Below are 82067 nucleotides of genomic sequence, written 5' to 3' on the forward strand. Positions count from 1 at the left end.
TGGGGTGCTAATCCGGGCTGCTTTGGGCAGATACCGGCCGCCCTTTGCCTATGCAAGCCTCCAACCCATAGCTATCATGCCAGCCTTATTCCAAGTCGAGACTGGCATGCTGAAGTTGTTGAATCTCCTCAAGGATGGCCGATTCCATTCCGGAGAAGCCTTGGGGGCAGCCCTCGGGGTGAGTCGCAGCGCCGTTTGGAAGCAGCTGCAACACCTGGAATCCGAGCTGAACCTTACCATTCATAAGGTTCGTGGGCGTGGCTACCAGTTGGCTGCACCCCTGAGCTTGCTTGATGCGCAGCTTATCAATGAGCTTAGCGAAGGTGAGGCCTGGCCCGTTTTCATCCACGACACCATAGACTCGACCAACGCTGAAGGTCTGCGCCTTGCTAGTAAGGGGCAATCCACTCCATTCCTGGTTCTGGCTGAGCGTCAAAGTGCTGGGCGTGGTCGCCGCGGGCGTATGTGGGTGAGCCCCTTCGCGGAAAACCTCTATTACAGCCTGGTGTTGCGCGTCGATGGCGGAATGCGTCAGCTAGAGGGGCTCAGCTTGGTTGTAGGGTTGGCGGTGATGCGCACCTTACAAGGTTTTGGAGTCAAGGACGTGGGCTTGAAGTGGCCCAACGACGTGTTGGTCGCCGGGCAGAAGATAACGGGGATCCTTCTCGAGCTCGTGGGTGATCCTGCGGACGTTTGCCATGTGGTGCTCGGAATAGGCATCAATGTGAATATGCAAGTCAACGAGCAGGTCGACCAGCAGTGGACATCGATGCGGCGTGAAATAGGTACGACGATCGACCGTAATCGCTTGGTGGCCACGCTCAACCAACAACTGCAGCATGAATTGACCAGGCACCGGCGCTACGGTTTTGCGGCGTTTCAGGAAGAGTGGGAGCAGGCGCATCTCTGGCAGGGGTGTAACGTGTCCCTGATTGCAGGTAATAGCCAGATCGATGGTGTTGTGTTGGGTGTGGATGGGCAGGGTGGATTGCGTCTGGACGTCGATGGTGTGGAAAAGAGCTTCAGTGGTGGTGAGCTCAGTTTGAGGTTGCGTGATGATTCTTGAGCTCGATTGCGGAAACAGCTTCATCAAGTGGCGTGTCATTCACGCTGCCGACGCCACCATCGTAGGGGGCGGCATTGTAGATTCCGACCAGGCACTGATCGATGACGTCAGGGCGCTGGCTTCCTTGCGGCTTACCGGTTGCCGAATCGTCAGTGTGCGCAGCGAAGATGAAACTTCGGCGCTATGTGCGCTGATCGACAAGGCGTTTGCCGTGCTTGCCCGAGTTGCCGAGCCTGCCCGTGCAATGGCAGGCGTGCACAACGGATATGAGGATTACCAGCGCCTGGGCATGGATCGCTGGCTGGCAGTGCTTGGCGCCTTTCACCTTGCTAAAGGTGCATGTCTGGTCATTGACTTGGGGACAGCGGCAAAGGCTGACTTCGTCTCTGCGTCAGGAGAGCACCTCGGTGGCTACATTTGTCCTGGTATGCCATTGATGCGTAGCCAACTGCGTACACACACCCGCCGTATCCGTTATGACGATGCATCGGCCGAACGTGCCTTGAGTAGTCTCTCACCGGGCCGGTCCACTGTAGAGGCGGTAGAGCGTGGGTGTGTATTGATGCTGCAAGGTTTTGCTCGCACCCAGCTGGAGCAGGCGCGTGCCTTATGGGGTGATGATTTCTCAGTGTTCCTGACAGGGGGAGATGCACCGCTGGTACGAGAGGCGGCGCCACAGGCCAGGGTGGTCCCCGACTTGGTGTTCGTTGGCCTGGCAATGGCCTGTCCGCTGGACTGAGGTGTTTATGCGTTGGTTGTTTTTGCTGTTGTTGGTGCTCAATGCCTTCTATTACGTGTGGAACCAGCAGCAGGCTCCACTCAGGGCCAAGGACGTCGCCCCGCTGTCTTTGTACAAGGGCAGCCAGCAAGAAATTCGTCTGCTTAAGGAAACAGGCGCAACTGCTGCAGGGCAGCGCCGTGACGAGTGCCTGGTGGTGGGCGGCGTTTCGGCTCGCGAGCAGCTCGAGGCGCTGCGTCAACGGTTGGTGAGCCTGGATATCAATGCAGCCCCCGTGTCTGGTCAATTGCCTGGTGCTGATGGTTTGTGGCTCAAGGTGTCGCCGGAAAGCGAGCGTTTGCTGGACCAAACCGTGCTCGATGCACTTTCTAATGATTTCAAAGACTTAAAACATAAAATTATTTTCTGCCAGGGTATTGCAACTGGTGAATAGCTTGATAGAATGGCGCCCGCTTCACAGGGAACACCACTTAGGTGGCAGAACTGGAAGCGAGTGTCAAAGCAGCTAAGTTTCAGATTTGATTGAAAAAATTTGAAAAAACGCTTGACACTAGGACGGTAGACACATAGAATGCCGGCCACATCTGGAGGGATTCCCGAGCGGTCAAAGGGGACGGACTGTAAATCCGTTGCGAGAGCTTCGAAGGTTCGAATCCTTCTCCCTCCACCAGTTTTAGCGAGAGCCGCAAGCTCCGCGGGTATAGTTTAGTGGTAGAACCTCAGCCTTCCAAGCTGATGATGCGGGTTCGATTCCCGCTACCCGCTCCAAGTTTGCTGGATTTTGCGCATAGTGTTTCGCTCTTGTAGCTCAGTTGGTAGAGCACACCCTTGGTAAGGGTGAGGTCAGCGGTTCAAGTCCGCTCAAGAGCTCCATATAAACAAGGCAGATATGAAAATATCTGCCTTTGTTTTATCAGCGTAATGCTATTTCTTCTGCGGAGGATTGTATCGATGGCTAAGGAAAAGTTTGATCGTTCCCTTCCCCACGTTAACGTCGGCACTATCGGCCACGTTGACCACGGTAAGACCACTCTGACCGCAGCTCTGACTCGCGTCTGCTCCGAAGTTTTCGGTTCGGCCGTCGTTGAGTTCGACAAGATCGACTCGGCTCCAGAAGAAAAAGCACGCGGTATCACCATCAACACCGCTCACGTCGAGTACAACTCGAACATTCGTCACTACGCTCACGTTGACTGCCCAGGTCACGCTGACTACGTGAAGAACATGATCACCGGTGCTGCCCAGATGGACGGCGCGATCCTGGTTTGCTCGGCCGCCGATGGTCCGATGCCACAAACCCGTGAGCACATCCTGCTGTCCCGTCAGGTAGGCGTTCCGTACATCGTGGTCTTCCTGAACAAGGCTGACCTGGTAGACGACGCTGAGCTGCTGGAACTGGTCGAGATGGAAGTTCGCGACCTGCTGTCCACCTATGACTTCCCAGGCGACGACACCCCGATCATCATCGGTTCGGCTCGTATGGCGCTGGAAGGCAAAGACGACAACGAAATGGGCACTACCGCTGTTAAGAAGCTGGTAGAAACTCTGGATGCTTACATCCCAGAGCCAGTTCGTGCTATCGACCAGCCATTCCTGATGCCGATCGAAGACGTATTCTCGATCTCGGGTCGTGGTACCGTTGTTACCGGCCGTATCGAGCGTGGTATCGTCCGCGTTCAGGATCCGCTGGAAATCGTTGGTCTGCGTGACACCACCACCACCACCTGCACCGGTGTTGAGATGTTCCGCAAGCTGCTGGACGAAGGCCGTGCTGGCGAGAACTGCGGCGTTCTGCTGCGTGGTACCAAGCGTGACGACGTTGAGCGTGGCCAGGTTCTGGTCAAGCCGGGTTCGGTCAAGCCGCACACCAAGTTCACCGCAGAAGTCTACGTTCTGTCGAAAGAAGAAGGCGGCCGTCACACTCCGTTCTTCAAAGGCTACCGTCCACAGTTCTACTTCCGTACCACTGACGTGACCGGTAACTGCGAACTGCCGGAAGGCGTTGAAATGGTAATGCCAGGTGACAACATTCAGATGACTGTTACCCTGATCAAGACCATCGCAATGGAAGACGGTCTGCGCTTCGCTATCCGTGAAGGCGGTCGTACCGTCGGCGCCGGCGTCGTAGCAAAAATTATTGAATAAGTAGTTGATTTACTTGATCAGGCCGGTATAATGGCCGGCCTGATACAGCGTTACAGGTCAGTAGCTCAATTGGCAGAGCGACGGTCTCCAAAACCGTAGGTTGGGGGTTCGATTCCCTCCTGACCTGCCATTTCACCTCGGTGTGATGGCTTTCTTCTTACAGGATCCTCCTTGATGACTCCCAAAACTGAAGCCCAAGAATCGCGTTTTGATCTGTTCAAGTGGCTGGCTGTAGTGGCTTTGGTGGTTGTCGGTGTCGTGGGTAACCAATACTACTCCGCTTCTCCGATTCTGTACCGTGTCCTCGTACTTCTCGCCCTGGCTGCTGTCGCAGGCTTCGTAGCTCTGCAGACTGCGAAGGGTAAGTCGTTCTTTGCGCTGGCGAAGGAAGCTCGTACCGAGATCCGTAAAGTCGTGTGGCCGACCCGCCAGGAAACCACCCAGACCACACTGATTGTTGTGGCTGTTGTGCTGGTTATGGCACTGCTGCTGTGGGGGCTTGATTCCCTGCTCGGCTGGGCGGTCTCCCTGATCGTTGGCTAAAGGTGTCCCGTGGCTAAGCGTTGGTATGTTGTGCATGCTTACTCGGGTTACGAGAAGCATGTAATGCGCTCCCTGATCGAGCGTGTGAAGCTGGCTGGTATGGAAGACGGTTTCGGCGAGATCCTGGTCCCGACCGAAGAAGTCGTAGAAATGCGCAACGGCCAGAAGCGCAAAAGTGAGCGTAAATTCTTCCCTGGCTACGTTTTGGTCCAGATGGAGATGAACGAAGGGACTTGGCACTTGGTCAAGGATACCCCTCGTGTGATGGGCTTTATCGGTGGGACTGCAGACAAACCTGCACCGATTACCGATAAAGAAGCTGAAGCTATCCTGCGTCGCGTTGCCGATGGTAGTGACAAGCCGAAGCCTAAGACGCTGTTCGAGCCGGGTGAAGTGGTTCGAGTCATTGATGGTCCGTTTGCAGACTTCAATGGTAGTGTCGAAGAGGTTAACTACGAGAAGAGCCGCTTGCAGGTTGCAGTGCTCATTTTCGGTCGCTCTACTCCGGTAGAGCTCGAGTTCAGCCAGGTCGAAAAGGTCTAGGCGGACGAAGCATCCCATACCCCGCAGTCTTATGTGCTGCGGGGTTTTGTCGTCACTGGGATAAAACGCAAGTCATCCGGGGAGCCATCAGGCGTTCGTACCCGATTTTGGAGTAGCTCATGGCTAAGAAGATTCAGGCTTACATCAAGCTGCAAGTTAAGGCCGGCCAGGCCAACCCAAGCCCACCCGTTGGTCCAGCACTGGGTCAACACGGTGTGAACATCATGGAGTTCTGCAAGGCCTTCAACGCCCGTACTCAGGGTCAAGAAGCCGGTCTGCCGACTCCAGTTATCATCACTGTTTACAGCGACCGTAGCTTCACCTTCGAGACCAAGAGCACCCCTGCCTCGGTTCTGCTGAAGAAAGCTGCTGGCCTGACCAGTGGTTCGGCTCGCCCGAACACCGTGAAAGTCGGTACCGTTACCCGCGCTCAGCTGGAAGACATCGCCAAGGCTAAACAGGCTGACCTGACTTCCGCTGACCTGGACGCAGCTGTACGCACCATCGCTGGCTCTGCCCGCAGCATGGGCTTGAACGTGGAGGGTGTGTAATGGCTAAGCTGACCAAGCGCCAAAAGGCAATCGCCGAAAAAATCGAAGCAGGCAAGGCCTACAACTTCGAAGAAGCCGCAACCCTGCTCGCTTCGCTGCCGGCTGCCAAGTTCGTAGAGTCCTACGACATCGCCGTTAACCTCGGTGTTGACCCGCGTAAATCCGACCAGGTCGTTCGTAGCGCTACTGTGCTGCCACACGGTACTGGCAAGACTGTTCGCGTTGCCGTCTTCACCCAGGGCCCAGCTGCTGAAGCCGCTTTGGCTGCCGGCGCTGACCGTGTAGGTATGGACGATCTGGCTGCCGAAATGAAAGGCGGCGACCTGAACTATGACGTCGTTATCGCATCGCCTGATGCCATGCGTGTTGTAGGTCAGCTGGGTCAGGTGCTGGGTCCTCGCGGCCTGATGCCTAACCCGAAAGTTGGTACCGTGACTCCAGACGTAGCCGGCGCTGTCAAAAACGCCAAGGCTGGTCAGGTTCGCTACCGTACCGACAAGAACGGTATCATCCACACCTCCGTTGGCAAAATCGGCTTCGAAGCTGACAAGCTGAAGGAAAACGTTGAAGCCCTGATCGCTGATCTGAAGCGTATCAAACCAGCTTCTTCGAAAGGTATTTACGTTAAGCGCGTTACCCTGAGCACCACCATGGGCCCAGGTCTGATCATCGATCAAAGCTCGCTGAACGTGTAAGAACAAAGCAGCGCGATGTGTCGCGCTGCTTGCAAAAATTGGGGTCCCTGCCTGGCGGGGGCTATCCAAGACCGTAGGCGGCGTAAGCCTTAAAACCCCAGCCCACGCAGATGGTGCTCCCGATTCGTTACCGAATCAGACACCAAAACGACATCCGGCTTCGGCCAGATGAAACGGTAAAAACCAGGAGTAAACCCGTGGCAATTAAACTCGAAGACAAGAAGGCCATCGTCGCTGAAGTCAACGAGGCTGCCAAAGTCGCCCTGTCCGCTGTCGTGGCCGATGCCCGTGGTGTGACTGTAGGCGCAATGACCGGACTCCGTAAAGAGGCCCGCGAAGCTGGCGTATACGTACGTGTCGTACGTAACACTCTGCTCAAGCGCGCTGTTGAAGGCACCGAATTCTCGATCCTCAACGACGCGTTCAAAGGCCCGACCCTGATTGCTTTCTCCCACGAACACCCGGGCGCTGCTGCTCGTCTGTTCAAAGAGTTCGCCAAGGGTCAGGACAAGTTCGAGATCAAGGCAGCTGCGTTTGACGGCAAGTTCCTTGCCGCTAACCAGATCGACGTGCTGGCAACTCTGCCAACGCGCGACGAGGCTATCGCACAGCTGATGAGCGTAATCCAAGGTGCAACCAGCAAGCTGGCTCGTACCCTGGCAGCTCTGCGCGACCAGAAAGAAGCTGCTGCTGCCTAAGGCACGCGCGACTCTTTCAAAATCATACGTTTAATTTGATGGCTGCGTAGGCTGTCACCCCAATACAGGATTTAAGTCATGTCTCTGACTAACGAGCAAATCATCGAAGCGATCGGCCAGAAAACTGTTCTGGAAATTGTTGAACTGATCAAAGCGATGGAAGAAACCTTCGGCGTTACCGCTGCTGCCGCTGTTGCCGCTGGCCCAGCTGCTGCTGCTGCCGCTGTTGAAGAGCAGACCGAGTTCAACGTTGTTCTGGTTGAAGCCGGCGACAAGAAAGTGAACGTGATCAAAGCCGTTCGCGAACTGACCGGTCTGGGCCTGAAAGAAGCCAAAGAGAAAGTCGACGGCGCTCCTCAGGTTGTAGCTGAAGGCGTTTCGAAAGAAGCCGCTGAAGACGCTAAGAAGAAGCTGGAAGAAGCAGGCGCTAAAGTCGAGCTGAAGTAATTTCGACTTTGCGATGCCAGCCTGAGCGTTGAGCGACAGGCTGATGGCTGGTGGCTTATGCCACCGGCCTTTTTCCGTTATTGGTGGCTGGTCAAGCCGGCCCCGATAACACGCTGCAAGACACCCATGTGGGTGAGCAAACCAAGGGGTTTGCACGATTTTCTGGCTGCTCCCGCCGGGAGAAGCCAAACAAGCAGGTGACCAAGCTGGGGAACGCTGATGGCTTACTCATACACTGAGAAAAAACGTATCCGCAAGGACTTTAGCAAGTTGCCGGACGTCATGGATGTGCCATACCTTTTGGCCATCCAGCTGGATTCGTATCGCGAATTCCTGCAAGCGGGAGCATCCAAGGATCAGTTCCGTGACGTCGGCCTGCACGCGGCCTTCAAGTCGGTATTCCCGATCATCAGCTACTCCGGCAATGCTGCCCTGGAGTATGTAGGCTACCGCCTGGGCGATCCCGCCTTCGATGTGAAGGAATGTGTCCTGCGTGGCGTGACCTTCGCGGTCCCACTGCGGGTCAAGGTGCGCCTGATCATCTTCGACAAGGAATCGTCGAACAAAGCGATCAAGGACATCAAAGAGCAAGAAGTCTACATGGGTGAAATCCCCCTGATGACTGAGAACGGTACCTTCGTTATCAACGGTACCGAACGAGTAATCGTTTCCCAGCTGCACCGTTCGCCTGGTGTGTTCTTCGACCACGACCGTGGTAAGACACACAGCTCCGGCAAGCTGCTGTACTCCGCTCGCATCATCCCTTACCGCGGTTCGTGGTTGGACTTCGAGTTCGACCCGAAAGACTGCGTGTTCGTGCGTATCGACCGTCGCCGCAAACTGCCGGCTTCGGTGCTGCTGCGCGCGCTGGGTTACAGCACGGAAGAAGTACTCAACACCTTCTACACCACCAACGTCTTCCACATTTCCGGCGAGAAACTCAGCCTGGAGCTGGTGCCTCAGCGTCTGCGTGGTGAAGTTGCGGTCATGGACATCCATGACGGTGCTGGCAAGGTCATTGTCGAACAAGGTCGCCGCATCACTGCGCGCCACGTCAATCAGCTCGAGAAGGCCGGTGTTAACCAGCTGGACGTGCCGATGGAATACGTCCTGGGTCGCACTACCGCCAAGGCCATCGTTCACCCAGCCACTGGCGAGATCCTGGCCGAGTGCAATACCGAGCTGACCACAGAGCTGCTGATCAAGATCGCCAAGGCTCAGGTAGTCCGCATCGAGACTCTGTACACCAACGATATCGACTGCGGCCCGTTCATCTCCGACACCCTGAAGATCGACACCACTAGCAATCAGCTGGAAGCGCTGGTCGAGATCTACCGGATGATGCGTCCAGGCGAGCCGCCAACCAAGGATGCAGCCGAGACCCTGTTCAACAACCTGTTCTTCAGCGCCGAGCGTTACGACCTGTCCGCCGTTGGCCGCATGAAGTTCAACCGTCGTATCGGTCGTACCGAGATCGAAGGTTCGGGCGTGCTGAGCAAGGAAGATATCGTCGAGGTTCTGAAGACCTTGGTTGATATCCGTAACGGCAAAGGCATCGTCGATGACATCGACCACCTGGGTAACCGCCGCGTTCGTTGCGTAGGCGAAATGGCCGAGAACCAGTTCCGTGTTGGCCTGGTACGTGTTGAGCGTGCGGTCAAGGAACGTCTGTCGATGGCAGAAAGCGAAGGCTTGATGCCGCAGGACCTGATCAACGCCAAGCCGGTAGCGGCGGCGGTGAAAGAGTTCTTCGGTTCCAGCCAGCTGTCGCAGTTCATGGACCAGAACAACCCGCTCTCCGAGATCACCCACAAGCGCCGTGTCTCCGCACTTGGCCCTGGTGGTCTGACCCGTGAGCGTGCAGGCTTCGAAGTCCGTGACGTACACCCGACCCACTACGGCCGTGTGTGCCCGATCGAGACCCCTGAAGGTCCGAACATCGGTCTGATCAACTCCCTGGCTGCTTATGCCCGCACCAACCAGTACGGCTTCCTCGAGAGCCCGTACCGCGTGGTGAAGGAAGGCGTGGTCAGCGATGACATCGTGTTCCTGTCGGCCATTGAAGAAGCGGATCACGTGATCGCCCAGGCCTCGGCAGCCATGAACGAGAACAAGCAGCTGATCGATGAGCTGGTTGCGGTTCGTCACTTGAACGAATTCACCGTCAAGGCGCCGGAAGACGTCACCCTGATGGACGTTTCGCCGAAGCAGGTTGTTTCCGTTGCTGCGTCGCTGATTCCATTCCTCGAGCACGACGATGCCAACCGTGCATTGATGGGTTCGAACATGCAGCGTCAGGCTGTACCGACCCTGCGTGCCGACAAGCCGCTGGTTGGTACCGGCATGGAGCGCAACGTTGCCCGTGACTCCGGTGTCTGCGTGGTTGCTCGCCGCGGTGGTGTGATCGACTCGGTCGACGCTAGCCGTATCGTCGTTCGCGTTGCCGATGACGAAGTCGAGACTGGCGAAGCAGGTGTAGACATCTACAACCTGACCAAGTACACCCGTTCGAACCAGAACACCTGCATCAACCAGCGTCCGCTGGTGAGCAAAGGTGACAAGGTTCAGCGTGGCGACATCATGGCCGATGGTCCGTCCACCGATATGGGTGAACTGGCACTGGGTCAGAACATGCGCATCGCGTTCATGGCGTGGAACGGCTTCAACTTCGAAGACTCCATCTGCCTGTCCGAGCGTGTGGTTCAGGAAGACCGCTTCACCACTATCCACATTCAGGAACTGACCTGTGTGGCGCGTGATACCAAGCTTGGCCCAGAAGAAATCACTGCGGACATCCCGAACGTGGGTGAAGCTGCTCTGAACAAGCTGGACGAGGCGGGTATCGTTTACGTAGGTGCTGAAGTCGGCGCTGGCGACATCCTGGTCGGCAAGGTCACGCCAAAAGGCGAAACTCAGCTGACCCCGGAAGAGAAACTGTTGCGCGCAATCTTCGGTGAGAAGGCCAGCGACGTTAAAGACACCTCCCTGCGCGTACCGACTGGTACCAAGGGTACCGTCATCGACGTACAGGTCTTCACTCGTGATGGCGTAGAGCGCGACAGCCGCGCCCTGTCCATCGAGAAGATGCAGCTGGACGAGATCCGCAAGGACCTCAACGAAGAGTTCCGCATTGTCGAAGGTGCAACCTTCGAGCGTCTGCGTGCTGCCCTGAACGGCCAAGTGGTCGACGGTGGCGCGGGCCTGAAGAAAGGCACCGTGATCACTGACGAAGTACTGGACGGTCTGGAGCATGGCCAGTGGTTCAAACTGCGCATGGCCGAAGATGCACTGAATGAGCAGCTGGAAAAGGCTCAGCAGTACATCGTCGATCGCCGTCGCCTGCTGGACGACAAGTTCGAAGACAAGAAGCGCAAGCTGCAGCAGGGCGATGACCTGGCTCCAGGCGTACTGAAAATCGTCAAGGTCTACCTGGCAATCCGCCGTCGCATCCAGCCGGGTGACAAGATGGCCGGCCGTCACGGTAACAAGGGTGTTGTCTCGGTGATCATGCCGGTCGAAGACATGCCGCACGACGCCAACGGTACTCCGGTTGACGTGGTACTGAACCCGCTGGGTGTACCATCGCGTATGAACGTCGGTCAGATTCTCGAAACCCACCTGGGCCTCGCGGCCAAGGGCTTGGGCGAGAAGATCGATCGCATGATCGAAGAGCAGCGCAAAGCCGCTGAACTGCGCACCTTCCTGACCGAGATCTACAACGAGATCGGTGGTCGTCAAGAGAACCTGGATGAGTTCTCCGACGAAGAGATCATCGCTCTGGCCAACAACCTGAAGAAAGGCGTGCCTATGGCTACTCCAGTCTTCGATGGTGCCAAGGAGCGTGAGATCAAGGCCATGCTGAAACTGGCAGACTTGCCAGAAAGCGGCCAGATGGTGCTGTTCGACGGCCGTACCGGCAACAAGTTCGAGCGTCCTGTGACCGTTGGTTACATGTACATGCTCAAGCTGAACCACTTGGTGGACGACAAGATGCACGCGCGTTCCACTGGTTCCTACAGCCTGGTCACCCAGCAGCCGCTGGGTGGTAAGGCGCAGTTCGGTGGTCAGCGTTTCGGGGAGATGGAAGTGTGGGCGCTGGAAGCATACGGCGCGGCATACACCCTGCAAGAAATGCTCACAGTGAAGTCGGACGACGTGAACGGCCGTACCAAGATGTACAAGAACATCGTGGATGGCGATCACCGTATGGAGCCGGGCATGCCCGAGTCCTTCAACGTGTTGATCAAAGAGATCCGTTCGCTCGGTATCGATATCGATCTGGAAACCGAATAACACGTGACGCGAAGGGGAGTGGGGCAGGTAATGCCCGCTCCCTGCTCCGCCAGGAGGAAAGGCCTTGAAAGACCTACTGAATTTGCTGAAAAACCAGGGTCAAGTCGAAGAGTTCGACGCCATCCGCATCGGTCTGGCGTCGCCTGAAATGATCCGTTCGTGGTCGTTCGGTGAAGTTAAGAAGCCGGAAACCATCAACTACCGTACGTTCAAGCCTGAGCGTGACGGCCTGTTCTGCGCCAAGATCTTTGGCCCAGTCAAGGACTACGAGTGCCTGTGCGGTAAGTACAAGCGCCTCAAGCACCGCGGCGTAATCTGCGAGAAGTGCGGCGTTGAAGTGGCCCTGGCCAAAGTTCGTCGTGAGCGCATGGCGCACATCGAACTGGCCTCGCCAGTTGCCCACATCTGGTTCTTGAAGTCGCTGCCGTCCCGTATCGGTCTGCTGATGGACATGACCCTGCGTGACATCGAGCGCGTGCTCTACTTCGAGAGCTACGTCGTTATCGACCCAGGCATGACTACCCTCGAGAAGGGTCAGCTGCTGAACGACGAGCAGTACTTTGAAGCGCTGGAAGAGTTCGGTGACGACTTCGACGCCCGCATGGGTGCAGAGGCTGTCCGCGAGCTGCTGCACGCTATCGACCTGGAGCACGAGATCGGCCGCCTGCGCGAAGAGATTCCGCAGACCAACTCGGAAACCAAGATCAAGAAGCTGTCCAAGCGCCTGAAGCTGATGGAAGCTTTCCAGGGCTCGGGCAACCTGCCAGAGTGGATGGTCCTGACCGTCCTGCCAGTACTGCCACCGGACCTGCGTCCCCTGGTGCCGCTGGATGGTGGCCGCTTCGCGACCTCCGACCTGAACGACCTGTATCGTCGGGTGATCAACCGTAACAACCGTCTGAAGCGCCTGCTCGATCTGTCGGCGCCGGACATCATCGTGCGCAACGAAAAGCGCATGCTGCAGGAAGCGGTCGACGCCCTGCTGGACAACGGCCGTCGCGGTCGCGCCATCACTGGCTCGAACAAGCGTCCGCTGAAGTCCCTGGCCGACATGATCAAAGGTAAGCAAGGTCGCTTCCGTCAGAACCTGCTCGGTAAGCGTGTGGACTACTCTGGCCGTTCGGTTATTACCGTAGGCCCGACCCTGCGTCTGCACCAGTGCGGTCTGCCGAAGAAGATGGCTCTTGAGCTGTTCAAGCCGTTCATTTTCGGCAAGCTGGAAATGCGTGGTCTGGCGACCACCATCAAGGCTGCCAAGAAGATGGTCGAGCGTGAGCTGCCAGAGGTGTGGGACGTGCTCGCAGAAGTCATCCGCGAACACCCCGTACTGCTCAACCGTGCACCTACCCTGCACCGTCTGGGTATCCAGGCCTTTGAGCCGGTACTGATCGAAGGTAAGGCTATTCAGCTGCACCCGCTGGTCTGTGCTGCGTACAACGCCGACTTCGACGGTGACCAGATGGCCGTTCACGTGCCGCTGACGCTGGAAGCCCAGCTCGAAGCGCGCGCGCTGATGATGTCGACCAACAACATTCTGTCGCCAGCCAACGGTGAGCCAATCATCGTTCCGTCGCAGGACGTTGTACTGGGTCTGTATTACATGACCCGTGAAGCCATCAATGCCAAGGGCGAAGGTCGCGTATTTGCTGACCTGCAGGAAGTCGACCGCGTATTCCGCGCCGGCGAGGCTGCCCTGCACGCGAAAATCAAGGTTCGTATCAACGAAACCGTGAAAGAGCGTGACGGCTCCGTGGTCAAGAACACCCGCATCGTCGACACCACCGTCGGCCGTGCTCTGCTGTTCCAGGTCGTGCCGGCAGGTCTGCCATACGACGTGGTCAACCAGCCAATGAAGAAAAAGGCGATCTCCAAGCTGATCAACCAATGCTACCGCGTGGTTGGTCTGAAAGAGACCGTTATCTTCGCTGACCAATTGATGTACACCGGTTTCGCTTACTCGACCATTTCCGGCGTTTCCATCGGTGTTAACGACTTCGTTATCCCGGACGAGAAAGCTCGCATCATCGGTAACGCTACCGATGAAGTGAAGGAAATCGAGAGCCAGTACGCCTCCGGCCTGGTAACCCAGGGCGAGAAGTACAACAAGGTCATCGACTTGTGGTCGAAGGCGAACGACGAAGTTTCCAAGGCGATGATGGCCAACCTCTCGAAAGAGAAGGTCATCGACCGTGAAGGCAACGAAGTCGACCAAGAGTCCTTCAACTCGATGTACATGATGGCTGACTCCGGTGCCCGTGGTTCGGCCGCCCAGATCCGTCAGCTGGCCGGTATGCGTGGTCTGATGGCCAAGCCTGACGGCTCCATCATCGAGACGCCGATCACTGCGAACTTCCGTGAAGGTCTGAGCGTACTGCAGTACTTCATCTCGACTCACGGCGCTCGTAAGGGTCTGGCGGATACCGCACTGAAAACTGCGAACTCCGGTTACCTGACCCGTCGTCTGGTGGACGTCGCGCAGGACCTGGTGGTTACCGAGATCGATTGCGGTACTGACCAAGGCCTGGTGATGACCCCGCACATCGAAGGCGGCGACGTTGTCGAGCCGCTGGGTGAACGTGTACTGGGCCGTGTCATCGCCCGTGACGTGTTCAAGCCGGGCACCGAGGATGTCATCGTTCCGGCCGGTACTCTGGTCGACGAACAGTGGGTCGAGTTCATCGAGCTGAACAGCATCGACGAAGTAGTCGTGCGTTCTCCGATCAACTGTGAAACCCGCTTCGGTATTTGCGCCAAGTGCTACGGTCGCGACCTGGCTCGCGGTCACCAGGTGAACATCGGTGAAGCTGTCGGCGTTATCGCTGCACAGTCGATCGGTGAGCCGGGTACCCAGCTGACCATGCGTACGTTCCACATCGGTGGTGCTGCAAGCCGTACCTCGGCTGCCGACAGCGTCCAGGTGAAGAATGGCGGTATGGTACGTCTGCACAACCTGAAGCAGGTCGAGCGTGCCGATGGCAACCTGGTTGCCGTGTCCCGTTCCGGCGAGCTGGCCATTGCCGACGAGTTCGGTCGTGAGCGCGAGCGTTACAAGCTGCCTTACGGTGCGGTGATTTCGGTCAAGGAAGGTGACAAGGTCGAAGCTGGCGCAATCGTTGCCAAGTGGGACCCGCACACCCACCCGATCGTTACCGAGCTCAAAGGTACCGTGACCTTCGTGGGCATGGAAGAAAACATCACCATCAAGCGTCAGACCGACGAATTGACCGGCCTGACCAACATCGAAGTGATGGACGTCAAGGATCGCCCTGCCTCTGGCAAGGAAATCCGTCCGGCGATCAAGATGGTCGATGCTGCTGGCAAGGACCTGTACCTGCCGGGTACCGACGTACCTGCCCAGTACTTCCTGCCGGCCAACGCCCTGGTTGGGGTGGCTGACGGTGCACAGATCGGTGTTGGTGACGTTATCGCGCGTATCCCGCAGGAAACGTCGAAGACCCGTGACATCACCGGTGGTCTGCCGCGCGTTGCCGACCTGTTCGAAGCGCGTCGTCCGAAAGAAGCCTCGATCCTGGCTGAAGTCAGCGGCACCATCGCGTTCGGTAAGGAGACCAAAGGCAAGCGTCGTCTGGTCATTACCCCGACCGACGGCAGCGACCCGTACGAAGAGCTGATTCCGAAGTGGCGTCACCTGAACGTCTTCGAAGGTGAGCAAGTAAACCGCGGCGAAGTGATCTCCGACGGCCCGAGCGATCCGCACGATATCCTGCGCCTGCTGGGTGTAAGCGCGCTGGCCAAGTACATCGTCAACGAGATCCAGGACGTTTACCGTCTGCAGGGCGTTAAGATCAACGACAAGCACATCGAGACCATCCTGCGTCAGATGCTGCGTAAAGTTGAGATCGCCGAGTCGGGTGACTCCAGCTTCATCAAGGGCGACCAGATGGAGCTGACCCAGGTGTTGATGGAAAACGAGCGCCTGGCAGGGGAAGACAAGTTCATCTCCAAGTTTACCCGCGTGTTGCTGGGTATCACCAAGGCCTCGCTGTCGACCGAATCGTTCATCTCCGCGGCTTCCTTCCAGGAAACCACCCGCGTGCTGACCGAAGCGGCGGTAACCGGCAAGCGCGACTACCTGCGTGGCCTGAAAGAGAACGTGGTCGTGGGTCGTCTGATCCCGGCTGGTACTGGTCTGGCCTACCACAGCGAGCGTAAGCGTCGCCGTGATGCGGACAAACCGCTGCGTGTAAGCGCCAGTGAGGTGGAAGCCGCACTGACCGAAGCGCTGAACTCCAGCGGTAACTAAGTACAGGGCGGGGCCCCGGCAAGCCTCGCTCGATCCCCGGTGACATGAAATGTTGCCGATGATCGGGCGAGGAGGGCCGGGGCCTCGTCTTGACTGGGTGCAAGATCCTCTTTAGACTTTTGTACCCTTAAATTTGGTGAGGCTCCGTCTCGCCAATTTTTGGCTTTCTTGCAAGACAATAGAGTCGCAAGACAATCAGTGGAGCTAGTAGATGGCAACTATCAACCAGCTGGTACGTCAGCCGCGTAAGCGTTCGGTCGAAAAGTCCGACGTTCCTGCGCTGCAGAACTGCCCGCAACGTCGTGGCGTGTGCACCCGCGTGTACACCACCACGCCGAAAAAACCTAACTCGGCACTGCGTAAAGTATGCCGTGTGCGTCTGACCAACGGTTTCGAGGTTTCCTCGTACATCGGTGGTGAAGGCCACAACCTGCAAGAGCACAGCGTCGTCCTGATCCGTGGCGGCCGTGTAAAAGACTTGCCAGGTGTTCGTTACCACACCGTTCGCGGCTCTCTGGATACTTCGGGCGTTAAAGGCCGTAACCAGGGTCGTTCGAAATACGGTACCAAGCGTCCGAAGTAATCGGTCGTTTGCAGACATCCATTTTTTTGAGTCGATAAGAGTAAGGTCGGGCAGGGGTCGTAGACCCACGTCCCGGGCTAACCTGAAGACCGTTTGAGGGCTTATCATGCCAAGACGTCGTGTAGCAGCAAAACGTGAGATCCTTGACGATCCTAAGTACGGATCGCAGATTCTCGCCAAGTTCATGAACCACGTGATGGAAAGCGGCAAGAAAGCAGTAGCCGAGCGCATCGTTTACGGTGCTCTGGATACCGTCAAAGCACGCAAGAACAGCGACCCCCTGGAAATCTTCGAGAAAGCTCTCGACGCCATCGCTCCGCTGGTCGAAGTTAAGTCCCGTCGTGTCGGCGGTGCTACTTACCAGGTTCCGGTTGAAGTTCGTCCATCCCGTCGTAACGCTCTGGCAATGCGCTGGCTCGTAGACTACGCCCGCAAGCGCGGCGAGAAGTCGATGGCTCTGCGCCTGGCCGGCGAGCTGCTGGATGCTGCTGAAGGCAAGGGTGCTGCAGTCAAGAAGCGTGAAGACGTGCACCGTATGGCCGAAGCCAACAAAGCGTTCTCGCACTACCGCTTCTAATTCAAGCATCAATCATTTTGCGAGGGCTTTATGGCTCGTACTACAGCAATTAACCGCTACCGTAACATCGGTATCTGCGCCCACGTTGACGCGGGCAAGACTACCACTACCGAGCGGATCCTGTTCTATACAGGTCTGAGCCACAAGATGGGCGAGGTGCATGACGGCGCCGCGACCACCGACTGGATGGTGCAGGAGCAGGAGCGGGGTATCACCATTACCTCCGCTGCCGTTACCACCTTCTGGAAAGGTTCCCGTGGTCAGTACGACAACTACCGCGTAAACGTCATCGATACCCCCGGCCACGTTGACTTCACCATTGAAGTAGAACGTTCGCTGCGCGTACTCGACGGCGCGGTCGTCGTATTCTGCGGTACTTCCGGCGTTGAGCCGCAGTCCGAAACCGTATGGCGTCAAGCCAACAAGTACGGCGTTCCACGTGTTGTCTACGTGAACAAAATGGACCGTGCCGGTGCCAACTTCCTGCGCGTTATCGGTCAGATCAAGAACCGTCTGGGTCACACCCCGGTTCCGGTCCAGCTGGCTATCGGTGCAGAAGATGACTTCCAGGGTCAGATTGACCTGATCAAGATGAAAGCCATCTACTGGAACGATGACGATAAAGGCACCACCTATCGCGAGGAAGAAATTCCTGCCGATATGCTGGAGCTGGCTGAAGAGTGGCGCTCCAACATGGTTGAAGCGGCTGCCGAGTCCAGCGAAGAGCTGATGAACAAGTACCTGGAAGGCGAAGAGCTGACCGTCGAAGAGATCAAAGCCGGTCTGCGCGCGCGCACCCTGGCCAGCGAGATCGTTCCGGCTGTCTGCGGTTCGTCGTTCAAGAACAAGGGTGTTCCCCTGGTTCTGGACGCCGTTATCGACTACCTGCCAGCTCCGACCGAAATCCCGGCGATCAAGGGTATCCACCCTGACCTGATCGACACGCCGAAGGATGAAGTCAAGCCAGAGCAGTACGACGAGCGTCCTGCCGACGACAACGAGCCGTTCTCGGCCCTGGCGTTCAAGATTGCCACCGACCCGTTCGTGGGTACTCTGACCTTCGTCCGCGTCTACTCGGGCTTCCTGACCTCCGGTGACTCCGTCATCAACTCGGTCAAGGGCAAGAAAGAGCGCGTTGGCCGTATGGTGCAGATGCACGCCAACCAGCGTGAAGAGATCAAAGAAGTACGCGCTGGCGACATCGCTGCTCTGATCGGCATGAAGGACGTCACCACCGGTGACACCCTGTGCAACGCCGACAAGCCGATCATCCTCGAGCGTATGGACTTCCCTGAGCCGGTAATTTCGCTCTCCGTAGAGCCGAAAACCAAGGCTGACCAGGAGAAGATGGGTATCGCTCTGGGCAAGCTGGCCCAGGAAGACCCGTCGTTCCGCGTCAAGACCGACGAAGAAACCGGCCAGACCATCATCTCCGGTATGGGTGAGCTGCACCTGGACATCCTCGTTGACCGCATGAAGCGCGAGTTCAACGTCGAGTGCAACGTCGGCAAGCCGCAGGTTTCGTACCGCGAGAAGATCACCAGGTCCAACGTCGAGATCGAAGGCAAGTTCGTTCGTCAGTCGGGTGGTCGTGGTCAGTTCGGTCACTGCTGGATCCGTTTCTCGGAGCCGGACGTGGACGAAAAAGGCAACATCACCGAAGGTCTGGTGTTCACCAACGAAGTCGTTGGTGGTGTGATTCCTAAGGAATTCATCGCCCCGATCCAGAAGGGTATCGAAGAGCAGATGAAAAACGGCGTTGTTGCCGGCTATCCGCTGCTCGGCCTGAAGGCCACGGTATTCGACGGTTCGTACCACGACGTCGACTCCAACGAAATGGCGTTCAAGATCGCCGCTTCGATGGCGACCAAGCAACTGGCCCAGAAGGGCGGTGGTGTGGTGCTTGAGCCGATCATGAAGGTCGAAGTTGTAACCCCGGAAGAGTACCTGGGTGACGTGATGGGTGACCTGAGCCGTCGTCGCGGGATGATCCAGGGTAATGAAGACTCGGTGTCCGGCAAGGTAATCACTGCTGAGGTACCGCTCGGAGAGATGTTCGGTTACGCGACCGACGTTCGTTCCATGTCTCAGGGTCGCGCAAGCTACTCCATGGAATTCTCCAAATACGCCGAAGCTCCGTCGAACATCGTCGAAGCACTCGTTAAAAAACAAGGCTAATCCCCTTTAGGCAAGAGGTTCACTGTCGTGGCTAAAGAAAAATTTGATCGTTCCCTTCCCCACGTTAACGTCGGCACCATCGGCCACGTTGACCACGGTAAGACCACTCTGACCGCAGCTCTGACTCGCGTCTGCTCCGAAGTTTTCGGTTCGGCCGTCGTTGAGTTCGACAAGATCGACTCGGCTCCAGAAGAAAAAGCACGCGGTATCACCATCAACACCGCTCACGTCGAGTACAACTCGAACATTCGTCACTACGCTCACGTTGACTGCCCAGGTCACGCTGACTACGTGAAGAACATGATCACCGGTGCTGCCCAGATGGACGGCGCGATCCTGGTTTGCTCGGCCGCCGATGGTCCGATGCCACAAACCCGTGAGCACATCCTGCTGTCCCGTCAGGTAGGCGTTCCGTACATCGTGGTCTTCCTGAACAAGGCTGACCTGGTAGACGACGCTGAGCTGCTGGAACTGGTCGAGATGGAAGTTCGCGACCTGCTGTCCACCTATGACTTCCCAGGCGACGACACCCCGATCATCATCGGTTCGGCTCGTATGGCGCTGGAAGGCAAAGACGACAACGAAATGGGCACTACCGCTGTTAAGAAGCTGGTAGAAACTCTGGATGCTTACATCCCAGAGCCAGTTCGTGCTATCGACCAGCCATTCCTGATGCCGATCGAAGACGTATTCTCGATCTCGGGTCGTGGTACCGTTGTTACCGGCCGTATCGAGCGTGGTATCGTCCGCGTTCAGGATCCGCTGGAAATCGTTGGTCTGCGTGACACCACCACCACCACCTGCACCGGTGTTGAGATGTTCCGCAAGCTGCTGGACGAAGGCCGTGCTGGCGAGAACTGCGGCGTTCTGCTGCGTGGTACCAAGCGTGACGACGTTGAGCGTGGCCAGGTTCTGGTCAAGCCGGGTTCGGTCAAGCCGCACACCAAGTTCACCGCAGAAGTCTACGTTCTGTCGAAAGAAGAAGGCGGCCGTCACACTCCGTTCTTCAAAGGCTACCGTCCACAGTTCTACTTCCGTACCACTGACGTGACCGGTAACTGCGAACTGCCGGAAGGCGTTGAAATGGTAATGCCAGGTGACAACATTCAGATGACTGTTACCCTGATCAAAACCATCGCAATGGAAGACGGTCTGCGCTTCGCTATCCGTGAAGGCGGTCGTACCGTCGGTGCCGGCGTCGTAGCCAAAATCATCGAGTAATCACTCGACCGATTGAAAAAACCCCCGCTCAGCGGGGGTTTTTTTTATTGGGTTGACACTAAATGGGGGGGTCTATAGAATCACGCCTCCTTTTAGCGGGCGTAGTGCGTCCGTTGGGAACAGCCTGGAGTCTGAAATCCAATGCAAAATCAGCAAATCCGTATCAGGTTGAAGGCTTTCGACCATCGCCTGATCGACCAATCCACCCAGGAAATCGTGGAAACCGCGAAACGTACTGGTGCACAAGTGCGTGGTCCAATTCCACTGCCTACCCGCAAAGAGCGTTTCACCGTTCTGGTCTCCCCGCACGTCAACAAAGACGCGCGTGACCAGTACGAGATCCGCACTCATAAGCGTGTTCTGGACATCGTCCAGCCAACGGATAAAACCGTTGACGCGCTGATGAAGCTTGATCTGGCGGCAGGTGTGGAAGTACAGATCAGCCTCGGCTAAGACTTCGGTCTAGTCGTGTAACGCTCTGAAATGGGCGGCCATAGCGGGTGAAAGCCCCGTACACTCATGAGGTTTACAACATGACTATTGGTGTAATCGGTCGCAAGTGCGGTATGACCCGCATTTTCACCGAAGAAGGTGTCTCCATTCCGGTCACGGTCATTGAGATCGAGCCGAATCGTGTCACCCAGTTCAAAACTGAAGAAACCGATGGCTACCGTGCAGTGCAAGTCACTGTCGGCGAGCGTCGTGCTTCGCGTGTGACTGCCGCTCAGGCAGGCCACTTCGCCAAAGCTAACGTTGCCGCTGGTCGCGGTATCTGGGAGTTCCGTCTTGAAGAAGGCGATTTCCAGGCTGGCGATCTGATCAAAGCTGAACTCTTCACTGCAGGCCAGCTGGTAGACGTTACTGGTCAGTCCAAAGGTAAAGGCTTCGCCGGTACCATCAAGCGCTGGAACTTCCGTGGTCAGGACAACACCCACGGTAACTCCGTGTCGCACCGTGTTCCTGGTTCCATCGGCCAGTGCCAGACTCCTGGTCGTGTGTTCAAGGGCAAGAAAATGTCCGGTCACATGGGCGCCGAGCGCGTGACTGTTCAGTCCCTGGAAGTAGTTCGCGTAGACGCTGAGCGCAACCTGCTGCTGGTCAAGGGTGCCGTTCCTGGCGCTACTGGCGGCGACGTGGTTGTACGTCCAGCTGTCAAGGCTCGCGGTTAAGGGGATACTGACATGCAACTTAATGTAAATGACGCTCAGGCGATCGAAGTTTCCGAACTGGCTTTCGGTGGCGAATTCAACGAGACGCTGGTACACCAAGCAGTCGTAGCCTACATGGCTGGCGGCCGTCAGGGCACCAAGCAGCAGAAGACCCGTTCCGACGTGGCCGGTGGCGGTAAGCGCCCATGGCGTCAGAAGGGTACTGGCCGTGCTCGTGCTGGTACCACTCGTGGTCCGATCTGGCGTGGCGGTGGTGTAACCTTCGCAGCTCGTCCTCAAGATCACTCGCAAAAGCTCAACAAGAAGATGTACCGCGCAGCTCTGCGCTCCATCCTCGCTGAGCTGGTGCGTAGCGACCGTCTGGTCGTGGTTCAGGACTTCGCTGTTGAAGCGCCGAAAACCAAAGATCTGCTGAACAAGCTGAACGGCATGGGTCTGAACGACGTACTGATCGTTTCTGACGCTGTTGATCAGAACCTGTACCTGGCTGCTCGCAACCTGCCGCACGTCGACGTACGTGACGTTCAAGGTTCCGACCCGGTCAGTCTGATCGCATACGAGAAGGTGTTGATCACCGTCTCGGCCGTGAAGAAATTCGAGGAGCTGCTGGGATGAACCAGGAACGCGTATTTAAAGTCCTCCTTGGCCCGCACGTTTCCGAGAAGGCTACCGTTCTGGCTGAGAAAAAAGGCCAGTTCGTATTCAAGGTTGCTACCGATGCAACCAAGCTGGAAATCAAGAAAGCTGTCGAAGGCCTGTTCAACGTAAAAGTTGAAAACGTGTCGACTGTTAACGTTCTGGGTAAAACCAAGCGTACCGCACGTGGTCTGGGCAAGCGTAATGACTGGAAGAAGGCGATCGTCTCCCTTCAGCCAGGCCAAGATCTCGATTTCAGCAGCAGTGCTGAGTAAGGAAGGGGTGCATCATGGCAATCGTTAAATGCAAACCGACTTCCCCTGGCCGCCGTTTCGTGGTCAAGGTGGTCAACAAGGAGCTGCACAAAGGCGCTCCTCACGCACCGCTGATCGAGAAAAAATCGAAGTCTGGTGGTCGTAACAACAATGGCCGCATTACCACTCGTCACGTTGGTGGTGGTCACAAGCAGCATTACCGTCTGGTCGACTTCCGTCGCAACGACAAAGATGGCATTCCAGCCACTGTCGAGCGTATCGAATACGATCCAAACCGTACTGCTCACATCGCCCTGCTGTGCTACGCAGACGGTGAGCGTCGCTACATCATCGCCCCTAAAGGCGTGAGCGCTGGCGACCAGCTGATCGCAGGTGCCCTGGCCCCAATCAAGGCCGGTAACTCCCTGCAGCTGCGCAACATTCCAGTAGGTAGCACCATTCACGGCATCGAACTGAAGCCGGGTAAAGGTGCTCAGATCGCACGTTCCGCTGGTGCCTCGGCTCAGCTGATCGCTCGCGAAGGTGTCTATGTGACCCTGCGTCTGCGCTCTGGTGAAATGCGTAAAGTCCTGGCTGAGTGCCGTGCGACCCTGGGTGAAGTCTCGAACTCCGAGCACAGCCTGCGTTCGCTGGGTAAAGCTGGTGCCAAACGCTGGCGCGGCGTTCGCCCAACCGTTCGTGGTGTTGCCATGAACCCGGTTGACCACCCACATGGTGGTGGTGAAGGTCGTACCTCCGGTGGTCGTCATCCGGTATCGCCATGGGGCTTCCCAACCAAGGGTGCGAAGACCCGCGGTAATAAGCGTACCGACAACATGATCGTCCGTCGTCGCAAGTAACTAGAGGGATACGACAGTGCCACGTTCTCTGAAAAAAGGTCCTTTTATCGATCTTCACCTGTTGAAGAAGGTCGAAGTGGCGGTGGAGAAGAACGATCGCAAGCCAGTTAAAACCTGGTCGCGCCGTTCGATGATCCTGCCACAAATGGTCGGTCTGACCATCGCGGTACACAACGGTCGCCAACACGTCCCAGTTCTCGTGAACGAAGACATGGTCGGCCACAAACTGGGCGAGTTTGCCGGTACCCGCACCTACCGCGGGCACGTGGCTGACAAGAAAGCCAAGCGTTAAGGGGTAAGGAAATGGAAGTAGCCGCTAAGTTGTCGGGCGCTCGCATCTCCGCCCAGAAAGCCCGCTTGGTCGCCGACCAGATCCGCGGGAAGAAGGTGGGCGAAGCGCTCAACCTGTTGGCCTTCAGCAGCAAAAAAGCCGCTGAAATCATGAAGAAAGTCCTCGAGTCGGCCGTTGCCAACGCCGAACACAACGAAGGCGCTGACGTTGATGACCTGAAGGTCTCCACCGTCTTCGTCAACGAAGGGCGTTCGCTGAAGCGCATCATGCCACGTGCCAAAGGCCGTGCTGATCGCATCGTCAAGCGGTCTTGCCATATCACTGTCAAGGTTGCGGACAAGTAACGGAGTCGATCAGATGGGTCAGAAAGTACATCCCACTGGCATTCGCCTGGGAATCGTCAAGGAGCACACCTCCGTCTGGTACGCAGACGGTGCTACTTACGCAGATTACCTGTTGAAGGATCTGAAAACGCGTGAGTACCTCCAAGACAAACTAAAAAGCGCGTCCGTAAGCCGTATCGATATTCATCGTCCGGCTCAAACTGCACGCATCACCATCCACACCGCTCGTCCCGGTATCGTTATCGGTAAGAAAGGTGAGGATGTCGAGAAGCTGCGTCAGGACCTGACCAAGCAGATGGGTGTGCCTGTGCACATCAACATCGAAGAGATCCGCAAGCCGGAACTCGACGCTATGCTGGTTGCGCAGAGCGTAGCTCAGCAGCTGGAACGCCGCGTAATGTTCCGTCGCGCCATGAAGCGCGCCGTGCAAAACGCCATGCGTATTGGTGCCAAGGGCATCAAGATCCAGGTGAGCGGTCGTCTCGGCGGTGCTGAGATTGCTCGTACCGAGTGGTATCGCGAAGGTCGTGTGCCGCTGCACACCCTGCGTGCCGATATCGACTACAACACCTACGAAGCTCACACCACTTACGGTGTGATCGGTGTGAAGGTTTGGATCTTCAAAGGCGAAGTTATTGGTGGTCGCCAAGAAGAACTGAAACCACAAGCACCAGCGCCTCGTAAAAAAGCTGCTAAGTAAGGGGTACGCCAAATGTTGCAACCAAAGCGTACAAAATTCCGTAAGCAGATGACCGGCCACAACCGTGGTCTGGCACTGCGCGGTAGCAAAGTCAGCTTCGGCGAATTCGCCCTGAAAGCTGTTGCTCGCGGTCGCCTCACCGCCCGCCAGATCGAGTCCGCACGTCGTGCGCTGACCCGTCACGTTAAGCGTGGCGGCAAGATCTGGATCCGCGTGTTCCCGGACAAGCCGATCTCCAAGAAGCCTCTCGAGGTTCGTATGGGTAAAGGTAAAGGCTCCGTGGAATACTGGGTTGCCCAGATCCAGCCAGGCAAAGTCCTGTACGAGATCGAGGGTGTTTCTGAAGAGCTGGCGCGTGAAGCTTTCGCCCTGGCTGCTGCAAAGCTGCCTCTCGCCACCTCCTTTGTTAAGCGGACGGTGATGTGATGAAAGCGAATGAACTTCGTGAAAAATCTGCACAGCAATTGAATGAGCAACTGCTCGGCTTGCTGCGCGACCAGTTCAATCTGCGTATGCAGAAAGCAACTGGCCAGTTGGGGCAGTCGCACCTGCTCTCGCAAGTTAAGCGTGACATCGCTCGCGTGAAAACTGTGCTTAACCAGCAGGCAGGTAAGTGATCATGGCTGAAGCTGAAAAAACCGTCCGTACGCTGACTGGCCGTGTCGTCAGCGACAAAATGGACAAGACCATCACCGTTCTGATCGAGCGTCGCGTAAAGCACCCGATCTACGGTAAATACGTTAAGCGTTCGACTAAGCTGCACGCGCACGACGAAACCAACCAGTGCAAGATCGGCGACAAAGTTTCGATTACCGAAACTCGTCCGCTGGCCAAGACCAAGTCCTGGGCACTGGTTGAAGTCCTCGAACGCGCTGTTGAAGTCTAAGGGCTAGGGGTCGGAGAAATTTTATGATTCAGACTCAATCCATGCTCGATGTGGCCGATAACAGCGGCGCTCGTCGCGTCATGTGCATCAAGGTACTCGGCGGTTCGCACCGCCGTTACGCCGGCATCGGTGACATCATCAAAGTAACCGTCAAGGAAGCTATTCCGCGCGGTAAGGTCAAAAAAGGCCAGGTGATGACTGCTGTTGTCGTCCGTACCCGTCACGGTGTACGTCGCGCTGACGGTTCCATCATTCGTTTCGACGGCAACGCTGCTGTTCTGCTGAACACCAAGCAAGAGCCGATCGGCACTCGCATCTTCGGGCCAGTGACCCGTGAACTTCGTACTGAGAAGTTCATGAAGATCGTCTCGCTCGCCCCTGAAGTGCTGTAAGGAGATCCGACATGCAAAAGATTCGTCGTGACGACGAGATCATCGTGATCGCCGGCAAAGACAAAGGTAAGCGCGGTAAGGTGCTGAAGGTTCTGGCTGATGACCGTCTGGTCGTTGGCGGTGTGAACCTGGTCAAGCGTCATACCAAGCCTAACCCGATGGCGGGCGTACAGGGCGGTATCGTCGAAAAAGAAGCGCCTCTGCACGCTTCCAACGTTGCCATCTTCAACGGTGAAACCAACAAGGCTGACCGCGTTGGTTTCAAAGTAGAAGACGGTAAGAAAATTCGTGTCTTCAAGTCGACCCAAAAAGCGGTTGATGCTTGAACACTGCTAGGTAGAAGACCATGGCACGACTGAAAGAGATTTACCGGAACGAAATCGCTCCAAAGCTTAAGGAAGAACTTAAGCTGTCGAACGTGATGGAAGTTCCGCGCGTTACCAAAATCACCCTGAACATGGGTCTGGGCGAAGCGATCGGTGACAAGAAAGTCATCGAGCACGCTGTTGCCGACCTGGAAAAGATCACCGGTCAAAAGCCGGTCGTGACTTTCGCTCGTAAATCCATCGCTGGCTTCAAAGTCCGTGAAGGATGGCCGATCGGCGTCAAGGTGACCCTGCGTAGCGACAAGATGTACGAATTCCTGGACCGCCTGCTGGCGATCTCCCTGCCTCGGGTTCGCGACTTCCGCGGCCTGAATGCCAAGTCCTTCGATGGCCGTGGCAACTACAGCATGGGCGTGAAAGAGCAGATCATCTTCCCGGAAATCGATTACGACAAGATCGATGCTCTGCGCGGTTTGGACATCACCCTGACCACCACTGCTCGTTCGGATGACGAAGGCCGCGCTCTGCTGCGTGCATTCAAATTCCCGTTCCGCAACTGATTGGAGTAGGAAAATGGCCAAGAAGAGCATGAAAAACCGCGAGCTGAAGCGTCAGCTCACGGTAGCCAAGTTCGCTAAGAAGCGTGCTGAGCTGAAAGCGACCATCGTCAACCTGAACGCCTCTCCAGAAGAGCGTTTCGCTGCCGTTGTCGCTCTGCAGAAGCAGCCACGTGATGCCAGCGCTTCGCGTCTGCGCAACCGTTGCCGCCTGACCGGTCGTCCTCACGGTGTATACCGTAAGTTCGGCCTGGGCCGTAACATGCTGCGTCAAGCTGCAATGCGCGGTGACGTACCAGGTCTGGTCAAGGCCTCCTGGTAATCGCTGCAGGTGTAACACCGGCGCAAGGTTGAGCAATCTTCCGACCGTCGGTGATCTCACCAACAAACAAGCCCCCTCGTGGGGCTTGTTTCGTTTCTGCCTTGTGTCTAGAATGACCGGCTCACCCGAGCCTGGGGTCTTTGACCTGCCTGTTTGGGTGGCTGTTATAGCCGCAAGGCTAATATTTCTTGTATCAGGAGCATCTAGCCCATGAGTATGCAGGACCCGTTAGCGGACATGCTAACTCGCATCCGTAATGCCCAGATGGCTGAAAAGTCCGTCGTAAGCATGCCTTCCTCTACCCTGAAGGTCGCGGTTGCCAAAGTTCTGAAGGACGAAGGTTACATCGCTGGCTACCAGGTTACTGGTGAAGCCAAGCCTTCCCTGTCGATCGAACTGAAGTACTTCGAAGGCCGTCCGGTCATCGAAGAACTGAAGCGCTCCAGCCGTCCAGGCCTGCGCCAGTACAAGTCCGTCACTGAGCTGCCGAAAGTACGTGGTGGCCTGGGCGTGTCTATTGTCTCCACCAACAAAGGTGTGATGACTGATCGCGCTGCGCGCGCTGCCGGTGTCGGCGGCGAAGTTCTCTGCACAGTGTTCTAAGGGGGGATAGACATGTCTCGCGTCGCTAAGAACCCCGTTAAGCTGCCATCCGGTGTCGAAGTCAAATTCGCCGGTCAGCAGCTTTCGGTGAAGGGTGCCAAAGGCACTCTCGAACTGAACGTTCACTCGTCTGTTGAAGTTACCGAAGAGTCTGGTGAGCTGCGTTTCGTCGCTCGCAATGGTGACCAGCAAGCTCGTGCCATGGCCGGTACTACCCGCGCTCTGGTGAACAACATGGTCCAAGGCGTAAGCCAAGGCTTCGAGCGCAAGCTCCAGCTGGTCGGTGTTGGTTACAAGGCACAGGCCAAAGGCACCGTCCTGAACCTGGCCCTGGGCTTCTCTCACCCAGTGGACTACGAACTGCCAGCCGGTATCACCGCTGAAACTCCTAGCCAGACCGACATCCTGATCAAGGGTATCGACAAGCAGCTGGTAGGTCAGGTGGCCGCTGAAATCCGCGGGTTCCGTCCGCCAGAGCCTTACAAAGGCAAAGGTGTGCGTTACGCGGACGAAGTAGTCCGTCGTAAAGAAGCCAAGAAGAAGTAGGGCCTAGCAAATGACCGACAAAAAAGTTATCCGACTGCGTCGCGCTCGCAAAGCACGCCTCAAGATGCACGAACTCGAAGTCGTGCGCCTGTGCGTGTTCCGCTCCTCGCAGCACATCTACGCCCAGGTCATTTCGGCCGACGGCAGCAAGGTTCTGGCAAGTGCCTCGACCTTGGACAAAGACCTGCGTGATGGCGCCACTGGCAACATCGACGCGGCCACTAAGGTTGGCAAGCTGGTAGCTGAGCGCGCGAAAGCCGCCGGTGTATCTCAAGTTGCCTTTGACCGTTCCGGCTTCAAGTACCATGGCCGCGTCAAAGCGCTGGCTGATGCTGCTCGTGAAGGCGGGCTGGAGTTCTAAGTTATGGCAAATAACGATCAAAAGCGCGACGAAGGCTACATCGAGAAGCTGGTTCAAGTTAACCGCGTAGCTAAAACCGTTAAAGGCGGCCGCATCTTCACCTTCACCGCACTGACCGTGGTTGGTGATGGCAAGGGTCGTGTAGGTTTCGGCCGTGGTAAATCGCGCGAAGTTCCTGCTGCAATCCAGAAAGCCATGGAAGCTGCTCGTCGCAACATGATTCAGGTTGACCTGAAGGGCACCACTCTGCAGTACGCCACCAAGGCCGCCCACGGCGCCTCGAAGGTTTACATGCAGCCTGCCTCGGAAGGTACCGGTATCATCGCCGGCGGCGCAATGCGTGCCGTCCTGGAAGTTGCTGGCGTTCAGAACGTCCTGGCCAAGTGCTACGGTTCGACCAACCCAGTGAACGTGGTTTACGCCACCTTCAAGGGTCTGAAAGCCATGCAATCTCCTGAGTCCATTGCTGCCAAGCGCGGCAAGAGCGTTGAGGAGATCTTCTAATCATGGCAACCGTAAAAGTTACGCTGATCAAGAGCGTCTCGGGCCGCCTGCCTAACCACAAACTGTGCGTTAAAGGTCTGGGTCTGCGTCGCATCGGTCACACTGTAGAAGTCCAAGATACTCCCGAAAACCGCGGGATGATCAACAAGGCTTACTACATGCTGAAGGTCGAGGGTTAATCGATGAAACTCAATGATCTGAGTCCAGCGCCGGGTTCCCGTCGCGAGAAGCATCGTCCAGGTCGTGGTATCGGTAGCGGTCTGGGTAAGACTGGCGGCCGCGGCCACAAAGGTCAGACCTCCCGTTCCGGTGGTTCGATCGCTCCTGGCTTCGAAGGCGGTCAACAGCCGCTGCACCGTCGTCTGCCGAAGTTCGGCTTCGTTTCCCTGAAAGCCATGGACCGCGCTGAAGTGCGTCTGTCCGAGCTGGCTAAAGTGGAAGGCGACGTGGTATCCGTGCAATCCCTGAAGGATGCCAACGTGATCGGCCAGAACGTACAGCGTGTGAAAATCATGCTGTCTGGCGAAGTCACTCGCGCAGTCACCATCAAGGGCATCGCAGCCACCAAGGGTGCGCGTGCGGCTATCGAAGCAGCTGGCGGCAAGTTCGAGGAATAAATGGCTAAGCAAGGTGCTCTCTCTTCGCTCGGTAAGGGCGGGATGTCGGAACTCTGGGCTCGTCTGCGCTTTCTGTTCATGGCGATCATCGTCTATCGGATAGGTGCGCATATCCCGGTTCCAGGCATCAATCCAGACCGTCTGGCGGATCTGTTTCGGCAGAATGAGGGGACCATTCTTAGCTTGTTCAACATGTTTTCCGGTGGCGCGCTCGAACGCATGAGCATCTTTGCATTGGGGATCATGCCGTACATTTCGGCATCGATCATCATGCAGCTGATGACTGCGGTCAGCCCGCAACTGGAGCAGTTGAAGAAGGAAGGTGAAGCTGGCCGTCGCAAGATCAGCCAGTACACCCGCTACGGCACCGTTATCCTGGCATTGGTTCAAGCCATTGGCATGTCCATTGGCCTGGCCAACCAGGGCGTGGCGTTTTCTGCAGGGCTCGGCTTCTATGTCGTTGCCGTCTCCACTTTCGTGGCGGGCGCAATGTTCATGATGTGGCTGGGCGAGCAGATCACCGAGCGCGGTGTGGGCAACGGTATCTCGATGTTGATCTTCGCGGGTATCGTTGCCGGTCTTCCGAGAGCAATCGGGCAGTCTTTCGAGTCTGCGCGCACAGGCGATATCAACATTTTCGCCCTGGTCGCTATCGGTTTGCTTGCAGTAGCGATCATCGGTTTCGTGGTGTTCATTGAGCGTGGTCAGCGTCGTATCGCCGTTCACTATGCCAAGCGTCAGCAGGGCCGCAAGGTCTTCGCCGCGCAGACCAGCCACTTGCCGTTGAAAGTGAACATGGCGGGGGTCATCCCGGCCATCTTCGCGAGCAGCATTTTGCTGTTCCCGGCTTCGCTGGGTGCCTGGTTCGGTCAGTCCGAAGGTATGGGCTGGCTGCAGGACGTCTCGCAGTCGATCGCTCCTGGTCAGCCGTTGAACATTCTGCTGTTTAGTGCAGGGATCATTTTCTTCTGCTTCTTCTATACAGCGCTGATGTTCAACCCGAAAGACGTAGCGGAAAACCTGAAGAAGTCCGGTGCCTTTATTCCGGGTATCCGTCCTGGTGAACAGTCTGCGCGCTACATTGATGGCGTTCTGACTCGTCTGACCATGTTCGGTGCTCTTTACATGATGGCCGTCTGCCTTCTGCCCCAGTTCCTGGTGGTGGCAGCAAATGTGCCGTTCTACCTTGGCGGGACCTCGTTGCTGATTGTGGTAGTGGTTGTGATGGACTTCATGTCCCAAGTACAATCGCACCTCGTTTCGCACCAGTACGAATCCCTGATGAAGAAAGCCAACCTGAAAGGCTACGGTGGCAGCGGTCTGCTGCGCTGATAGGCCCCTAAGGTTCGAGGAGTCGGTAATGAAAGTTCGTGCATCGGTGAAAAAGCTGTGCCGTAACTGCAAGATCATCCGTCGCGAAGGCGTCGTACGAGTGATCTGCAGCGCGGAACCGCGTCACAAACAGCGCCAAGGCTGAGTGTGATCTGCGCTTCAAACCCAGCAGCTAGTGTGCTGCTGGGTTGATTATTCGTTTCTACAGCGATATTATCTCGCGCCCTATTTCTTGGCTTCCGGGGCGTAGGTAGCTGTCAATTGGAGTCCCACTGAATGGCCCGTATTGCAGGCGTCAACATTCCAGATAACAAGCATACTGTTATCTCGCTGACCTACATCTATGGTGTCGGTCGCACAACTGCACAGAAGATTTGTGCAGACGCTGGTGTAAACCCAGCCGCAAAGATCAAGGATCTGAGCGACGAGCAAATCGAAACCCTGCGTGGCGAAGTCGCTAAGTTCACCACCGAAGGTGACCTGCGTCGTGACGTCAACATGAAGATCAAGCGCTTGATGGACCTGGGTTGCTACCGCGGCCTGCGTCATCGTAAAGGTCTGCCGGTTCGCGGTCAGCGCACCAAGACCAACGCACGCACCCGTAAGGGCCCGCGTAAGCCGATCCGCAAGTAATCGCCCAGGAATATAGACATGGCAAAACCTGCTGCTCGTCCTCGTAAAAAAGTCAAAAAGACAGTGGTTGATGGCATCGCCCACATCCACGCCTCTTTTAACAACACCATCGTGACCATCACCGACCGTCAGGGCAATGCATTGTCCTGGGCTACTTCCGGTGGTTCGGGTTTCCGTGGTTCGCGCAAATCCACCCCGTTCGCAGCTCAGATCGCTGCTGAGCGTGCTGGTCAAGCTGCGCTGGAATATGGTCTGAAAAACCTCGACGTAAACGTCAAGGGTCCAGGTCCAGGTCGTGAATCCGCCGTTCGTGCACTGAACAGCTGCGGCTACAAGATCGCCAGCATCACCGACGTGACGCCAATCCCGCACAACGGGTGCCGTCCGCCGAAGAAGCGTCGCGTGTAATCAGGAGACAGAAGAATGGCACGTTACATTGGTCCAAAATGCAAACTGTCTCGTCGTGAAGGCACCGACCTGTTCCTGAAGAGCGGCGTTCGCGCTCTGGAATCGAAGTGCAACATCGAAGCAGCCCCAGGTATCCACGGCCAGCGCCGTGGCCGTCAGTCCGACTACGGTACCCAGCTGCGCGAGAAACAAAAAGTTCGTCGTATCTATGGTGTTCTGGAGCGTCAGTTCCGCGGTTACTACCAAGCTGCTGCCTCGAAAAAAGGCGCAACCGGTGAGAACCTGCTGCAACTGCTCGAGTGCCGTCTGGATAACGTCGTTTACCGTATGGGCTTCGGCTCGACTCGTTCCGAGTCGCGTCAGCTGGTTTCGCACAAAGCGATCAGCGTCAACGGTAAGACTGTAAACATTCCATCCTACCAAGTTCGTCCGGGTGACGTGGTCGCGGTTCGCGAGAAGTCGTCGAACCAGCTGCGCATTGTTCAAGCCCTTGAACTGTGCGCCCAGCGTGGCCGAGTTGAGTGGGTAGACGTAGATTCCGCTAAAAAGTCGGGCGTTTTCAAGAACGTTCCAGCTCGTGGCGATCTGTCTGCCGACATCAACGAAAACCTGATTGTCGAGCTCTACTCCAAGTAAGGGCTAGAAAATAGGTGCATCCATGCAGATTTCGGTAAATGAGTTCCTGACTCCCCGCCACATTGATGTGCAGGTAGTCAGTCCGACCCGCGCCAAGATTACGCTCGAGCCTCTCGAGCGTGGTTTCGGCCATACCCTGGGCAACGCGCTGCGCCGCATCCTGTTGTCCTCCATGCCTGGCTGTGCAGTAGTCGAGGCCGAGATTGATGGTGTACTCCATGAGTACTCCGCGATCGAAGGTGTTCAGGAAGACGTAATTGAAATCCTGTTGAACCTGAAAGGCCTGGCTATCAAACTGCACGGTCGTGACGAAGTTACGCTGACCTTGTCGAAAAAGGGTTCGGGGGTGGTTACCGCTGCCGATATTCAGCTGGATCACGATGTCGAGATCGTCAACCCCGATCACGTAATCGCGAACCTGGCGTCCAACGGCGCCCTGAACATGAAGCTCACCGTAGCTCGTGGTCGCGGTTACGAGCCGGCTGACTCCCGTCAAACCGACGAAGACGAAAGCCGTAGCATTGGCCGTCTGCAGCTGGACGCTTCGTTCAGCCCGGTGCGTCGTATCGCCTATGTGGTCGAGAACGCCCGTGTTGAACAGCGTACCAACCTGGACAAGCTGGTCATTGATCTGGAAACCAACGGCACCCTGGATCCTGAAGAGGCTATCCGTCGCGCTGCGACCATCCTGCAACAGCAGTTGGCCGCGTTCGTCGACCTCAAAGGTGACAGCGAGCCTGTCGTAGTCGAGCAGGAAGACGAGATCGATCCGATCCTGCTGCGTCCGGTTGACGACCTGGAACTGACTGTACGTTCGGCCAACTGCCTCAAGGCGGAGAACATCTACTACATCGGCGACCTGATTCAGCGTACCGAAGTAGAGCTGTTGAAAACTCCTAACCTTGGCAAGAAGTCCCTGACTGAAATCAAGGACGTCCTGGCCTCTCGTGGTCTGTCTCTCGGCATGCGCCTCGACAACTGGCCGCCTGCAAGTCTTAAGAAAGACGACAAGGCGACCGCCTGATCGTCGTAATCACCGAACGTAGTGTTTGGTAAGGAATGAATCATGCGTCATCGTAAAAGTGGACGTCACCTGAGCCGTACCAGCTCTCACCGCAAGGCTATGTTCCAGAACATGGCAGTGTCGTTGATCGAGCACGAGCTGATCAAAACCACCCTGCCGAAAGCCAAGGAACTGCGCCGCGTTGCCGAGCCGCTGATCACCCTGGCCAAGGAAGACAGCGTTGCTAACCGTCGTCTGGCCTTCGATCGTACCCGTTCGAAGACTGCCGTTGGCAAACTGTTCAACGACCTGGGCAAGCGTTACGCCACTCGTCAGGGCGGCTACCTGCGCATCCTGAAGTGCGGTTTCCGCGCTGGCGACAACGCGCCTATGGCGTACGTCGAGCTGGTTGATCGTCCGGTCGGCGGTGCTGTAGAAGCTGCTGAGTAAGACGTTCTGTCTGCTACAAAGAACCGGGCCTAGTGCCCGGTTTTTTGTGTGTTAATAAATTGTTTATTTCTATCGGTGCGAGTCGTTTAATAAATTTGTTTGGGAATTACCGTTCGTCGATACTCCTTTTCAAGCCGATCAGCCGGCACTCGAATACCGATAAGGAGAGCCCATGAGCACGATTCTCACCACCGCCAGCGGTGCACCTGTAGCCGATAACCAGAACTCGCGTTCCGCCGGGCCTCGTGGCCCGCTGTTGCTCGATGATTTTCACCTGATCGAAAAGCTCGCGCATTTCAATCGCGAAAACATCCCAGAGCGCCGCGTACACGCCAAAGGCTCCGGTGCCTATGGCACCTTCACCGTCACCCGCGATATCACTTCATACACCAGTGCCAAGCTGTTTGAGCACGTCGGCAAACAGACCGAAACGTTCTTGCGGTTTTCCACTGTCGGCGGCGAACGTGGCTCTGCAGATACTGAGCGTGACCCACGTGGCTTTGCGGTCAAGTTTTACACCGAAGAAGGCAATTGGGACATCGTCGGCAATAACACGCCTGTGTTCTTCATTCGCGACCCGCTGAAATTCCCAGACTTCATCCACACCCAAAAGCGTCACCCGCAAACCAACCTGAAGAACGCGCAGATGATGTGGGACTTCTGGTCGCATTCGCCTGAGGCGTTGCATCAGGTCACCATTCTGTTCTCCGATCGGGGTATCCCAGACGGTTATCGGCACATGCATGGGTTCGGTAGCCACACCTACAGCCTGGTCAATGCCCAAGGGCAACGCACCTGGGTGAAGTGGCACTTCAAGACCCAGCAAGGTATCAAGAACTTGGCGCCGGCTGAGGCGGCCCGTCTGGCTGGCACCGATCCCGACTACGCTCAGCGCGACCTGTTCGAAGCCATCGAGCGTGGCGATTACCCGCGTTGGACCGTGTGCATCCAGATAATGAGCGAAGCTGAGGCCGCCAACCGCCATGAGAACCCGTTCGATGTGACTAAAACCTGGTCCCAGAAGGAGTACCCATTGATCGAAGTGGGTGTGCTGGAGCTCAACCGTAACCCGCTCAACTATTTCGCCGAAGTCGAGCAGGCGACGTTCGGCCCGAGCAATATGGTGCCCGGGGTCGGGTTGTCGCCAGACCGCATGCTGCAGGGCCGTGTGTTCGCATATGCCGATGCCCATCGCTACCGTGTAGGCACCAATCATCAGCAACTGCCGGTCAATGCGCCACGTAGCCCAGTCCACAGCTACCAGCGTGATGGATCCATGGCCACCGGTAGCTACGGCAGCGCGCCCAACTACGAGCCTAACAGCTATGCCGATGCACCCAAGCAATCACCGCGTCATGGGGAGCCTGAATTGGCGCTTAGCGGCGCCGCAGACCGCCACGATCACCGTGCGGACAGCGATTACTTCAGCCACGCAGGCGCCTTGTTCCGTTTGATGAGCGATGAGCAGAAGGCGCTGTTGATCAACAACATCGCCGGAACCATGGCTGGCGTGAGTGAGGATGTGATCCAGCGCCAATTGCAGTACTTCTTCAAGGCAGACCCCGCCTACGGCGAAGGCATTGCCAAAGCGTTGGGCATGAATCTCGCCTGAGTCGAAGTGATAAACAGAACCGCCCTCATTTGGGCGGTTTTTCAATGAATATCACTACTGTTTAACCGATTTATTGCGCCTGATTGCGCAATTTTCAGTGACCACAGTCAAAAGCTGGTTCACACTATGTGCATCAAGCCGTTTTCACAGGGAGAAGCAGGGCGATGCAAGGTCACCCGGACGTTATCAACTACCTCGTCACGTTGCTCAAGGGCGAACTGGCCGCACGCGACCAGTACTTCATCCACTCGCGCATGTACGAAGACTGGGGCTTGTCCAAGCTCTACGAGCGCATCAACCACGAGATGGAAGAAGAAGCCCAGCACGCCGATGCGTTGATGCGCCGTATCCTCATGCTAGAAGGCACGCCTGACATGCGCGCGGACGACCTGGAAGTGGGCAGCACCGTGCCAGAGATGATCGAGGCAGACCTCAAGCTCGAATACAAGGTGCGTGGCGCACTGTGCAAAGGTATCGAGCTGTGTGAGCTGCACAAGGACTACGTCAGCCGTGACATCCTGCGTGCGCAACTGGCCGACACTGAAGAAGATCACACCTATTGGCTGGAGAAGCAGCAAGGTTTGATCAAGGCTATTGGCCTGCAGAATTACTTGCAGTCGCAAATGTAAAACAGGGGGCGCTAATGCGCCCCCTTGTTGTTTCAAGCCCGATCACGCTCCAGCAGCGGTTTGAGGTAGTGCCCGGTGTAGGATTGCTTCATTTTGCTCAGCTCCTCTGGGGTGCCGCAGGCGATGATCTGCCCACCCTTGGATCCGCCCTCCGGGCCCAGGTCTACTAGCCAGTCTGCCGTTTTGATCACATCCAGGTTGTGCTCGATCACCACTACGGTGTTGCCGTGATCACGTAGTCGATGCAGCACATCCAGCAGTTGTTGAATATCGGCAAAGTGCAGGCCGGTGGTCGGCTCGTCCAGGATGTACAGGGTCTTGCCGGTATCGCGCTTGGACAGCTCACGCGACAGCTTCACGCGCTGCGCCTCACCACCGGACAAGGTGGTGGCCGACTGCCCTAGCTTGATATACGACAATCCCACGTCCATCAGCGTCTGAAGCTTGCGCGCCAGCGCCGGTACCGCATCGAAGAACTCGCGGGCATCCTCGATGGTCATTTCCAGCACCTCGTGGATGTTCTTGCCTTTGTACTTGATCTCCAGGGTCTCGCGGTTATAGCGCTTGCTTTTGCACACGTCACAGGGCACATAGATGTCCGGCAGAAAATGCATTTCCACCTTGATCAGGCCATCGCCCTGGCACGCCTCGCAGCGGCCGCCCTTGACGTTGAACGAGAAACGCCCAGGCCCGTAGCCCCGTGAACGCGACTCTGGCACGCCGGAGAAAAGCTCACGGATCGGCGTAAAGATGCCGGTATAGGTGGCCGGATTGGAGCGCGGTGTACGGCCGATCGGGCTCTGGTCGATGTCCACAACCTTGTCCAGGTGCTGCAAGCCGTCCATGCTGCTGTGCGGCGCGGCTTCCAGGCTGCTCGCGCCGTTCAGGGCAGTGGCCGCCAGGGGGAACAGGGTGTTGTTGATCAGGGTCGATTTGCCCGAGCCCGATACGCCGGTCACGCAAGTCAGCAGGCCGATCGGCACTTCCAGGTCAACGTTCTGCAGGTTGTTGCCACGCGCGCCTTTGAGTTTGAGCTGCAGCTTCTTGTTGCGCGGTGTACGTTTGGCCGGCACGACGATCTTCTTGCGCCCGGACAGGTACTTGCCGGTCAGTGAGTCAGGGTGCTCCATGACTTGCTGCGGCGTGCCCTCGGCAACGATCTGGCCGCCATGTACTCCGGCACCTGGGCCGATATCGACGACATAGTCGGCCAGGCGAATGGCGTCTTCGTCGTGCTCTACCACAATCACCGTGTTACCCAGGTCGCGCAGGTGGTTGAGGGTGGCCAGCAGTCGGTCGTTGTCACGTTGATGAAGACCGATGGACGGCTCGTCGAGAATGTACATGACCCCGACCAGGCCCGCACCGATCTGGCTGGCCAGGCGGATGCGCTGCGCCTCGCCACCGGAGAGGGTGTCTGCGCTGCGGTCCAGGGTCAGGTAATCGAGGCCGACATTGACCAGAAACTGTAGGCGCTCGCAGATTTCCTTGAGGATTTTCGTTGCGATTTCGCCGCGCCGGCCAGTCAGGGTCAATTCACCGAAATAGCTGCTGGCTTCGCCGATCGGCAGGTTGGTCACCGCCGGCAGGGTTTTTTCACCAACCCATACGTGGCGCGCTTCGCGACGCAGCCGCGTGCCACGGCAGTCCGGGCAGGGCTGAGTGCCGAGGAACTTGGCCAGCTCTTCACGTACCGTGGCCGATTCAGTCTCGCGGTAACGGCGCTCCAGGTTCGGCACGATGCCTTCGAACGGGTGCGAACGTTTGACGATATCGCCGCGGTCGTTGAGGTATTTGAAATCGACGCTGTGCTTGCCGCTACCCTGCAGAATCACCTTCTGATGCTCTGCCGACAATTCGCCGAACGGCTCCTCCAAGCTGAAGCCGTAATGGGCGGCCAGTGAGCCGAGCATCTGGAAGTAGTACACATTGCGCCGGTCCCAGCCGCGTATGGCACCTTCAGCCAGGGTCAGCTCGCTGTTGACTAAGCGCTTGGTGTCGAAGAACTGCTTCACGCCCAGGCCGTCGCAGGTCGGACAGGCGCCGGCGGGGTTGTTGAACGAGAACAGCTTAGGTTCCAGTTCGCTGATGGAATGGCCGCAGATGGGGCAGGCGAAGCGTGCGGAGAAGATCGTTTCTTCGCCAGCTTCGTCATCCATCGGGGCCACCAGCGCAATGCCATCGGCCAGCTTGAGGGCGGTTTCGAACGACTCGGCCAAACGCTGTTGCAGATCGGTGCGTACCTTGAAACGGTCCACGACTACATCGATGCTGTGCTTTTTCTGCTTGTCCAGCTTGGGCAGTTCATCCAGCTCATAGAGCTTGCCGTTGACCCGTGCACGGACGAAGCCCTGAGCGCGCATCTCATCGAACACCGCCAGGTGCTCACCCTTGCGCTCACGTATCACCGGAGCCAGCAACATCAGCTTGCTGCCCTCCGGGCGCTCCAACACCAGGTCGACCATCTGGCTGACCGTTTGCGCTTCCAGCGGAATATCGTGGTCCGGGCAGCGTGGCGTACCCACGCGGGCATACAGCAGGCGCAGGTAATCGTAGATTTCGGTGATGGTGCCGACGGTCGAGCGCGGGTTGTGCGAAGTCGACTTCTGCTCGATGGAAATGGCCGGCGACAGGCCTTCGATGGTGTCGACGTCGGGTTTTTCCATCATCGACAGGAACTGCCGGGCATAAGCCGACAGCGACTCCACATAGCGGCGCTGGCCTTCGGCGTAGAGCGTGTCGAACGCCAGTGAAGACTTGCCGGAGCCAGACAGGCCAGTGATGACGATCAGCTTGTCCCGCGGCAGCGTCAGGTCGATATTCTTCAGGTTGTGGGTACGTGCCCCACGAATCAGGATCTTGTCCACTGCGGCCTCGCTTGGCGGGCATAAACAAAGAAGTATACGGCGCGCTGCCATTACGCGGCAAAGCGTCGCGTAGATGCCGTTAGCCTGTCGGACTGATAGAATCGCCGCCGGTTCACACGAGGTTTATCCATGCACGATACCCACAACGAGCGCATGAGCAGCAGCGAAACCCGCGCTGCAGGCGGCCTGGCTCTGGTCTTTGCCTTTCGTATGCTGGGCATGTTCATGGTCCTGCCGGTGCTGGCCACCTATGGCATGGACCTGGCCGGCGCCACGCCCGCGCTGATTGGTCTGGCCATCGGCGCCTACGGGCTGACTCAGGCGGTGTTACAGATCCCGTTCGGGATGATCTCCGACCGAATCGGCCGCCGCCCGGTGATTTACCTGGGGCTGCTGGTTTTCGCGTTGGGCAGCGTACTGGCGGCCCAGGCTGATTCGATCTGGGGGGTGATCGCCGGGCGAATTCTGCAGGGCGCCGGGGCGATATCGGCCGCGGTCATGGCGCTGTTGTCCGACCTGACCCGCGAGCAGCACCGGACCAAAGCCATGGCCATGATTGGTATGAGCATCGGCCTGTCGTTCGCTGTGGCTATGGTAGTCGGGCCTTTGTTGACAAGTGCCTTTGGTTTGTCAGGCTTGTTCCTGGCCACTGCAGGACTCGCCCTGGTCGGTGTCCTGCTGATCGCCTTCGTCGTGCCCAACACCCACAGCATCCTGCAGCACCGTGAGTCCGGGGTGGCCCGCCAGGCTCTCGGTCCAACCCTGCGTCATCCGGACCTTCTGCGCCTGGACGTGAGTATCTTTATCCTCCATGCCATTCTCATGGCCAGCTTCGTCGCCTTGCCGCTGGCGTTCGTCGAGCGCGGTGGTCTGCCCAAAGAGCAGCACTGGTGGGTGTACCTGACCGCGCTGTTCGTCTCATTTTTTGCAATGGTCCCGTTCATCATCTACGGCGAAAAAAAGCGCAAGATGAAGCGTGTGTTGGCGGGTGCGGTCAGTGTCCTGCTGCTGACAGAGGTATTCTTCTGGCAGTGGGCTGACGGTTTGCGCGGACTGGTGATTGGCACCGTGGTATTCTTTACCGCATTCAACCTGCTGGAGGCTTCATTGCCCTCGCTGGTGAGCAAGGTGTCGCCTGCTGGCGGCAAGGGAACGGCGATGGGGGTTTACTCCACCAGCCAGTTCCTCGGCGCTGCCCTGGGAGGCATTCTCGGTGGCTGGCTGTTCCAGCATGGCGGGCTGAACATGGTGTTCCTCGGCTGCGCTATCTTGTGTGCCATCTGGTTGGTCGTTGCTTTGAGCATGAACGAGCCACCCTATGTGACCAGCCTGCGCATGCCGTTGACGCCAGAAGCAGTTCAGGAAGCCGGCTTGACCGAGCGCCTGATGGCCGTGCCGGGTGTGACCGACGCCGTGGTGGTGGCAGATGAAGCCGCCATCTATATCAAACTGGATACGAAAATTTTGGACCGTGCGACCCTCGAGCGACTGGTGAATCCAGCCTCTTCGGCGTGCGAAGCCTAGGAGAACGTTATGGCCCGTGGGGTTAACAAAGTCATTCTGGTCGGTACCTGCGGCCAGGATCCCGAAGTCCGCTACCTGCCCAACGGTAACGCCGTGACCAACCTGAGCCTGGCTACCAGCGAGCAATGGACTGACAAGCAGTCGGGCCAAAAGGTCGAGCGTACCGAATGGCACCGCGTGTCGCTGTTCGGCAAGGTTGCCGAAATCGCCGGCGAATACCTGCGCAAAGGTTCGCAGTGCTACATCGAAGGCAAACTGCAGACCCGTGAGTGGGAAAAGGACGGCATCAAGCGCTATACCACTGAAATCATCGTTGACATCAACGGCACCATGCAGCTGCTCGGCGGCCGCCCGCAGGGCCAGCAAGGCGGTGACCAGTACAACCAGGGTGGTGGAAACTACGGTGGTGGCCAGCAGCAGTACAACCAGGCCCCGCCCCGCCAGCAGGCCCAGCGTCCGCAGCAAGCGCCTCAGCGTCCGGCACCCCAGCAGCCAGCACCCCAGCCGGCAGCGGACTTTGACAGCTTTGATGACGATATTCCGTTCTGATCAGCGCGATCATTTCGCGCAAACACTAAAAACCCAGGGCAACTGCCCTGGGTTTTTTTATGTCTGGTGCTGGGCTTCAGTTAACTGCTCACGCCTAGCCATCAAGCGCCGCCTCGGCAAATGCTGCATCCAGCTCAGGCGTTGCACCGCTGATTCCAATACCACCGATATGCTCGCCATTGGCATCGAGGATTGGTAGTCCGCCCTGGAGCAAGGTGATTCGGGGCAGCGAGGCATATGGGTTGGCTGGCGAGGCTGCACGACCTTTGGAGGAAAGCGGAAAACGCGCCGAAGTCGTGGCTTTGAGCTGGGCGGCATTGATATTGTCAGTGCCAGCGCCGTCCATGCGATGGAAGTGTTTGAGGTTGCCGTGTTTGTCGACGATGCTGATAACGATCGAAAACCCCTGCACGCGAGCGGCCTGTTCGGCAGCAGCAGCCATGCGCTGGGCTTGTTGTGCGCTGAGGGCCTCGGCATGGGCATGCACCGTGAGCAATGAGGTACTCAACATCAGCCAGGCTAGCGTGAAGTTCTGAGTCATGCGAAACCTTCCGTGGGAATTTTCGGCAGCTTTACAGTTAGAAGCCGGAAAATCTGTAGTCCGTTTCCTCGTTTGCTGTCAGGCGTATCTCTGCGACCTGTAGGGCATGCGGCAATCAAGTGACCCATGTCATCGCACCTTCTCGATTCTTGACTAGTCTTATCTACTGGCGGCCATCAGTCTGCCGCCACCGTGACTAAGCAAGAGGCGCCGGCCAAGCTCCGTGCGTCCAAACCTGATCAGGAGTGCACGATGGACCTCAACCGTCGGCAGTTCTTCAAGGTCGCCGCCGTCGGCCTTGGAGGCTCGAGCCTGGCGGCGTTGGGCATGGCCCCAACGCCGGCATTCGCCGAGCAGGTGCGTCATTTCAAACTGACGCATACCAAAGAAACCCGTAACACTTGCCCCTACTGCTCGGTCGGCTGTGGCTTGATCCTGTACAGCCAGGGTGATGCAGGCAAAAACGTCAAACAGAGCATCATCCACATTGAAGGTGATGCCGATCACCCGGTTAACCGTGGCACCCTGTGCCCCAAAGGTGCCGGCCTGCTCGACTTTATCCACAGCCCTAGCCGTCTCAAGTACCCCGAAGTGCGCAAGGCGGGCAGCAATGAGTGGGTGCGGGTCAGTTGGGGTGACGCCCTTGACCGCGTCGCCGAGCTGATGAAAAAGGACCGTGATGCCAATTTCATTGCCAAGAACGCACAGGGCCAGACGGTCAACCGCTGGGTGAGCACTGGTTTTCTTGCTGCCTCTGCCGCGTCCAGCGAGGCTGGCTACCTGACCCACAAGGTCATCCGTGCAACCGGCATGCTGGGGTTCGATAACCAAGCGCGTGTCTGACACGGCCCGACGGTGGCAAGTCTTGCCCCGACGTACGGCCGTGGCGCCATGACCAACCACTGGTCCGATATCGCCAACGCGAATCTGGTCCTGGTGATGGGTGGCAATGCAGCAGAAGCGCATCCGTGCGGCTTCAAATGGGTGACCGAAGCCAAGGCGCACAACCAGGCGCGGCTGATCGTGGTCGACCCGCGTTTTACCCGTACCGCTTCGGTGGCCGATTACTACGCGCCGATCCGTACCGGTACCGACATCGCTTTCATGGGCGGGCTGATCAACTACCTGCTGAGCAACGACAAGATTCAGCACGAGTACGTGCGTAACTACACCGACGTGTCGTTCATTGTCAAAGAGGGCTACGGCTTCGAGGACGGGCTGTTCAGCGGCTACGACGAGGCCAAGCGTGTCTACGCGGACAAGTCCGGCTGGGGCTACGAGCTGGGTGAGGACGGCTTCGCCAAGGTCGACCCGACGCTGCAGCACCCGCGTTGCGTTTTCCAACTGATGAAGCAGCACTACAGCCGCTACACCCCTGAACTAGCGAGCATGACCTGCGGCATGCCGCAGGACGCGATGATGAAGGTCTGGGAAGAGATCGCCAGTTGCTCGGTGCCGGGCAAGACCATGACGATCCTCTACGCTCTCGGCTGGACGCAGCATTCGATCGGTGCGCAGATCATTCGCAGTGCAGCCATGGTCCAGCTGCTGCTGGGCAACGTTGGCATGCCTGGCGGTGGCGTCAACGCTTTGCGCGGGCACTCCAATATCCAGGGCCTGACCGACCTCGGGCTGCTGTCCAACTCCTTGCCAGGCTACCTGACCCTGGCAGGCGATGCCGAGCAGGATTACACCGCCTACATCGATAAGCGTGCTTCCAAGCCGCTGCGTCCAGGCCAATTGTCGTACTGGCAAAACTACGGCAAATTCCACGTCAGCCTGATGAAGGCCTGGTATGGCCCCAATGCAACCGCAGACAACAATTGGGGCTACGACTGGCTACCCAAGCTCGACGTACCGGCATACGACGTATTGCGCATGTTCGAGATGATGAGCCAGGGCAAGGTCAATGGCTACATCTGCCAAGGCTTCAACCCGATTGCCGCGCTGCCGGACAAGAACCGCGTCACGGCGGCGCTTGGCAAGCTCAAATGGTTGGTGGTCATGGACCCACTGGCCACCGAAACTTCGGAGTTCTGGCGCAATGCTGGGCCTTTCAACGACGTCGACACGGCCAATATCCAGACTGAAGTGATACGCCTGCCCACCACGTGCTTTGCCGAGGAAGACGGCTCGCTGGTCAACAGTAGCCGCTGGCTGCAGTGGCATTGGAAAGGCGCAGATGGCCCGGGAGAGACACGTACCGACGTGCGCATCATGAGCGAGCTGTTCATTCGGCTGCGCCAGCGGTACCAGGCCGAAGGCGGTGCCTTCCCCGACCCACTGCTGAACATTCACTGGCCGTACAAAATTCCCGAAGAGCCCTCGCCGGAAGAGTTGGCCAAAGAGATGAACGGCTGGGCCGTTACTGACATGACCGATCCGGCCGGTGCAGCCATCAAGGCTGGCCAGCAGTTGTCTGGTTTCGGTCAGCTCAAGGACGATGGCAGCACTGCTTCGGGCTGCTGGATCTTCTCTGGCTGCTGGACCGAGCAGGGCAACCAGATGGCCCGGCGCGACAACAGCGACCCGTACGGCATGCATCAGGTGCAGAACTGGGCCTGGGCGTGGCCGGCCAACCGCCGCATTCTCTATAACCGCGCCTCGAGTGACACCCAGGGCAAGCCTTGGGACCCGGACAAGAAGCGGCTGGTATGGTGGAACGGCAAGGCCTGGACCGGCACCGACGTGCCCGACTTCAAGGTCGACTCGCCACCGGAGGCGGGGATGAACCCCTTCATCATGAACCCTGAAGGCGTGGCTCGGTTCTTCGCCATCGACAAGATGGCCGAAGGCCCGTTCCCCGAGCATTACGAGCCGTTCGAGACCCCTATAGGTATCAACCCTCTGCACCCGCAGAACAAAAAGGCCACCAGTAACCCGGCCGGGCGGATCTTCGACTCCGTATGGGAAAGCCTCGGCACCCATGACGAGTTCCCTTATGCGGCCACTACCTACCGGCTCACCGAGCACTTCCATTTCTGGAGCAAGCATTGCCGGCTGAACGCCATTGCCCAGCCCGAGCAGTTCGTCGAGATTGGCGAGGTGCTGGCCAATGAAAAAGGTATCAAGGCCGGTGATCGAGTGCGGGTATCGAGCAAGCGCGGGCACATCGATGCGGTAGCGGTAGTGACCAAGCGGATTCGTCCGCTGATGGTCAACAATCAGACCGTGCATCAGATCGGTATCCCGTTGCATTGGGGCTTCACCGGCACCACGCGGCACGGCTACCTGACCAACACCCTGGTGCCGTTCCTGGGTGACGGCAATACCCAGACGCCGGAGTCCAAGTCGTTCCTCGTCAAAGTGGAGAAACTCTGATGGCCAGCCAAGACATCATCGCCCGCTCGGCCACCACCACGGCTCCACCTTCGGTACGCCAGCTGGAACAGGTCGCCAAGCTGATTGACACCACCAAGTGCATTGGCTGCAAGGCTTGCCAGGTGGCATGTTCTGAGTGGAACGAACTGCGTGACGAAGTCGGCCATAACCATGGCACTTACGACAACCCGCAAGACCTCAGCGCCGAAACCTGGACTTTGATGCGCTTCACCGAGCACGAGCGCGACGACGGTAACCTGGAGTGGCTGATCCGCAAGGACGGCTGCATGCATTGCGCTGACCCAGGTTGCCTGAAAGCCTGCCCGAGCCCGGGGGCCATCATCAAGCACGCCAACGGCATCGTCGACTTCAATCAGGACCACTGCATCGGTTGCGGCTACTGCATCACCGGCTGCCCGTTCAACATCCCGCGCATTTCGCAGAAAGACCACAAGGCGTACAAGTGCACCCTGTGTTCCGACCGCGTGGCTGTGGGCCTGGAGCCGGCCTGTGTGAAAACCTGCCCCACTGGGGCGATCGTATTCGGCAGCAAGGAAGAAATGAAGGTGCACGCCGACGAGCGCATCGTCGACCTCAAGTCGCGCGGTTACGACAAGGCTGGCCTGTATGACCCTGATGGCGTCGGCGGCACCCACGTGATGTATGTGCTGCACCATGCCGACACGCCGAAGCTGTACGCCGGCCTGCCGGACCAGCCGGTGATCAGCCCGCTGGTGGGTTTGTGGAAGGGCATTACCAAACCACTGGCGCTGTTGGCCATGGGCGCGGCGGTGCTGGCTGGGTTCTTCCACTACGTGCGTGTGGGCCCGCAACGGGTGGAAGAAGACGACCACCCGACATCTGTGGACGAGAGCGTGCACCAGGTGGACCCGGCGGTCCATGTCTATGATCCGACCAAGCCCGGTGGGCAAGGGGAGCCGCGGCCATGAACGACAACAAACCCATCCTGCGCTACACCGCCAATGAACGCACCAACCACTGGATCGTCGCAATCCTGTTCATGATGGCGGGGCTTTCCGGGCTGGCGCTGTTCCACCCGGCATTGTTCTGGCTCAGCCATCTGTTCGGTGGGGGCCCCTGGACGCGCATCCTGCACCCGTTTCTGGGCGTAGCGATGTTCGTGTTTTTCCTAGGGCTGGTGGTGCGTTTCTGGCGTGCCAATTTCATCACCGCCAACGACCGCCTGTGGCTGCGCCGGGTTGATCGGGTAATGCTGAACCAGGAGCAGGGCGTGCCACCGGTCGGTAAATACAATGCCGGGCAGAAGCTGCTGTTCTGGACGTTGTTGGCGTGCATGCTGGTGCTCCTGCTCACAGGGGTGGTGATCTGGCGTGCATACTTCAGCCACCTGTTCGGTATCGAGGTCATCCGCCTTTCGGCGCTGGCCCACGCACTGGCAGCCTTCGTGCTGGTGCTGAGCATTATCGTGCACATCTACGCCGGTATCTGGATCAAAGGCTCGATCAGCGCCATGCTGCATGGCTGGGTCAGTCGCGCTTGGGCGCGTAAGCACCATGAATTGTGGTACCGCGAGGTAACTGGCGATAAAACTCGGGGCAATCACGGACGCAAAGAAGGATGAGCGCTTGAGCACGATACTGGAACCTGGGCAGATCGAAGCGTCGGCGGTTATGCCGCCGTTTCTACATCTGCCGCCTGGCGATTTGTTCGCACTACGCGCGCAGCGCCTGGAGCACCTGGCCGAGGGTCACGCCTTGGCGGATTACTTGAGGCTGGTAGCTCAGCTTTGTCGGGTACAGCAGCTGCTTGTGGATAACCCGCCTGCCGGCTTACCCGTGGCCGAGGCACGTCAGCGCTTGTGCATAAGTCATGGACTTCCCCCCTTGGCAGCTGACAGTCTGGTGCGTGAGGGGCCTTGGCTGGTCTGGTTGCAGGCACTGCTCGCGCACTTGAGCACTGAAGCCACCGGGGCGCTGGGCGAAGCGTTGCGAGCGTTGCGCGCCAGTGACCAGGGGCAGCGCAAGGGTTGGGGTATCGCCCTGCTTGCCGGGCAATACGATGCGGTGCCTGCAGCGCTGGTGCCGTTCCTTGGTGCTGCCTTGCAGGCTGCCTGGTCAAGTTGGTTGCTGGCACTGCCAGCTACCGAGCTCAAACCTGCGGGCAGCCTTGCGCAGTGCCCCGCCTGCGGCTCGCCCGCCATGGCCGGTGTGGTGCGTAACCGTGGCAAGCACAATGGCTTGCGCTACCTGGCCTGTTCGCTCTGTGCCTGCGAATGGCATGTAGTTCGCGTGAAATGTGTTTATTGCGAGTCGAGCAAAGACCTGCGCTATAGCAGCCTGGAGGATGATCGCCAAGCGCCGGGCAAGGCGCCGCTGCGAGCTGAATGCTGCCCGGGCTGTCAGAGCTACTTGAAGCAGAGCTACTTGGAGAATGACGCGGCGGCCGAGCCGTTGGCTGACGATCTGGCTAGCCTTGCGCTGGATATACGCTTGGACGAGGAGGGCTTGCATCGCTTGGCACCGAACCTGATGCTCGCGCCTGGGTCGTAGCTCGGGTCTACACTGAAATACCACGTCGCTTGCTTGGCGGCGGTTCGCGTCGTAGAACCGCCGAGCAAGGCCAGCACAGACAACGGATCAGTCCAAGGTAGTACCGCATGTCCTCCAGCCTCACCAGCCACGCACCACGCCTGCCGTCCATCGATACCCTTCTGCGCCACCCGGCCTGCATGCCGCTGATCGACCGGCACGGCCGCGATGCTGTTCTGGCTACACTGCGCCAACTGCTCGACGACCTGCGCGGCCCCGCGCTCCATGGCCAGCTCAGTACCGCCGAGCTTGGCGCTGAGGTGCTGCTGGGGCGCACGGGCGAGCGGCTGCTGGTGCAGCAGCGCAGCCAGGTGCGTCGTGTGTTCAACCTGACAGGGACGGTGCTGCACACCAACCTCGGCCGCGCGCTGCTCCCAGATCAAGCCATCGAGGCGATGCAGATGGCCGCGCGCTACCCGCTCAACCTTGAGTTCGACCTGGCTACCGGCAAGCGCGGCGACCGTGATGATTTGATCGAAGGTCTGATTCGCGAATTGACCGGCGCCGAAGCCGTTACCGTGGTCAACAACAATGCCGCTGCAGTGCTGCTGGCGCTCAACAGCCTGGGGGCACGCAAAGAGGGCATCATTTCTCGTGGCGAGCTGATCGAGATCGGCGGTGCCTTTCGTATCCCTGACATCATGGCACGCGCCGGCGTGAAGCTGCACGAAATCGGCACTACCAACCGCACGCACGCCCGTGATTATGAAGCCGCCATCGGTCCACGCACTGGCCTGCTGATGCGTGTGCATTGCAGCAATTACAGCATTCAGGGCTTCACTCACCAGGTCGAGACGGCGCAGCTTGCGCAGATCGCCCACCAGCATCAATTACCGCTGCTCGAAGACCTGGGCAGCGGCAGCCTGCTCGACCTCACTCGCTGGGGCCTGCCGGCCGAACCCACGGTGCGCCAAGCCCTAACCGATGGCGCGGATATCGTCACCTTCAGCGGCGACAAGCTGCTCGGTGGCCCGCAGGCAGGAATCATCGTCGGGCGTAAGGACCTCATCGCCAGGATCAAGAAAAACCCACTTAAACGGGCATTGCGCGTCGACAAGATCACCCTCGCCGCACTTGAAGCGGTGCTGGCGCTGTATCGCGACCCCGACCGCTTGGTCGAGCGCCTGCCGAGCTTACGCTTGCTCACTCGTGGCCAGGCCGAAATTCAGGCCCAGGCCGAGCGCCTTGCCCCAGAGCTCAAAGCGCGCCTGGGCGAGCAGTGGCATGTTGGCGTCGAGCCGGCACTGGGCATGATTGGAAGCGGTAGCCAGCCGGTGGCACGGCTGCCCAGCGCGGCACTGTGCCTGCGCCCGCAGGTGTCGAAGAAACTGCGTGGGCGCAGCCTGCACGTGCTGGAGCGCGCTCTGCGCGCCTTGCCGGTACCAGTGCTCGGGCGCATCAACGATGACGCCCTGTGGCTCGACCTGCGTCAGCTGGACGATGAAGCGCAGTGGCTAGCTCAATTACCAGCCTTGCAGTTGGGGCCTGTACAGTGATCGTCGGGACAGCCGGCCATATCGACCACGGCAAGACCGCGCTGCTTGAGGCACTCACCGGCCAGGCCGGCGACCTGCGTCAGGAAGAACGCGCTCGGGGCATGACGATCGATTTGGGTTACCGCTACGTGGCGCTTGCAGATGGGGCTGCGTTGACCGGCTTCATCGACGTGCCGGGTCACGAGCGTTTTATCCACAACATGTTGGCCGGTGCCCATGGTATCGATCTGGTGTTGCTGGTGGTGGCCGCCGATGATGGGGTGATGCCCCAGACCCGCGAACACTTGGCGATCATCGAGCTGCTGGGCATTGCGCAAGCGCTGGTAGTGATCAGTAAATGTGACCGTGTGGAACCCGAACGCTTGGCACAGGTGCAGGCGCAGATCAGCGCGTTACTGGCCCATGGGCCTTACGCCAAGGCGCGTCAATTCCCCGTATCGAGCCTCACTGGCCAGGGAATCGAGGTGCTGCGCCGGGCCTTGCTGGAGGCTGAAACACAGGGGCGCCAACGCAGCCCACGCGGTGGCTTTCGGTTGGCGGTGGACCGTGCGTTTGCCGTCACCGGAGCCGGGATAGTCGTCACCGGCACTGCCCTGGCAGGGCAGGTGAGTGCAGGCGACACATTACTGCTAGGCAAGGTGGGCAAGCCGGTGCGTGTGCGTGGCCTGCATGCGCAGAACCAGGTTGCCCTGGTGGCCGAGGCCGGCCAGCGGGTGGCGCTGAACATTGCTGCTGAGCGCTTGGCACTTGAGCAGGTGCACCGCGGGGACTGGCTGGTGCCCCAATGGTTGCATGCGCCCAGTGTGCGAGTGGATATCGACCTTACCCTGCTGCCCGGCGAAAGCCGTGCCTTCGAGCACTTCAGTGCTGTGCATGTGCATCTTGGTACCCAGGATGTCACCGCCCGAGTGGCGTTGCTCGAGGGTCAAAGCCTGGCTGCCGGGCAGCGTATGTTCGCGCAATTGCTGCTTAATGCGCCTTTGCAGGCAGTACACGGGGACCGCCTGGTATTGCGCGACCAGCGTGCCCAGCGCACGCTCGGCGGGGGCAAAGTGCTTGACCCGTTCGCCCCAAGCCGACAGCGTCGCAGCGACGAACGCTTGCGCCAATTGCAGGTGCTGCGCGCTGCAGATGATCTGGAGCAAGCGCTGCCGGCACTGCTCGCCAGTGCTCAAGGCGGCTTGGACCCACAGCGTCTTGAGCGCCAGTTCAATCGCCAGCGCGAAACCTGGCTTTTGCCCGATGATGTGCTGGTAGTCGCCACGCGCCAGGGGCCGTTGCTGTTTGCCAAATGTCGATGGCATGCGCTCAGGCAGCAACTGCTCGAGCAACTGGCACGCTTGCACGAGCTGGAGCCCGACCAGCTCGGCCCTGACCGCGACCGCCTGCGCCGCTTTGCTGGCCTGGCGCTGGAGCGGCCGGCGTTTGTCAGCCTGCTCGACGAGTTGCTCAGTGACCAACTGCTGTCCAGCAGTGGGCCATGGCTGCATTTGCCTGAGCACAAGGTACAGCTGAGCGCTGCCGATAGCGCAATGTGGGGGCGGCTGGAGCCGAGGCTGCTGGCAGGCGAATACGACCCGCCCTGGGTCAGGACGTTGGCAGCCGAAGAGCAATGTGCCGAAGCGGATGTGCGCTTGCTGCTTCGCAAGCTAGCGCGTTTGGGCCTGGTGCATCAGGTGGTACGCGACCTCTTCTACCCGCAGCAGACGCTTAAGCGCATGGCAGCACTGCTGCTCAAGCAGATGGAGGACACGCCAGTAGTGCAGGTTGCCGCGTTTCGCGATATGTTGGGCATCGGTCGCAAGCGCAGTGTGCAGGTTCTCGAATACTTCGACCGCATTGGCTTCACCCGCAGGGTGGCCGACCAGCGCTACATCCGCGCCGACAGTGCATTGGCCCAGCAGCAGGCCGGGCACTGAATACAAGGAAGGCAATCGCGCCCGGTGGCGCGGCCGGGCTTCAAACCCGGTTGGGGACGGCAGCCGTTCCCGGGCAGGTTCGACTCCCGCTGCCTTCCGCCACTTTCACCCGCAATCAGGCGCGTTCCCCGCAAAGGTCCAACGCAAACCACTGTTCGGCTGCATCGACATCCAGGCCGGCGCCCAGCAGTGCGAACATCTTGCCCAATGCAGCTTCCCGGGTCATGCCGCCGCCACTGACTAGCCCGGCGCTACGCAAGCGGTTACCCGCTGCGTAGGTGTCGAATACCACCGACCCTTCCGGGCACTGACTGATGGCGGCCAGCAGGACACCGCGCTGGCGCGCTGCACGCAGCACTTCCAGTAGCGCCTGGTCATCCGATGGCCCGGTACCACTGCCATAGCACTCCAGTAGCAAGCCCTGCACGCCGCTTTCGAGTACGGCTTGAAGATGTACCGCTTGCAGGCCTGGGTATACCGGCATCACCGCCAGGTTGACCGGTTGGCGCCGTTGCCGATAGTCCAGGGCGGCAGGCCACTGGCTGGCCCGTTCACCTTCGCGGTGGCGTGGCAGTGCAGCGAAGGCGTCGAATGCCTCGCTGCGTAGCTTCGAAGCCCGGCAGCCATGCAGCAACTGGCCGTGGAAATACAGCTGCACACCACTGTCCAGGCCCTTTTCGACCTGCCGCAGGGCTCCGCACAGGTTGTCCCAGGCATCACTGCCCGGTGCCCCGGCTGGCAGCATCGAGCCGGTCAGCAACACCGGCACCGGCAGGCCCAGTAGCAAGAAAGACAACGCTGCGGCGCTGTAGGCCAGACTGTCGGTGCCATGCAGCACCATCACGCCATCATGGCCGGCATCCACCGCCGCGACGATGGCTTCGCGCATCGCCAGCCAGTTGTGCTGCTGCATGTTGGCGCTGTCGAGCAGCGGGTTCATTTCCTGCAGCGTCCAGTGCACCTGTGGTGCATCGGGCAGTTGAGCGAGGTGTTCGCGCATGCGCGCATCGAAACCACCGGCCGGCGCGAGGCCTTCTGCGGTTTCCAGCATGCCGATGGTGCCGCCGGTGTAGAGGACGAAAAGGTTCTTGACTGCACGCATGGAGAGCATCCGTAGCGGGGAGCGAAAGTAGAGCAGCCGCCCACGGACAGGGCGGCTGGGCAGGGCAGAATATCAGCGCTGGGTTTGCGCTTGGCCGACGGCTTTGTCAGCGACTGTTTCCGCTTGCGGGTTGGCAGGCCAAGCATTGCGGTCAAGGTCCAGGTCAGCGAACTTCGACGAGTCGAATACCGGCTGCTTGATACCGGCCTTGCGCTGCTCGTCGTAGTCACGCATCACCCGCAGGCCGACCTTGAACAGCAGGGCCAGGGCGATCAGGTTGACGAAGGCCAGGCAGGTCATGGTGATGTCGGCGAACGCGAAGACCGTGGACAGGTCCTGCATCGAGCCCCAGACCACCAGCGCCAGTACCAGGCCACGGAACACCATGAGCACGGTGCGGTTGCGGCTGAGGAACTGCAGGCTGTTTTCGCCCAGGTAGTAGTTGTAGAGGATGCAGGTGAACACGAACAGTGACAGCGCAATGCTGACGAACAGGCGGCCCCAGTCACCCACCACGGCGGCCAGCGAGTTCTGGGTCAGGACGATGCCGTCACCTTCGAAGCCTGGGGTGTAGAAGCCCGACAGCAGAATCAGCAAGGCGGTGCAGGTGCAGATCACGAAGGTGTCGAGGAACACGCTGAATGCCTGGACCACGCCTTGAGCACCTGGGTGCTTCACGGCAGCTACGGCGGCTACGTTCGGTGCACTGCCCAGGCCTGCTTCGTTGGCGAATACGCCACGTTTCACACCCATGACGATGGCGCTGCCGAGCAGGCCGCCGAAGGCTGGGTCGAGACCGAAGGCGCTCTTGAAGATGGTTTCCAGCATGGCAGGCACGTGTTCGATCTGAGTGCCGATCACGTACAGGGTTACGCCGATGTAGGCCAGGGTCTTGACCGGTACCAGCAGGTCCGACACGGCCGCGATGCGCTTGATGCCACCGATGAAAGTGATGGCCAACAGCACTGCCAGGACGATGCCGGTGTGTTGCGGGTCAAAGGCGAAGGCGTTCTGCAGCGAGTGGGTCACGGTGTACGACTGCAGGCCGATGAAGGCGAAGCCGTAAGTGACCAACAGCAGGATCGAAAACACGATAGCCATGCTTTTGCGCTTCAGGCCGTGCTGGATGTAGTACGCCGGGCCGCCACGGTACAGGCCATCGCCGTCGGCGCGCTTGTACACCTGTGCCAAGGTACATTCAAAGAAGCTGCTGGCCATGCCGACCAGGGCTGTGACCCACATCCAGAATACCGCGCCTGGGCCGCCCATGGTCACGGCGATGCCGACACCGGCAATGTTACCGGCGCCAACGCGGCCGGCAAGGCTCAGCATCAGGGCCTGGAAGGAGCTCAACTGGCCTGCCTGGCCACGCAGCGATTCCTTGAAAACGGCGAACATATGGCCGAAGTGGCGGAACTGAACGAACCGCGAGCGGATGGTGAAGTAACCGCCGAGACCGACGATCAGCACGATGAGGAGTTTCCCCGAGAGGAAATCGTTAAGTGCTTCGAGCATTGGAAAATGACCTCGATTCTTATTGTTCGCATGGAATGACTAGCGGACGGCAGGCGCACCACTATTCGTTGGGGCGCATGGTTGGCCATGACAAGACTCGTTACAATTTCGCGGCTTGCTCCGTTTTGGTGCGACTTGATGCTACACTTGCGTCATTCGCGTCACCTGAGTCTGCTGTCATGAGCGATCACTTCGCCAACAATCTCAAATTGGCTTGTAGCCACTACCGCTCTATCTCCGAAGTTTGCCGCCAGCTGTCGATCAACCGTGCCCAGTTCAACAAGTACCTGAGCGGGCAGAGCCGTCCGACGGCTTACAACCTCAAGCGCATTGGCGATTTCTTTGGCGTGGAAGATTACGAGCTGAATTTGCCACCCGAGCAGTTCAGCCGCTTGATCGGTGCACGGGTGTCGACGCCAGCCGAGCAACCCGGCGATCCGATCAGTGAATTGTTCCGCCCGCTGCATGATCACGCCGGCAATCTTTCGCGCTATTGCGGCTATTACTTCGAATACTCCAACTGCATGTCGGTCCCCGGCACCATCCTGGTGTCGCTGGTGCATCTGTGGGAAGAGCGGGGCCGCTTTCTGTTCGAGCGCCAGGAGCGTCAGGAGCGTTCCAGCTCTGCCGACCAGCATGCCGAAGTGCGGTGCCGCTATCTGGGTGCGGCGTTTCAGCTGCAGGATCGACTTTTCCTGATCGACTATGAGTCGCTGACCTACAACGAGATGAGCCAGACCATTCTCATTCCAAGCTTCAAAAGCCGCATCACTCGGCTAAACGGCCTCAAGGCCGGCGTTTCCAGCGGCGACCGTCGCAACCCCGCTTGCACGCGTGTGGTGTGGGAGTATTTGGGTGAAGAGATAAACCGCATCAACGCCTATCGGCAGGTCAAGCTGTATCAGCCGGATGATTCGCGGATCGATGACGACGTGCGCGAGCGCTTGAGCGTGGCGCCTTTGCGCAATGGGTTGTTTGAGATCGAGTGACGTTATCAAAGCAACGCGGCGTGGAAACGCAGCCATTCACCTATCGGATGATCTGCGCTGAGAAGCAACTTGATAGCCATCAAACAGCACACAGTAACCAGCAGCGGTTTGATCAGTTTAGGTCCGAAGTAAAGTGCACAACGAGCGCCGAGCTGAGCGCCAATGATGGCGCAGGCGGCCATAGCCAGCGCCAACGGCCATATGACGGCACCGCTGAAGATGAATACCGACAACCCCCCAAGGTTGCACGAGGCATTGAGCAGCTTGCTGCTACAGATCGCCTGCATAAGGTGCTGACCCAAGAGCAACGTGAAAGCGATCATGAAAAATGAACCGGTACCCGGACCAAAGATACCATCGTAAAAACCGATGCCTGGAGCCACAACGAGTGCGAAGGTCCAATGAGGTAGCCGTTGTTTGCGATCCTGATTGTCGAGCTTGGGGCTAAGCGCAAAATAGATGGCTACTGCTATTAGTAGAATTGGGACTGACGCCTCGAGCATTGCCCTATCGAGCAAGCTGATTGAAAAGGCCCCTGCAACGCCTCCGAAAAAGGCTAATAAAGCCATCGGCCAGATCGCTTGCCATTGGATCATGCGTTTTCGAGCAAACGCCCAGACTGCCGAAACACTGGCTGATGAAGCCTGCAACTTATTGGTCGCCATTGCAGCCAATGGATCAATTCCGGCGATGAAAAGTGCCGGAAGCGTCAGCAAGCCTCCACCTCCCGCAATGGCATCGAAGAATCCGGCTAGGAACGCAACAGCGGCAAGCAGGCACACTGTGGAGATTTCGATTTCCATCTACAGTTCTCCAATCTTATCCGCGAACGACGAGTGGGTCTGACTGAAGCACTAGAGCTTTGGTGTGTGGCGCATAAGCGAAGAGCCGAATCAGTAGCCTTCGGTTGCTGAATTCAATTACGCAAATTTTACCAAGTGAGAAGGCATCAAGTTGCAGCAGCTGTTTGGCCGTGAATTTCTTTTTAAGTTTGAGTGCTAGATCCATTGATAATGCTGCAGTCCCTGGTGTTTCGGGCCCGCCCGCGGCAGCTATATGGCGGCACGCCCTATCCAGGATACGGGCTTGACTTTGCTGAAACTTAAAATAAGCGACATCCTGAGGTTCTTCGGCGCAACTTCCTGTCATGGCTTTTTCCTTGCGTGTAAGAATAGGTTGAAACTTCATGATGTAATGGAGCTATTTGGTCAGTTTTTTCTAATGTTGGATGCAGTACGTGGTCACTTAGGTCTGTAGGGCTTTTCTTATGGGGTGGTAGGCCTGAAGCACCCAGGAAGCCGTGCACCTCGGGTTGGACTTCCCCGCCTGGAAACCGCAAAATGCCCCTTTCCCCAATCACTCTGTTCGGATCTGCTGACTCTATGCGTATGCGCCTGATGCTGTTGGGTGGTGGCAATGCCCTTGGGCAAGCGCTGATTCGTCTCGGGGCCGAGGAGGACATCGCATTCCTGGCGCCGCGCCCGCCGGAAGACGGCTGGGCCCCGGCCAGCCTCACTCAGCTGCTCGACGATCACCGCCCCGATGCCCTGGTCAACCTGGCCTACTATTTCGACTGGTTTCAGGCCGAGTCGGTCAGCGAACCGCGCCTTGCTCAGCAGGAGCGGGCGGTGGAGCGGCTGGCGGAGCTGTGTCAGCACCACCAGATCACGTTGGTGCAGCCTTCCAGCTACCGGGTGTTCGACGGCTCGCGGGCCACGGCCTATAGCGAAAAGGATGAGCCAATGCCGCTGGGCGCGCGCGGCCAGGCGCTTTGGCGCATCGAGCAGAGCGTACGCGCCGCCTGTCCGCAACATGTGCTGCTGCGGTTCGGTTGGTTACTGGATGAGAGCATCGACGGGGTCCTGGGGCGCTTTCTGACCCGCGCCGAGCAGCCGCAGGAGCTATTGCTGGCCGATGACCGCCGTGGTAACCCCACACCGGTCGACGATGCTGCCCGGGTGATCTTGTCGGTGCTCAAGCAACTCGATTGCAGTGCGCCGCTCTGGGGCACTTACCACTACGCCGGCAACGAGGCGACCACGCCACTGGTCCTGGGCCAGGCCATTCTGACCGAGGCCGGGCAGCATCGGCAGCTGGCGGTACAGGCACCAACTGCGCAAGCCCATGCCTTGCGGCCGGACGCCAGTGAGGAGCCGCAGAACGCAGTGCTGGCCTGCAAGAAAATTCTTCACACTTTCGGCATCAAACCGCGCGCCTGGCGCGCAGGTTTGCCGCCATTATTGGATCGATTCTACCGCCATGGCTAACGCCCCTATCCTGATCACCGGCGGCGCCGGCTTCATTGGCTCCCACCTGTGCGATGCGTTACTGGCTAAAGGCTATGCGGTACGTATTCTCGACGACCTTTCCACCGGCAAGCGCGACAACTTGCAACTGAGCAACCCGCACCTGGAGCTGATCGAGGGTGATGTGGCCGATGCTCAGCTGGTTCAGCGCGCCGTCGCCGGTTGCCGCGCCGTGGTGCATCTGGCGGCGGTGGCGTCCGTGCAGGCCTCAGTCGAAGACCCGGTCAAGACTCACCAGAGCAACTTCATCGGCACGCTGAACGTTGCCGAGGCGATGCGCGTTCATGGCGTGCGCCGTGTGCTGTTTGCCTCCAGTGCGGCGGTATACGGCAACAATGGCGAAGGGGAATCGATTGCCGAGGAAACCTCCAAGGCGCCTTTGACGCCCTATGCGGTAGACAAGCTGGCCAGCGAGCAGTACCTCGACTTCTACCGCCGGCAACATGGGCTGGAACCAGTGGTATTCCGCTTCTTCAATATCTTTGGCCCGCGCCAGGACCCTTCCTCGCCATACTCGGGCGTCATCAGCATATTCAGCGAGCGCGCCGCCCAAGGCTTGCCAATCACTGTGTTCGGCGATGGCGAGCAAACTCGTGACTTCCTCTACGTCGGTGATCTGGTGCAGGTGATGGTACAGGCGCTGGAGCTGGCGCAGGTGGAGGAGGGGGCGGTGAACGTGGGCCTGAACCAGGCAACCTCGCTCAACCAGATGCTCAAGGCGTTGGAACAGGTGGTGGGTAGCTTGCCGGCAGTCCGTTATGCCCAGGCCCGCTCGGGTGATATCCGCCATTCGCGGGCGGACAACCAGCGCCTGCTGGCGCGCTTCGATTTCCCGCAGCCCACCTCGATGGTCGAGGGGCTGGCAAAGTTGCTTGGCAAAGCCTGAACCTGGCAACGCAACTGGGGCCGCTACGCGGCCCCAGTTGATGAGCATCAGATCTTAGCTGACGGGCGTTAGGCGACTGCCGCCTTTTTCCCAGGTCAGAACTTGTAACCAAGGCCAACCATGTACACCCATGGGTCGACATCCACGTCGACCTTGGTCTTGCTGTAGCCCAGAGCAGTCGGGCCATTGACGCTGGCCTTGGTGTCGATGTCGACATACCACACCGCGGCGTTCACCAGCAGGTTGTCGGTGATCATGTAGTCCATGGCCAACTGGCCGGCGAGGCCTACCGAATCCTGCAATTTGAGGTTGCTGAAGCCTTGTTGCTTGCGCTGGCCTGTGAGGTCTTCATCGAAGAACAGGGTGTAGTTGATGCCAACCCCGGCATAAGGCTGGAACTTGGAGGTGGGCTCCATTGGGTAGTACTGCACAGACAGGGTCGGTGGCAGTTGCTTGATGTCGGCCAGTTTACCGTCCAGGCCTGCGCCCAGGCCTTTCACCCCGACACTGTGCTTGAAGGGCGTCGCTGCCAGCAGTTCCAGGCCAACGTGATCGGTCAGCATGTAGGCGAAGGCCAGGCCCAATTGGGTGTCGCTGTCCAGGGTCGCCTTGGTGCCCGATACCTTGTTGCCATCGAATTTCAGGTCGCTGCTGCTCTCGTTCGGCGCAGTGGTAATGGCACCTGCACGGACGATGACATCACCCGCCTGGTGGGCGTAGGCAACTGGGGTGGTGAGCGCAAGGGCCACTAGCGAGGCGCCGAGCAAGGACTTGTTCATGGAAGCTCCCAAAGGACGTGATTAAACGAATGGTCCAATGGTACGGAGCCGGCTAAACGCATTGTTTGACCCAGCTCAACGAAGCGTCGTTACAAATTAGAAACAGTTCTCACTTGAGCACATACGCATAGATTTTCTCGGCTTCCATCTGGTAGCCGGCATCGGCCAACTCGCTGCTGGAGGCTCTAACCTGCATCTTTCCCTCGATCCAGTAGGGCTGGTAGAGGTCCTCCACACGCACACCCATTTCGCTGAAGATATGCACGATCTGATTGGATGGCGGGGGCGGCACATGGATGCAGGCGCCGTAGTAAGGCACCAGCAGAAACTCTGTGGTGCGGCCCTCCTCACTGACCTCGAGCGGCACGATATAGCCCGGGATCTTCACCTGCTGGCCATCAAGGCTCTGCACCACCGGGGCATCGGGCGCCTGTTGGCGCGCCGCAGGGGCAGACTCGGCAGACAGTGCATCGCTCAATTGCGACATGTCGTGCAGCGGCGCCAGTTGAGGCGGGATGACCGGCGCGCCCTCAGGAATCAGCGCAGGCCAGTCCAGCTCGCGCACCTCGCTCGCCCACACCGGGGCTGCGAGGCACAAGATCGATAACAGCAGTACCCGGAGCATGGTGCCTCTCAAAGGTGAATCGACAAGCCGTCGGCCAGCGACTGCCGATAGGCGCGCCAGGCCGGTACGCTGCCCATCAGCAGCGCGGCGCCAAGGATGATCGCCAGCAGCGTCCACTCATGTGCGCTGGGCAACGCCAATGGCAGGTAAAGGCCGTAGTTGGCCTGAACGTAGCCTTGCGCCAGGGCGATGCCTGCGTACAGCAAACCCAGCCCTGCCGCGATGCCGGTGACGGCCAGCGCCAGCGCTTCGAGTACCAGCAACCCGGCGATATGCCAGGGGCGTGCGCCCACCGAACGCAGGATGGCCATTTCCCGGCGCCGCTCGTTGAGGCTGGTGAGAATCGCCGTGAGCATGCCGATCAAACCGGTCAGCACCACGAACAACGACACCACGAACAACGCCTGCTCGGCGGTGCCCATCAGGCTCCACAGTTCCTGCAAGGCGACCCCAGGCAAAATCGCCAGCAGCGGCTCGCTGCGGTACTCGTTGATTTCGCGCTGCAGGCTGAAGGTGGCGATCTTGTTGTTCAGCCCAAGCATGAATGCGGTGATGGCGGCAGGTTGCAGGTCCATGGTGCGCGCCTGGTCCGCACTGATGCGGCCTGCGCCACGGGCCGGCACGCCATTGTGCCAATCGATATGAATCGCCTCCATGCCCGCCAGGCTGATGTGCAGGGTACGGTCGACCGGCGTACCGGTGCGTTTGAGCACGCCGACAACGGTGAAGGGTTTGTCGTCATGCTTGACCAGGCTGATCGCGGCGACACCGTGCGCCAGCACCAGCTTGTCGCCAAGCTTGTAATGCAGCGCGTCGGCCACTTCGGCACCGAGCACCACCTCGAACGGGTCGCTGGCGAACTCACGGCCTTGGCTCAGCTCCAGATGCTGCCGGCGGCCATACTGGTACTGACTGAAGTAGTCACCCGTGGTGCCCATGACCCGGTAACCCCGGTGCGAGTCACCCAGCGAAATGGGGATCGCCCATTTTACCCGGGGGTCATGGGCATAGTGCTGGTAGCTGTCCCAGCGTATGTTGTTGGTGGCGTTGCCAATACGAAACACCGAATACAGCAGCAGGTTCACCGAGCCGGAGCGGGCACCGACAATCAGGTCGGTACCGCTGATGGTGCTGGCGAAGCTGGCACGCGCTTCGGTGCGCACACGTTCGACGGCCAACAGCAGGCACACCGACAGAGCAATGGCGAAGGCGGTGAGAAAGGCCGTGAACCGGCGGTTGGCCAGGCTGGCCAGGGCAAGGCGAAGCAAGTACATCAGGCCTCCCGGGGCTTGGCGGCGCGGTTGAGTTCTGCCAGGGACAGATGGCGGTCGAACAGCGGCGCCAGGCTCTGGTCATGGCTGACGAACAGCAGACTGGAGCCCGCCGCGCGGCACTCGTCGAACAGCAGACGGATGAACACTTCGCGGGTATCGGCATCCAGTGCCGAGGTCGGCTCGTCGGCAATCACCAGTTCAGGCTGGCCGATCAGAGCCCGTGCTGCGGCCACGCGTTGCTGCTGGCCGATCGATAGGCTGTCGGCCCGGCGCGCCAGCAGCGCCGGTTCGCCCAGGCCCAAGTGCGCCAGCAGTTCACTGGCCGCCTGGTCGACACTGCCATGGCGCTGGGTAGCGCGTTGGGCGCGGCTGCGCGAGAAGCGGCAAGGCAGCTCGACATTTTCCCTTACCGAAAGGAAGGGCAGCAGGTTGAACTGCTGGAAAATGTAGCCAGTGTGGTCGACTCGAAAGCGGTCACGCGCACCTTGGCCCAGCAGCGCCAGGTCCTGCCCCAATAGCTGAATACGCCCTTGGCCCGGCCGGTTGACCCCGCCCAGCAAACCCAGCAGCGTGGTCTTGCCACTGCCGCTGGGCCCTTTGAGGAACAGAGCTTCGCCGGCGTCCAGGCGCAGCGCCGGTATATCCAGCAGGGGCGCCTGGCCGGGCCAGGCGAACACCAGGTCCTGCAGTTCGATCAACGCCTGGCTCATTTCAGAACGTGACCGCGGCCTTGGTGGGCGACGTTTCGACGCCCTTCTGGCCGTTCGGGCCGATCAGTTGCACGTTGATTTTCTGTGTGGCCGGGAACGCCTTGTAGAGTGGGGCCAGGTCGATCTGGGTGAGTTTGGCGGGCGTCGCGCAGGTCAGCTGGTAGTGGGCATTGATGTCGCTGTGAACGTGGCCTTTCTCGTGCTCATCACCGTCGTCGTCTGCCTTGGCCGCGTCGCCGAACAGCGGGCTTTGCAGCTCTTGCTGGTCGTCCTTGCAGCCAGCGGCCGAGGCCAGGGCAAATAGTTTGAGCGGTTGCTCGAGCTGCTGGCGCACAGCCGCCACCTTAGCCTTGTCGGCATCGCTGCTGGCCATGTGCTCGAAGCCCACGAGGTTCATTGCCGGGCTATCGAGCTCCAGCTCCAACGTATTGCCGTCAAGTACGACGTTGAGCTTGGCGACGCCGTGTTCGTGGGCGCCAAGGGTGCCATGGGAATGATCGTGGTCATGATCTTCATGGGCTTGGGCGGCAGCCAGGGGTAGCAGAGCGAAAGGCAGGGCGAGCAGCAAACGACGCATGGACGACTCCGGAAGCGGGGCTGGGATAGTGGTTATGTTATAACAACTTTTTAGTCCGCTGCCAGCCTGTGTAGCGCAGGTTTCATGTTGCGGTAGCATGGCGGCATTGACCTGAGCCTCTGGAGCAGACTGTGAGAATTCGTGGACAGATCGGTGAATGGCCGGTGGACTTGACCCTTGAACTGGAACCCCATGAGTGGGCCCAGTTACGGCGCGAGGCTGAGGTGCCAGCCCCGCTGCCGGTTCCCGATGCGGCTGTGGTTGCCACGCCGCGCCAGAACGATGGGCAGTGGGCAGCAGCGTGTGAGGTGTTGCGCCAGGCGGGCACGATGAACGGGCCGGCGTTGCTGGACCGCCTCGAAGCATTGACCGGTAGCACGGCGGCGGGTAAGCGGCTGCTGGTCCGGTTGCGGCACAGCAGTGAGGTGAGAGTGGAAAGTGGTGTGCACGCCCCGGTTTATCACTGGGTGGGCTGAGCCGCACTATAGATTGGGGCCGCAAGGCGGCCCCGGCATTCTCAGAACATCGCCGAAGACAGGCGGCGACGGTACACGCCGACCAATGGGTGGTCGCTGCCGAGCAGCTCGAACACCTGCAGCATGGCTTTTTGTGGCAGGCCGTTCTCGTACCCACGGTTGCGCTGGAACAGTTTGAGCAACCCCTCCAATGCCGCCTCGTATTGCTGGCGTGCCAATTGCTGGATGCTCAACTGGTACGCCGCCTCGTCATCTTGCGGGTTCTGCGCCAAACGGCTTTTGAGGTCTGCGACTTCCGGCAGGCTGGCGGCCTGACGCAGGAAGGTCAGTTGCGCTTTGGCACCGGCCAGGGCGGCCTTGTGTTCGTCACCCTTGACTGCGTCCAGGACCGTTTGAGCTTCGCCTAGCTCACCGCGCTCGGCCAAGCAGCGGGCATAGTAGATCAGCGCCTCGGCGTTGCTGTTGTCTTCGCTCAGCAACTGTTGCAGCGCGGCTTCGGCTTCGGCAAAGCGGCTTTCGGCGAACAGCGCCTTGGCGTGCTCCAACGGCGAAGCGGTCGGTGCGGCCGGCAGTTGCACATGCGGCTCGAGCATGGCCCGGATCGCCGACTCCGGCTGGGCGCCGGCAAAGCCGTCGACAGGTTGGCCGTCCTTGAACAGCACCACGGTCGGCAGGCTACGAATGCCGAACTGGGCCACCACTTGCTGCTCGACATCGCAGTTGATCTTGGCCAGCAGCAATTCGCCCTGATAGCCCTCGGCGATTTTCGCCAGCAGCGGCATCAACGCCTTGCAGGGCGCGCACCACTCGGCCCAGAAGTCCACCAGTACCGGCTTGTGGAAGGAGTTCTCGATCACCAGTTGCTGGAAGGTGGCATCGGTGACATCGAAGATGTAAGGGGTTTCCTGGCTCATCGCGACTCTCGCAAATCCGTGAATGGCATCACTATAAAGGCTCGCGGCTGGCGTGGTACAGGCTGACCCTGCGGAATTCGTGTGGCTCTGCCAGGTCCGGCAGGGTCAAGGCTTCGAGCACGCCAAGGGCCCGGTACAGCGGATGGTTGAAATCACGCACGCGCGAGTCCGCCACCAAGGCCTGGCGGCCACGATCCAGAAAGGCATCAAGCAGTGGCAGGTTGGCGCGGTCGTACAGCACATCAGCAACCAAAATCAGGTCGAAGCGGTCGGCTTCGGCGAAGAAATCACTGCTGTAACCCAGCTCGACCGCATTGAGCTGAGCATTGGCGCGGCAGGCCTGCAACGCCAGCGGGTCGAGGTCGCAGGCGACTACTTCCAGTGCCCCCGCGCGCGCGGCGGCAATCCCGGCGATGCCCGAGCCTGCCCCGAAGTCCAGTACGCGCTTGCCGGCAACCCACTCAGGGTGCGCGGCCAGGAAGCGGGCCATGGCCAGGCCGCTGGCCCAGCAGAAGCTCCAGTACGGCGGCTCCTCGAGGATGCGTTGAGTTTCTTCGCTGGTGAACGCGCGGTCCATGTTCTGATCGTCGATCAGCCACAGTTTCAATTCGCACTCAGGCAGCGCGCTGATCACCAGGCGTGCTTCGCCAATCAGGCCACTGAGGGCCTGCTGCAGGGCAAGCGGCGGCACTTATGGCGCCTTTTCGAAGCGCAGCGGGCCGGTAGCCTGGGTCTGGGCCTGAATGATACGCACGGGGGGCAGGTGCATGATCAGTTGGCCAGAGCGGCTGGCGCGGCCACGCAGCTCGACCCGGGCCCCGGCGGGGAAAGCCTCGGGGTTGAAACGCAGGTGATAGGGCAGGGGTTGGCCTGTGCCGGTCAGGGTACTGCTAGCCAGGAGCTGTTGCGGACGATCACGGTCATCGATGACCAGCAGCGCCAGTTCCACGTCTGCGCCAGCCGGAATTTCCAGCAGTGTGCCGCTCAATTCACGCTGATAGGCCGGCAGCGGGCCGAGCGGTTCGACGTTCTTGGCCACCTTGGCCGGTACTGGCGCAGGGGCTGTTGCGGTTTTTGGGCGGTCACTGCCGCAAGCGGCTAGCAAGCAAGTGCAGCACAGTACGACGAGCGCACGACGAGGCATGGGTGGGTCCTTCACGGGCAGAATTGTATGGATGTTAACCCCTTTGGCTTGTCTTGCCAGTGCAATGCGCTACCATGGCCCTCCCTTTTTTTGTTGCCTGCCACCATGCACTGTCCCTTTTGCGGTGCCAACGACACCAAGGTCATCGACTCGCGTCTGGTCGCCGAGGGCGAACAGGTGCGCCGCCGCCGTGAGTGCGTCGCCTGCGGCGAGCGTTTCACCACCTTCGAAACCGCCGAACTGGTGCTGCCCCGCCTGATCAAGCAGGACGGTACCCGCCAGCCGTTCGATGAAGACAAGCTGCGCGCTGGCATGCAGCGCGCGCTGGAAAAACGCCCGGTCAGCGTCGAGCGCCTGGAAGCGGCGCTGGCGCACATCAAAAGCCGCCTGCGCGCCACGGGCGAGCGCGAAGTCAAATCGCTGGTAGTGGGTGAACTGGTCATGGCCGAGCTGCGCAAGCTCGACGAGGTGGCTTACATCCGCTTCGCTTCGGTGTACCGCCGCTTCCAGGACCTGGACGAATTCCGCGAAGAGATCGATCGCCTGGCCCGCGAGCCGGCTAAAGAGTGAGCATGCCCAGCCAGACCGCGATCCTCGATGCCCATTACATGGCCCGCGCCCTTGAGCTGGCGCGCAAGGGCATCTACACCACTCACCCCAACCCGCGTGTCGGCTGCGTGATCGTTCGCGATGGCCGAGTGGTCGGTGAAGGCTGGCATGTTAGGGCCGGTGAGCCACACGCCGAAGTGCATGCGCTGCGTCAAGCCGGTGAGCTGGCCCGCGGCGCCTGCGCGTATGTGACCCTGGAACCGTGCAGCCACCACGGCCGCACGCCACCGTGCGCCGAGGCGCTGGTCAACGCGGGGGTGGCCCGGGTGGTCGCCGCGATGCAGGACCCCAACCCCCAAGTGGCTGGCCAAGGCTTGCGGCGCCTGGCCGAGGCAGGCATAGAGGTTGCCAGCGGCTTGCTCGAAGCCGAGGCCCGGGCCCTCAACCCCGGCTTTCTCAAACGCATGGAGCACGGCTTGCCATTCGTGCGCGCCAAGCTTGCGATGAGCCTGGATGGGCGCACCGCCATGGCCAGCGGCGAAAGCCAGTGGATCACCGGCCCCGCTGCCCGCTCGGCGGTGCAGCGCTTGCGTGCCCGTGCCAGCGTGGTGCTGACCAGCGCCGCCAGTGTGCTGGCCGACAACGCACGGCTGACCGTACGTGCAGCCGAACTGGGCCTGGACCATGAGGCCACTGCCTTGGCGTTGAGCCGTACACCGCTACGTGTGCTGGTTGATGGCCGTTTGCGCCTGCCCCTGGACGCCCCGTTCTTCCAGGCCGGCCCGGCGCTGGTGGCCACCGCCGTCGCAGATGACCCACGCTATGCCGCTGCTGGCCATGAGCTGCTCAGCCTGCCCGGCGACAATGGCCAAGTGGACCTGCCGGCCCTGCTGCAGGCGCTGGCCGCTCGCGGAACCAACGAGATTCTGCTCGAGGCCGGCCCCGGCCTGGTTGGCGCCTTCGCCCGTCAAGGCCTGATCGACGAGTACCAGTTGTTCGTCGCAGGCACCTTCCTAGGCTCCCAGGCCCGCCCGCTGCTGGATTGGCCGCTGGAGAAAATGAGCCAGGCGCCACGGCTGAAAATCACCGACATGCGCGCAGTGGGCGATGACTGGCGGGTCACGGCCATCCCTCTGCCGGCGCCCGGCGTATAATGCTCGGCTTGCCCTGCGCAACCTGTTTTTGAGGAAGTCCCCATGTTCACCGGCATCATCGAATCCATCGGCACCATCGGCAGCCTGACCCCAAAGGGTGGTGACGTGCGCGTCTACGTCGAAACCGGCAAGCTCGACCTGGGTGACGTCAAGCTCGGCGACAGCATCGCTGTCAACGGTGTATGCCTGACCGCCGTCGAGCTGCCGGGCAATGGCTTTTGGGCTGATGTCAGCGTCGAGACCCTCAAGCGCACCGCGTTCATCGACCTCAAAAGTGGCAGCAAGGTCAACCTTGAAAAAGCCCTGACTCCCACCACCCGGCTGGGCGGCCATCTGGTCAGCGGCCATGTCGATGGCGTCGGCGAAATCATCTCGCGTAGCGATAACGCGCGGGCCATCCAGTTCCGGGTGCGTGCACCGAGGGAGCTGGCCAAGTACATCGCCCACAAGGGCTCGATCACCGTCGATGGCACCAGCCTGACGGTCAACGAGGTCAATGGCGCCGAATTCGAGCTGACCATTGTCCCGCACACCCTGTCCGAAACCATCATGGCCGACTACCGCGCAGGGCGTCGGGTCAACCTTGAGGTCGACTTGCTGGCCCGTTATCTGGAGCGTCTGCTTCTGGGTGACAAGGCTGCCGAGCCGAGCAAGGGCAGTGGCATTACCGAAAGCTTCCTGGCCGCCAACGGCTTCTTGAAATCCTGATTGAGAAGGGGGTGCCCAGTGGCGCTCAACAGCATCGAAGAACTGGTCGAAGATATCCGCCAGGGCAAAATGGTCATCCTCATGGATGACGAAGACCGTGAAAACGAAGGCGACATCATCATGGCCGCCGAGTGCTGCCAGCCTGAGCACATCAACTTCATGGCCAAGCACGCCCGCGGTCTGATTTGCATGCCGATGACCCGCGAGCGTTGCGAAACCCTGAAGCTGCCGCTGATGGCGCCGCGCAACGGCTCGGGCTTCGGCACCAAGTTCACCGTGTCGATCGAGGCTGCCGAGGGTGTCACCACCGGTATTTCCGCTGCCGACCGTGCGCGTACCGTGCAGGCCGCAGCTGCCAAGGACGCCAAGGCAGAAGACATCGTCAGCCCTGGCCACATCTTCCCACTGATGGCCCAGCCAGGCGGTACGCTGGCCCGCGCCGGCCACACCGAAGCGGCCTGCGACCTGGCGCGCATGGCAGGTTTCGAGCCGAGCGGGGTGATCTGCGAGGTGATGAACGATGACGGCACCATGTCGCGTCGCGCCGAGCTGGAAGTGTTCGCCGCCGAACATGGCCTGAAGATCGGCACCATCGCTGACCTGATCCACTACCGGATGATCCACGAACGCACCGTACAGCGCGTTTCCGAGCAGCCGATCGAGAGCGAGCTTGGCGAATTCAACCTGGTCACCTACCGCGACGCGGTGGAAGGCGATGTGCACATGGCCCTGACGCTGGGCAACATCTGCGCTGAAGAGCCCACCCTCGTTCGCGTCCACAACATGGACCCGCTGCGCGACTTGCTGCTGGTCAAGCAGCCAGGCCGCTGGAGCCTGCGTGCGGCCATGGCCGCTGTGGCCGAGGCAGGCAGCGGCGTGGTGCTGCTGCTGGGCCACCCGCTGGACGGCGACGTGCTGCTGGCGCACATCCGTGAAAGCGCAGGCGATGCACCGGCCAAAGTGCCGACCACCTACAGCACCGTTGGTGCCGGTTCGCAGATCCTGCGCGACCTTGGTGTGCGCAAGATGCGCCTGATGAGTTCGCCGATGAAGTTCAATGCGATATCCGGATTCGATCTGGAAGTTGTAGAATACGTGCCCTCCGAGTGACTTGAGGCGGCATTGACGCCCAGAGCTCGAGTCCAGACCCCTGCCGAGGCCGCTTGTATGCGGCCTCGCTCTTGAAGATGAGAACATCGAATGACCCTGAAGACCATCGAAGGTACCTTCATCGCCCCCAAAGGTCGCTATGCTTTGGTGGTTGGCCGCTTCAACAGCTTCGTCGTTGAAAGCCTGGTAAGCGGCGCCGTCGATACCTTGGTACGCCACGGTGTCAGCGAAAGCGAAATCACCATCATCCGTGCCCCTGGCGCGTTCGAAATCCCGCTGGTGGCACAGAAAGTCGCCCAGCAAGGCGAATATGACGCGATCATCGCCCTGGGCGCGGTGATCCGTGGCGGCACCCCGCACTTCGAATACGTGGCGGGCGAATGCACCAAGGGCCTGGCCCAGGTGTCCATGGAGTTCGGCGTACCGGTGGCCTTCGGCGTTCTGACCGTCGACTCCATCGAACAAGCCATCGAGCGCTCCGGCACCAAGGCTGGCAACAAAGGCGGTGAAGCTGCCCTGTCCGCACTGGAAATGGTCAGCCTGCTGGCGCAGTTGGAGGCCAAGTGATTAGCGACGAAAGCGATCGTTTCAACCCGCGCGATCCAAAACCTGCGGATGCCGGCAAGCCTTCCAAGAGCGCCAAGCGCCGTGAGGCACGCAAGCTTGCGACCCAGGCCCTGTACCAGTGGCACATGGCACAGCATTCGCTGAACGAGATCGAAGCGCAGTTCCGGGTCGATAACGATTTCACCGATGTCGACGGTGCCTATTTCCGCGAGATCCTGCATGGGGTCCCGGCGATCAAAGGCGAAATCGACAAAGCGCTGGAACCTTGCATGACCATGGCGCTGGAAGAGCTCGACCCGGTCGAGCTGGCCGTACTGCGCCTGTCCACCTGGGAGCTGATCAAGCGCGTCGACGTACCGTACCGCGTGGTGATCAACGAAGGTGTGGAGCTGGCCAAGGTCTTCGGTGCCACCGATGGCCACAAGTTCGTCAATGGCGTGCTGGACAAACTCGCTCCAGTGCTGCGCGAAGCAGAAGTCAAGGCGAACAAGCGCTGATCCTGGCGCTGCCGGCCCATGGGTGAGTTCGAGCTGATCAACCATTACTTCGCCGCCGCGCCTTGCGCGCAGGGCGGCGAAGGTGTGGCGTTGGGCATCGGCGACGATTGCGCCCTGCTCGGCCTTCCACCCGGTGAGCAACTGGCGGTGTCGACCGACACTCTGGTAGCCGGCGTGCATTTCCCAAGCGTCTGCGATCCGTTGCTGCTAGGCCAGCGTTCGCTGGCCGTGGCGGCCAGTGACCTGGCCGCCATGGGCGCAACGGCGATCGGCTTCACCCTTGCCCTGACCCTGCCCGACGTAGGTGCCGAGTGGCTGGCGGCATTTGCCGAAGGGCTTGGCCGCATGGCAAAGCGGTGCCGCATGAGCCTGGTCGGTGGTGATACCACCCGTGGGCCGCTGAGTATCACCGTCACCGTGTTCGGCCGCGTGCCGGCCGGCCAAGCGTTGCGCCGCAGCGGCGCACGGCCCGGCGATTTGCTGTGCGTCGGCGGCACGCTGGGCAAGGCGGCAGGGGCATTGCCGCTGGTGCTGGGTGAGCGCGAGGCACCGGCGGAGCTGGCTGAGCCGTTGCTTGAGCATTACTGGTCGCCAATGCCTCAGCTTGGCCTGGGCCAGCTGTTGCGCGGCCAGGCCACGTCGGCACTGGACATTTCCGATGGCCTGCTCGCCGACTGCGGGCATATCGCCAAGGCCTCCGGTGTTGCGCTGGAGGTGAACCTGGAGCAGGTGCCAGTGTCTCCTGCACTGCAAGGGTTTCTCGGCCTCGATGGGGCACGGCTGGCGGCGCTGACCGGAGGCGACGACTACGTCCTGGCGTTCACTCTGCCACCTGCCGCGCTGCCCGGGCTCATCGACCGTGCTCCTGGCCAGGTGTACGTTATCGGCCGTGTGCTCGATGGCAAGCGCGTGACCCTGCGTGATGCGCAGGGCCAGGACATCACCCCGGTCCAACGGGGCTATCAACATTTTAGGGAGACACCGTGACCGACCACCCCAACCAGGTGCCAGCGGAGAACGTTCCGCCATCGGTCTGGCGCAATCCATGGCATTTCATTGCCTTTGGTTTCGGTTCCGGCACCTTGCCAAAAGCCCCAGGCACCTGGGGCTCGCTGGTGGCCATCCCGTTCATTCCGCTATGGCAGATGCTCCCCGACTGGGGTTACTGGCTGCTGCTGGGCGTGACCATGCTGTTCGGTTTCTGGCTGTGCGGTAAAGTGGCCGAAGACTTGCGTGTGCACGACCATGAGGGCATTGTCTGGGATGAGATGGTCGGCATGTGGATCACCCTCTGGCTGGTACCGGAAGGGTGGCAGTGGATCCTGGCTGGGTTCCTGATGTTCCGTTTCTTCGACATTCTCAAGCCGTGGCCGATTCGCTGGATCGATCGGCATGTACATGGTGGTGTCGGGATCATGCTCGACGATGTGCTGGCAGGTGTGTTCGCCTGGCTGGGGATGCAGGTTCTGGTATGGGCGGTAGGCTGAAGCAGGGAGCGTTGAATGGCCGTGAGGACCGTACTGCTGGCAATGATGCTGAGCCTTGCCCCATGGGCCATGGCCGCTGAGCCGTTGCCCAAGCAGATCACCCTGGTCAGCGAAGAGTGGGTGGATTACACCAACGCCGATGGGACTGGTGTCGCCTGGGATGTATTGCGCAAGGTCTTCGAGCCTGCCGGGGTTCATGTGGTAGCGCAAAGTGCGCCCTATAGCCGGGCGGTTGGCTTGGTCAAGCGTGGCGAAGCTGATGCCTGGGTGGGCTCCTACAAGCAGGAAAACGCCGACAACCTCTACCCCAAGTGGCACTTCGACATGGACCATATCTACGCCCTCGGCTTGGCCAGCAAGCCTGCGCCTACATTGGCTGCCCTCGGCCAGTATCGGCTAGCCTGGGTGCGTGGGTACGACTATGGTAGTTACCTTCCCAATGTCAGCAACTACCGTGAAGTCCAGCGCCGTGACGGCATCTTGCCGATGCTCGAACATGAGCGGGTGGATTTTTACATCGACGCAAAAACCGAAGTCGATTACGTGCTCGGCCAAACCTCGCAACCAGAGCGTTTTCGCAGCACCCACGTCGCCGAACTACCGCTTTACCTGGCGTTTTCCCGCACCGGGCAAGCACAGGCCTTGTGCGAGCTGTTCGACCAGCGCATGGCCGAACTGGTGCGTAGCGGGGAACTCAAGCCGATCTTCGAGCGCTGGAAGCAGCCTTACCCGTTCTCGGCCCTCAGCAAGCCGCAGTGATGCTGGACTATCGCCCTTGCAAACATCGAACTTTTCGATGTTCAGGCGCGGTATTCAACGAGCGCACACCTGACGACCTGCTGATACAATCGGCACACGAGAAATTTCCTACTTATCCAGGAGCACAACGTGCCCGTCGTCTTTGTTGCCGCCTCGAAACTCCCGACTCCCTTTGCGACCTTCACCATGCATGGCTTTCTCGACGAAGCCACTGGCCGTGAGCACGTAGTGCTCAGCCTGGGTGATATCGCCAATGGCGAGCCGGTGCTGGGGCGTCTGCACTCCGAGTGCCTGACCGGCGATGCCCTTTTCAGCCAGCGTTGCGACTGTGGTTCGCAGCTTGAAGCCGCTTTACAGGCCATCGCCCGGGAAGGCCGTGGTGTGCTGCTGTACCTGCGTCAGGAGGGCCGCGGCATCGGCCTGTTGAACAAGATCCGCGCCTACGAGCTGCAAGATGGCGGCGCCGATACGGTCGAGGCCAACGAGCGCCTGGGCTTTGCCGCTGACCAGCGCGATTACGCCATGTGCCTGCCGATGCTTGAGCACCTGGGGGTTAGCTCGCTGCGCCTGATGACCAACAATCCGCGCAAAGTCAAAGCGCTGACCGACATGAACATCAAGGTTGCCGAGCGCGTGCCGCTGCACACCGGCCATAACCCGCACAACCGTTACTACTTGGCAACCAAGGCTGGCAAGCTCGGCCATATGCTGGGTAACGAACACCAGGGCGAGGTGCCCCAAGCGTGACCCGCAGCCAGGTCAAACGCCGCCTGGCGCTGGCCTGGTGGCAATACCTGGCGGTGGGCCTGGTGCCGCTGCCAATCATGGCCTGGGCATTCGGTGGGGGCGATGCCCTGATGCCGGTGCTAGCAATGCCGTTGTTCATTGCCGGCGCCGCTAGCATGTTCCTCAGCCTGCCGCGCTTCGGCGCGTACAAGCGGGCGCTGACCGCCACTTCCAAAGCGCTTGGCACGGCGCAGGAGCCTGCAGCCTGGATCAACCTTGCCCAGGTGCGGCGAATGGGCATGCTGTATGCCTGCTTCCCGGCCTGGGTCGGTGCGCTGTCAGTGCTGGTTGGGCTGGAAGCGGTGCCGCAGGTGCTGCTCGGGCTGTCAACGGCGGTGCTGCTATGTCTCTATCGCATTTCGCGTCATCTGGGCTGATGCGCTTTGTGCTTTGCCTGCTGGCGCTGCTGAGCGTTGGCGCACGGGCCGATGAACCTTTGCGCGTGGTCAGCCTGGCGCCGTCGATGACTGAAGTGATGCTTGAGTTGCACGCTGAGGATTTGCTGGTGGGCGTGCTCGATGGCGGTGAGCGGCCGCACGCATTGCAGCAGCTGCCTTCGGTCGGGCGCCAGGGCCAGTTGAACATGGAAACCCTGCTCAGCCTCAAGCCCGACCTGCTATTGCTATGGCCCGGCAGCGTGCCCCCCGCCCAGCGCGACCAGCTTAAGCGCTTAGGCATCGCGACCTACAGCGCCGAACCTCATGACTTGAACCAGTTGCTCGAACAGATCGAAGCCATCGCCGTGCGTGTCGGGCGGGAGGAGCAGGGCCGGCGTTACGTGCAGGCCCTGGCTGAGCGCCTGCTGCAATTGCGCCAGCAGTACCGGCGCGCGCAGCCGTTGCGGGTGTTCTACCAGGTCTGGGATCGGCCGTTGTATACCCTGGGCGGGCAGCAGGTCGTCAGCGATGCCTTGGCGGTGTGCGGGGCACGCAATGTATTCGCCGACCTGGCCCAGCCGGCGCCGCAGGTGAATGTCGAGTCGGTTCTGGCGCGGGACCCGCAGGTAATTCTGGCGGGTGATCGCGCGCAGCTGGCGAGCTGGCGGGCCTGGCCACGCCTGAGTGCCGTGGCCGGGGACGGCTTGCTGGTGGTGCCGGACAAGGGCCTGGAGCGGCCCAGCGGCCAGATGATTGAAGCTACTGCCCGCCTGTGTGCGCTGCTGGCGGCTAAAGTGCCGGCGTCCAAGTGACGCTCAACAGCGCGGTACGGCCTTCTTCGCGGTAGCCATAGCTGGCACCGTCGAAGCTGTATAGCGCCCGGCTGTAATCCTTGGCCAGCAGGTTATCAAGCTTGAGTTCAAGTTTCAGTTCGTCGGTCGCTGCCCAGCCCGCACGCACGCCGAGCAGGCCGTAGCCGCCCAGGCGATTACGGTTGGCCTCATCGTCGTAACTGGCGCTGACCGCCTGCCAGCTGGCACCCACATCGAAGCGGTCGAACTGGCGATCCAGGTCCAGGCTCAGGGTGCGCCGGGCACGGCGAGCGAGGGTGTGACCACTGTCGCGGTCCCGTGGGTCGGTCAGCGCCAGGGCCAGTTGGCTACGCCATTGTCCCCATTGCTGGTCGAGTGCCATTTCCAGCCCGTTGATCCGCGCCGCAGCTACGTTGCGGGGGATCGAGTCCTGGCCAAAGATGATTGCGTCGCGCAGGTCGGTACGGTACAGCGAGGTTTCCAAGCGGCTGTCGGGGCTGAGTTGGCTGCGCCACTGCAGCTCGTAGCTTTTCGAGCGCTCAGGCTTGAGGTCCGAGTTACTGTACTGGGGGTAATACAGGTCGTTGAACGTCGGTGCACGGAAACCTTCGCTGTAGGACAGCAGCACATCGTTCTGCGCATTTACAGGCAGCGTGAGGCTGGCGCTCCAGGTGGTTTGCCCGCCGAACTGCTGGTTCTGATCGCGCCGTACACCCACCTCGGTAGAGAAGCCTTCGCCACGGTAACGGTGCTGGATGAAAGCAGCACGGTTCCAACGGCTGTCCTCACTGAAATCGGTGCTGCCGTGCACGCGGTCTTGGTACCAGTCGCCACCGAGTAGCAGGTTATGCCGCGCTTCCAGCTCCAGGTCATTCTGCCAGGTGACTTGGTCGCGGTAGGTGTTGAATACAAAGCGCTCGTCGCTGAGCTTGTCGCGCTTATCGTCGCGGTTTTCGCTATGGCCTAACTCCAGGCGCGAGTGCCAGAGGTCGCTGAGTTGTGCATCGAAGTAGCTACCCACGCTGCTGACGCTGAAGTCGGTGTAGGGCTTCTGGCCCAAACTCTGGAAGCTGACCGGGTCGAAGCGGCCGAAAGGGTTGTCGTACTCGCTGCGTCCGCGGCTGTCGAGCACGTTCAAACCCGCCTCCAGGCGCTCGCCAAAGGTGTGGCTCAGGCTCAGGTTCAGCGACCGGTTACGGTACGCGTCGTGATCGCCATCGCTGTCGAACGAAGGCCCGGTGGAGTCGATGCCGGCCGTTTCATCGAGGCTGGCACCCAGATTGAAGCGGGTGGCGTCGTCGCCGCCCGACAAACCCAGGCTGCGCTGAAAGGTCTGGTTGCTGCCCGCTGCCAGGCGCAGGCGTGGCTGCAGCCCTGGGCCACTGCTGCGGCGAGTGAAGATCTGGATCACCCCGCCAATCGCGTCGCTGCCATACACCGCCGAGCGCGAGCCGCGCAGCACTTCGACACGTTCGATCTGGTCGACATCGAGAAACTGCAGGCCGCTGTCGCCGGAGGTTGCATTGGCGATGCGCACGCCATCGACCAGCACTAGGCTCTGAGCAGCTTTGGTGCCCCGGATGAAAATGCCTGGAAGGCTGCCACGGCCGCCGGTAGGGGCGACTTGTACGCCGGGTACGCGAGTCAGCAGGTCGGTGACACTGCTCGGTTGCAGGCGATCGATGTCGGCGCGGGTGAACACAGTGTTGGCGGCGCTGGTGGCGCTGCGAGATTCCGCCTGGCGGTTAGCGCTGACCAGCATGTCAGGCAGCTTGAGGGCGTCGTCGCGCTCGGCGGCCAGCACCTGCAAGGGGAGGCAGAGCAGTGGCGCGAAGGTCAGGATTTTCATGCACGGTCACTTAGTATTCACGAGTCAACCCGACCCTACAGATGCCTGCAACGGCCTGTAGAGCCGGGTTGACCCGCCAATGGCCTCAGAGGCCGAGCCTGGCCATGCGAGCTTTGACCGAGGCCTCGATGCCAGCGGCATCCAGGCCGCACTCGGCCAGCATCTGCGCCGGCTTGGCATGCTCGACATAGATATCCGGCAGCCCCAGGTGCAGCAGCGGTTTGACCACCGCTTGCTGGGCCAGGAACTCACCCACCGCCGCACCAGCGCCGCCCATGATGCTGTTTTCTTCGATGGTCACCAGCAACTCGTGGCTGGCAGCCAATTGCAGCACCAACGCCTCGTCCAGTGGTTTGACGAAACGCATGTCGACCACGGTGGCGTTGAGCCGCTCGGCAACTTGCAGGGCCTCGGCCAGCTGTACGCCGAACACCAGCAAGGCAACGTTTTCGCCTTGGCGGCGAACAACGCCCTTACCAATTTCCAATGGTTCGAGGTCACCACTGATCGGTGCATTGGGGCCCGTGCCACGGGGATAGCGTACAGCCGCTGGGCCATTGAACAGGTGGCCGGTGGTGAGCATCTGGCGCAGTTCGTTTTCGTCGCTTGGCGTCATCACCAACATGCCCGGGATGCAGCGCAGGTACGACAGATCGTAACTGCCGGCATGGGTGGGGCCGTCTTCGCCGACCAGGCCGGCGCGGTCGATGGCGAACAGCACATCGAGGTTTTGCACCGCCACGTCATGAATCAGCTGGTCGTAGGCCCGCTGCAAGAAGGTGGAGTAGATCGCCACCACCGGCTTGCTGCCTTCGCAGGCCATACCGGCGGCCAAGGTAACGGCATGCTGTTCGGCGATCGCTACGTCAAAATACCGCTGCGGGTAGCGTTCGCTGAAAGCGACCAGGTCAGAGCCTTCCTTCATCGCTGGGGTAATGCCCACCAGGCGATTGTCGGTGGCCGCCATGTCGCACAGCCATTGGCCGAACACTGCCGAATACTTGGGGCCGCTGACCTTCTTCGGCGCCACCGGCTTGTCGACAGGTTCAAGCTTGGTGATGGCGTGATAGCCGATCGGGTCGAGCTCGGCCGGCGCGAAGCCTTTGCCTTTCTTGGTCACCACATGCAGGAACTGCGGGCCCTTGAGGTCGCGCATGTTGCGCAGCGTAGCGATCATGGTCGGCAGGTCGTGGCCGTCGATCGGGCCGATGTAGTTCCAGCCCAGCTCTTCGAACAGCGTGCCCGGCACCAACATGCCTTTGGCGTATTCCTCGGTGCGACGCGCGATCTCCCAGGCACCCGGCAGGCGCGACAACACTTTCTTGCTGCCCTCACGCATGCTGGCGTAAGTGCGGCTGGAAAGGATCTTGGCCAGGTAGTTGGACAAGCCGCCGACGTTGCGGGAGATCGACATATCGTTGTCGTTGAGGATCACCAGCATGTCGGCGTTGACTTCCTGAGCGTGGTTCAACGCCTCGAAGGCCATGCCAGCGGTCAGGGCACCATCGCCGATCACCGCGATAGACTTGCGCGCGCTGTTTTGCAGGCGGGCGGCAATGGCCATGCCCAGCGCAGCGCTGATCGAGGTGCTGGAGTGGCCGACGCCGAAGGTGTCGTATTCGCTCTCGCTGCGGCGCGGAAAAGCGGCGATGCCGTCCTTCTGGCGCAGGCTGAGCATACGGTTGCGGCGCCCGGTGAGGATCTTGTGCGGGTAGGCCTGGTGGCCGACGTCCCATACCAGCCGGTCATCCGGGGTATCGAAGACGTAGTGCAGGGCGATCGTCAGCTCGATGACACCCAGGCCGGCACCGAAATGCCCACCGGTCTGACCAACGGTGTAGAGCAATTCCTGGCGCAACTCGTCGGCCAGGGTCTCCAGGTCGGCTTCGGCCAGCCGGCGCAGGCCGGCAGGCGTGTCAGCGCGGTCGAGCAACGGCGTGACCGGGCGTTCGCGGGGGATCTCTTGAAACGTCGTGGGCATCAGGCGAGTCGTTATAGGTGTGTTAAGACGCGGCAGTTTACCCCATTGTGGGAAAAGTGCCCATTCGACACGGGTTACGCGGGCGCTGCAGGGCCGGGTTTATCTTACAACGCGATGCTGAAATCACCATCGCATCCGCGGGTCAACCCAGTCCCACAGGGCTTGAAGTCAGGCCTTAATGGCGGCGTTCGACGATATAGCGTGCCAACGCCCGCAGCGGCTCGGCATTTTCATCGAACCCTTGCAATGCGACCAGCGCCTGATCGCGCAGTTCGATGGCATAGGCTTTGGCGGCTTCGAGCCCCAGCAGGGCAGGGTAGGTCGGCTTGTCACGGGCGATGTCGGCGCCCTGGCGCTTGCCCAGGGTGGCGGTGTCGCTTTCTACGTCGAGAATATCGTCCTGCACTTGGAAGGCCAGGCCGACAGCCTGTGCATACATCTGCAGGGCATCAAGCTGCGCCTGCTCGGCTCGGGCACTGGCCAGGGCGCCAAGGTGCACGCTGGCTTCGATCAAGGCGCCGGTCTTGTGCCGGTGCATCAATTCCAGAGCCCGCTGGTCAAGCTTGATGCCCACCGAACCCAGGTCGATGGCCTGGCCGCCGACCATACCGGCAGGGCCTGCCGCTTTGGCCAGGGCCTGGACCATGGCCAGACGGGTGCCATCGGCCTGTGGGCTCAGGTGTGGGTCGAGCAGGGCGCTGAATGCCAGGCTCTGCAGGCCGTCACCGGCCAGAATCGCACAGGCTTCATCGAAGGCTTTGTGGGTGGTGGGTTGGCCACGGCGCAGGTCGTCGTCGTCCATGGCCGGTAGGTCGTCATGCACCAGTGAGTAGGCATGTATCAGCTCCACGGCACAGGCGGCGCCGTTGGCCTGCTCGGGCGGCGCGCCAAGGGCCTGGCACGCGGCGTAGGCCAGCAGCGGGCGCACGCGCTTGCCGCCGTTCATCACGCTGTAGCGCATGGCCGCGTACAGGCGCTCCAGCTCTTTGGTCGGTGCGATGAACAGCGGTTCGAGCGCGGCGTCGACGCGGGCCTGGCAACTGGCCTGGTAAGCGCTGATCATGCTTCTGGCTCCGCATCGAACGGTTGCGCGGCGAGTTCGCCGTCCCGCTCCAGCAGAATTTGCACTTTCTGTTCGGCCTGGGCCAGGGCGCCCTGGCAATCGCGCGTCAGGGCGATGCCTTGCTCGAACGCCGCCAGCGAGTCTTCCAGCGACAGTTCGCCGTTCTCCAGGCGCTCGACCAGCGCTTGCAGGTCGGCGAGGGATTGTTCGAAATCGATGGAGGCTTTTTTGCGGGCCATGGCGACAGTCTCTGTGGCGGGTCTGAACCGCGCGACGTTAGCAGAGCGGGGCTGGGGGAGCAAACTTCAGCAGGCTGCGCAGCCCCCCATGCCCTGGTTCAGGCGATCTCGGCTTGCCGCTCCAGCATGGCCTCCCGGCAGCGGGCCAGTTCTTCGATGGTCAGCACCGGCAGGTTGTACTGCCGCGCATAAACAGCCACTTGTTCGCCCCGCGCCATGCTGCCATCAGGGTTCATCAACTCGCAAAGCACCGCTGCCGGGCGCAGGCCCGCCAAGCGCGCCAGGTCGACCGAACCTTCGGTGTGCCCACGCCGGGCCAGCACGCCGCCATCACGGGCGCGCAGCGGGAACACATGGCCAGGGCTGACGATATGCCGATGCTCGGCGGTCGAGCGCAGCGCTGCTTCAATGGTGGTGATGCGATCCTGCGCCGACACCCCAGTGCTGACGCCCTCGGCTGCTTCGATGGTGACGGTGAAGCCAGTCCCATGACGGGCCTGGTTGTTCTGCACCATGGGGGCCAGCTGTAGGGCATCGACCGTGGCTTCGTCCAGGCACAGGCAGACGATACCGCTGCAGTCGCGGATCATCATGGCCATGGTCTGCAACGATAGATTCTCGGCGGCGGCGACGATATCGGCTTCATCTTCGCGGTCGTCATCGTCGAGCAGCAATACGGGGCGCCCGGCCTGGAAGGCGGCGATGGCGGCGGACACATTAGGGAATTGCTGGTGCAGCAAAGGGGACATGAAACGCTCCTCGTAATGGATCGATGAACGTCTCGGGGCGAACCAAACGCGCGCGCAGGGGCGCCCGGATGGCCCCTGCCTGACGCCTTCTTTCATCCGGACTATGACCGTCGGCTCTGGAGTCGCACCAGATCTGCTGACCCTCGGCATGGCCGAGGCGCTCGCGGGCTTATCTTTCGATTTACCGCCGGTGGGGACTTTCACCCCGCCCTGAAGACCGGCCAAGCATACAGTACTGAGCTGCCCGACAGGCAAGCTGAGCTTCTACGACTTTTGGCGAGCGCCACCCGCGCCGCGCAGTTGTGGAGCAATACGCGATCAGCCAAGGCCCGCTGAATGGGCTGGCCATTGGCGGCGGTGTTTCGGGAATGAGCTATTTCTACTCTGAAAACGGCGGGGTGCGTATCAATGCGCCGGGCTATGCCGCTGTTGACGCGATGCTGTTGTATCCGGTGACCTCGACGCTTACGGCGACGTACAACATTAACAACCTGTTCGATCGGGATTACCTGTCGCGGGTGGGGTCGACTTCGAAATTCAACTTCTATGGGCCATCGCGAAGCATGATGGTTGGGGCGCGGTATGACTTCTAAGTTCAGAAAATTCCCGTTGTTTGTAGTCCATTTCTGAATTAGCTTGCTACCGCCTTTGGGCCATTGCGGTGGTGTATCTGGCGGCTTAGTGTGATCCGGTCGTTGCCAAATCAGCGACCGGGCCTGCAAGCCCGATCAGACGCTCAGTACCGCTATCCGAGTTGCATGAAGTCAGCTTCGGTTAATGGTGGCTGCGTGCGGGAGATCTTCGGATCTGCCGGTTCTCGTCTGTCCGGTCTTGCAGACCCGCACGTAGCCGCCACCCATCAAATGCAAGTGATGTCGTGGTGGTCCCTTCTGATACAGACGAGATTACACCATGCTCAAAATTGTCCCCGACCCACCCCACGATATTCATTCCCTTGAAGACACTCTGATCCAGGCCACGGAGTACGCCCTATGCGCGACGACTGTGGTGCATCAGGCATTGCTGCTGCAGCCCAAGTCACCGGCATCGATCCTGATGATGGCCTCGATGCATGAGATTGAAGCGCTGCGGGCTTTGCTCGAATCAGCGTTGATCCAGGTGCAGATGCCCACAGGGCCTCGCACCTTGCACTAAGCCTCAGTTGATGTGCTGGCTGCTCGTCGCTCATGGTGGGCACGCCCGGTTCCACAGCTACAGCGCAGGCCTTCGGTCTGAGGCGATCTCTGTTGGGGCGGCCTTGCCCGCGAAGAGGCCAGATCAGGCAAGAGAGATTTAAGGGATATTGAACAGTGACTACAGACACCGCCCCATGCACTCCCGGCAAGACCATCTTTTACCAAGGTGAGAACCAGACCCACCCATTGTTCCGTATAGAGCCCGGCATCCCGTGCCGCGATGCCCGCGAGCAAGCCTCGGAACTGATGGGCTATGTGCGCGAGCTGACCATCCTCGGTTTGATGGAAGACAAACCGATGATGATCTGGGCCTCGCACTACCTGAGTGCGATGGCCAAGGCGCTGATGGAGGATGCGGAGCTGGGAATGAGGGACTGAGCGTCGGGCATTAAAAAGCCGGCTTGTGGCCGGCTTCTCGGGGACGCTTCCGACTAATTTATGGTAAGCCGCAACCGCCTTAACTGGATGGCCATCAAGGGCCTGAAAGAGAGGGCAAACGATCGTGTGGAGCGTTGCCAAGCCCTCTGGAACACGGCTTGCACCGGCCGGGGCTGAATGTGCCGCGTAGCATACAAGGGCCGGCGCGGTATGCCCAGCAAAAATTGGCCCAGTGGCAGTCATTCGGGGCGGCGTTGGCGGTAATGGGACCAATGGAAGACCCAGCCCAGGACTGCGAGCTTCTGCGCTTCACGCTCCAGCGGTGTGTAACGTTCCACCGCGTCACGGGGGTTATGGCTATGCAGGCACAAGCTGTTACGTACGCCGACGCTAAGGCAATTCACTCTGAGCCTGCCATTGTGCAGCAGGGCATAGATCTCGCCATCCACTACCTGTTTGTAGCTCAGGTCGATCGCCAGAATGGCGTCGCGTGGTATCCAGGGCGCCATGTTGGCGGCTGGCATGGTCATGCAGATGGCGTTATCCACAGGTACCGCCAATGCGAGCAGGGCTGATGCAGGCATTGCCAGGTAGTGATTGTCCAACGCTGCCAATTGGCCACCGCGCAGCTCATGAAGTGGCAGTTGCACCAATGGGGCCGAAGGTTCCGGCATCAGGCCGGGTGTGGTGGTGGGGGTTGTCTGGGGGGAGTAAAGGCGCAGCAGCGAAGGCGGATGCTTGGGGCCTTCGCCAGTCTGCAACCAGCGGCGTTGTACGCAGAACAGTTCGGCTATTTCATCGAGGCGGGCAATGGGGATGCCGCGGATGAACCAGTTATTGATGTGCTGCGACGTCACGCGGCGTTGAGCAGCGAAATCTGCGGGAGTCAGGCCACATTCTCTGAGAAGGGCTTTCAGGCGGTCACCGGATCTGTTCATGGCTCAGAGTGTAGCGGCCTGTTGCCAGTAGCGAAATGAACGCGATGTTGACGCGATAAGTGGGAAAAATCTCCGACGCAGGTCAAAAGTGTAGGATCGTGTAGGATTTTTTACCGACTTGCCAACGGGCAAAAAACCTCGCCTGAGCGATAATGCTGTTTACTTGAGG

The 82067-nt window shown here is 59.7% G+C and carries 91 protein-coding genes, 5 tRNA genes, 3 pseudogenes and 1 riboswitch; of the genes and pseudogenes, 78 read left to right on the forward strand and 21 right to left on the reverse strand.

Annotation, left to right across the window (positions count from 1 at the left end):
- Positions 1-106 precede the first annotated feature (106 nt).
- The 50 genes from birA to bfr all read left to right on the forward strand — a co-directional run bounded on the left by birA (position 107) and on the right by bfr (position 36615).
- Positions 107-1066 (forward strand): bifunctional biotin--[acetyl-CoA-carboxylase] ligase/biotin operon repressor BirA, encoded by a 960-nt coding sequence (gene birA / locus ACK59H_RS11125; protein ID WP_060480658.1) that lies wholly within the window; start codon positions 107-109, stop codon positions 1064-1066.
- A complete protein-coding gene (locus ACK59H_RS11130) occupies positions 1056-1805 on the forward strand; it encodes a pantothenate kinase (protein ID WP_060480657.1) in 750 nt (249 codons plus the stop codon). Before birA ends, ACK59H_RS11130 begins: the two co-directional genes overlap by 11 nt.
- A 7-nt stretch (positions 1806-1812) precedes the next feature.
- Complete coding sequence (locus ACK59H_RS11135; protein ID WP_060480656.1) at positions 1813-2238, forward strand: hypothetical protein; 426 nt, start codon at positions 1813-1815, stop codon at positions 2236-2238.
- A gap of 153 nt (positions 2239-2391) precedes the next feature.
- Positions 2392-2475, forward strand: a tRNA-Tyr gene (locus ACK59H_RS11140).
- Between the two features lie 24 nt (positions 2476-2499).
- Positions 2500-2573 (forward strand) — tRNA-Gly (locus ACK59H_RS11145).
- Between the two features lie 29 nt (positions 2574-2602).
- A tRNA-Thr gene (locus ACK59H_RS11150) sits at positions 2603-2678 on the forward strand.
- A gap of 78 nt (positions 2679-2756) precedes the next feature.
- A complete protein-coding gene (gene tuf / locus ACK59H_RS11155) occupies positions 2757-3950 on the forward strand; it encodes an elongation factor Tu (RefSeq protein WP_010951775.1) in 1194 nt (397 codons plus the stop codon).
- A gap of 54 nt (positions 3951-4004) precedes the next feature.
- A tRNA-Trp gene (locus ACK59H_RS11160) sits at positions 4005-4080 on the forward strand.
- 44 nt (positions 4081-4124) lie between these two features.
- On the forward strand, positions 4125-4493 hold the full coding sequence (gene secE / locus ACK59H_RS11165) for a preprotein translocase subunit SecE (protein ID WP_060480380.1): 369 nt from the start codon (positions 4125-4127) through the stop codon (positions 4491-4493).
- Positions 4494-4502: 9 nt separating this feature from the next.
- On the forward strand, positions 4503-5036 hold the full coding sequence (gene nusG / locus ACK59H_RS11170; protein ID WP_003255501.1) for a transcription termination/antitermination protein NusG: 534 nt from the start codon (positions 4503-4505) through the stop codon (positions 5034-5036).
- A 119-nt stretch (positions 5037-5155) separates the two neighbouring features.
- Entirely contained in the window at positions 5156-5587 is a 432-nt protein-coding gene (gene rplK, locus ACK59H_RS11175; protein ID WP_023535523.1) for a 50S ribosomal protein L11, read from the forward strand.
- Positions 5587-6282: a 50S ribosomal protein L1 gene (gene rplA, locus ACK59H_RS11180; RefSeq protein ID WP_027919361.1), complete on the forward strand. Its 696-nt coding sequence runs from the start codon at positions 5587-5589 to the stop codon at positions 6280-6282. Before rplK ends, rplA begins: the two co-directional genes overlap by 1 nt.
- Before the next feature lie 197 nt (positions 6283-6479).
- A complete protein-coding gene (rplJ, locus tag ACK59H_RS11185) occupies positions 6480-6980 on the forward strand; it encodes a 50S ribosomal protein L10 (protein WP_060480381.1) in 501 nt (166 codons plus the stop codon).
- 78 nt (positions 6981-7058) lie between these two features.
- Positions 7059-7427, forward strand: coding sequence for a 50S ribosomal protein L7/L12 (gene rplL / locus ACK59H_RS11190; RefSeq protein ID WP_060480382.1), 369 nt, complete (start codon positions 7059-7061; stop codon positions 7425-7427).
- Positions 7428-7646: 219 nt separating this feature from the next.
- Positions 7647-11720 carry a DNA-directed RNA polymerase subunit beta gene (rpoB, locus tag ACK59H_RS11195; protein ID WP_060480383.1) on the forward strand — a complete coding sequence of 1358 codons (4074 nt, stop codon included), beginning with the start codon at positions 7647-7649 and terminating at the stop codon, positions 11718-11720.
- A 64-nt stretch (positions 11721-11784) separates the two neighbouring features.
- Complete coding sequence (rpoC, locus tag ACK59H_RS11200; protein WP_186479001.1) at positions 11785-15984, forward strand: DNA-directed RNA polymerase subunit beta'; 4200 nt, start codon at positions 11785-11787, stop codon at positions 15982-15984.
- Positions 15985-16195: 211 nt separating this feature from the next.
- Entirely contained in the window at positions 16196-16567 is a 372-nt protein-coding gene (rpsL, locus tag ACK59H_RS11205) for a 30S ribosomal protein S12 (protein WP_003255492.1), read from the forward strand.
- 106 nt (positions 16568-16673) lie between these two features.
- Positions 16674-17144 (forward strand): 30S ribosomal protein S7, encoded by a 471-nt coding sequence (gene rpsG, locus ACK59H_RS11210; RefSeq protein WP_003246741.1) that lies wholly within the window; start codon positions 16674-16676, stop codon positions 17142-17144.
- 30 nt (positions 17145-17174) lie between these two features.
- Positions 17175-19322: an elongation factor G gene (fusA, locus tag ACK59H_RS11215; protein WP_060480385.1), complete on the forward strand. Its 2148-nt coding sequence runs from the start codon at positions 17175-17177 to the stop codon at positions 19320-19322.
- 27 nt (positions 19323-19349) lie between these two features.
- Positions 19350-20543: an elongation factor Tu gene (gene tuf / locus ACK59H_RS11220; RefSeq protein ID WP_010951775.1), complete on the forward strand. Its 1194-nt coding sequence runs from the start codon at positions 19350-19352 to the stop codon at positions 20541-20543.
- Between the two features lie 141 nt (positions 20544-20684).
- Positions 20685-20996 (forward strand): 30S ribosomal protein S10, encoded by a 312-nt coding sequence (rpsJ, locus tag ACK59H_RS11225; protein ID WP_003186070.1) that lies wholly within the window; start codon positions 20685-20687, stop codon positions 20994-20996.
- 80 nt (positions 20997-21076) lie between these two features.
- Positions 21077-21712, forward strand: a complete 636-nt coding sequence (gene rplC, locus ACK59H_RS11230; protein ID WP_060478897.1) for a 50S ribosomal protein L3 — start codon at positions 21077-21079, stop codon at positions 21710-21712.
- Between the two features lie 12 nt (positions 21713-21724).
- Entirely contained in the window at positions 21725-22327 is a 603-nt protein-coding gene (gene rplD / locus ACK59H_RS11235) for a 50S ribosomal protein L4 (RefSeq protein ID WP_027917846.1), read from the forward strand.
- Positions 22324-22623 (forward strand): 50S ribosomal protein L23, encoded by a 300-nt coding sequence (gene rplW, locus ACK59H_RS11240; protein WP_003255484.1) that lies wholly within the window; start codon positions 22324-22326, stop codon positions 22621-22623. The genes rplD and rplW overlap by 4 nt, the downstream gene beginning before the upstream one ends.
- Positions 22624-22637: 14 nt before the next feature.
- Positions 22638-23462, forward strand: a complete 825-nt coding sequence (gene rplB, locus ACK59H_RS11245) for a 50S ribosomal protein L2 (RefSeq protein WP_003255483.1) — start codon at positions 22638-22640, stop codon at positions 23460-23462.
- A gap of 16 nt (positions 23463-23478) precedes the next feature.
- Positions 23479-23754 carry a 30S ribosomal protein S19 gene (rpsS, locus tag ACK59H_RS11250; RefSeq protein ID WP_003255482.1) on the forward strand — a complete coding sequence of 92 codons (276 nt, stop codon included), beginning with the start codon at positions 23479-23481 and terminating at the stop codon, positions 23752-23754.
- Between the two features lie 11 nt (positions 23755-23765).
- Positions 23766-24098, forward strand: a complete 333-nt coding sequence (gene rplV / locus ACK59H_RS11255; RefSeq protein ID WP_003103908.1) for a 50S ribosomal protein L22 — start codon at positions 23766-23768, stop codon at positions 24096-24098.
- A gap of 13 nt (positions 24099-24111) precedes the next feature.
- Complete coding sequence (gene rpsC / locus ACK59H_RS11260; RefSeq protein WP_003255481.1) at positions 24112-24798, forward strand: 30S ribosomal protein S3; 687 nt, start codon at positions 24112-24114, stop codon at positions 24796-24798.
- Between the two features lie 12 nt (positions 24799-24810).
- Positions 24811-25224, forward strand: a complete 414-nt coding sequence (rplP, locus tag ACK59H_RS11265) for a 50S ribosomal protein L16 (RefSeq protein ID WP_003255479.1) — start codon at positions 24811-24813, stop codon at positions 25222-25224.
- The gene (rpmC, locus tag ACK59H_RS11270; RefSeq protein WP_002555481.1) at positions 25224-25415 is read left to right on the forward strand and encodes a 50S ribosomal protein L29; all 192 of its coding nucleotides are present in this window, start codon (positions 25224-25226) and stop codon (positions 25413-25415) included. The genes rplP and rpmC overlap by 1 nt, the downstream gene beginning before the upstream one ends.
- 2 nt (positions 25416-25417) lie before the next feature.
- Positions 25418-25684: a 30S ribosomal protein S17 gene (gene rpsQ / locus ACK59H_RS11275; protein ID WP_023534981.1), complete on the forward strand. Its 267-nt coding sequence runs from the start codon at positions 25418-25420 to the stop codon at positions 25682-25684.
- Positions 25685-25707: 23 nt separating this feature from the next.
- The gene (rplN, locus tag ACK59H_RS11280; protein ID WP_008089810.1) at positions 25708-26076 is read left to right on the forward strand and encodes a 50S ribosomal protein L14; all 369 of its coding nucleotides are present in this window, start codon (positions 25708-25710) and stop codon (positions 26074-26076) included.
- Between the two features lie 11 nt (positions 26077-26087).
- Positions 26088-26402, forward strand: coding sequence for a 50S ribosomal protein L24 (gene rplX, locus ACK59H_RS11285; RefSeq protein WP_016715319.1), 315 nt, complete (start codon positions 26088-26090; stop codon positions 26400-26402).
- A gap of 20 nt (positions 26403-26422) precedes the next feature.
- A complete protein-coding gene (rplE, locus tag ACK59H_RS11290; RefSeq protein WP_003255474.1) occupies positions 26423-26962 on the forward strand; it encodes a 50S ribosomal protein L5 in 540 nt (179 codons plus the stop codon).
- Positions 26963-26975: 13 nt separating this feature from the next.
- A complete protein-coding gene (gene rpsN, locus ACK59H_RS11295) occupies positions 26976-27281 on the forward strand; it encodes a 30S ribosomal protein S14 (RefSeq protein ID WP_003255472.1) in 306 nt (101 codons plus the stop codon).
- 210 nt (positions 27282-27491) lie between these two features.
- Entirely contained in the window at positions 27492-27884 is a 393-nt protein-coding gene (gene rpsH, locus ACK59H_RS11300) for a 30S ribosomal protein S8 (RefSeq protein ID WP_019097628.1), read from the forward strand.
- A gap of 12 nt (positions 27885-27896) precedes the next feature.
- Positions 27897-28430: a 50S ribosomal protein L6 gene (rplF, locus tag ACK59H_RS11305; protein ID WP_060478898.1), complete on the forward strand. Its 534-nt coding sequence runs from the start codon at positions 27897-27899 to the stop codon at positions 28428-28430.
- A gap of 10 nt (positions 28431-28440) precedes the next feature.
- Positions 28441-28791: a 50S ribosomal protein L18 gene (rplR, locus tag ACK59H_RS11310; RefSeq protein ID WP_003255467.1), complete on the forward strand. Its 351-nt coding sequence runs from the start codon at positions 28441-28443 to the stop codon at positions 28789-28791.
- Between the two features lie 3 nt (positions 28792-28794).
- Positions 28795-29295 carry a 30S ribosomal protein S5 gene (rpsE, locus tag ACK59H_RS11315; protein ID WP_003255465.1) on the forward strand — a complete coding sequence of 167 codons (501 nt, stop codon included), beginning with the start codon at positions 28795-28797 and terminating at the stop codon, positions 29293-29295.
- Between the two features lie 2 nt (positions 29296-29297).
- Positions 29298-29474, forward strand: a complete 177-nt coding sequence (gene rpmD, locus ACK59H_RS11320; protein ID WP_003255463.1) for a 50S ribosomal protein L30 — start codon at positions 29298-29300, stop codon at positions 29472-29474.
- A gap of 3 nt (positions 29475-29477) precedes the next feature.
- A complete protein-coding gene (gene rplO / locus ACK59H_RS11325; RefSeq protein WP_023382625.1) occupies positions 29478-29912 on the forward strand; it encodes a 50S ribosomal protein L15 in 435 nt (144 codons plus the stop codon).
- The gene (gene secY, locus ACK59H_RS11330) at positions 29913-31244 is read left to right on the forward strand and encodes a preprotein translocase subunit SecY (RefSeq protein WP_060478899.1); all 1332 of its coding nucleotides are present in this window, start codon (positions 29913-29915) and stop codon (positions 31242-31244) included.
- 28 nt (positions 31245-31272) lie between these two features.
- Positions 31273-31389, forward strand: a complete 117-nt coding sequence (rpmJ, locus tag ACK59H_RS11335) for a 50S ribosomal protein L36 (RefSeq protein ID WP_002555468.1) — start codon at positions 31273-31275, stop codon at positions 31387-31389.
- Between the two features lie 131 nt (positions 31390-31520).
- A complete protein-coding gene (gene rpsM / locus ACK59H_RS11340; RefSeq protein ID WP_012316515.1) occupies positions 31521-31877 on the forward strand; it encodes a 30S ribosomal protein S13 in 357 nt (118 codons plus the stop codon).
- Positions 31878-31895: 18 nt separating this feature from the next.
- Entirely contained in the window at positions 31896-32285 is a 390-nt protein-coding gene (gene rpsK, locus ACK59H_RS11345) for a 30S ribosomal protein S11 (RefSeq protein ID WP_003255454.1), read from the forward strand.
- Positions 32286-32300: 15 nt separating this feature from the next.
- Entirely contained in the window at positions 32301-32921 is a 621-nt protein-coding gene (gene rpsD / locus ACK59H_RS11350) for a 30S ribosomal protein S4 (RefSeq protein WP_012316514.1), read from the forward strand.
- Between the two features lie 22 nt (positions 32922-32943).
- Entirely contained in the window at positions 32944-33945 is a 1002-nt protein-coding gene (locus ACK59H_RS11355; protein ID WP_003255452.1) for a DNA-directed RNA polymerase subunit alpha, read from the forward strand.
- Between the two features lie 42 nt (positions 33946-33987).
- The gene (gene rplQ, locus ACK59H_RS11360) at positions 33988-34374 is read left to right on the forward strand and encodes a 50S ribosomal protein L17 (RefSeq protein WP_060478900.1); all 387 of its coding nucleotides are present in this window, start codon (positions 33988-33990) and stop codon (positions 34372-34374) included.
- 172 nt (positions 34375-34546) lie between these two features.
- Positions 34547-35986, forward strand: a complete 1440-nt coding sequence (locus ACK59H_RS11365) for a catalase (protein WP_060478901.1) — start codon at positions 34547-34549, stop codon at positions 35984-35986.
- 164 nt (positions 35987-36150) lie between these two features.
- Positions 36151-36615, forward strand: coding sequence for a bacterioferritin (bfr, locus tag ACK59H_RS11370; RefSeq protein ID WP_060478902.1), 465 nt, complete (start codon positions 36151-36153; stop codon positions 36613-36615).
- A gap of 32 nt (positions 36616-36647) precedes the next feature.
- Here the strand turns inward: bfr and uvrA are convergent, their stop codons facing one another.
- On the reverse strand, positions 36648-39482 hold the full coding sequence (uvrA, locus tag ACK59H_RS11375) for an excinuclease ABC subunit UvrA (RefSeq protein ID WP_409264455.1): 2835 nt from the start codon (positions 39480-39482) through the stop codon (positions 36648-36650).
- Between the two features lie 129 nt (positions 39483-39611).
- Here uvrA and ACK59H_RS11380 point away from each other — a divergent pair, with 129 nt between their 5' ends.
- Both ACK59H_RS11380 and ACK59H_RS11385 read left to right on the forward strand, forming a co-directional pair.
- Positions 39612-41006, forward strand: a complete 1395-nt coding sequence (locus tag ACK59H_RS11380; protein WP_060478904.1) for an MFS transporter — start codon at positions 39612-39614, stop codon at positions 41004-41006.
- 9 nt (positions 41007-41015) lie between these two features.
- Positions 41016-41555, forward strand: coding sequence for a single-stranded DNA-binding protein (locus tag ACK59H_RS11385; RefSeq protein ID WP_060478905.1), 540 nt, complete (start codon positions 41016-41018; stop codon positions 41553-41555).
- Positions 41556-41649: 94 nt separating this feature from the next.
- Here the strand turns inward: ACK59H_RS11385 and ACK59H_RS11390 are convergent, their stop codons facing one another.
- Entirely contained in the window at positions 41650-42096 is a 447-nt protein-coding gene (locus tag ACK59H_RS11390; RefSeq protein WP_081016665.1) for a heme-binding protein, read from the reverse strand.
- A 252-nt stretch (positions 42097-42348) separates the two neighbouring features.
- On the opposite strand from ACK59H_RS11390, the gene fdnG reads away from it, so the two are divergent.
- From fdnG to ACK59H_RS11425, 7 genes are all read left to right on the forward strand, one after another.
- Positions 42349-45417, forward strand: a complete 3069-nt coding sequence (gene fdnG / locus ACK59H_RS11395; protein WP_155500283.1) for a formate dehydrogenase-N subunit alpha — start codon at positions 42349-42351, stop codon at positions 45415-45417.
- Entirely contained in the window at positions 45417-46367 is a 951-nt protein-coding gene (gene fdxH / locus ACK59H_RS11400; RefSeq protein ID WP_060478908.1) for a formate dehydrogenase subunit beta, read from the forward strand. The genes fdnG and fdxH overlap by 1 nt, the downstream gene beginning before the upstream one ends.
- Entirely contained in the window at positions 46364-47020 is a 657-nt protein-coding gene (locus ACK59H_RS11405; RefSeq protein WP_060478909.1) for a formate dehydrogenase subunit gamma, read from the forward strand. The genes fdxH and ACK59H_RS11405 overlap by 4 nt, the downstream gene beginning before the upstream one ends.
- A gap of 4 nt (positions 47021-47024) precedes the next feature.
- Positions 47025-47948, forward strand: a complete 924-nt coding sequence (fdhE, locus tag ACK59H_RS11410; RefSeq protein ID WP_060478910.1) for a formate dehydrogenase accessory protein FdhE — start codon at positions 47025-47027, stop codon at positions 47946-47948.
- A gap of 107 nt (positions 47949-48055) precedes the next feature.
- Positions 48056-49483, forward strand: coding sequence for an L-seryl-tRNA(Sec) selenium transferase (selA, locus tag ACK59H_RS11415; RefSeq protein ID WP_060478911.1), 1428 nt, complete (start codon positions 48056-48058; stop codon positions 49481-49483).
- Positions 49480-51402, forward strand: a complete 1923-nt coding sequence (selB, locus tag ACK59H_RS11420; RefSeq protein ID WP_060478912.1) for a selenocysteine-specific translation elongation factor — start codon at positions 49480-49482, stop codon at positions 51400-51402. Before selA ends, selB begins: the two co-directional genes overlap by 4 nt.
- Positions 51403-51408: 6 nt before the next feature.
- Positions 51409-51504: transfer RNA gene (locus tag ACK59H_RS11425), tRNA-Sec, on the forward strand.
- A gap of 13 nt (positions 51505-51517) precedes the next feature.
- Here the strand turns inward: ACK59H_RS11425 and ACK59H_RS11430 are convergent.
- Both ACK59H_RS11430 and ACK59H_RS11435 read right to left on the reverse strand, forming a co-directional pair.
- Complete coding sequence (locus ACK59H_RS11430) at positions 51518-52504, reverse strand: asparaginase (protein WP_060478913.1); 987 nt, start codon at positions 52502-52504, stop codon at positions 51518-51520.
- A gap of 72 nt (positions 52505-52576) precedes the next feature.
- Positions 52577-54019: a sodium:alanine symporter family protein gene (locus tag ACK59H_RS11435; RefSeq protein WP_060478914.1), complete on the reverse strand. Its 1443-nt coding sequence runs from the start codon at positions 54017-54019 to the stop codon at positions 52577-52579.
- A 179-nt stretch (positions 54020-54198) separates the two neighbouring features.
- On the opposite strand from ACK59H_RS11435, the gene ACK59H_RS11440 reads away from it, so the two are divergent.
- Entirely contained in the window at positions 54199-55008 is an 810-nt protein-coding gene (locus ACK59H_RS11440; RefSeq protein ID WP_060478915.1) for a helix-turn-helix transcriptional regulator, read from the forward strand.
- Between the two features lie 5 nt (positions 55009-55013).
- Here the strand turns inward: ACK59H_RS11440 and ACK59H_RS11445 are convergent, their stop codons facing one another.
- Both ACK59H_RS11445 and ACK59H_RS11450 read right to left on the reverse strand, forming a co-directional pair.
- Complete coding sequence (locus ACK59H_RS11445) at positions 55014-55811, reverse strand: TSUP family transporter (RefSeq protein WP_060478916.1); 798 nt, start codon at positions 55809-55811, stop codon at positions 55014-55016.
- A gap of 16 nt (positions 55812-55827) precedes the next feature.
- On the reverse strand, positions 55828-56196 hold the full coding sequence (locus ACK59H_RS11450; RefSeq protein ID WP_155500284.1) for a hypothetical protein: 369 nt from the start codon (positions 56194-56196) through the stop codon (positions 55828-55830).
- 194 nt (positions 56197-56390) lie between these two features.
- On the opposite strand from ACK59H_RS11450, the gene ACK59H_RS11455 reads away from it, so the two are divergent.
- Positions 56391-57275: a sugar nucleotide-binding protein gene (locus ACK59H_RS11455; RefSeq protein ID WP_060478918.1), complete on the forward strand. Its 885-nt coding sequence runs from the start codon at positions 56391-56393 to the stop codon at positions 57273-57275.
- Positions 57268-58044, forward strand: a pseudogene (locus tag ACK59H_RS11460) (NAD-dependent epimerase/dehydratase family protein); the annotation flags it as partial. The gene ACK59H_RS11455 and the pseudogene ACK59H_RS11460, both read left to right, overlap by 8 nt.
- Here the strand turns inward: ACK59H_RS11460 and ACK59H_RS11465 are convergent.
- The 6 genes and pseudogenes from ACK59H_RS11465 to ACK59H_RS11490 form a co-directional block, all read right to left on the reverse strand.
- A pseudogene (locus ACK59H_RS11465) lies at positions 57976-58248 on the reverse strand (hypothetical protein); the annotation flags it as partial. The pseudogenes ACK59H_RS11460 and ACK59H_RS11465 sit on opposite strands and share 69 nt — an antisense overlap.
- A gap of 47 nt (positions 58249-58295) precedes the next feature.
- Positions 58296-58979, reverse strand: coding sequence for an OmpW/AlkL family protein (locus ACK59H_RS11470; protein WP_409264456.1), 684 nt, complete (start codon positions 58977-58979; stop codon positions 58296-58298).
- Positions 58980-59088: 109 nt separating this feature from the next.
- Complete coding sequence (locus ACK59H_RS11475) at positions 59089-59604, reverse strand: DUF3299 domain-containing protein (protein WP_060478921.1); 516 nt, start codon at positions 59602-59604, stop codon at positions 59089-59091.
- 8 nt (positions 59605-59612) lie between these two features.
- Positions 59613-60878 carry an ABC transporter permease gene (locus tag ACK59H_RS11480; RefSeq protein ID WP_060478922.1) on the reverse strand — a complete coding sequence of 422 codons (1266 nt, stop codon included), beginning with the start codon at positions 60876-60878 and terminating at the stop codon, positions 59613-59615.
- Positions 60878-61588, reverse strand: coding sequence for an ABC transporter ATP-binding protein (locus tag ACK59H_RS11485; RefSeq protein WP_060478923.1), 711 nt, complete (start codon positions 61586-61588; stop codon positions 60878-60880). Before ACK59H_RS11485 ends, ACK59H_RS11480 begins: the two co-directional genes overlap by 1 nt.
- Position 61589: 1 nt before the next feature.
- Positions 61590-62165 (reverse strand): DUF2796 domain-containing protein, encoded by a 576-nt coding sequence (locus tag ACK59H_RS11490; protein ID WP_060478924.1) that lies wholly within the window; start codon positions 62163-62165, stop codon positions 61590-61592.
- A gap of 131 nt (positions 62166-62296) precedes the next feature.
- On the opposite strand from ACK59H_RS11490, the gene ACK59H_RS11495 reads away from it, so the two are divergent.
- A complete protein-coding gene (locus ACK59H_RS11495; RefSeq protein ID WP_060478925.1) occupies positions 62297-62641 on the forward strand; it encodes a hypothetical protein in 345 nt (114 codons plus the stop codon).
- A 41-nt stretch (positions 62642-62682) separates the two neighbouring features.
- On the opposite strand, the gene trxA is transcribed toward ACK59H_RS11495, so the two are convergent.
- The 3 genes from trxA to ACK59H_RS11510 are packed head-to-tail and all read right to left on the reverse strand — an operon-like array spanning position 62683 to position 64699.
- A complete protein-coding gene (trxA, locus tag ACK59H_RS11500; protein WP_060478926.1) occupies positions 62683-63555 on the reverse strand; it encodes a thioredoxin in 873 nt (290 codons plus the stop codon).
- A gap of 31 nt (positions 63556-63586) precedes the next feature.
- Entirely contained in the window at positions 63587-64246 is a 660-nt protein-coding gene (locus ACK59H_RS11505) for a class I SAM-dependent methyltransferase (RefSeq protein WP_409264457.1), read from the reverse strand.
- Positions 64247-64699 (reverse strand): YbaY family lipoprotein, encoded by a 453-nt coding sequence (locus tag ACK59H_RS11510; protein WP_060478928.1) that lies wholly within the window; start codon positions 64697-64699, stop codon positions 64247-64249.
- Positions 64700-64804: 105 nt separating this feature from the next.
- Here ACK59H_RS11510 and nrdR point away from each other — a divergent pair, with 105 nt between their 5' ends.
- From nrdR to ACK59H_RS11570, 12 genes are all read left to right on the forward strand, one after another.
- Complete coding sequence (gene nrdR, locus ACK59H_RS11515) at positions 64805-65269, forward strand: transcriptional regulator NrdR (RefSeq protein ID WP_016393425.1); 465 nt, start codon at positions 64805-64807, stop codon at positions 65267-65269.
- Between the two features lie 2 nt (positions 65270-65271).
- Positions 65272-66402, forward strand: a complete 1131-nt coding sequence (gene ribD / locus ACK59H_RS11520) for a bifunctional diaminohydroxyphosphoribosylaminopyrimidine deaminase/5-amino-6-(5-phosphoribosylamino)uracil reductase RibD (RefSeq protein WP_409264458.1) — start codon at positions 65272-65274, stop codon at positions 66400-66402.
- A 42-nt stretch (positions 66403-66444) separates the two neighbouring features.
- Complete coding sequence (locus ACK59H_RS11525; protein ID WP_288439185.1) at positions 66445-67110, forward strand: riboflavin synthase; 666 nt, start codon at positions 66445-66447, stop codon at positions 67108-67110.
- Between the two features lie 18 nt (positions 67111-67128).
- On the forward strand, positions 67129-68220 hold the full coding sequence (gene ribBA / locus ACK59H_RS11530; protein WP_060478931.1) for a bifunctional 3,4-dihydroxy-2-butanone-4-phosphate synthase/GTP cyclohydrolase II: 1092 nt from the start codon (positions 67129-67131) through the stop codon (positions 68218-68220).
- A 90-nt stretch (positions 68221-68310) separates the two neighbouring features.
- The gene (gene ribE, locus ACK59H_RS11535; protein WP_060478932.1) at positions 68311-68787 is read left to right on the forward strand and encodes a 6,7-dimethyl-8-ribityllumazine synthase; all 477 of its coding nucleotides are present in this window, start codon (positions 68311-68313) and stop codon (positions 68785-68787) included.
- Positions 68784-69284: a transcription antitermination factor NusB gene (gene nusB, locus ACK59H_RS11540; protein WP_060478933.1), complete on the forward strand. Its 501-nt coding sequence runs from the start codon at positions 68784-68786 to the stop codon at positions 69282-69284. Before ribE ends, nusB begins: the two co-directional genes overlap by 4 nt.
- Positions 69285-69302: 18 nt before the next feature.
- On the forward strand, positions 69303-70271 hold the full coding sequence (gene thiL, locus ACK59H_RS11545; protein WP_409264459.1) for a thiamine-phosphate kinase: 969 nt from the start codon (positions 69303-69305) through the stop codon (positions 70269-70271).
- Positions 70268-70771 carry a phosphatidylglycerophosphatase A gene (locus ACK59H_RS11550; RefSeq protein WP_060478935.1) on the forward strand — a complete coding sequence of 168 codons (504 nt, stop codon included), beginning with the start codon at positions 70268-70270 and terminating at the stop codon, positions 70769-70771. The genes thiL and ACK59H_RS11550 overlap by 4 nt, the downstream gene beginning before the upstream one ends.
- A gap of 15 nt (positions 70772-70786) precedes the next feature.
- The gene (locus tag ACK59H_RS11555; protein ID WP_060478936.1) at positions 70787-71530 is read left to right on the forward strand and encodes an ABC transporter substrate-binding protein; all 744 of its coding nucleotides are present in this window, start codon (positions 70787-70789) and stop codon (positions 71528-71530) included.
- 129 nt (positions 71531-71659) lie between these two features.
- Positions 71660-72277: a GTP cyclohydrolase II gene (gene ribA / locus ACK59H_RS11560; RefSeq protein ID WP_060478937.1), complete on the forward strand. Its 618-nt coding sequence runs from the start codon at positions 71660-71662 to the stop codon at positions 72275-72277.
- Positions 72274-72693: a hypothetical protein gene (locus ACK59H_RS11565; protein ID WP_060478938.1), complete on the forward strand. Its 420-nt coding sequence runs from the start codon at positions 72274-72276 to the stop codon at positions 72691-72693. Before ribA ends, ACK59H_RS11565 begins: the two co-directional genes overlap by 4 nt.
- A complete protein-coding gene (locus ACK59H_RS11570) occupies positions 72693-73505 on the forward strand; it encodes a cobalamin-binding protein (protein ID WP_060478939.1) in 813 nt (270 codons plus the stop codon). Before ACK59H_RS11565 ends, ACK59H_RS11570 begins: the two co-directional genes overlap by 1 nt.
- Here ACK59H_RS11570 and ACK59H_RS11575 read toward each other — a convergent pair.
- The 5 genes from ACK59H_RS11575 to ribB all read right to left on the reverse strand — a co-directional run bounded on the left by ACK59H_RS11575 (position 73483) and on the right by ribB (position 79386).
- On the reverse strand, positions 73483-75354 hold the full coding sequence (locus tag ACK59H_RS11575) for a TonB-dependent receptor domain-containing protein (RefSeq protein WP_409264460.1): 1872 nt from the start codon (positions 75352-75354) through the stop codon (positions 73483-73485). The genes ACK59H_RS11570 and ACK59H_RS11575 overlap by 23 nt on opposite strands.
- Positions 75355-75439: 85 nt before the next feature.
- Complete coding sequence (gene dxs / locus ACK59H_RS11580; RefSeq protein ID WP_060478941.1) at positions 75440-77335, reverse strand: 1-deoxy-D-xylulose-5-phosphate synthase; 1896 nt, start codon at positions 77333-77335, stop codon at positions 75440-75442.
- A 175-nt stretch (positions 77336-77510) separates the two neighbouring features.
- On the reverse strand, positions 77511-78398 hold the full coding sequence (gene ispA, locus ACK59H_RS11585) for a (2E,6E)-farnesyl diphosphate synthase (protein ID WP_060478942.1): 888 nt from the start codon (positions 78396-78398) through the stop codon (positions 77511-77513).
- Positions 78395-78637, reverse strand: coding sequence for an exodeoxyribonuclease VII small subunit (locus tag ACK59H_RS11590; RefSeq protein WP_008092375.1), 243 nt, complete (start codon positions 78635-78637; stop codon positions 78395-78397). The genes ispA and ACK59H_RS11590 overlap by 4 nt, the downstream gene beginning before the upstream one ends.
- A 98-nt stretch (positions 78638-78735) precedes the next feature.
- Positions 78736-79386: a 3,4-dihydroxy-2-butanone-4-phosphate synthase gene (gene ribB / locus ACK59H_RS11595; RefSeq protein ID WP_060478943.1), complete on the reverse strand. Its 651-nt coding sequence runs from the start codon at positions 79384-79386 to the stop codon at positions 78736-78738.
- 80 nt (positions 79387-79466) lie between these two features.
- Positions 79467-79608, reverse strand: a riboswitch (FMN riboswitch).
- An 89-nt stretch (positions 79609-79697) separates the two neighbouring features.
- Between ribB and ACK59H_RS11600 the strand changes: the two are divergent.
- The 3 genes and pseudogenes from ACK59H_RS11600 to ACK59H_RS11610 form a co-directional block, all read left to right on the forward strand.
- A pseudogene (locus ACK59H_RS11600) lies at positions 79698-79979 on the forward strand (TonB-dependent siderophore receptor); the annotation flags it as partial.
- Between the two features lie 319 nt (positions 79980-80298).
- The gene (locus ACK59H_RS11605) at positions 80299-80541 is read left to right on the forward strand and encodes a hypothetical protein (protein ID WP_060478945.1); all 243 of its coding nucleotides are present in this window, start codon (positions 80299-80301) and stop codon (positions 80539-80541) included.
- 155 nt (positions 80542-80696) lie between these two features.
- A complete protein-coding gene (locus ACK59H_RS11610; RefSeq protein WP_060478946.1) occupies positions 80697-80960 on the forward strand; it encodes a DUF3077 domain-containing protein in 264 nt (87 codons plus the stop codon).
- Between the two features lie 239 nt (positions 80961-81199).
- Here ACK59H_RS11610 and ACK59H_RS11615 read toward each other — a convergent pair whose 3' ends face one another.
- A complete protein-coding gene (locus ACK59H_RS11615; RefSeq protein ID WP_186478749.1) occupies positions 81200-81898 on the reverse strand; it encodes a LexA family transcriptional regulator in 699 nt (232 codons plus the stop codon).
- Positions 81899-82067 lie beyond the last annotated feature (169 nt).

It is taken from the genome of Pseudomonas sp. KCJK9000 (assembly GCF_046230725.1).
Lineage (GTDB): Bacteria > Pseudomonadota > Gammaproteobacteria > Pseudomonadales > Pseudomonadaceae > Aquipseudomonas > Aquipseudomonas promysalinigenes.

Bases quoted from the DNA above. Each gene is read 5' to 3' on its own strand.
- nrdR (WP_016393425.1), top strand. From the start codon at position 64,805: ATGCACTGTCCCTTTTGCGGTGCCAACGACACCAAGGTCATCGACTCG.
- ACK59H_RS11390 (WP_081016665.1), bottom strand. From the start codon at position 42,096: ATGACTCAGAACTTCACGCTAGCCTGGCTGATGTTGAGTACCTCATTG.
- thiL (WP_409264459.1), top strand. From the start codon at position 69,303: ATGGGTGAGTTCGAGCTGATCAACCATTACTTCGCCGCCGCGCCTTGC.
- bfr (WP_060478902.1), top strand. From the start codon at position 36,151: ATGCAAGGTCACCCGGACGTTATCAACTACCTCGTCACGTTGCTCAAG.
- rplV (WP_003103908.1), top strand. From the start codon at position 23,766: ATGGAAGTAGCCGCTAAGTTGTCGGGCGCTCGCATCTCCGCCCAGAAA.
- ACK59H_RS11590 (WP_008092375.1), bottom strand. From the start codon at position 78,637: ATGGCCCGCAAAAAAGCCTCCATCGATTTCGAACAATCCCTCGCCGAC.
- dxs (WP_060478941.1), bottom strand. From the start codon at position 77,335: ATGCCCACGACGTTTCAAGAGATCCCCCGCGAACGCCCGGTCACGCCG.
- rplR (WP_003255467.1), top strand. From the start codon at position 28,441: ATGACCGACAAAAAAGTTATCCGACTGCGTCGCGCTCGCAAAGCACGC.
- trxA (WP_060478926.1), bottom strand. From the start codon at position 63,555: ATGAGCCAGGAAACCCCTTACATCTTCGATGTCACCGATGCCACCTTC.
- ACK59H_RS11135 (WP_060480656.1), top strand. From the start codon at position 1,813: ATGCGTTGGTTGTTTTTGCTGTTGTTGGTGCTCAATGCCTTCTATTAC.
- rplQ (WP_060478900.1), top strand. From the start codon at position 33,988: ATGCGTCATCGTAAAAGTGGACGTCACCTGAGCCGTACCAGCTCTCAC.
- rpsC (WP_003255481.1), top strand. From the start codon at position 24,112: ATGGGTCAGAAAGTACATCCCACTGGCATTCGCCTGGGAATCGTCAAG.
- ACK59H_RS11450 (WP_155500284.1), bottom strand. From the start codon at position 56,196: ATGAAGTTTCAACCTATTCTTACACGCAAGGAAAAAGCCATGACAGGA.
- ACK59H_RS11490 (WP_060478924.1), bottom strand. From the start codon at position 62,165: ATGCGTCGTTTGCTGCTCGCCCTGCCTTTCGCTCTGCTACCCCTGGCT.
- ACK59H_RS11405 (WP_060478909.1), top strand. From the start codon at position 46,364: ATGAACGACAACAAACCCATCCTGCGCTACACCGCCAATGAACGCACC.
- rplA (WP_027919361.1), top strand. From the start codon at position 5,587: ATGGCTAAGCTGACCAAGCGCCAAAAGGCAATCGCCGAAAAAATCGAA.
- rpsL (WP_003255492.1), top strand. From the start codon at position 16,196: ATGGCAACTATCAACCAGCTGGTACGTCAGCCGCGTAAGCGTTCGGTC.
- rpmD (WP_003255463.1), top strand. From the start codon at position 29,298: ATGGCAACCGTAAAAGTTACGCTGATCAAGAGCGTCTCGGGCCGCCTG.
- rplE (WP_003255474.1), top strand. From the start codon at position 26,423: ATGGCACGACTGAAAGAGATTTACCGGAACGAAATCGCTCCAAAGCTT.
- ACK59H_RS11470 (WP_409264456.1), bottom strand. From the start codon at position 58,979: ATGAACAAGTCCTTGCTCGGCGCCTCGCTAGTGGCCCTTGCGCTCACC.
- tuf (WP_010951775.1), top strand. From the start codon at position 2,757: ATGGCTAAGGAAAAGTTTGATCGTTCCCTTCCCCACGTTAACGTCGGC.
- ACK59H_RS11435 (WP_060478914.1), bottom strand. From the start codon at position 54,019: ATGCTCGAAGCACTTAACGATTTCCTCTCGGGGAAACTCCTCATCGTG.
- rpsK (WP_003255454.1), top strand. From the start codon at position 31,896: ATGGCAAAACCTGCTGCTCGTCCTCGTAAAAAAGTCAAAAAGACAGTG.
- rpsG (WP_003246741.1), top strand. From the start codon at position 16,674: ATGCCAAGACGTCGTGTAGCAGCAAAACGTGAGATCCTTGACGATCCT.
- secY (WP_060478899.1), top strand. From the start codon at position 29,913: ATGGCTAAGCAAGGTGCTCTCTCTTCGCTCGGTAAGGGCGGGATGTCG.
- rpsJ (WP_003186070.1), top strand. From the start codon at position 20,685: ATGCAAAATCAGCAAATCCGTATCAGGTTGAAGGCTTTCGACCATCGC.
- ACK59H_RS11510 (WP_060478928.1), bottom strand. From the start codon at position 64,699: ATGCCTCGTCGTGCGCTCGTCGTACTGTGCTGCACTTGCTTGCTAGCC.
- rplF (WP_060478898.1), top strand. From the start codon at position 27,897: ATGTCTCGCGTCGCTAAGAACCCCGTTAAGCTGCCATCCGGTGTCGAA.
- ACK59H_RS11525 (WP_288439185.1), top strand. From the start codon at position 66,445: ATGTTCACCGGCATCATCGAATCCATCGGCACCATCGGCAGCCTGACC.
- ribB (WP_060478943.1), bottom strand. From the start codon at position 79,386: ATGTCCCCTTTGCTGCACCAGCAATTCCCTAATGTGTCCGCCGCCATC.
- ACK59H_RS11605 (WP_060478945.1), top strand. From the start codon at position 80,299: ATGCTCAAAATTGTCCCCGACCCACCCCACGATATTCATTCCCTTGAA.
- ACK59H_RS11480 (WP_060478922.1), bottom strand. From the start codon at position 60,878: ATGTACTTGCTTCGCCTTGCCCTGGCCAGCCTGGCCAACCGCCGGTTC.
- rpoB (WP_060480383.1), top strand. From the start codon at position 7,647: ATGGCTTACTCATACACTGAGAAAAAACGTATCCGCAAGGACTTTAGC.
- selA (WP_060478911.1), top strand. From the start codon at position 48,056: ATGTCCTCCAGCCTCACCAGCCACGCACCACGCCTGCCGTCCATCGAT.
- ACK59H_RS11455 (WP_060478918.1), top strand. From the start codon at position 56,391: ATGCGTATGCGCCTGATGCTGTTGGGTGGTGGCAATGCCCTTGGGCAA.
- ACK59H_RS11380 (WP_060478904.1), top strand. From the start codon at position 39,612: ATGCACGATACCCACAACGAGCGCATGAGCAGCAGCGAAACCCGCGCT.
- fusA (WP_060480385.1), top strand. From the start codon at position 17,175: ATGGCTCGTACTACAGCAATTAACCGCTACCGTAACATCGGTATCTGC.
- ACK59H_RS11440 (WP_060478915.1), top strand. From the start codon at position 54,199: ATGAGCGATCACTTCGCCAACAATCTCAAATTGGCTTGTAGCCACTAC.
- rpsD (WP_012316514.1), top strand. From the start codon at position 32,301: ATGGCACGTTACATTGGTCCAAAATGCAAACTGTCTCGTCGTGAAGGC.
- rplO (WP_023382625.1), top strand. From the start codon at position 29,478: ATGAAACTCAATGATCTGAGTCCAGCGCCGGGTTCCCGTCGCGAGAAG.
- ribD (WP_409264458.1), top strand. From the start codon at position 65,272: ATGCCCAGCCAGACCGCGATCCTCGATGCCCATTACATGGCCCGCGCC.
- birA (WP_060480658.1), top strand. From the start codon at position 107: ATGCTGAAGTTGTTGAATCTCCTCAAGGATGGCCGATTCCATTCCGGA.
- ACK59H_RS11430 (WP_060478913.1), bottom strand. From the start codon at position 52,504: ATGCGTGCAGTCAAGAACCTTTTCGTCCTCTACACCGGCGGCACCATC.
- rplC (WP_060478897.1), top strand. From the start codon at position 21,077: ATGACTATTGGTGTAATCGGTCGCAAGTGCGGTATGACCCGCATTTTC.
- ACK59H_RS11130 (WP_060480657.1), top strand. From the start codon at position 1,056: ATGATTCTTGAGCTCGATTGCGGAAACAGCTTCATCAAGTGGCGTGTC.
- rplB (WP_003255483.1), top strand. From the start codon at position 22,638: ATGGCAATCGTTAAATGCAAACCGACTTCCCCTGGCCGCCGTTTCGTG.
- rplD (WP_027917846.1), top strand. From the start codon at position 21,725: ATGCAACTTAATGTAAATGACGCTCAGGCGATCGAAGTTTCCGAACTG.
- ACK59H_RS11385 (WP_060478905.1), top strand. From the start codon at position 41,016: ATGGCCCGTGGGGTTAACAAAGTCATTCTGGTCGGTACCTGCGGCCAG.
- rplK (WP_023535523.1), top strand. From the start codon at position 5,156: ATGGCTAAGAAGATTCAGGCTTACATCAAGCTGCAAGTTAAGGCCGGC.
- ACK59H_RS11575 (WP_409264460.1), bottom strand. From the start codon at position 75,354: ATGAAAATCCTGACCTTCGCGCCACTGCTCTGCCTCCCCTTGCAGGTG.
- ACK59H_RS11475 (WP_060478921.1), bottom strand. From the start codon at position 59,604: ATGCTCCGGGTACTGCTGTTATCGATCTTGTGCCTCGCAGCCCCGGTG.
- rpsM (WP_012316515.1), top strand. From the start codon at position 31,521: ATGGCCCGTATTGCAGGCGTCAACATTCCAGATAACAAGCATACTGTT.
- ACK59H_RS11485 (WP_060478923.1), bottom strand. From the start codon at position 61,588: ATGAGCCAGGCGTTGATCGAACTGCAGGACCTGGTGTTCGCCTGGCCC.
- ribE (WP_060478932.1), top strand. From the start codon at position 68,311: ATGACCCTGAAGACCATCGAAGGTACCTTCATCGCCCCCAAAGGTCGC.
- rpmC (WP_002555481.1), top strand. From the start codon at position 25,224: ATGAAAGCGAATGAACTTCGTGAAAAATCTGCACAGCAATTGAATGAG.
- rpsE (WP_003255465.1), top strand. From the start codon at position 28,795: ATGGCAAATAACGATCAAAAGCGCGACGAAGGCTACATCGAGAAGCTG.
- rplX (WP_016715319.1), top strand. From the start codon at position 26,088: ATGCAAAAGATTCGTCGTGACGACGAGATCATCGTGATCGCCGGCAAA.
- rplN (WP_008089810.1), top strand. From the start codon at position 25,708: ATGATTCAGACTCAATCCATGCTCGATGTGGCCGATAACAGCGGCGCT.
- fdxH (WP_060478908.1), top strand. From the start codon at position 45,417: ATGGCCAGCCAAGACATCATCGCCCGCTCGGCCACCACCACGGCTCCA.
- ACK59H_RS11365 (WP_060478901.1), top strand. From the start codon at position 34,547: ATGAGCACGATTCTCACCACCGCCAGCGGTGCACCTGTAGCCGATAAC.
- rplW (WP_003255484.1), top strand. From the start codon at position 22,324: ATGAACCAGGAACGCGTATTTAAAGTCCTCCTTGGCCCGCACGTTTCC.
- ACK59H_RS11355 (WP_003255452.1), top strand. From the start codon at position 32,944: ATGCAGATTTCGGTAAATGAGTTCCTGACTCCCCGCCACATTGATGTG.
- rplP (WP_003255479.1), top strand. From the start codon at position 24,811: ATGTTGCAACCAAAGCGTACAAAATTCCGTAAGCAGATGACCGGCCAC.
- ACK59H_RS11555 (WP_060478936.1), top strand. From the start codon at position 70,787: ATGGCCGTGAGGACCGTACTGCTGGCAATGATGCTGAGCCTTGCCCCA.
- rpsN (WP_003255472.1), top strand. From the start codon at position 26,976: ATGGCCAAGAAGAGCATGAAAAACCGCGAGCTGAAGCGTCAGCTCACG.
- rpmJ (WP_002555468.1), top strand. From the start codon at position 31,273: ATGAAAGTTCGTGCATCGGTGAAAAAGCTGTGCCGTAACTGCAAGATC.
- rpsQ (WP_023534981.1), top strand. From the start codon at position 25,418: ATGGCTGAAGCTGAAAAAACCGTCCGTACGCTGACTGGCCGTGTCGTC.
- ACK59H_RS11615 (WP_186478749.1), bottom strand. From the start codon at position 81,898: ATGAACAGATCCGGTGACCGCCTGAAAGCCCTTCTCAGAGAATGTGGC.
- ACK59H_RS11570 (WP_060478939.1), top strand. From the start codon at position 72,693: ATGCGCTTTGTGCTTTGCCTGCTGGCGCTGCTGAGCGTTGGCGCACGG.
- ispA (WP_060478942.1), bottom strand. From the start codon at position 78,398: ATGATCAGCGCTTACCAGGCCAGTTGCCAGGCCCGCGTCGACGCCGCG.
- ACK59H_RS11445 (WP_060478916.1), bottom strand. From the start codon at position 55,811: ATGGAAATCGAAATCTCCACAGTGTGCCTGCTTGCCGCTGTTGCGTTC.
- rpsH (WP_019097628.1), top strand. From the start codon at position 27,492: ATGAGTATGCAGGACCCGTTAGCGGACATGCTAACTCGCATCCGTAAT.
- secE (WP_060480380.1), top strand. From the start codon at position 4,125: ATGACTCCCAAAACTGAAGCCCAAGAATCGCGTTTTGATCTGTTCAAG.
- rplL (WP_060480382.1), top strand. From the start codon at position 7,059: ATGTCTCTGACTAACGAGCAAATCATCGAAGCGATCGGCCAGAAAACT.